Raw genomic sequence first — 115,343 nt, 5'->3', positions numbered from 1 at the left:
TAGGCCTGCGTGAACAGAACAAACTGCGCACCCGCAACGCCATCCGGCAGGCGGCGATCACCCTGATCGCCGAGCAGGGGTACGCCAAGACCACCGTCGAGCAGATCGCCGAGGCCGCCGGCGTCTCACACACGACGTTCTTCCGCTACTTCCCGTCGAAGGAACAGGTGGTCGTCGGAGACGAGCACCTGCATGCCGAGGCGCACGCGATCGTCGAGTCCATGCCGCCCGGCCTCAGCCACTTCGATCTCATCCGGCGCCTGATGACCGAGCTGCACCGCCTCACCATCGACGACCCCTGGGTCGGCAATCCGCTCCGCATGCAACTGATCCGCACCGAACCGTTGCTGCAGAAGACCTTTAGGTCGAATCCGAGCGCATGATCTCGGACATGACCCAGCTCATCGCCGACTACTTACGGATCGCGCCCGACGACTTCCGGCTCAAGGTGTTCCTCGACGCCGTGGCCGGGGTGACCTTCCACCTGGCCACCGAGTTCGACGACAACCGGGAGATGCCCCAGCTCGAGACGACGCTGCGCGCGATCGATCTCCTCGAGCAGGGGTTGCCGGTCGGATGAACAGTGGTTGTCCGGCCATTCGCCCCGCGAACATTCCCTCTAGGATTCAGAGCGTGATCTCGGACAACGCTGCCCGACCGCGACCGATGCCGGGCCTTCGACACGGCTCCTCGCTGCGCTCGTCGCCGGCTCAGGCAGCAGGGGGCACTGGCCGCTGGTCAGTGATTGCCATTGCGGTGGTCGCGGCCATCGCGGCCACCGTCTCGCTCGCGGCATCGGCCCAGGCCGCGCCGGCCAAGCCGACCCCGGCGCCGTTCCCGGTGACCGACATCGCCCGGCTCTACGCCTCGGACATCTCGTCGTATCCGGGCGGCGTGTACCTGCAACCGGTCGAGACCTTCACCGCCCTGCGCCGCGATCACCCCGAGATGATGGCTCGCAATCTCGAGACGGCGGTCGCGATCAACCAGTCGGCGGCCGGCAACCCGGGACTGCAGCGCCGGGCACTCGCCGACGCACACGACGATCCGCTCTGGACGATGTCCGATGCCTTCGGCGACCGGCTCGGACGGGATTTCCGGAACGCCCTCGCCGCCAATCGCCTCCCGAAGACCACGGCCCTCTTCAGCGACTACCTCGCCCGCGCCGGTGGGCTCGCGAACGCGACGCTCGTCGAGAAGTACGTGTTCGGGTACGAGCGGCCGTTCATCGTCGCACCCGAGCGGATCCGCAAGTACATGCGCGCCGGAGCCAGCGAGTACGACGCGCTGGGCAGCAACCCGTCGTTCCCGTCCGGCCATGCCACCCTGTTCTTCTGGCGGGGCACCCTGTTCGCGTCGATGCTCCCGGAACTCGCGCCGCAGTTCCTCGCCCGTGCCTCGGAGGGTGGATATCACCGCATCGTGTTGGGCGTGCACTACCCGCTCGACGTGATCGGCGGAGCGATCGTCGGGCAGGCCGCCGCCGCCGATCGCTGGAACGACCCGCAGTTCCGCCGGCTCCTCGCCGCGTCTGCCACCGAGATCCGCAAGGAACTCGAATGGCGTTGCGGCGCAGCCCTCTCGGTGTGCATCGCGCGTGACACGCCCTACGCCACCGACGCCGCGGCCCAGACGATCTACGCCCAGCGCATGACCTACGGATTCGGACGCGTCTCGTCGCCGACACATCCGATGGTGGTGCCCCGACAGGCCGTCGATCTGATCGCCGGGGCGTACCCGCGACTGACCGACGAGCAGCGGCGTCAGGTCCTGGAACAGACCGCGTCGCCCGCGGGATATCCGCTCGACGACCAGCGTCCCGGCCGCGCCTCCTGGCAGCGCCTGGACCTCGTCCGTGCTTACACCGCCGACGTCACGGTCGGCCGCGACGGTCGGGTGACCGTCCACTGAGGACCGCCCTGACCTGCTGGTAACTGAATCGTTTGTCCCACTGCCCGTTGCGAACTCGTTCGTGACGGGCAGTGTCGTGCCATGTGGTCCACTGTGTGTCCAGTTTCGCCGAACAGCTTGACACCGGCGTAAGGGTATGGCTACTTTTCGAGTGGCCCACATCACATCCGACGTGGACTCACCGCCGTGACCAGGGCGGACGGTGCCGGAATCGCGGACCCAGACACAGCGCTGGGTCGATGAACTCAATCCTTCTAAGCCCCGCCGGGGCGATGTCGCCGTGCCCTCTCGCAGGGCGGTTCCGTCGTGCCCGGAGATCATCGGGAAAGGCAGTCGAAACATGCGTTGGTCGAATTCACGCAGGAGAGCCGGACGGTTGGCGGCGGTTGCCGTCGCCGCGGCGTGCATCTTCTCGGTCGTGTCGTGCAGCAGCGACGACGGCGGATCGTCGGACGGCTCCGCCGCGGATGCCAGCGGCACCAAGGCGACGGGCGAGGCGATCAAGGTGGGGTTGTTCAACCCCACCAAAGGCCCTGCCACCCAGGGTGGCGTGACCACCGGCAAGGACGCCGCCCTGGACTACATCAACAACCAGATCGGCGGCATCGGGGGCCGGCCCGTCGAAATCGTCGACTGCGGAATCGACCAGACCGCACCGGAATCGACGGTGTCGTGCGCCAACCAGTTCGTCGAGGCCGGCGTGGTCGCCGCGATCGACGGCTACAATGCCGAATCCGCCTCCGCGGTGCCGATTCTCACCTCGGCCGGCATCCCGCTGGTCGGCCAGATCCCGTTCAACACCTCCACCGGCGCCTCGGCGGAGAACCGCGTGTACTTCGGTCCGCCTCCCGCCGCGTTCCTCGTCGGTTTCATGCAGCAGCTCAAGGCCGCGAACAAGAACTCGTTGACGCTTGCGAATGCCGATCTCCCCCAAGCGCATCAGGTGTTCGACGGTTTGATGAAGCCGCTCGGCGCCCAGCTCGGCATCGACGTCAAGTCGGTCTACTACCCGCCGACCGGCCCGAACTTCACCTCGCTGGCCACCACCCTGGCCGAGGGCAACCCCGCCGCGGCCGGCCTGATGACCTCACAGAACGACAACGTGTGCACCAAGCTCGCGCAGTCGCTGCGGTCGGTGAACTACGAGGGCACCATGTTCATGGCGGCCTGCACCGACTTCATCGACACCATGGGTGCGCAAGCGGTTGGCGCACAGACCTACTCACCGATCTGGCAGCCTCCGGCCATGGACTCCGCACCGGAGCCGGCCAAGGCGAATCTCGGGATCGCCCAGAAGTTCATCGACGAGCAGGGTGGCACCGGCGGTTTCTACGCCTACGGCACCTTCGCGACCCTCGCCGACTTCGCGATCACGCTCAACAACGCCAAGGTCACCGATTTCACCGGCCCGAACGTGCTCGGTGCGCTCAAGGCAGTCACGGACTACCAGTCCTTCATCGGCCCGAAGCTCAACTGCGGTAAGCCGACCACACCGAACTGCACCACCGAGATGCTGCTGTTCGACGTCGTCGCCGAGAAGAAGACCGAACCCGCGACCGGCGGCTTCATCACCCCGCTTCCGGCTGCGCTGCAGCGCATCCCGGGCGCTTACTGACACGGGTCGCTGGTGTGGCGGGGTGGTCACCCACCCCGCCACACCCGGCTCTGCTCCCCGATCCGAACGCTCCGCATCCTCACACGCGCGTGAGATCCGTACGCGCCGAACGAATGAGTACGCCACATGGGCCAGTTCCTCCAGTTCGTCTTCCTCGGACTATCCGCCGGTGCCATCTATTCGGTGCTCGCGTCGTCCCTCGTGGGCATCTATGCCGCCACCGGCATCATCAACTTCGCGCAGGGTGCCATCGGCCTCTACTCAGTCTATCTCGTCGCCGCACTGCGCACCGACGGCAGTCTCGTCCTGCCCATCGGCACACTGAAACTCGGGAGTGAGTCCGACCCCACCTCGATGGAGTTGGCACTGTTCCTCGGCGTGCTCAGCGCGGTCGTCTGGGCCCTGCTCGCACACGTACTCATCTTCCGGCCGCTCCGCTCGGCACCGGTGCTCGCCCAGGTCGTCGCCTCGGTGGGACTCATGCTCTTCATCCAGGCGCTCGTCCATCTCCGCTTCGAGACCGAGAACCTCTTCGCCGAGGCCATCCTGCCGGAGGACACCGTCGACATCGCCGGCGCGGTCGTCAACGTCTCGGACCTGATCCTGGCCGGTGTCGCCATCGCCATCTCACTGGTGCTGTGGGCCTACTTCCGGCTCACCACCCTGGGCGTCGCCACCCGCGCGGGCTCCGAAGACGAACTCGCCGCCCGACTGTCGGGCTACTCCCCGGACCGCCTCGCGGCGATCGTGTGGGCACTCACCGGTGCGGCAACCGGTCTCATCGTCGTCCTCGCGTCCTACACCATCGGACTCACCGAGACCAGCTACACCTTCTTCGTCATCCCGGCCCTGGCCGTCGCCCTCGTCGGCCGGCTCACCTCCTTCGGGATCGCCTGTGCCGCAGGTCTTGTCCTCGGCGCATTCCAATCCACCATCACGTGGCTCACCACCAAGGACTGGTGGCCGGAATGGGCGCAGGCCGGCCTCGGCGACGCCGTTCCGTTCGTCATCGTCGTCATCGCCCTCTTCCTGCTCGGCGGTCGTATCCCGTCGCGCGGTTCGCTCGGTGAGGTGCGCATGCCCGCGGTCCGGATCCCCCGCATCCGGCTGATCCCGACGGTCGTCTGCATCGCAGTGGTCGTCGTCGCGATCCTCCTCACATCCGGCAGCTGGCGGTTCGGCGTCGTCACCTCGGTGATCCTCAGCCTCATCGCACTGTCGCTGGTCCTGCTCACCGGTTACCTCGGCCAGATCTCGCTGGCCAGCATGGCCTTCGCCGGCGCGGCCGGGTTCGCCCTGTCGAAGCTGACGACCAACTGGGATGTGCCGTTCCCGTTCAGCATGATCTTCGCCGCCCTGATCGCGACCGGCCTGGGTGTCCTGGTGGGCGTGCCCGCACTCCGGATCCGCGGCGCCCAGCTGGCCGTCGTGACATTGGCTGCGGCCCTGGCCATCCAGAGCTTCGTCTTCAACAACCCGGCGATCACGTCCTTCGAGGGCAACCTCATCGCGGACCCGACGATCTTCGGCCTCGACCTCGGGGTGCGCGACGGCACCAACCTGGTCACGATCCGGTTCTCGCTGATGGTCCTGATCGTCGTCGCGATCGCGACCCTCGTGGTGTTGCGCTTCATGGGCGGCTCGACCGGACGGGCCTTCCTGGCCGTCCGCTCCAACGAACGCGCCGCGTCGTCGGTCGGGATCAACGTCGCCGCAACCAAATTGCTCGGCTTCGCACTGTCGGCGTTTCTGGCCGGCATCGGCGGTTGCCTCATCGGTTACAGCCGCGGACAGCTGTCGGCCGGCTCGTTCACGGTGATGATCGGGCTGACGCTGCTCGCGATGACCTACGTCGGCGGCATCACGTCGTTCGCCGGTGCGGTCCTCGCCGGCATCATCGGGCCGCTGGGCGTGGGCTACGTGTTCCTCAACCAAACCCTCGCTCTCGGTGAGTATTACGAACTCTTCGCCGCCGGCAGCCTCCTGCTGATGGCGGTGCTGAATCCCGTCGGCGTCGCGGGGGCCATGTCGGAGCTCGGCGAGAAGCTACGCGCCCACCGGCACAAACCGTCCCCCCGTCCGGAAGCGCCCGGCGCGGCACAGAACGCACAGGAGGGTGCACATGTCTGAGTCGACACTCGAGAAGCCGGCCACGTCGACGACACTCCTCGAGACAGGCGGGCTGTCGGTCCGGTACGGCGGCGTCAGCGCCAACTCCGACATCGACATCTCGGTCTCGGCGGGCGAGATCGTCGGACTGATCGGACCCAACGGCGCGGGCAAGACCACCTTCGTCGACGCGGTCACCGGATTCACCAAGGCCACCGGCACGGTGTCGTTGCGCGGGGAGAGACTGGACAAGGCGAGCCCCCATCGTCGCCGCCGGGCCGGCATGGCCCGGACGTGGCAGGCGGGCGAACTGTTCACCGACCTCACCGTCGAGCAGAACCTGGCCGTGGCGGTCCAGCCGGTCGGCCTGCGGGCCATGCTCGCCGACGTCCTCAACGGTTCCCGTCCGCCCGCCGATGTGATCTCGTCGGCACTCGAACTCGTCGGCCTGGCCGATGCCGCCGACCAGTTCCCCGGCGAGCTGACCCTGGGACAACAGAAGCTCGTCGGTGTCGCGCGGGCGTTGGTCGGCGGGACGCAACTCGTCCTCCTGGACGAGCCGGCCGCCGGACTCGACACCCACGAGAGCCGCGACTTCGGGACCGAACTCCGGCGGATCGCGGCGACCGGTATCGGCATCCTGCTCATCGACCACGACATGTCACTTGTCCTCGACGTGTGCGACCGGCTGTACGTGCTCGACTTCGGCCGGGTGATCGCCAGCGGGCCCCCGGCCGCCATCCAGGACGATCCCGCGGTCATCTCGGCCTACCTCGGCAGTCCCGAGGTGGACCCGGACGCCGCCCCGACCGGACACGACCCGAAGGAAACGCGATGAGCGCGCACGCCGCCCCCGGCCAGGCGACACCGGACCCGACCACACCGGATTCGACGACACCGGATTCGACGACACCGGATTCGACGACACCGGATTCGACGACACCGGTGTTGACGATYGACGACGTCACCGTCGGTTACGGCGGGGTCCCCGCCGTCCGCGGTCTGAGCGCCGCCGTGCGTCCCGGCGAGATCCTCGCGCTGCTCGGTCCGAACGGGGCCGGCAAGACGACGAGTCTGCTCGCCGCGGTCGGTGCCCTCGGACTGATGTCGGGCACGGTGACCGCCCTCGGCGACCCCATCGACCGTCGCATCGAACGCAACGCGCGGCGCGGGATCACCCTGGTCCCCGACACCCGGGGCGTCTTCCACCGTCTGTCGGTGTCGGACAACCTCCGTCTCGCCAAGCGTCGCAACGGGCCCGACCTCGACACCGTCTACCAGTACTTCCCGAAACTCAAGACGATGCGGGGCCGACGCTGCGGCAACCTCTCGGGCGGCGAACAGCAGATGCTCGCACTCGCCAAGGCGCTGCTCGCGGACCCGAAGGTCCTCCTCATCGACGAGTTGAGCCTGGGCCTGTCCCCGGTCGCGGTCCAAGACCTGCTGCCCCGGCTCCGGTCGATCGCCGACGAACACCAGATGGCTGTCGTCCTCGTCGAACAGCACATCGATCTCGCCCTCGGCATCGCCGACGCCGCCATCGTGCTCCATCACGGCCGGGTCGCGCTCTCGGCTCCCGCGAGCGAACTCCGCAACCGACGGGACATGGTCGAGGCGGCCTACTTCGGGCGCACCGTCGAGGACCGCGCCTCCTAGGGCCGCGCGGTCTGCAGGCGTACGGACGAGACGACGGAACCGGGACGACGTGGCCACCGGAGACACCGACGATCCGGTGGCCACGGACGCCGGCGTCGTACGACCGGCCCGCAACACCCGCAATCGGCCCACCGACGACGAGTTGCTCGACGCCGCATGCGCGGTCATCGCCGAGGTCGGTGCCGAGCGCACCACGATGACCGCCATCGCCGAACGCGGCGGCACCACCCGGGTCACCCTCTACGCACACTTCGGGTCCCGCGACGAGCTGGTCAACCGGGTGATGACCCGCGAGCTCGACACGTTCACCTCGTTCATGTTCGAGGTGTACGACGCGAGTGAGGACATGCCGTATGGTGCCCGCGCCCGCTACTCGGTGCAGGCCCTGTTCGACTACGCCCGACGCCACCCGGCAGGTCTGCGTGTCCTCATCGGCCACCGGGAGGGTGGCAGTGACCGCCGGTTGTACGCCGCGCTCGAACCCCGTATCGCCGCACGCCTCCGCCAGAACTACGCCGAACGCGGCGCGCGGATCGCGGCCAGTGCCGACACCCTCGCGTCGCTCCTGCTGGGGATGAGCCTCGACGTCGCCCACCGCGCGCTGATCGTCGACGGCGCCGGCGTCGACGAGGCCTGCGACCTCGCGATCACCGCGACCCTCGCCGTGCTCCGCGACGTCCGCGCGGACCAGCTGCGCGCTCTCGACGAATCGCTCGGGCAGCGCTGAACCCGTGACCGGCGGTCGACACGGAAGCGCTCAGGACCGGGGCGGTCACCCCAGCCAGCGGCCGGCACGCCGGCTGTGGCCCGCCTTCGTCGCCGCGGGCAACCGGTCGTAGGCCCGGGCGAGGAAGTTCGACCGCGCATTGGCCTCGAAGACGTCCCGGTGGTCGCGAACGAACGTCCAGTACAGCCCGTCCCAGTCGGCGGTCCAGTCGCCGGGCGGTATGTCCGACATCTTCTTCAGATAGTTGCTGCCCGAGACGTAGGGCTTGGTGGTGATCGCCTCACCGGCCGCGAACTGACTCATCGCGTACACGTTGGGGACCATCACCCAGTCGTAGGCGTCGACGAACATCTCCATGAACCACTCGTAGATCTGCTCCGGGTCGATGCGGAGCAGGCACATCGCGTTGCCCAGGACCATCAGTCTCTCGATGTGGTGGGCATACCCGTTGGCGAGAATCCGCCGGATGACGAGGTCCACCGGCTCGAGCCCGGTCTCGGCGGTCCACCACCCGTCGGACAGCTTCCGATCGTGGCCCAGGTGATTCCGGCTCCGGAGAGCACGCCCGCGGGTCTCGTACGACGCCCGCATGTATTCGCGCCAGCCGATCAGCTGCCGCACGAACCCTTCGACGCTGGCCAGTGGGACACGGTTACGTCCACCGGCCTCCAGCGCCCTTCTCAGCACCGTTCGCGGGCTCAGGAGCCCGGTGTTGAGTGCGGGCGTCAGCAACGAATGGAAGACGAACGGGTGCTCGGTGCTGATCGCATCCTCGTAGGGTCCGAACTCCGCGAACCGGTCGGCCAGGAACTGCTCGAGCATGGCSAGCGCCTCGTCGTGGGCGGTGGGCCAGGCGAAACCGTCGGCGTCGCCCGGGTTGTCGGGGAACTCGTCGGCCACCCAGGCGATCGCGGCGTCGACCTCGGGATGTCGCGCCGGCGGTGTCGGTTGCGGGACCTCACGGTTCTTCGGCAGTTTCTTCCGGTTCTCGGTGTCGAAGCTCCACCGGCCKCCCGCCGGTTTGCCGTCGTCGTCGACGAGGATGCCGAGCCGTCGTCGCTGCCAGGTGTCGAACTGCTGCATCCGCGGCCGCTTGCCGGCGAAGAACTCGTGGATCTGCGCACGGGTGGTGAGGAAGTTCGGACTCTCGGCGATGTCGTCGGCCGCGAGTGGGCATCCGGCGTGCTGGAAGGCCGCCAGCAGGTCGCCCGTCAGCCAGTCGTCGACGACGTCGTACAGGTGAACCGACGCCGGGGGCCGGCCGGACAGGTACTCCACGAGCCGATCGTGACTGGACTCCTCCGCGTCGGTCTCGAGCACGTCGACCTCGAAACCCCGGTCCCGCAGCCGGTCCGCGAACCTGCGCATACTCGCCCGGTGCAGGACGATTTTCTGCACGTGGAACCGGTACTGCCGGAACATCAGATCGTGTTCGACGAGGACGAAGCGGGTGCCGGGGTCCGCGTCGAGGTGCGACTCGAACAACTGATGCGGCAGCACCACGCGGACGACATCGCCGGACGGACCTGACATCAACTCTCCTCTCGCAGCCGCTACACGCTCCCGACTTGGACGGCCCCCTCAAGGGCCGGACAAGTCGACCCCAAGTTCGCACCAAGCGCCCGGCGACATCCTGTCGTTCATCACCCGAACACCACGATGAGCCGCCGAAACCGGGCACCCGCCCACTCCAGACGATAGGAACCACGATGTCGCGCAGCACCGCCAGCTATTCGCACCCCTCCGACGATCGGATTGCCGAGTCCGGCGGCGACGTGCCGTCCGTGGACAAGCCTCTCTGGCAGCTGGGCCGGCGTGCCACGGTCATCGCGGCCTGCGTGGGCTTCGCCGCGCTGGCGGCCTGCAGCGTCAGCGTCGGCACGCAGTCGATCGAAGAGGCCTCCGACATCGACGTGGGCGAGTGCCTACAGATCGGTGCCGAAGCCGGCGAGGGCAAGGTCGAGGCGACCAAGGCCGAGTGCGAAGAAACCGAGGGGCTCACTTTCTACGCGGCCGAGAAGGTCAACACGTCGGCGGAATGCGGCACCCCCAACACCTCCGCGCTCACCTTCGGCGAAGGCGACCAGAAGCTCTGCCTCACACCCAACTTCGCCGTCGACACCTGCTACCAGATCCCGATCGGCGGCGGCAAGCTCGCCGACTACCGCGAGGTCGAGTGCGACGCCTCCCCCGCGGAGAGCACCATCCTCGCCAAGACCGTCAGCCGCGGTGCGGACTCCCTCACCTGCACCGAGGACGAGACGAAATGGGCCTTCACACAGCCGCTGTCGGTCAGTTACTGCTTGACCGAGGACGTCACGGCCGCGAGCCGATTCGACGGCTGAGCGGCGGCCTGCGGGCCGGGCGCCGCGTCGACGAGGTCGTGGGTGACGCGGTAGTCCTCCCGCATCCGCGCCATGGCGACATCCCGTGCGCGGTAGGATTTCTCGACGCGTGCTCGTGCCCGCCGGGCGCCACCGACCCGCTGCGCCGAATCCGCCACCGCGAGAACCGGTCCGACCCGTCTCAGCAGATGTTTGAACCGGCCGTCGGGGATTCCGAGCGCGTCGGCGTCGGCGTCACCGATGAACACCCGCTGCAGTCCGTGCATGGTCTTCGTGGCCAGCCGGCGTCGCAGGGCCTGCGGCCCCGGGAACACCGCTGCCAGTTCGGGCACCAGATAGTCGTCGGTCAACGCGACCACGAAATCCCGGTCGTCGGGACCCGGCCCCGGCGAGGTCAGCCGATAGAGCTCTTCGATCCGGACGTGGTCGGCCTCGCAGACCGGGTTGAGCTCGGGGCTCATCCCGACCACATGCCCCACGTACCGCCACAGGTGATAGATGTCGTCGAGCTCGCAGTCGGTGAACCGCACCCCCAGCTTGTGCATCGCGTCGATCGCGATGTGCCCGAACTCGGCGATCGTGAACGCCATGTACGGCTGCGGGATCGGCACGCCCCACGCGGTCTCATCCCAGTCTCCGCGCGCGAGCAGCATGGAACGGACATGCGCGTGGATCATCCGGACCCGCACCGTGTACGCGAAACCGTCACCGCCGCGGCGCATCCCGCCGGGCGTCAGCACCTGCCCCAGCCATTCACCGACCTCCACCGACCGCACCGCCGGCTGGGACACGTAACGCCCGGTGACCGCGAGTGGCTTGCCCGCGATCGTGTTTCCCGCCCCGCGGACCAGCGATGCCGCGCCGAGCACGATGCCCAGCGGTGCGGTGTTGACGACCAGCGCGTCGGCCGCGCGACTGATCCGATCATGATCGACCCAGTCGGGCTCGTCATCGAGGAACTCGAAGAGCGCGCGCAACGAGTCGGTCGCGTCGTCGACCGAGTCGATGCCGTTCTTCAGCGCCGCCCGCAGCACTGTCGTGGTCGGGCCACCGGGTTGCCGGTCGGCGGCCACGGCGTCGGCGAGCGGGTCGGCGATCCACATCTGATCGAGCCAGTCACGGCCGGCCGTCCCGAACCGTTGCACGGCCAAGTCGGTGTTCACGAGGTCGGCGGGTGCGCTCCGTTCCATGGATCCATGAGAACACGAGCAATCCTCACTTACTATTCACTTTTGATGGCATCGTCGACGACTCCCAAAACCACCGCATCGCAACGGCGCAAGGCACCCAAGCAGCAGCGCAGTCGTGAGATGAGGCAACGCCTCCTCACGTCGGCGCTCACACTCCTGGAGCGTCGTCCCGGCCGACGGCCCACCACCGCCGAACTCGCCGACCACGCGCACGTCAGCATCGGGACGGTGTACCGCTACTTCGCCGACATGGACGCGATCGTCGAAGAACTGCGCCTCGCCGCCGTTCACGACATCACCGCCACCCTCGCGAGCGGGATCGGCCGGGCGATGGATCAGCAACCGGACACCGCGATGGTCACGGTGGTCGAGACCCTCGTGTCGTCATTCGAGTCACATGCGCCGGTCCTGCGTGCCTCGCTCGAGATCGGGGAACACGGCTTCGGCGACGCCTGGGCCGAGGTCGAGGGACCGCTCCTCCCGCTGGCGCGGATCCTGCCGTCGCGGATGAGGCCCGACCTCGACGATCAGGCGATCGACGAACTGGTGTTCCTCACCATGGGTGCGACCGCGAGTCTGTGCCTGCGCATCGCCCTGCAACGACCCCGCGACGCCGACCGGACCTCGCTCATCGCGATGGCGGCACGAATGTTGTTGGCGGCGTTCGACTCACCGCCGTCGGGCAGTGCTGGTCGAGTAAGTGCTGGGTGAGTCGGCGACTCAGAGGCTGCGCTGTTTCGCGTACTCCGCCATCGCCGTTCGCTCCGCCTCGTGTCTGGGGTAGAAGAAGAACACCACCGCCGCACCCACCACCACGATGGCGGCCGCCGCGCCGTAGGCGTTCTTGTCGCCCTGTACGAACGCGTCGCGGGCCGCGGCGATGATCTGATCGGCGTAGTGCGGATAGCGCTCGGCCAGGACCTCGGCACTCGAGAACGACTTCGTCAGCGCGGCTTCGGTCTGTTCGGTGACCTGATCGGCCTGCGGCGAACCGGAGATGGTGTCCCGCAATTGATTCGCGTAACCCGCGGTGAGGATCGCGCCGAGGGTGGACTGCAGGATCGCGCCACCGAGGTCGCGCTGAAGGTCAGACATGCTCGACGCCATTCCCGCGCGCTGCACCGGCACCGAACCGGTCAACGACTGCGACGCCGGGGTGCCGGCGAGACCGACGCCCACCCCGACGAGGACGTAGACCAGACCGACATGCCAGAAGTGGGCGCCCTCATCCCAGGTGAGCATCGCGAGCACCAGGCCGACGACGATGAAGGCGTAACCGGACAGCAGCGTGAACCGCGAACCCATGCTCTGCACGAGTTTGGCCGAGCGCGGGGCCACGACGATCATGGCGGCCGCGGCTGGCAGGATCGTGGCGCCGGCCGCCAGCGTCGAGTAGCCGAGCACGTTCTGCATGTACTGCTGGCCGATGAACATCGCGCCCATGAGCGTGCCGAACACGATGAGCCCGCCCACCGCCGCGACCCAGAAGGTGCGTCGGGCTGCGATCCGCAGGTCGAAGAGCGGAACCCGCACGCGCAGCTGCCGCCAGACGAAACCCGCCCCTGCCAGCAGCGCGATCGCGGCCAGGATGTAGACCTGCAGTCGCTGATCGGAGTTCGGGGCGAAGTTGATCGCCAGCACCAGCGAGCCCACCATCACGATGGACACGACGCCGCCCAGGTTGTCGACGACCGCCGCCTGGTCGCCGTTATCATCGGGCACCAACCGCCACGCCGCGATCAGCGCGACGACGGCGAGCGGCAGGGTCACCAGGAACACCGAGTGCCAGGCCAGGATCTCGAGGAGTGCCCCGGACAGGACCGGTCCCAGCGCCGAGATCGCACCGCCGAATGCCGACCACGCGGCGATCGCCCGGACCCGTTTCGGCCCCGACCACAGTGCGGTGATCACCGCGAGGGTGGTCGGGAAGGCCAGGCCCGCGGCGATGCCGCCCACCAGACGAGCACCGAACAGGACCTCGACGTTGGGCGCGAATCCGGCGACGAGCGACGCCGGGATCGACAGGCACATGCCGATGACCAGCATCCGCTTGCGCCCGTGCCGATCTCCCAGCGCGCCGAAGTAGAGCACCGACGCCGCCAGGCCCAGCGAGTAGCCGACCGCGACGAGGTTCAACTGCGTCGAACTCGCGTCGAGCGCCTTGCCGATGTCGGGTAGCGCGACATTCGCCACCGCGAGATTGATGTTGGCCACCCCGGCGACCAGGATCAGCGCGACCAGGATCGCCTTCGCCCGCTTGGGAGCAGTCCCCGCCTCGACCTCGGCCGTTGTCGACGTCATCGGGGAATCGTACGTGCGCGAGCGCCATCGGGCCGGGGATCGGGACGCTCCGGCACGAAATGGTCACGCCGGCGTCGACTTCTGGTGGGGTACGAGGAATCCGTATGACGTCGTGCCCGGTTTCCGGGCACAGCGTCATACGGCTCGGATCAGATCACAGGCAGACGCTGATGGTCACCGGCCCGATGGGGATGCCGAAGCAGATCGCCACCGAACCGACGGCCTGCACCGGTTGCACCGGTTGCACCGGCGCCGGCGCGGCGGAAGCGGCCGGCGCGGTGGCCAGTCCGATCGCGCAGGCGGCACCGACAGCGGCCACCCCGACAGACGTACGACGCATGATCCCGGACATGTTCATGAGCAGCTCCCCTCGAGCTCGAGTCCCCCCGGACAACCCTGCGGATGGGGTCAACACGCAGGTGATGGTGACTCGAGATTCTACGCCCCGGCGTCGGCGTCGTCCCCATCCCGACGGGCCGAATCCGCGACGGGTGTCACAGGCTGATGCGGAGGCCGTCCCACTCGTGGTCGTGCAAGAAACCCTCCGCCAGCCCGACCCGGTACTTGAGGCAACTACGCACGATCCCGGCATAGGCGAACGGGAGCATCAGCGCGGGCTTCTGGTCGCCCGGACTGCTGAAGACATCGGACGCGCCGCGGAAGTCGCGGACGAAGTCGCGCAGGGTCCGGTCCTTGCGCGACGACGGACGCCACCCGTAGAGCAGCATGCCCAGCCCGATCATCTTGTCCACGCCCGACCCGGGCGTGATCGGTCCGTGGTCGGGATCCCAGGTCCCGAGGAACGCGCGATCGACCCCGTCTTCGGGCGTGAACATCATGATCCCGCTTGTGGCGCGCGGATTGCACTCGATGCAGAACAGGTCGCCGCCACCGTTCCGGTCTTCGATGAAGTCGAAGCCGATCTGGCCGGTGAAGTTCACCCGGCGAACGAAATCGCTGACCCACCCGGCGATCCGCGGATGGTCCACGGACCGGAAGTTGAGGCACGAACTGCCGTCGATGGCGTAGTCGACCGGATAGGTGGCGTGGGCGTAGACGCGGCCCTCATGGCAGACCGAATACGTGCAGAAGTTGTTCCCCGACGCCCACTCCTGTGCGATCCACGGGTTCTGCTCATCGTGTTCGAGCCAGGTGAGCGGATCGTCGGGAGTCACCTTGTGAACCTTCTGCGAGCCCCGCGAATAGCAGTGTTTGAGCGCGAACGGCTTGGTGAAATCGAGCGATCCGACGTCCTCGGGTCCGGACACCCGCGCGAACTTGCGCGTCGGGATTCCGAGTTCGACGAGCAGCTCCTGGAAGTCGTACTTGTTGTGCAGGCGGTTCTCGGTGGTGAAATCGGAGAGGAACAGCCGACATTCGGGCGGGAACACCTCGGCGAGCATCGCGATGATGTCGGTCTCCTCGTGCACCGGGATCACCATGTCGACGTCGTTGTCGACCACGATCCGGGCGAGGGCGAGACAGTATGCGAGCGGCTCGAACTTCGGCGGGGGCACGCGGTGAAAGTCGCTCACCGCGTTGGAGAATCGGCCGATCCCGACCGGGATGGAGTCGACGATGCTCACCCGGTGACCCGCCGCGGCCATGAGCCGCGCGAGTTCCAGGGTGAGGAACGATCTGCCGAATGTGATCAGTACATGGGTTTGTCCGGCGCTGTTCACCCGAGCGAGTGTAGTGCCGACGGGCCCTGAGCACGGAAGCCGGACGGCCTGCGAAAAAAATGCGGTCAGGTCGGGAATATTCAGTACCGTCCTGTCGGTTCACCCTGTTAGTTTTTTGCACGATCGGCCGGTCCGTGTGCTTCGCTTCCGGTTGCGGAACAGCAGTTGCGGAGCAGCGCTGGTGCGGCCCGAGCCGATCGCGTGCGTACGCAGTCGGGGTGGTCGTCGGTCCGAGCCTGTCGAGGCTCATCCGGGCCGAGTTGGAGGAGGCATGCAGCTGTTCGTCATCGGCGTCATCGCCGCGTGCCTCGCCGCAGTCGCCTATGGGATGTCCACGGTCCTGCGCGCGCTCGGCGCCCGCCGCGTGGCCGAAGCCGCTGCCGACGAGGGTGAGGGCATCACCACCGAGAACGGCGCACCGACCCTCTCGTCCACGATGTCGACGCTGGTCGATCCGGCCTTCATCCTCGGCACGACGCTGGTCGTGCTCGGCTTCGCGGGTGGCGCCCTCGCTGCCCGGTTCCTACCGCTGTTCCTCTCGCAGACCATCGTGTCGGCCAACCTGGTCATCACCGCCCTGCTCGGCACGATCATCCTCAACATCGCCCTGCACACGCGCGAATGGGTCGCCATCTGGCTCGTCGTGATGTCGCTCTGCCTCCTCGGCGTTGCCTCGTCCCATCACACCGGCGGCGGGGAAGAGGTCGGATTCCACTGGGGTCTGTTCGTCGCGACGCTCGCCCTCTGCGCTCTTGCTCTGGTGGGCGTCTACAACCTCGGTCCGGCGGGCGCCATCGTCGGCGGCGCATCGGCGGGTCTGCTGTTCGGCATCATCGCCATCGCCGTGCGCATTCTCGACGGAGTCCAGCCGTTCGATCCCGTGGCGCTGCTGACCGATCCCGCCGCCTGGACCATCGCCGCCGCGGGCGCGGCGGGCTTCTACGTCCAGACCGTCGCCCTGCAGCTCGGCGCCGTGAACGGGGTGACTGCGGTGCTCGTGGTCGGCGAGACGGCCGGCCCGAGCCTGGTCGGGGTCGTCTTCCTCGATGACACGGCCAAACCCGGACTCGGCTGGCTGGCCATCCTCGGTTTCGTCGGCGCCGTCGTCGGTGCCGTACTGGTCGCCTGGTATGGCTCGGTCGACCCGGATCACCTCGGCGAGGCGCCGCCGATGAAGGGCGGGTGGCGCCGTGGCCGCGAGGAACCCACGTCCGACGAGGAGCACGAAGCGTCCGCGGCAGACGCCGATCCCGAGGTCGCGGATGCCGATCTGTGGACGACCGACGACCCCGTCTTCGAGAGCCGGGACTCCCGGCGCACCTGACGCTCCCGCTCTCGTCGTCGCAGGTGGTTGACACCCGCCCCGCTGATGGAGAGGGTGGGTTGATGACATCGACCAGCACGGGCTCCGCTGCCCGGCTCGCCTACGAAACCCTCGAACCCTTCCACATCCTGGCCTACTTCAACCCGGGACTGAAAGGCGCGCAGGCAGACACCGGGCTCGATCCCTACGCCTTCTACGTCGGTGCGCGCGGAGCGCCGTTCGGTCCGTGCGCGGCCTCGGTCGTCGCCTCCGCCTTCTACAACTTCAACCACGAACTCATCGCGAAGGGCTGGACGGCCGCCGTCGACGCCGGGCTCGACCGGGTCCACGAACGACGCAATCAGATGCTCGACGACTCGCTGCGAGAGATCCTCGGCGAGTCCATCGACGACTCCCTCCTCGACGAACTCGCCTCCGCCTATTACGATCTGGCCGCCCGACTACCCCTCGGCGGACGCCCGCTCGCTGCCGCGTGGTCGACGGCCCCGCGACCGGACACCGCGCGCCTACGGCTGTGGCACGCCATCGCGATTCTCCGAGAGTGGCGCGGCGACAACCACATCGCCGCTCTCGCCCTCAACGGTCTGAACGGCTTCGACGCGGCCGTCTTCCACGAGTCGCAGCTTCCCGACCCCACGGTTCGTCGTCGCACCCTGGGCAAGCGCATCGTGCTGATGACCCGCGGCTGGTCCGAACAGGACTGGCAGGACAGCGTCGATCGCCTGGTCGACGCCGGGCTGGCCGAGCGCGTTGAGGACGGGCACCGTCTCACCGCTTCCGGCGCGGCGACCTACGACGACATCGAGGCCACCACCGATGCTGTCGGAGAAGCCATCTGGGCCGGCACCGACGACCTCCTCACCCGGACGAGACCGGTCGTGAAAGCCGTCATCGATGCCGGAATCCTGCCGGGAACGAGGACGAAGTGAGCGCGCCCGCCGGCGGCTTCGAGGACCTGCGGGCGATCGAGAGCCTCAAGTATCGCTACCTGCGATCTCTCGACACCAAGGACTGGACGGCGTTCGAGTCGACGCTCACCGAGGACGTCACCGGTAACTACGGTGAGAGCCTGGCCTTCTCGAATCGGAACGAGCTGGTCGGATACATGCGCGAGAACGTCGGTCCCGCAGTCATCACCGAACATCGTGTCGCACACCCGGAGATCGAGATCGACGGGGACACCGCACGCGGACGCTGGTACCTGCAGGACCGGGTCATCGTCGCCGAGTTCTCCTTCATGCTCATCGGGGCGGCGTTCTACGACGACACCTACCGCCGCACCGCAGACGGATGGCGGATCAGCAGCACCGGTTATGACCGCACGTACGAGGCCACCGTCGGGCTCGCCGACGTGCCGAGCTTCGCACTGAAGGTCGGTCCCGCAGTGCAGGTCTGAGGCCTGCCCATGCGCGCCCGCATCTTCGCCGACCGCCGCGAGGCGGGTCGGTTGCTGGGTGCGCGGGTCGTCGAAGTCCGGTACGGCGCCGGCATTCCGGAGGCCGGTACAACAGAACCTGTTGTCCTGGGACTCGCGCGCGGCGGGGTTCCGGTCGCCCGCGAGGTCGCCGACGCCATCGCGGCGTCGACAGGCAGGTGCGCGATGGACGTGCTGGTGGTGCGCAAGATCGGGGCGCCCGGCCACGAAGAGTTCGCCATGGGCGCGCTCACCGCGCACCACCTGGTGGTCAACGACGACATACCGCGTCGACTCGGGGTGTCCCGCAGCGAGTTCCACGAGGCCGCCGATCGACAGCGGCGCATCCTCGACAACCGCGAACGACGTTACCGCGGCGGACGTCCCAGCACCGAGCTCGGCGGCCGGACGGTCATCCTGGTCGACGACGGTCTCGCCACCGGGTCGAGCATGGCCGTCGCGGTCGACTCCGTCCGGTCCGCCGGCGCCACCCACGTGGTGGTGGCGGTACCCACGGCACCCTCCGATTCGATTCAGCGACTGCGGGATCGGGGCGCCGACGACGTGATCGTCCTCGTGACGCCGGAACCGTTCCGGGCCGTCGGCCTGTCCTACGGCGACTTCACTCAGGTGGACGACGACGAGGTGATCGCGGCCCTCAGCCGGCCGGGCGACTGAGCCGTCGAAGACCCACTGAGAACCACCCGTCCGAGCGGCACCGGCGAGCTGTCGTCGACTGTCCGTTTCCTGCGGGTGGTTTTCAGCCGGGCTTTCGCTGGTCTTTGAGGAGTAGCTCAGCAAGCTCGGCACGGTCACCCACATCCAGCTTGGTGTAGGCGCGGAACAGATGACCTTCGACGGTGCGGACCGAGACGGTGAGTCGCTGCGCGATGTCCTTGTTGGACAGGCCCGCCGCAGCGAGGTTGGCGATCTCCCGCTCGCGCGACGTCAACGGCAACGGTTGCGCGGCCGAGATCAGCGCCGGCGTCCGCAGGCCACCGCACTGCGACGCGAGTCGGTTCGCCACCGCGGCCGACGCCACGGTCGCGGACCGTCTGCCCGCCGCGTCGTGCAGGACACTGGCCTGCGCGGCCGCGTCCGCGGCGGACAGGCACACCCCGGAGTCCTCGAACGCCGTCGAGCACAGATCGAGTTCGACCGCATCGCCGTCGCGGAGCGCCGCGGCGTGGCGCGCGTACAGATCCGAGAGCGGACCGTCGACGCGCTCGGCCAGTTCGGTGAGCCGGTCGGCGACGCCGCCGTCCCCGAACCGGGCGGCGGTGTGCAGGGCCTCGGCCTCCACCGCGAACTGACCGGCGGCACGGGCGGATGCGGCCGCGGAGTGCGCGAGTTCGACGGCGGGCGTGACGGTTCCGGCGGCCGCCGACTGCCAGGCCGCCGCGATGGCGAGCATGGGCCCGAAGACGGCCACATGCTTGCCGGAACGTTTCCGCGCCTTGGCCAGCGCGGCCGCGGCACGATCGGCCTGTCCCAGCGCACTCAGGGCCTGCACCAGGAAGATGTGGGCCGGGAAGTTCCACGACTCGGAGAACCGGCCACTGTCGAGGATGGCGAGGGTCTGCTCCATCCGCCGGGTCACCGAGGCGCACGATCCGCGGGCGAGTTCGACTGCGGCGACGAGTATTCCGGACATCGCCCAGCCCAGGTACTGCGCGGTCTGCGCGGCGGACACGAAACGCCCCGCGGCACCGTCCGCGTCGTCGAGTCGGCCGGTGAGGGTCAGCGCGAGGGTCTCGCCGAAACCGGTGGGGAACCGGAGCAATCCGTCCACCTCGACCTCGCGCGAGTGTTCGGCCAGCGCCCCGACCTCCGCTCCCCGACCGGCGACCGCACGGGCGAGGCTGCCACCGAAGACCGCCCACTCCACCGCCCACGGCAGCGCCCTGGATTCGGCGAGGACGGTGTCGGACAGCGTGATCGCCTCGTCGATCCGGTTCTCGAAGAGGGCGCACGCCGAGGCGATCCCGGTGACGATCGGCGTGAGTGCCGGGTGGGTGACCCGCTCGGTCAGCAACCGCAGGATCTCGTCGGCCCGATCGGCGTCGCCCAGAGCCCAGAACGTGTTGCCGATGATCGAATTGCCCCACAGCACGAGTCGACCCTCGTCGAGATCGTCGGGCGAGAAGCGGGACAGGATGTCCCGCGCCTCGTCCGGATGCCCCTGCCACATGACCGCCCGCGCGAGCAACTCGGCCTCCTCGAGTCCACCGCCCTCGTCGAGCGCCGCCCGCGCGAATCGTTCGCCGAGCGGCGTCTGCGCGAGGTTCAGGGCATCGCGGGCGGCGGTCCGTACCAGCGCGAGGTCGATCTCCACGTCGCTCTCGATCGCGAGATCGGCGAGCCGAATCCGCTCGGCCGGGGTGTTCGTGGGCCGTGACTGCAACGCCTCGACGAGCCGGCCGCGCAGCCGCCGCGACGACACGAGACCCAGGCGGCGCCGGATCACCTCACCGAACAGCGGATGGTGGAAGGCGATGTCGAGACGCCGCCCGTCGCGGGTGATGCGCACCAGCCCGGCGATCTCCGCCTCTTCGACGGCTTCTTCGCCGGCGAGCTCGGCGAGGACGTCGATGTCGAGGGGTTCGCACAGACTGAGGTATTTGAGGGCCCCGAGAACCGGCGCGTCGAGTTGCTCGATCCGCCCCTCGAGCAGCGATGCGAGCTCCGAGGTGATGGCGGCGCGTCCGCGTAGCTGCCACACGCCGTTGACCTGCCGCAGCGTGTCGGCCTGCCGCGCACCGTCGACGAGATGCCGTAGGAACAGGGCGTTCCCACCGGAGGCCTCCCACATGAGATCGGCCGAATGCTCCTCGAGCTGCCCGCCGAGCACCGACTCGATGAGGTCGACGCTCTGCTCTTTGGTGAACGGCGACAACGTGATCCGCGTGAGGTGATTGTCCTTCCACAGCGAGGTCACCGCATCCGGGACGGTCTCGCCGCTGCGGACCGTCGCGACGATGTGCACCGCACGGTCGATCGCGAGCTGATGCAGCAGCGTCGCCGACAGTTCGTCGAGCAGGTGGGCGTCGTCGACCCCGATCACGACATCGCCGTCGGCGAGGAGCGATTCACGGGCCGCCGCAAGGTAGGTGACCGGATCGCTCGACGTCGCCGGACCGACGAGATGCGCGAACACACCGAGCGGGATCGAGCGCGCGGACTCGGTGCCCGCCACCCAGCGCACCCCGGTCGGCAACTCGGCGGTGACGTGCCGGGCGAGGGTCGTCTTGCCCACGCCGGAGTCACCGGTCAGGACCACCCCACAGCCGGTCGTCTCACCCCTGAGGGCCGCCTGGATCGTGCGGAACTCCCGATCGCGCTCGACGAGCGGCCAATTCGAGGACATAACCGCGAATTTTAGTCTGCCGGGCCCTACAATGGGCCGCCCGGAAGCACCAATGTGGTCCGACCGGATGGCCCTGTCGACACGCGGCTAATCCCGGATTTGACATCGGCGGAAGAAAATCCGCGAACTACGCATCCCGGGCATTGGTCACGGCCACTGCCGCCGCCAGCAACACGATCGTGAAGCCCGCGAAGTAGGCCAACGAACCGTAGGCGTTCCAGTGGAACGTGTCGCTCCCGCCGGCGAGGAAGTTCCACCCGTTCAGGAACGGCAAGAACGACACGATGTGCTCGCCCACCCGCGGGAGCACCGACACGATGCGCTCGAGGGCCAGCATCCAGACGAGCACGATCGCCACCGCACCGGCCGAATGCCGCACCAACGCACCCACCGCGAGGCCGATCAGCGCGCACAGCATCGCGAAAACCGGCGTCCCCCAGAGATGCCGGACGGTCTCGGGCCCGGTGAGCGAGACTCCGACGCCGGCGAGCACCTGCGCCGCCACGACCGCGACGACGGACACGATGGCCACCACCGCGAACGAGAGTCCGCCGAACACGACCGCTTTCGCGAGGAGGACCTGGGGCCGACGCGGAATCGCCGCGAACGTCGGTCGGATCGTGCCGAAGCGGTACTCGGTGGTCACGCCCAGGATCGACATGATCGCGAGCACCGCGACCCCGAACTGGTTGACGCCGAGCAGGAAGTCGTCGGTCAGGGTGTCGGTCTCACCGGGACTGCCGTAGGAACCGCCGGCGATGGCGCCGAGCAGCACCGCGAAGCCCAGGCCCAGCACCACGACGACGCCGAGGCACCAATACGGCGACCGGGTGCTGGCGAGTTTGATCCGTTCGGCGTTGATCGCGGCGATCACCGGTTCACTCCCCCGTGGTTCCCGACGGCCCGGTTGTGGGCGTCGGGGTTGTGGACGTCGGGGTTGTGGACGGCGCGGTTGTCGACGGCGGTGTAGTCGACGGCGTGCGCCGTCATCGACATGAAGACCTCTTCCAGTGACGCCGACTCGGCGGCGAGTTCGTGCAGGGTGATGCCCGCGGCGGCGGCGAGGTCGCCGACCCGATCGGTCGTGGTGTCCGGCACGCGCATCACCGGGCGCCCGTGGGCATCCGGGTCACCCGGCGCGGGATTCAGCCCCGCCGCCGCGAGCGCGGCGTGCAACTGTTCGAGCTGCGGGCCGCGCACCCGCACCGACTGCCGGGCCCGCCCGGTGAACTCCGCCACCGAACAGTCGGCGATCAGCCGGCCCCGCCCGATGACGACGAGATGGTCTGCGGTGAGCGACATCTCGGTGAGCAGATGGCTCGACACGAGTACCGTCCGCCCTTCAACGGCGAGCTTACGCATGAACCCGCGGATCCACACGATGCCCTCCGGGTCGAGGCCGTTGACCGGCTCGTCGAAGAGCAGCGTGTGCGGGTCGCCGATCAGGGCACCCGCCAGCCCGAGCCGCTGCGACATGCCGAGCGAGAACCCGCCGGCGCGCTTCTTGGCCACCGAGGTGAGCCCGACCGTCTCGAGCACCTCGTCGACGCGGGCGGCCGGAATCCGGTTGCTCGCCGCGAGCCACCGCAGGTGTGACCGCGCACTGCGATTGGGATGCACCCACCGGGCGTCGAGCAGCGCACCGACCTGTCGCAGCGGATGTTCGAGGTCCCGGTAGCGCTGCCCGTTGATCGTCGCCGTGCCCGATGTCGGGCGGTCGAGTCCGAGCATCATCCGCATGGTCGTCGACTTGCCCGCACCGTTGGGCCCCAGGAAACCGGTGACCCGTCCCGGACCCACCTCGAAGGTGAGGTCGTCGACCGCGCGTTGACCGCCGAAGTCCTTCGTCAGATTCGCTACCTGCAACACGACTCGACCATAGCCGCCGAACCCCGAGCGGCCCGGTCTGTCATTCGGACGGCCTGCCGCGGGACCGCGCGTCAGTCCCGGTCGCGCCCGGGTGAGGACGCGTGCGCCCAGAAACGCTTGGGGATCCGGCCCGCACGCGCGGCCAGGCGGCCCGCGGTCACCGCGTGCCGCATCGCCGTCGCCATCAGTTCAGGGTTCTCCGCCCGGGTCACGGCGGTGGCCAGAAGCACGCCGTCGCAACCGAGTTCCATCGCCAGGGCCGCGTCGCTCGCCGTGCCGATGCCCGCGTCGAGGATGACCGGCAGCGGGTCGTCGAAGCGGGTGTGACAGTCGTCGACGATCATCTCGATGTTGTGCGGGTTGAGGATTCCGAGTCCGGTCCCGATGGGCGACCCGAGGGGCATCACCGCCGCGACACCGAGATCGGCGAGTCGCGCGGCCAGGACCGGATCGTCGTTCGTGTAGGCCAGCACCACGAAGCCGTCCGCGACCAGTCCGGCCGCGGCGTCGACGAGTTCGATGGCGTCGGGCATCAGGGTGCGTTCGTCGGCGACCACCTCGAGCTTCACCCAGTCGGTCTCGAACGCCTCGCGCGCCAGCTGGGCGGTCAGGACCGCCTCGGCGGTGGTGTGACAGCCCGCGGTGTTGGGCAGGACGGCGATGTCGAGCCGGCGCAGCAGATCGAAGACCCCGGTGCCCGAGGCCGCGTCGACGCGCCGAACCGCGACGGTGGTCAGCTCGGTCCCCGACGCGACCAGCGCGCGTTCCAGGGTCGCGAGATTCGACGCGCCGCCGGTGCCGGTGATGAGTCGCGACGAGAAGTCGCGACCGGCGATGCGCAGATGGTCCGCATCCGGGATCGTCTCGTCGCCGGACCTCTGCTCGGTCCGCGAGGCGTCGGGCTTCAGATCGGCGAGCTCAGCCACCCTGCACCGCCGTGACGATCTCGACGACGGCACCGTCGGTCATCGTGTGCCGGTCCCAGCGGCCGCGCGGGACGACCGCGCCGTCCACCGCGACCGCTATCCCCCGGTCCGGCAACCCCAGCCCGGTGACGACGTCGCGCACCGACGTGTCGGCTCCGACGTCGACGCTCTTGCCGTTGACGGTGATGCTGGCGGTGATACTCATTCCTCTGCTCCTTCCAGAATCGACAACACGCGGGCGGCGGTGCCCGGGGCGAGGACGATCCCGTTGCGCCCGTGCCCGGTCGCCACGACCGTTCGTGTGTCCACACGGGTGACGATCGGCAATCCGTCCGCGGTGCACGGCCGCAGACCCGCCCCTGCTTCGGTCAGTTCGTAGGTCCGCAGCCCGGGGAAGACCTCGATCGCGTCGGCGAGCAGATCCGCGACCCCGCCGGCCTGCGGCGCGCGGTCGGCAATCCCCTCGGCCTCGTACTGGGTGGCGCCGACGACGACTCCGTCCTCGCGCGGCACCAGGTACACGGCCCGCCCGTGGAGACGTGCCCGGACGACGTGGCCGGGCGGCGGCACCGACCAGCGAGTACGGCGAAGGCGGAGGATCTCCCCCTTCGCCGCATGCAGGTCCACACCCGGCCAGAGGGCCGCGGTGCCGAGTCCAGCGGCGAGCAGGATCTGGGTGTCGGAACCGAGGTCGTCGAGGTCGGCCAGGGATTCGACGCGCGCGGAGACCAACTCGGCACCCGCCGACGTCGCGGCGGCGCGCAACGCCTCGAGCAGCCGCCGGTTGTCGACGGACCACTCGCCGACCGCGCGGTAGCCACCGACCAGTCGAGAGCTCAGCGACGGTTCCAGGGTCCGGATGTCGCGGCCGGTCACCGACTGCAGCGCGGCATCGGTGGCGGGCTGCCCGGCCCAGACGAAGTCGGCGAGATGCCGCAGGTACTCGATGTCGGTGGCCGAGGCCGCGACGAACAGCGAGTCGGTGGCGGTGACGACACCCGGGTCGTCGAGCCGCTTCACGAGCGCCGGCCACAGCCGGACCGACTCGACCGACAGGGCCAGGGACGCGTCCTCGCCGGGATGACCCTCGCCGAGTGAACCGAGCATGCCGCCGGCGACCCAGGACGCGCGCTCCTCGGTGCCGGCGTCGAGGACGCGAACCCGCCATCCGGCGTCGGCCGCGGTGAGCGCACAGGTCAGCCCGATGACACCGCCCCCGACGACCGTCAGGGCGCGGTGGGCAGGGCGCTGCGGTGGGGAATCCACGTTGGGAATCACCTTCCTTCGCCGGAATGACCCGGATCAGGTTCGACGGTCAGCGGATTCTGTCCGCACTCTCAGCCCGGCCGATCCGGACTCCCGTGTGTTCGTGCGATCCACCCTACGCCGGGGCGTCGGGGGTCCGGTTAGCCTGGTCGGCGTGACGACCCCGAACCGCACCAGCTCCGCGTCGACGGACCCCGGCTCCGCGACGGACCGTCGCCGGCGGCTCTCCACGGCCCGCCTGTACCTGTGCACCGACGCCCGGCGCGAACGCGGTGACCTGCTCGACTTCGTCGACGCGGCGCTCGCGGGCGGCGTCGACATCGTGCAGCTGCGCGACAAGAACTCGCCGGGTGAGCGCGAGTTCGGGACCCTGGAGGCGGGCGAGGAACTCGAGATCCTCGCGGGCATGCGGAAGGTCGCCGACGCGCATGGCGCCCTGCTTGCGGTCAACGACCGGGCCGACGTCGCGGCGCTCTCCGGGGCCGATGTCCTGCACGTCGGACAGGGCGACCTGTCGCCGTCGGCGGCCCGCCGGATCGTCGGACCGGACGTCCTCATCGGCGCCTCGACCCACGACCCCGAGCAGGCTGCCGCCGCGATCGCCGACGACGACGTCGACTACTTCTGCGTCGGTCCGTGCTGGACCACGCCCACCAAACCGGGCCGCGCCGCCGCCGGCCTCGACCTCGTGTCCTCAACGGCCGCAACACAATCAGCCAAGCCGTGGTTCGCCATCGGCGGGATCGACGCCGGCCGCGTCGGGGAGGTCACCGCGCTCGGGGCGCGGCGCATCGTCGTCGTGCGGGCCATCACCGCGGCTGCCGACCCGGCCGCCGCAGCCACCGACCTCGCCGGGATGCTGTAGCGGTTCGCCTGGCGGAAACACGTTTGCCCGGTCGGTGTCGCGGGTCTATGGTGGACCGATAATGTTGTGCATCACGAGCGTTCTCGTAACCCGCCGCAGCGGGGTCTGAATCTGACCGACCCCCCGCTGCGGGTCGGTTGCGCTCTCCAGTCGGTCATCCGTTCTTCGACCGAAATCGGTTTTCGAGATGCACCCTTTTCATCTACCTCGTCGATCCTGTTCGTGGACCGAGCGCGACGACCGGCACGGCGGCGACCACTTCGCCGCACGTTTCGGCCGCCCGCTTCCCCCCGGGATGCACGAGGAGGCCGCCGGGATGACCTGGCAGGAATTCACCGACGAGTACTCCCGTGGCGGCACGATCCGGCTGGGCTCCTTCTCTGCCGTCCCGTGCTCGGGCGACCTGGTCGAGTGCCGCGCGACGCTCGCGATCGCCGACCGCATCATGTCCCGCAGCGCCGTCGCCGCCGGCCCCGTCGGTGCGATGACCTCGATCCTCTACGACGTCGGCGCCCCGGTTCAGATCGTCCGGCTGCACCAGCGGGTCGTCGACGGCATGGTCACGACGTTCCTGCTGTGCGAGCACGACGGCCGGCAGGCCTGGGCCGTCGGTGAGGGCGCGAGCAGCGACGAGGCGAACGTCCACGCGCTGGTCGCCGGGGCGAACCGACTGCTGGAGTCCGACCGCGCCGGGGTGTGAGGGCTCAGCTCTGGGGATCCAACATCGCGATCCGCTCGCGGAGAACGGGCCACGCGAGTCCGAACGCGGGATGCAGCGGGAGTTGATCGACGCGCTTCTCGTCGACCCATCGCAGTTCCGTGGATTCGAAGTTGGCGACCGTGCGGACCGGCGAGTCGGTCTCGGCGATGACGGTGGTGTAGGTCCACCCGCCGGGCGCTTCATGGGTGACGACCGCGGCGACGACGCGAAGGTCGTCGGCGGTGATGCCGGCTTCTTCCTCGGCCTCACGGATCGCGGTGTCGATGGCGCCCTCGTGTGAGTCGCGGGCCCCTCCTGGCAACGCCCACGTACCGCCCTGATGCGACCAGGCCGCGCGGTGCTGGAGAAGTACGCCGGTGGTTCCCTCCGGCAGCGGCGCCCGCAGCAGCAGACCTGCCGCGCCGTGGATACCCCAGTATCGAGAACCGTCGGGATCGATCACCCAGCCGTCGCCGTCGCCGCGCACCACGCCTCCTCGCAACCCGGTCGCCCCGACCGGGTGCCTCCACCGTAAGTGAGATGCGCAACACCTGCCAGGGAGACCGCGAAGCCCTCTCATCGCGGCGCGGAACCACGAGGTGCGTCGGCGAGCACCCCGGCACGCGCGAACCGCCGAGGTCGGCGGCGCGGCGCCGATCGACTCGGGAGGAACCCGGCACGATGACATAGGGTGAAACACGCACGACCCGGTGAACGATGACCCAGATGACACAACCCCTGACGTTGATCGCCCGGTCACGCGAATCCGGAACGGGGAACCGGTGACCGTAGGACCGCACCGGAGACGATCCAGCGTTCGAGAAGGGATCAGGTAGGTGACCGGCGACGCGTCCTCCGTGCGGACGGCGCTGACGCGTGGCGGTCGCACGATCCGTCCGGCGCAGGCCTCGCCCCCGATCCGCCAGGTGCTCGCCGACCGACGCGAACTCGTCGCCACCGCCCGGGAACGCGCCCAGTCCCCGTTCCAGACCCTGCGCCACTTCGCCGTCACGACCCCGGGCAAGCTGATCATCATCTGCGGAATCCTGGCGCTCGGCTGTCTGAGCACCGGCCTGTACGCATCAACGGTCCTGGAAGACCGCACCCAGACTCTGCAGCGCCTCATCGATCGGACCGAACCGCTCGCCGAGGCCGCGCAGGTTCTCTACAGCTCGCTGTCGATCGCCGACGCGTCGGCGAACGCGGCGTTCATCTCCGGCGGACTGGAGACCCCCGATCTGCGGCAGCGCTACTCCGACGCGCTGGCGACGGCGTCGTCGTCGCTGATCCTGGCCACCGGCACCTCCAGCGAACCCGGTTCCGGCATGGTGTCGGACCGGGCCGAGCAGGCGGTCAGCGCCGATCTCGAGACCCTGTCCACCTCGATCCCGGTCTACAGCGGACTCATCGAGACGGCGCGGACGAACAACCGGCTCGGCAACCCGGTGGGGTCGGCGTATCTCGGCCAGGCGTCGTCGATGATGCAGGACCAGATCCTTCCGGCCGCCCAGCGCCTCTACGAACGGCGATCGATGGCCATCGCCGACCCCCAGCAAACCCTCACCCGTCCACCCTGGACCGTGTACGCGCCGCTGCTATTCCTGCTCGCCGCGCTTGTCCTGACGTCGCGCTACCTGGCGCGGCGGACCCGGCGGCGGTTCAACATCGGCATCGTGGCGGCCATCTTCGCCCTCAGCGTCGGGACCCTGTGGTTGCTCGCCTCCGGTCTGATGTCGGTGGCCGCCACCAGCGACGCCCGCACCGAGGGCGCCGACCCGCTCCGCGACCTGACCGCCGCCCGGATCCTCACCCAGCAGGCGCGGTCGGCCGAGACGCTCTCGCTCATCCGCCGCGGTGATCAGGGCGGTCTCGAGCGCAGCTTCTCCGCGGCGACCAGCGAGATCGGCAACATCGTCGACGACGTCCGCGAGGGCACCGAAGACGGCGACAGCGCGGTCACCGGCGAACAACTGGACACGGTCACGGCGGCGCTGACCGAGTGGCGCCGCACCGACGCCGCGGTCCGCCGCTACATCCAGACCGGCAACTTCGGTCTCGCGCGCCTGCACACCGTCGGCGACGGACCGGACAGTTCGGCGCGCGCCTACACCGCGGTCGACACCGCGCTGGTCGATGCGATCACGACTGCGCGGAACTCCTTCCGGGACGACATCAACACCGCGCAACGGGTCCTCGGGTTCACCGGCACCGGCATCCTGCTGCTCACCGTCTTCGCCGGCGTCGCGGTCGTGGGCGGTCTCATCCCGCGCATCCGGGAGTACCGATGACGACCGTTCCCTCGCCTCGCCGCCTGCTGACCGTCGTGGTCCTGCTCGCGCTCACCGGCCTCGTCGCCACCGGGTGCGTGCGTTTCCCCGCACCCGAATCACCCCCACCGACGGCGACCGCCGGGCAACCGATGCTGCCCGGCGTCCAGGTCGACGTGCCCGTCGAACCGCCGCCGAGTTCCGAGGCCTGCAACGCGACCCTGACCCTGCGGCCGCCCGCCCAGATGCCGCCCCCTGCTCAGATGCCGATCAATTCGACGATGGCCGGCATCCTCGAGCGGGGTCGGCTGATCGTCGGGCTCGACATCGGGTCCAACCTGTTCAGCTTCCGCGACCCGATCACCGGCGACATCCAGGGCTTCGACGTGGACATCGCGCACGAGATCGCCGGCGCCATCTTCGGAGACGACCGCCGCGTCGAGTTCCAGGTGCTGAGTTCCGCCCAGCGGATCGACGCCCTGCGGGACATGACGGTCGATCTGGTGATCAAGACGATGAGCATCACCTGCGACCGGTTGCGCGACATCAGTTTCTCGGCCCCCTATTACGTCGCGTCCCAGCGCATCCTGTCGTTCCGGAACTCCAACGTGACCGGTCCGGCGCAGCTCGCCGACAAGCGGGTCTGCGCCGCGCGCGGGACCACCTCGATCGGTCGTATCCAGGCCATCCAGCCCCGAGCCAAGATCGTCAGCACGACGACCTGGGCCGATTGCCTGGTCCTGATGCAGCAGGGTCAGATCGACGCGGCGACCACCGACGACGCGATCCTCGCCGGTCTCGCCGCACAGGATCCGTGGTTGCGGGTCGTCGGTCCCAGCCTCGGCGAGGAGTTCTACGGCGTCGGGATTCCCAAGGGCCAGGACGATATGATCCGGTTCGTCAACGGCGTGCTCGAGCGCATCCGGGTGACCGGCCGATGGCAGGAGATCCGGGACCGGTGGCTGTCCATCCTCGACAGTGGGTACGGCGCTCCCCAGCCGTATTACCGGGACTGATGCCCATGGACGACGCGGCCCGGAACGGGCACGACACAGACGACGTCACCCACGGCGACCGGGGCGACGACCTCGGCACCCAGCGGGTCTCGCTCGACGCCCTGCTCGGCGACGACGACGCCGACCTCGACGGTCCCGGCCCGGGCGGTGGCCGTCCCGGTGGTGAGGACGCCGAGACGACCGCGAAGGTGGTCGACGTCGGCACCCAGCGGGCCGACCTGGCGGCGCTGACCGAGGGCCCTGACGACATGGCCGACACCACCGACCCCCGGCCCGGCCGACGCACCGACCCGGATGTCGGAACCCAGGCCGTCGCTCCGGTGTTCACCGTCGGGGTCGACCCCGACGACCGGACCGACCGCGTCGAACGGCAGCGTCCCGCCGTGCCCCACCCGGAACCCGACTCCGGTCCGCTCGGCCGGCGTCTGGTTCCGCGGCGTCGGCCGCCGGTGCACGAGCGACGGCTCGGCAGCGGCCTGGTCGAGATGCCGAAGATCACCGACATCGAACCCGAGGACGCCGTCATCGACGACCCGGTGATCGCCGACAGCAAGCGGTTCTGCTGGCGCTGCGGCAAACCCGTCGGTCGAGCCGAGGGCGAGGGCGCCGGTCCCCCGACCGGCGACTGCGGCAACTGCGGCGCCCGGTACTCCTTCGTCCCGGGACTGGCTCCCGGAACATTGGTCGCCGACCAGTACGAGATCGCCGGCGCCATCGCCCACGGCGGCCTCGGCTGGATCTACCTGGCCATCGACCGCAACGTGAGCGACCGGCCCGTCGTCCTCAAAGGCCTGCTGAATTCCTCGGATTCGGAGGCGCAGCGCGTCGCGGTCGCGGAACGGCAGTTCCTGGCCTCGGTCAACCATCCCGGGATCGTCAAGATCTACAACTTCGTCGAGCACGTCGACGACGATGACCGCTTCGGCTACATCGTGATGGAGTACATCGGCGGCCAGACGCTCAAACAGATCACCGCGGGCGATCCGGACAACTCCCTGCTGTCGGTGGAGCAGGGCCTGGCCTACATCCTGGAAGTGCTTCTCGCCGTGGGCTATCTGCACTCGGTCGGCCTGGTCTACAACGACGTCAAACCCGAGAACATCATGGTCGGCAGTGACGAGGTGAAGCTGATCGACCTCGGTGCGGTCTCGCCGATCAACGGCTACGGGCACCTGTACGGCACGCCCGGGTTCCAGGCACCGGAGATCGTGAAGACCGGGCCGCAGATCGCGACCGACATCTACAGCATCGGGCGCACCCTAGCGGTCCTGACCGTGCCGATGGAGATGCGGAACGGACGCTACGTCGACGGCCTGCCCGCCGCGTCGAAGACGCCTGTCTTCCGGAACAATCCGTCGTACTACCGCCTCCTGCAACGCGCCACCGCCCCCGACCCCGCCGATCGGTTCGTCTCCGCGGAGGAGATGAGCACCCAGGTGCTGAACGTGTTGCGCGAGACGGTCGCCGTGCACACGGGGGTCCCGCGGCCCGCGCTGTCCACGGTCTTCACGCCGCAGCGCTCGACGTTCGGCACCGACCTGATGCTCGCGCCGGTCGACGGCTTCTTCGACCCCGATCAGGCGGCGTTCTACGATCCGGTGGATATCGCCAACGCCCTGCCCGTTCCGCTGGTCAACCCACTCGACCCGGCGGCGAGTCTGCTCACCTCGGCGGCGCTGTCGGACCCGCGACAGACCCTGGATTCCATCAACACCGCCCGGGCAGAGGGTTTCGCCTCGCTCTTCGGCGGCCGGCCGGTCAAGAACGCCCACCCGTCGCGGGAGATCGATCTCGCCGAGGCCCGCGCGCATCTGCAGCTCGACGACGTCGACACCGCACTCGCCCTTCTGCAGGAAGTCCGTGCCCACCACGGTGATTCGTGGCGGGTCGAGTGGTACATGGGCATCTGCGCGTTGATGAACGACGAACCCGAACTGGCCTATGAACGCTTCGACGAGGTCCTCGGTGCGATGCCGGGCGAGGTCGCGCCCAAGCTCGCCGTCGCCGGTACGGCCGAACTCATCGGCCGTTGGCTGGCCGACGAGAAGGGCCCGGCGAAGTCTGCCGAGAAGATCTCCAAACTGTATGACGTTGCGCAGCACCACTATCACGATCTGTGGTTGACCGATCACAGCATCGTGACCGCCGCGTTCGGTCTGGCCCGGCTCGCCGTGGCGGCCGGTGACATCGACGCCGCGATCCAACCGCTCGACGAGGTCCCGGCCACCAGCCGCCACTTCAACACCGCGCGCGCGACGGCGATCATCGCGCTCGTGCACGGGCGACCCACCTCGCAGGTGACCCGCGAGCAGATCGTCGAGGCCGCACGACGTCTCGAGCAGATCCCGGACACCGAACCACGCAAGGCCCGGATGCTGCTCATAGTGCTGGGCACCGCGCTGGGCTGGATTCACGACAATCCCGACGACGCCAAGCAGGACAACGAACCCTCGACGCTGCTCGGTTTCCCGTTCACCGAGTACGGCATTCGCACCGGCACCGAACGTTCGCTGCGCCAGCTGGCCCGCCTGACCCGCACCAACCGGGACCACCGGTTCATGCTCGTCGACCTCGCCAACTACGTCCGGCCGAATACGTTGTTCTAGGGCTATCCGAAGAACGTCCCTGCTGCGTTGCGCACGAGAGGGTCTTCGCCCAAAAGCTCCGCGAGGTGGGCCTCGACCGGTGACGGACGGGTGCTGCGACGCACGCGCAGTGGCGGTCGGACGTCGATGACGTGGCTGACCTTCAGGCGCAGTTCATCGCGGTTTCGGTTGTCTGGGCGTGGGTGATCGCCGGACCGCGGTGCTGGCCCGTGGATCTCGTCGCGCACGGTGTTCAGGTGTTCTGCGAACCGCCGCGGTATGTCGGGTCGGCGGTTCAGGCGACCGGGATTGGGTGGGGCGCCGGGTTCAGCGTTCAATCGCCAGACGCAGCGGCCTTCATCAGGTCCAGAGCGCTCGATGTGCGTGGTGTACTGGCCGGGATTGTCGCCGACCATCCGGTTGTGACGGGGACAGGCAGGGGCGAGATCATCGATGTCGGTGAGACCGCCCTTGGCCCAATCTTTGTGGGCGTGATGAAGCTCGATGTGGGTGGCGGGCTGATCGCAGCCGGGTGCCGAACACACTTCCCCGTCGGGACGGGCGAAGGAGACGAGTCGTTGTTCGCGGGTGGCCAGACGTCTGCCCCGCCCGAAGTGCAGCGGCACAGCGGTGGCGTCTTTGAAGATCGCCAACCACGGCTGGACGTCACCGGCCATCGCGATCAGGTCCCGGATGGGAAGCAGGGTGCCGGTGGCGGTGGTGGCGAGTCCGGCTTCTCGGATCAGGTCGGAGAGGTCGGCTTTGATGATCAGTTGGACGGGCAGGCCGCGGTGCGAGGTGCCGAGTGCGCCGTCGGCGAACCCCGCGGCCAGGGCGGCGTCGAGCGCGTCGTGATTCGTCTGGGCGAGAGTGCGACCGTCGCGGTCGGCCGCCGAGGCCAGGGCGTCGGGGTCGGCGGTGCCGGCCGGGCCTTGGGGCGAGGCGGGGTCGTCGGGGTTATTGAGTCCGGGTTTGCCCCACACGGCGAACATCATGGTGAGCCGGGCGGCAAGTGCGGGTGTCAGGGTGCCCGATATTCTGGCTGTCCCGTCGGCGCGTTGCCGGCCGATCCACAGGCCGCGGCGTCGTTTCTGGTCGGTGTCGTCGGCCAGGGTGCCGTCGGGGTCGAGGTGGGCGAGCAGCCGCGCGCCGAGCTGGGTGATCTCGGCAGGCGTGTGGGCTTCGGCGATCTCGGCCATCTGTCGCTCGGCGGCGACCTTGATGTCGTGTTCGACAGCATGCGGGATCTGGTCGAGGACATCGATGGCGGCCTGGACGTGCCCGGTCCCCACGGATCCGGTGGCGAAAGCTTTTGCCAGCGTAGGGTGTTCGGGTTCGAGACGGTCGCCGTTGAGGCAAGTCAGCGCGGCGGTGGCGTTCAGCTGCTTGCGTCGACGCATCGGGTTGGAGATCCGCAGCCGATGGGTCATGAACTGCATCAGAGTGCGGCAGCCGGTCTTGCGGGGCAGATCCCGAGCCTCGATTTCGGCGACTTGCCGGTCGCCGGCAAAAGTGGTTCGAGCGATCGCGCGTTCGGTGGCGGCGGCGACTTCCATCAGTTCTTCGTCGGTGCACGGGGACAAGTCAACGGTCTGCAGTTTGTCGAGGGTCGCGTGCAGCTCGGCCACCAACTCGACGGCGCGCGGTTGCGGCGTCATTGATTCGTCAGACATTGTCACCCCCCGGAGACGATTGCACGAATACATGTTCGAGCATAGCCGCTATAGCGCTGGTGTGCAACGTTTTTCGTTGTCCATTCGCACAGCGCATCTTGTCGGTGGCGCGTGGTAGGGGCAGCCGATTCTCGCACCATCCTGCGGCCGCGAATCAGCCCCCGACCACCGCCGCCGACTGCCTGGCGATGGCCAACTCCTCATTCGTCGGAACCACAAGGACCTCTACCGCACTGTCACCCGCCGAGATACGACGAGCCTCCTTGCCACGCACCGCGTTTCGCTCGTCATCGACGATGATCCCGAACCCTTCCAACCCCGCCAGCGCACGGGCGCGGACGACTGCGGAGTTCTCCCCTACACCGGCCGTGAAGGTGATGGCATCGACGCGGCCGAGGGCGAAGGCGTAGGCACCGATATAACGGCGCAGGCGGTGGATATAGACGTCGAAGGCGCGCCGGGCGGCGTCGTCACCGTTGTCCATCAGCTGGGTGATGGCACGGAAGTCGTTCTCGCCGCACAGACCTCGAAGTCCCGAACGCTTGTTGAGCAGCGTGTCGATCTCGTCGACGGACAGGTTCGCCACCCGGTGCAGATGCAGGACCAGTCCGGGGTCGAGGTCACCGCTGCGGGTGCCCATCACCAACCCTTCGAGCGGGGTCATCCCCATGGACGTGTCGATCGGCTGCCCGCCCGCGATGGCCGACGCCGACGCGCCGTTGCCCAGGTGCAGCACGATCTGGTTCAGCGACGCCGGGTCGCGGTCGAGGAACTCGGCCACCCGACCGGAGACATACTCGTGGCTGGTGCCGTGAAAACCGTAGCGGCGGATCGCATGTTCGTCCGCGACCGCACGGTCGATCGCGTATGTCGCCGACGCGTCGGGGAGACCGTGGAAGAACGCGGTGTCGAACACGGCCACCGAGGGGACGTCGGGGAGCAACTCCAGGGCCGCCAGGATGCCGACCAGGTTGGCCGGATTGTGCAGCGGCGCCAGCGGGGAGATCCGCTCGATCTCCGAGATCACCTCGGGGGTCACCACCGTCGGCTCGTAGAACGACCGGCCACCGTGCACCACCCGATGTCCGACCGCGCTCAGTCCCGCGTCGGCCAGATCGGTTCCGTTGTCGGCGAAGAAGCGTTCCGCCCGTCGGACCGCGGCGAGGTGATCGTCGAGTTCCAGTGTCTCGGTGACGGTCTCGCCGTTCTGTTCGTGTGTCATCGACGAACCGGAGTCGCCGATCCGCTCCGCGATGCCCTCCGCGATCACCGTGCCGTCCGCCGGTTGCACCAGTTGGTATTTCAGCGACGACGAGCCGGCGTTGAGCACCAGCACCGCACCCGACGCCCCGCTCATCGGGGACCCTCGGCCTCGGCGGAGGCGGCGTTCTCGGCGAGTGGGTCCACGCCCTCCTGCTGGGCCTGGATCGCGGTGATGGCGACCGTGTTCACGATGTCCGAGACGAGGGCGCCGCGACTCAGGTCGTTGATCGGCTTGTTCAAGCCCTGCAGCACCGGGCCGATCGCGACCGCCCCCGCGCTCCGCTGCACCGCCTTGTACGTGTTGTTGCCCGTGTTGAGGTCGGGAAAGATCAGCACGGTCGCACGGCCGGCCACCGGCGAGTCGGGCATCTTGGTCTTCGCCACTGAGGGTTCCACCGCGGCGTCGTACTGGATCGGCCCCTCGACCAGCAGATCGGGTTGCCGCTCGCGCACGAGTTCGGTTGCGGTCTTGACCTTCTCGACGTCGGCACCCGATCCGGACGTCCCGGTCGAGTACGACAGCATCGCGACCCGGGGATCGATACCGAAGGCCGCGGACGTCTGCGCCGAGGAGATGGCGATGTCGGCGAGCTGTTCGTCGGACGGATCCGGGACGATGGCGCAGTCTCCGTACGCGAGCACCTTATCGGCCAGGCACATGAAGAACACGCTCGACACGGTGGACACACCCGGTTTGGTCTTGATGATCTCGAAGGCCGGCCGGATCGTGTGGGCCGTGGTGTGCGACGCCCCCGACACCATCCCGTCGGCGCGCCCGGTGTGCACCATCATCGTGCCGAAATACGACACGTCACGCATCTTCTCCTGGGCCCGTTCCAGATCCATACCCTTGTGCTTGCGCAGCTCGGTGTAGATCCGGGCGAACTCGTCGAGATACTCCGACTCGGCCGGGTCGATGACCGTGACGTCGGAGAGGTCGAGTCCGAGTTCGATGGAACGCTCGCGCACCGCTTCGGGATCACCGAGCAGAGTGAGGTCGGCAACGCTGCGCCGCGCAAGCCTGTTGGCGGCCCGCAGGATCCGGTCATCGTCGCCCTCCGGTAACACGATGTGCTTTCGGTCGGCGCGCGCACGGGAGATCAGGCGGTACTCGAACATCTGCGGCGTCACCACGGTCGGCGTCGACACGTTGAGGTTGCGCATGACCTTCTCGGGGTCGACATGGGTCTCCATCATCGCCAGTGCGGCCTCGATCTTGTGTACCGAGCCCACCCCCACCTTGCCGCGCGTGTGAGCGGCGGTACGCGCGGTGTCGTAGGTGCCCTGCGGGCAGCTGATGATCGGCAGGGTCGGCTTCAACCCGCTCACCAGCGCCTCGATCATCGGGTGCGGTTTGAGTCCGCCGTTGAGGATGATGCCGGCGAGACGCGGGAAACCCTGTGCGGTGTTGGCGTTCACGAGTGCCAGGAGAACATCCGACCGGTCGGCGGGCGTGATGACCACGGTGCCGTCGGTGAGCCGCTCCAGGATGTGCTCGACGGTCATGCCACCGACCATCACCCGGAGCGCCTCGCGGTCGAGCAATTCCTCGTCACCGCTGTACATCGTCGCGCCGAGCGCCTCCTTGAGCTCCCCCATCGTGGGGGCGAAGAGCACCGGCTCCTCGGGTAGGCACAGCGCCGGAATCCCGGTGCTGCGCAACTGGTCCCGGATCTTGTCGAGGCGGTCGGGGTCGCACCGGTTGGCAACCAGGGCGACGGGGGTGGCATGGGCAGCGGTCACCTCGGCGATCAACCCCTCGGCCAGACCGTGCATCTCTTCCGGCGACCGGTCGATCGCCTTGATCGCCAACACCATCGGCGCCGACAGATTCGCGGCGATCCGGGCGTTGTAGCTCAGCTCCGACGGGGTGCCGACGTCGGTGTAATCCGAACCGACGATGACCACGCGGTCGCAGCGGGACTGGATGGCGTGGAAGCGCGCGACGATCTCGGCGACCGCACCTTCGGGATCGTTGTGCACCTCCTCGTAGGTGACACCGAGACAGTCCTCGTACGGGAGGTCGGCGGATTCGTAGTCGAGGAGGAGATCGAGGATCGGATCACGATCCTCCGCGGCCGTCCGCGAGATCGGACGGAACACTCCGACCCGCCCGCCGGTCGCCGACAGCAGGGCCAGCAACCCCAGCGCGACGATGGACTTACCGGTCTCGCCTTCGGCCGAGGCGATGTAGATGCTGGTCGTGGGGTCGGCGACGATCTGATCCGCGCTCGCGGGTCCGTCGGCGTCGGCGGTCTGGACTCTATCCGTGGCCATGCGCCCCAGCATAGTGGCGGACGGACCGGGCAACCCCGGTCCCGGAGTCGGGCGTCAGAGGAGAATACCCGGATTGCACACACCGTCGGGATCGAGCGACGCCTTGACCGACCGCAACGCGTCCAGGGCCAGGGGCCCGATCTCGTCGTGGTACGCGTCACGGTGATCCCGCCCGACCGCGTGATGATGGGTGATGCTGGCACCGGACGCCCGGATCGCGGAATTGGCCGCGACTTTCGCCGCCCCCCACTGCGCCAGCGGGTCGTCGGCGAACGGTGCGACGACCGTGAAGTACAGCGAGGCACCYGACGCGTAGACGTGACTCACGTGGCACATGATCAGCGGCGGCGTACCCGAGGCAGTGAGCGAGTCCGTCAGCGCGGCCGTCACCGCGGCGCGCACGTCGTGCAGCCGCGACCAGAACGCGACGGTCTCGAGCGTCTCGACCAACACCCCGGCATCGAGCAACGGGTCGCGAAGGTACGGTCCCGCGAAACGTCCTGTCCGCCAGGCCTCTCCGGGACCCTCCCCCAGCGCCCCGCCACCGGCGTCGATCAACACCGACGATGCCGCATCGCGTCGCCGCGCCACCTCGTCGGCCGCACCCTCGTACCCGGCGACGACCAGACACCCGCCGCCATCGCCATCACCATCGCCCTCACCGCTCCCGGCGCCGGCGTCATCCGGCCCGCTCGCTTCGCTCCCGGCGCCGGCGGGATCAGCGAGATTCAACGCCGTCTCCACCTCGTCGGACAGCCGGAGCACCGTCGGCAGGGGACCGTCCTGGGCCAGCCGACGGAGAGCTGTCGCGCCCTTGGCGAACGAGGCGAACCGCCAGGCGTCGAAGACGCGGGTCGTCGGGGCCGGCCGGATACGGATCTGCACGCTCGTGATGACACCGAACACGCCCTCCGACCCGAGGACCAGCTGACGCAGGTCGGGTCCGGCCGCCGACCGCGGCGCGGTACCGAGTTCGACGGTTCCGCGCGGAGTCGCCAACACGAGGCCCTCGACCATCTCGTCGAAGCGCCCGTATCCGGCCGACGACTGGCCGGCCGAGCGAGTGGCGGCATAGCCACCGATCCCGGCGCCCTCATAGGACTGCGGGAAATGACCGATGGTCCAACCCTTCTCGCGCAGGAGCGCCTCGGCCGCGGGTCCGCGCAGACCGGCCTGCAGGGTCGCCGTCCGGGAGATCTCGTCGATCTCCACCACGCGGTCGAGGCGGCGAAGGTCGAGACTGATCACGCCGGCGAGTCCGGCGCGGTCCGGCGTCAACCCACCCACCACGGATGTCCCGCCGGTGAACGGCACCACCGCGATCCGTCGCTCCGAACACACCCGCAGGATCGCGACCACTTCGTCGTGGTCGCCCGGGTACACGACGAGGTCGGGCGCGTCGTCGGCGTCACCCGCGCGCAACCGCAGGATGTCCGGGGTGGAGTACCCGCGCGTGTGCTGCACCCGTGCCGCGTCCGCGTCGGAGACGTGGTCGGCGCCGACGACAGCCGAGATCTCTTCGCGGACAGCAGCATCGACCGTCGACCGAGCCGGCGAGATCGTCCCCGGGTCGACGCCGGCGTCGGCTTTCCGGTCCCCGGCCAGCGCAGCCGCGGCGCCGGGCAGTTCGGCCGTGCGCGCCGGGGCTCCCCAGCGCGGCCGAAGCATCCCCACGACGGGGATCGCGGTTTCGTCGGACACGTGCTCGCCGGTCATCGGACCGGGCCCGGCCGGTTGCCGCCCGTCGGCGCGCCACCGCTCTCGGTGTCGTCTCGGACGATCGCCCGGACGACCAGTTCGGCGATCTGCTCGTCACTCAGGAAGCTGTCGGGGATGAGCATGAGGGAGTAGATGGTGCGCACGAGGAACTCGGCGGCCCCCCGCGGGGTGGGGAACAGCTGGTCCCCGATCTCGGGTTCCAGATCGGGCAGGGCCTCCGACACGATCTGATGGATGAGCGTGGGCCCGGCCGAATCGTTGGTGGCGACGAGCGCGCGGACCACTTCCTCCGGCTCCTTGCGCAGCACGTACTGCAACGCGTCGTGGTTGCGGATGTAGGGCAGCACGTTCACCACCTGCGCGTGGATCTTGCCCGCCGCGTCGGGCGCGGTCGCCGACCACTCGATCAACTTGACCCGCAGCAGCGACACCTCGCGTTCCACGATGGCCGTGACCAGCGCTTCGCGGCCGCCGAACATCCGGTAGGCGGTCGCCCGCGCCACCCCGGCGTGCCGGGCCACCGACGTCAGACTCAGCGTCTTGGCCCCGAACCGGGACACCAGCCCGACTCCGACATCCACCATGCGGTCACGATCCATGCGAAAACCGTAGCGAATCAGGACGAGGCGGGAACCGTCGTGGTGGTCGTCGTGGTGGTCACGGCGTTGCCCGGTGCGGCGTCCTCGGTGGTCGGAGGCGTCGTGGTGATCTCGGCGGGGCCCTCCGGCTCGGATGACGTCGAAGGCGCCGACGGGACAGGCGCCGGTGACGTACGGCGGACCGAAGGCGTCGTACGCGCCGGCTCCGGCGTCTCGGCGCGCGCGGTGATCGTGGTCTGCCGGTCCACGCGGTCGGCACCCGCACCGCCGCCGAGGCAATGGACGACGAAGGTCCTCGGCACATTCGGATACACCGACGCCGTGAGAACCCCACGCGCCCCCGGCCCCATCGTGGTGGCGGCGACGGGATGGACAGCGCCGCTCGGTGTGAGGGTGCATTCCACCGCCGGATTGCGCGTCGCATTGTTGTAGAGACTGATCTGCAATCGGGTCCCGTCGACGCGGTACGAACACCCGGGGATCGGTCCGGAACCGGCGAGCGGTCCGCAGTTCACACTGGGCGACGCCGCGGGCGACTCCGAGTCGACAGCCAGAAGCGTTGCCGCCGTGGCGAAAGTCAGCGATCCGCCGATGGCAAGGCCGGCGACGAACTTGCGCATGGCGATGTCTCCTCGGTTGCGGTCGTGCCGGGAACGCGTCGTGTATCGGGGGGCGTCATCGTCGGCGACGACACGTCCAGGCTACGCGCCGACCGGCCCGTACGCGGTCTCATCGGCAGCAATCGGCGGGCGATGGCGACCCCACCGAGACAGAGGAGTCCCCCGACGATGCCGACGCCGGTGGGCAACTCGTCGAGCAGCGCCCACGACAGGACGATGACGATCGCGGGGACCACGAGGGTGGTGGCCGCCATCGCACTCGCGTCGGTGCGGGCCAGCGCATAGGCCCACGTGGAGAACGCGATCGCGGTCGGCCCGACCCCGAGGTAGATCACCGCCCAGATCGCCCCCGGCTCGGCGCCGGACAGTTCGGTGACGGCGACGGGGGCGAAGGGCGCGGTGGCCACGAGGCCGGCTACCGCGCCCAACCAGGTCGCGGTCAGCGCATCGACGGTACGTAGGGCCGACTTCTGGATCAGCACCCCGGTCGCGTACAGAACCGCCGCGCCGACCCCGAGTACGATGCCGAGCCAGTCGGCGTGCGCGTCCGCGGTGGCGGACCCGCCGGCGGCGATCAGCACCACACCGGCGAAGGCGATCGTCATACCGATCACGAGATGACGCGGAAACCCCTCTCCGAGAAACAGTCCCGCGGCGACGGCCACGAGGATCGGCGCCAGGTTCACCAGCAGCGCCGCGGTCCCGGCGTCGAGGTGGCGTTCGGCCCAGTTCAGCAGGACGGTGTAGCCCGCGAACCAAGCGACCCCGTACGCCGTCACCAGGGCGAGCGCACGGCCGCGCGGTAGCAGCGGACGGGCCGACGCCCCGGTTGTCCGTGCGCGCAGACGTACCACCATCACGATGAGCGTCAGCGGGATCACCGCAGCCAGCAACCGCAGGAACGCCATGGAACCCGGTGAGAACGTGTCACCGAGCGCGCGGATGCCGATGAACGCCGACGCCCACAGCACGACGGTGACGACGGCGGCCAGAGCCGGCAGGGAAGCGGTGGCGGACCCAGCCGATGCCGGTGTCGGGCGCGAGGACATGTGTTCCAGATTCACTCATCCGGCACTTCAGGACAAGTGAATACTTGTTCCGAACATTTCAGCGCCGCTGCACAGTTGCCGCGGTATCGTCGCCCCATGGTCGACATCCACCGCCTTCGGGTTCTGCGCTCGGTCATCGGCGAGCAGTCCATCGGCGGAGCCGCGGCCTCGCTCGGATACACGCCGTCAGCGGTCAGCCAGCACATCGCCACCCTGCAGCGCGAGACCGGGTTGTCGCTGGTGGAGCGAGACGGTCGCGGCATCGTACCCACCGAGGCCGGCACCATCCTGGCCCGCGAGTCCGACACCGTCTTCGAGCAGATCGCCCGTATCGACGGTCTGATCTCGGAGCTGCGCGACGGCCGGCTCGGTCAGCTGCGCATCAACTACTTCGCCTCGGCGGGCGCCACCTGGATCCCGCCGATCGTCGCCACCATCTCGCGCGAATTCCCCGGATTGCGATTGGATCTCCGCCTCATCGAGCTGATGGGCCCGTCGTCGGCGGCACCCGACATCGAGATCTATGTCGAGGACAGTCAACGCCCGTCCGCGGACGTGGCCGGGTTCGTCGGACGCCGGCTGACCACCGACCCGTATTCCGCTGTCGTACCCGTGGATTCAGCATGGGCGGCGCTGGAGTCGGTGACCCTGCGCGAACTGTCCCAGGTCCCGTGGGTCGACAACGACGTGGCGCGGGGACCCTGCCGGCAGGCAGTGCTCGACGCATGTACGTCGGTCGGTTTCGTACCCGACTTCAGCGTCGAGACCCAGGACTATCCGACCGCGATACGGTTCGTCGCGGCCGGGGTCGGACTCACCGTCGTCCCCCGGCTCGCGCTCGTCGACCTGCCGCCCGGCGTCACGGCAGTTCCCATCGTCGACCCAACGCCCGCACGCGAGGTGCGGGTCCGGGTACGGCAGAGCGGACTCGACCTGCCGCCCGTCCGACGAGTGCTCGAGATGCTCGACGCCGCCGTCGCGCAGGGGTTTTCGTGATCAGCCGAGCTTGCGCAGGCGCGGGGCGAGGTCGCGTTCGAAGTTCTCCAGGAACCGCTGCTGGTCGTGCCCGGGGGCGTGGAAGACGAGGTGGTTGAGCCCGGCGTCGGTGTAGAACTTGACCTTCTCGACGGCCTCGTCGGGGTCGGAGGAGACGATCCACCGCTTGGCGACCTGTTCGATCGGGAGCTCGTCGGCCAGCCGCTCCATCTCGGTCGAGCTGTTGACGCTGTGCTTCTGCTCCGGGGTCAGCGACAGCGGGGCCCAGAAGCGGGTGTTCTCCAGCGCCAGTTCAGGATCGGGATCGTAGGAGATCTTGATCTCGATCATCTTGTCGATGGTGTCGACATCGCGCTCGGCCTTTGCCGCTCCTTCGGCGACCGCGGGCAGCAGCTTCTCGGTGTAGAGCTCGGGCCCCTTGCCCGAGGTACAGATGAAACCGTCGCCGGCACGGCCCGCGTAGCGTGCGACCACCGGCCCGCCGGCGGCGACGTAGACCGGGATCGGTTGCTCGGGAATGTCATACATGTAGGCGCCCTGCGTGTGGTAGTACTCGCCGTCGAAGTTGACCTCTTCGCCGGTCCACAGTTCGCGCATGAGTTTGATCGACTCGCGCAGGCGCGCGAAGCGTTCCTTGAACTCCGGCCACTCTCCCTGGAACCCGGTCGCGTACTCGTTGAGCGCTTCGCCCGTGCCGACACCGAGCATGATGCGTCCGGGGTAGAGGCAGCCCATCGTGGCGAAGGCCTGCGCGATGACCGCGGGGTTGTAGCGGAAGGTCGGGGTCATGACCGAGGTGCCGATCTGCACGCGCTTGGTGCGCTCGCCGACCGCCGCCATCCAGGCCAGCGAGAACGGGGCGTGGCCGCCGTTGTGCCGCCAGGGCTGGAAGTGATCGCTCACCGCAACCGAATCCATGCCGTGCTCTTCAGCCGCGACCGCGATCTCCACCAGCTCGCGCGGATCGAACTGCTCCGCCGATGCCTTGAAACCGAGCTTGAGTTCTGCCATGTCCATCGCTCCTTCGCCACCGGCCCTCACCCGCCGGCGCGGGCCGGTCTGCGGAGTCGGCCCCATCGTCGTGTGACCTCGCATACCAACGTAGAGCATGCGGACAGACGCCGACGTCGGGAGCCGGACGGGACCTCAGCCGGCCGGGGCGACCCAGCATGTTCGCACTCGGGATTCCTCTGGCAGCGAACAAGCTGGACCTCAAGTTGGGTTTAAGTTCTACCGTGGACGGCATGAGTATGCAGTCCGTGGCCTGGGACATGATGTACAAGTCCTCCACCCAGCCCAGCAGCAAGCGATTACGGGGCGACCGCCGGGTGACACTTCGCCGTATCGGTGGGTTCGCCCGACCGCACCGACGCCGGATCGGATGGTTCCTCCTGCTGTCGGTCTTCACCGCGGTGCTGACCGTCGTGACCCCGCTGTTGGCGGGTCGCGTCGTCAACGTCATCACCGAGAGCGGCTCGGAGATGATGATCGTCGGACTCGCGGTCGCCATCGCGCTGATCGCCGTCGCCGAGGCCGCCGCGGGAATCGGGGTCCGGTGGCTGTCGGCGAACATCGGGGAGGGTCTCATTCTCGACCTACGGCGAGCTGTCTTCGACCACGTGCAGCGGATGCCGATCGCGTTCTTCACCCGCACCCGCACCGGGGCCCTGGTGAGCCGGCTCAACAACGACGTCATCGGCGCCCAGCGGGCATTCAGCGACACCTTGTCCGGCGTCGTGTCCAACATCGTCACCCTCACCCTGACGCTGGGCGTCATGATCGCGATCAGCTGGCAGATCACGTTGCTGGCGCTGATCCTGCTGCCGGTCTTCGTGATACCGGCGCGGCGGATGGGCCGGCGCATGGCCGCGCTCTCCCGCGAGGCCGCCGAGCACAACGCCCGCATGTCCACGCAGATGACCGAGCGCTTCTCCGCCCCCGGCGCCACGCTGGTGAAACTGTTCGGGCGCCCCGATCTCGAGTCGCGCGAGTTCGCCGACCGCGCCGACCGGGTCCGCGACATCGGCGTACGGCGGTCGATGTTGCAGGCGTACTTCATGACGACGCTGATGCTGGTGTCGGCGCTGGCCCTCGCCCTGGTCTACGGGCTCGGCGGATGGCTTGCGGTACAGGATCATCTGTCCGCGGGCGCGGTCGTCTCACTGGCCCTGTTGCTCACCCGGATGTACGCGCCGCTCACGGCCCTGGCGAACGCACGCGTCGAGATCATGAGCGCCCTGGTCAGTTTCGAGCGCGTCTTCGAGGTCCTGGACCTACAACCCCTCATCGCCGACGCACCCGACGCGGTACCGGTGCCCGGCACCGAGAGCGGGCGGCCCGTGCCGGTGTCMGTCCGATTCGACGACGTGTCCTTCGCCTATCCGGCGGCGGACAAGGTGTCGCTGGCATCGCTGGAAGAGGTTGCCCAGCTCGACAATCGGGCCGGCACGACGGTCCTGCACCATGTCGACCTCGATGTCCCGGCCGGCAGCATGGTGGCTCTCGTGGGCAGTTCCGGTGCCGGCAAGTCGACCATCGCGAGTCTCGCGACCCGCCTCTACGACGTCGACGAGGGCTCGATCCAGCTGGCCGGAGTCGACATCCGGAAACTGCAGACCGCATCGGTCCATCGAACCGTCGGTCTCGTCACCCAGGACGGCCACCTCTTCCACGACACCATCCGGGCGAATCTCGTGCTCGCCCAGCCGAACACGTCCGATGACGAGATCTGGGACGCACTGCGACGGGCTCGGCTCGACGAGCTGGTCGGCTCACTGCCCGACGGACTGGACACCGTCGTCGGCGAACGCGGGTACCGGCTGTCCGGCGGTGAGCGCCAACGCATGACGATCGCCCGTCTGCTGCTCGCACAACCGTCGGTGGTCATCCTCGACGAGGCGACCGCGCATCTCGATTCGACGTCGGAGGCGGCGGTCCAGGCGGCGCTCGGCGAGGCCCTCGAGGGACGGACCTCGATCGTCATCGCGCACCGGCTCTCGACGATCCGGGCCGCCGACGAGATCGTCGTACTCGAAGCCGGGCGTGTCGTCGAACGCGGTGATCATCCGACGCTCCTGGCGCGCAACGGACGCTACGCCGAGCTCTACCGGACGCAGTTCGCCGAGGACGACCCCGAGGACTCGGATTCGCTGACGGCGTGACCCTTCGTGACGCGGCCTCCGCAAGCTCCGCCCGCTCCTCAGGGAGCGGTGGCAGACGCGGCCCGGTTTCCTGCTCCCTGAGGTGCGAACGAAGCGAGCCCAACCACCGCTCCCTGAGGAGGCCGGAGCCTGCGGAGGCCGTCACGAAGGGTCTCGCAAGGTGTCTCACCAGGCCCTTCGTGGCTCGTCGCTAGCGCTCCTCGCACCTCAGGGAGCATAGGGGGGGCGTCGCTAGCGCTCCTCGCACCTCAGGGAGCATAGGGAGGGCGTCGCTAGCGCTCCTCGCACCTCAGGGAGCAGGGGTGAGCTCAGTCGTCGAGGTCGTCGAAGTTGTCGATCAGGCCACGGCGCCGGGGGCGATCGTTGGTGTCCTTGACCCGCTCACCGAGGCGGCGGCGGAGCTGCATGGCGATCAGCACGACGTTCACGATCACCACGGCGATCCCGACGGCCACCCAGAACCACCGGCCGTCCTGCCACCAGCCGACCGTCAGCCAGCCGATGCAGAAGATGAGGATGGTCGCGCCGACGATTGTCAGCGTCATCGAGAACGTCTGCGCGCTCCGCGAGAAGTCGGGGCCGGTGGTCACGATGATCTCCTGCAGTGGTGGACAGCTGATGGTCGCGGCCGCCGACATGGGCAGAGTGCCGTTGTGGAGCGCAGGTCAGGACTGGATCACCATGGCAACCGCGACGAGGACGGCCACCACCACTATCGCAGCGACCACGAGCATGACCTGCGCCGGCCCCGGCATCTCGCCGCCGGTGGTCAGCGCTCGCGTGGTCCGTCGCCACCGCCAGGCGCCGAGGACCGCCAGCGAGGCACCGAGTCCGACCATCACGACGCCGAGCGCGACGTCGACCATCGGCGTCGTCTCGTCGGGAGCGAGGTAGACCACCGCGATACCGGCCGCCATGAAGCCGAGTGCGGTCCGCACCCAGGCGAGCAGCGTTCGCTCGGCGGCGAGGGTGAATCGGGCGTCCACTGCGCCGGGCGGTCTGGTCTCCAGCTCGTCGGCGTACGACTGCCCCGGGTTCACCGCATCCGGAGTCGCCGGGTTCGGGGCACCCGCCCCGTCAGCCGGCCCGTTTGCCCGTTCGCTCGTCAGTGCTCTTGCCCTCTCGGATCGCTTCGGCGGCGAAGGCCGCGGTCACCTCGACCGCGTCCAGGGTCTCCGGGTGGCGGGCGCTCAACACCGGGAAGGCGTGCACCTGCCATGCGTAGAGGTGCGCCACGGCCGTGACGCCCGCAGCGTCGAGCGACTCGACGAGGTCGATGACGTCGGGCTCGAGCATCTCACCTTCGGCCGCGACCAGCACGGTCGGCGGGAACGAGGTGAGATCGGCGTCGGCGATGCGGCGCACGCCGGTCAGCTGGACGGGCCCCTGGTCGAACTGGGGCGCCAGCCGGGCCATCTTCGACTTGGGCAGATAGGCGTCGGATCGACTCGAACGGTCCGGGTGGACCCCCAGGTCCATGTCGAGGAGCGGCGAGAACCCGATCAGCGCCGTGGGTGTGGGCAGGCCGCGGGCTGCGGCGGCCTCGACCACCTTCGCGGCCAGGAAACCGCCGGCCGAGTCACCGGCGACGATCACCCGTCGGAAGCCACGCTCGTTGATCAGCTCCGCGTAGGCGTCGACCGCGTCCACGACGGACGTCCCGACACCGGCCTTCGGCAGCTGCCGGTACTCGAGTGCGAACACCGGCACCGCACACGCCCGCGCCATCCGCGCGGCGATCGATCGGTGGGTGCCGAGCCCGCAGACCACGAAGGCCCCGCCGTGCAGGTAGAGCATCGCGGTGTCGCCGTCCCGGCGGGACGGTCCGACCGGCATGATCAGCTCGGCGGGCCGCCCGGCGAGGACCAGCTGCTCACGGACCACGCCGCGGGGTTTGGGTCCAACGGCAAAGATGCGGTCGATGAGGAACAGCCCCGCCAGCCCCYGCTTGTTGACCGGCCACAGCGCCAGGGTCGGTTTCAGCAGCGCACGCGCACCGAACCAGATGGGGAACGACCGCAGGCTCGGCCGACGGTGATGAACGATGGGCATCAGATTCCTCCTGTGCCCGAACGTACACCCCGGGAGCGTCCGTTTCAGTCCGTTCGTCGGGGTCGCCGTTCATGGTGTCGAGGTCGTTCGGTCACCTTCGTCGGCTATATTCTCGGACTCGTGACCAAATCGCGGATGCGCCCGGCAGGTGCCGTTTAGGTGCCCATTCCACCTCAATTCCTCCTGTCTGCACAGGCAGACCCGCCGCGCACCCTCTGCGACGTGCTCACCGCCACCGCGCGTGCACACCCGGATGCCGCGGCCATCGACGACGGCGAGATGACCCTCACCTACGGCCAGTTGCTGGCCGTGGTCCGCCGCACGGTCGCACGTCTCGGCGAGGTCGGCGTCGGGCGGGGAAGCCGGGTCGGCATCCGGATGCCGTCGGGGTCGCGGGACCTGTACGTCGCGATCCTGGCGACCCTCTATGCCGGCGCCGCGTATGTGCCGGTCGACGCCGACGACCCGGACGAACGCGCCGAGCTCGTCTTCGGCGAGGCCGAGGTCGACGCCATCGTCGACGCCGACGGACCCCGTTCGACGAAACCGGCGTCGACGCCCGCGCAATCTCCTGCCCGCCCCACACCCGACGACGACGCGTGGATCATCTTCACCTCCGGTTCCACCGGCAAGCCGAAGGGCGTCGCGGTCACCCACCGCAACGCGGCGGCGTTCGTCGACGCCGAGGCGGCCATGTTCCTGCCGGACGCCCCGATCGGCCCGCACGACCGTGTCCTGGCCGGACTGTCGGTCGCGTTCGACGCCTCGTGCGAGGAGATGTGGCTGGCGTGGCGCAACGGCGCGTGCCTGGTGCCCGCACCGCGCTCGCTGGTCCGCAGCGGCATGGACCTCGGTCCGTGGTTGGTGGCGCGCGACATCACGATCGTGTCGACGGTTCCCACGCTGGCATCCCTGTGGCCGCCGGAGGCGCTGGAAGCCGTGCGGCTGTTGATCTTCGGCGGCGAGGCCTGCCCGCCCGAGCTCGCCGACCGGCTCGCCGTCACAGGTCGCGAGGTGTGGAACACCTACGGCCCCACCGAGGCGACGGTCGTGGCGTGCGCCGCCCCGCTGGGCGGCGACGGCCCGGTCCGTATCGGATTGCCGCTGCGCGGTTGGGATCTCGCGGTCGTCGATGCCCAGGGCCAACCGGTGGCCGAAGGCGAGGTCGGCGAACTGGTTATCGGCGGCGTCGGCCTGGCGCGCTACCTCGATCCCGCGAAGGACGCGGAGAAGTACGCACCGATGCCCACGCTCGGCTGGGAACGCGCCTATCGCAGTGGCGATCTCGTGCGCCTGGACACCGCCGGCCTGTTGTTCATGGGCCGCGCCGACGACCAGGTGAAGGTCGGCGGACGGCGCATCGAACTCGGCGAGATCGACAACGCTCTGCAGAACCTGCCCGGCGTGAGCGGAGCCGCAGCCGCGGTCCGCAAGTCCGCGGCTGGCAACAGTCTGCTCGTCGGCTATCTCGTGTCGGCCGATCCCGGCTTCGACGTCGCCGAGGCGCACGCCGAGCTGCGGCGACAGCTGCCCGCCGCGATGGTCCCCACCCTCGCCCTCGTCGACGAATTGCCTACGCGCACTTCGGGAAAGGTTGATCGTGATGCGCTGCCCTGGCCCCTGCCGGGCAGCGACAGACCAGTGGATGACGACGTTGAACTCAGCGAGACCGAACTGTGGCTGGCACAGCTGTGGACCGACGTCCTCGGCATGACCGTCTCCAGCCCGGACGTCGACTTCTTCGCCGAGGGCGGTGGATCACTTGCCGCGGCCCAGCTCGTCACCGCGGTCCGGGAACGCTACCCCGACATCTCGGTGGCCGATCTCTACGACCGTCCGCGTTTGGGCTCCATGGCCGAGATGCTCGACGCCCGCCGCCCGACGTCGAGCATCGATGAACGCCTCGTCGAACCGACCCCACGCTCGGCCGGGCTAGCGCAGCTCCTGCTGACCATCCCGCTGACGACGCTCACCGGATTGCAGTGGGCCACTTGGCTCGGCGTGGCGAACAACGTGGCGCTGCTCGTCGCCGACCGGATGGATCGCACGGTCGAGTGGCTGGTCGAGATCAACTGGTGGGTCCTGCTCGCGGCGTTCCTGATCTTCATCACCCCGCCCGGTCGCATGTGCATCGCGGCGCTCGGTGCGCGGGTGCTCCTCGCCGGGGTCGCTCCGGGCGTTCATCCGCGGGGCGGGAGCGTCCACGTCCGGTTGTGGGTGGCCGAGCGACTCCTCGACGCCAGCGGTGCCGCCAACCTGTCCGGTGCGCCGTGGATGATCTACCTCGCGCGGGCTCTCGGGGCGTCGATCGGGCGCGGCGTCGACCTGCACACCATCCCACCGGTGACCGGACTGCTCACGGTCGGGGACGGCGCGTCCGTCGAACCCGAGGTCGACATCTCCGGATGGTGGATCGACGGCGACGACGTCCACATCGGCGAGATCGCCATCAAACGCGGCGCGTCGATCGGCGCCCGGTCGACGCTCACCCCTGGTGCGGTCGTCGGACGTGACGCGGTCGTCGCCCCGGGTTCGGCGGTGTTCGGGCGGGTCAAGGCCCGGCAGCACTGGGCCGGGTCGCCCGCGGTGAAGATCGGCAAGGCCGAGCATCCCTGGCCCGACCACCGGCCCCCGCGGGCGACGTGGTGGGTACCCATCTACGGACTGTCGTCGTTGGGGCTCGCCGCGATCCCCCTGCTCTCGCTGGCCTCGGGCCTGGCCGTCATCGGCGCCTGGGCGCTGACCGCGGACCGGTTGCGCGACGTCGGGATCCGCGCGCTGATCCTGTTACCCGTGGCCACCGTGACGAGCCTGTTCGTGTTCGCGGCGATCACCGCGGTCCTGGTCCGGCTCGCCTCGATCGGGCTCCACACCGGGTATCACCCGGTCCGGTCCCGCGTCGGCTGGCAGGTCTGGATCACCGAACGCCTCCTCGACGCGGCCCGCACGTATCTGTTCCCGCTGTATGCCAGCCTGCTGACCCCCACGTGGTTCCGCATCCTCGGCGCGAAGGTCGGCGAGGGAACCGAGATCTCGACCGCGCTCGTGCTCCCCCGATTCACCACGATCGGCGACGGCGCCTTCCTCGCCGACGACACGATGGTCGCGTCGTACGAACTCGGCGGCGGCTGGCTGCACATCGACGAGGCGAAGATCGGCAAGCGCTCCTTCCTCGGCAACTCCGGCATGACCGGCCCCGGGCGCAAGGTCCCCAAGAACGGTCTGGTGGCCGTGCTGTCGGCGACGCCCGACCGGGCCAAGTCGGGCTCGAGTTGGCTGGGCAGCCCACCGGTCCGCCTGCGCCGCACCGCCGCCGAGATCGACACCTCGCGCACCTTCGACCCGCCGGCGACGCTCAAGGTCGCCCGCTCGCTGATCGAGACATTGCGCCTCGTGCCGGTCATGGTCTCGTTCGGGCTCGGCGTCGGACTACTGCTCGCGCTGCAGTACGTGGCCGTCCATGAGCACTACGGGCTCGCGGCAGCGGTGAGCGGTCTGCTCCTGCTGGTCGTCGGCGCGATCGCCTGCGTCACCGCGGCGGCGGCGAAATGGCTGGTCGTCGGCCGCATCACGGTGAGCGAACATCCGCTGTGGAGTTCGTTCGTGTGGCGGAACGAGCTGTCCGACGCCTTCGTCGAGACGGTCGCGGCTCCGTGGTTCGCCAACGCCGCGACCGGCACGCCGATCCTCAACCTGTGGCTGCGGATGCTCGGCGCGAAGATCGGCCGCGGCGTCTGGTGCGAGACCTACTGGCTGCCCGAGGCCGACCTCGTCACCCTCGGCGACGGCGCGACCGTGCAGCGCGGCTGCGTCGTGCAGACCCACCTGTTCCACGATCGGGTCATGGCCATCGACCGTGTCACGCTCGGGGCCGGCGCGACCCTCGGCCCGCACTGCGTCGCCCTACCGGCGTCCGGACTCGGCGACTCGGCGACCGTCGGGCCGGCATCGCTGGTCATGCGCGGCGACGTGGTCCCGGCCCACACCCGTTGGCAGGGGAACCCGATCGCTCCCTGGCCGCGCTGATCCGAAGGGACCGCATAACCGCAGGTCACAGCCCCTGCTCCCTGAGGTGCGAGGAGCGAAAGCGACGAGCCACGAAGGGTTGGCGACGCATCTCACCAGGACCCTCCGTGACGCTCGCAAGCTCGCTCCTCAGGGAGCAAAGATGTGACGCTCGCAAGCTCCGGCCTCCTCAGGGAGCAGTTAGAGGGCTCACTCCGGGCGCACCGGGCTCTTTCGTAGTTCCGGGTCAGACCGCGGGCTCCCCGGCGGCCGGCTGCTCGACCTTCTTGGGCAGCGTGAGCAGCGTGGCGATCGACAGCGCGACGAGCATGATGCCGCCGACCCAGGCCAGCACCTCGAGCGAGAACGCGGGCAACACCATCATCACGATGCCCGCGATGATCGCGATGATGCCGGAGAGGATCAGGAACCAGGTGGGTGCGTGCCCGGACTTGGTGATCGCGGCGTACAGGTCGGCAACTCCCTGGAAGATCCAGCCGATGCCGATGAACACGGCCAGCAGCCACACGGCGTCGCCGGGACTGAACAGCGCGATCACGCCGGCCAGCAGCACGATCGCGCCGACGATGCCGAGCATCACCCGGACCCCGGTGCTCAGGAACGACGCCGCGAAGGCCTGATAGATGCGGAAGATGCCGGCGATGATCAGCGAGATCGCGAACAGGATGGCGAGGACGACGATGGTCGGCCCCGGCCACAGGATCGCGACGACCCCGATCACGATGCCGACGATCGACGTGATGATGAGTGCCGTGCGGACGGCACCGACCAGTTCGTCGGGGAAGTGCTTGGTGTACACCGTGGCGAAAGTCATGGTGGGAGGTTATCCGGCACAGCAGGATCCGGCGCGCTATTCGCTCAGGAGCGGCACAAACCCGACCGCATCGCCGACGCAGATGAACAGCGGGGTAACAAGTAACGATGACCAACATCGCGTTCTTCGAGCCGATCTCCGACACCGGCCGGCCCGGCGCCGGTCTCCGATACCGGCCGACACCCTTCGCCGCCAGCCTGTGGGCGCCCGGCACCCTGAACGGTCCGGCGGTGTGCGGCCTCGCCGCGCGGGCGGTCGAGACCGAGTTCGGTGACGATGAGTTCGTACCCGCCCGGTGCACCATCGACCTCTTCAAGGCCGCGCGCGACATCGTCACCTCCACCCGGGTCCGAATCGTCCGATCGGGCGGACGAATCCGGGTCGTCGACGTCGACGTGGTCCAACACCCCGAAGGTGCGGATGAGGTGCTCGTCGCGCGCGGCACGACGGTGTTCCTGCGCACCTCGACCAACCCGCCCGGGCGGCGGTGGCATCGCCCCGCCGACGCGGTCACCTTCCACCCACCCGAGATCGCCTCCGACGACGACCTGTCCCCCCGGTTCGCCTCCGATGCCGCGGACGACGCCGTCGGTGAATGGGAGCGCGACATGGGCAATCACCAGAACGGGCACCGCAAACGGATGTGGTCGCGGGCCGCACCCATCGTGGCGGGCGAGAAGCTCACCCCGTTCCAGCGGGCGGTCGTCAGCGCCGAATCCGCGAGCCTGGTGTCGAACTGGGGCACCACCGGCATCGGATTCATCAACTGCGATCTGACCGTCGCCCTGAGCCGTCTGCCGTCGGGTGAGCGGGTCGGGGTCGAGGCCGACGTCCACATCGAGGACGACGGCGTCTCGGTCAGCAACGCCGGACTCTACGACGCCGACGGCATGTTCGGGACCGCGCTCGTGACCGCGGTGAACAACGCCGCCGCGCAGATCGACTTCACCACCGTGGACACCTCGGAGCGCTATCGCGAAGCCTGAGTTCGACACGACCGTTCGCGGTGGTCGGGCACCGTAGCGGACCTCACACATATCTCTCAGGTCTTGATAAGGTCACGGCCATGACACGGCGCCTCGCACGGCTTTTCCTGGGTCTAGTCGTCACCTTGCTCGCTCTGGCCCTGACGACGACCCTGGCCGCCTCCCCCGCCCACGCCGCCCGCTACGCCAACGGTCCGGCGACCATCGTCAACCGATTGACGGGGCCGTTCGCGATGAACGACACCATCGGACGGTTCAACATCGTCGGTACCGATCTCGGTGTCATGTGGGACAACGGCCGAGGTGAGATCCTCACGGCGTTCGGTGACACCCAGTCGTTCAACGGGTGGTCCCTCCTGTACGGCGAGCTCTACTACTGGCGGTCCAACGTCCTGCTGCGCAGCACGGACCGCCACCTGGCCGACGGCATGACGTTCACCTCGCACGCCGGCCGGCCGGGTCATGCCAAGCGCCTGCTCAAGCCGAACGTCCGCCGCGAGATCACGATCATCCCGACCGCCGGCGTGGCCGCCAACGGCAAGCAGTACATGACCGTGATGTCGGTCAAACGGTGGGATTCGCCCGGCATCTGGACCACCAACTGGGCGGGCCTCGTCTCCTCCACCGACAACGGCGAGAACTGGCGCTCGGTCGGTGCGTTCCGCCCCAATGGCGGCGGCAACAAGAAGTTCCAGATGGGCGCCTTCCTGAAGGTCGGCAAGACCGTCTACTACTACGGCACACCCGACGGCCGCTGGGGCGGTGTCTACCTCGCGCGCGTCGACGAGAAGGACATCGAGAATCTCGGCAAGTGGCAGTACTTCTCATACGGCCGTTGGGTTCCGAACAACCCCGACGCCGCCACCCCGGTGATGGGCGCCCCGACGGGCGAGATGTCGGTCCAGTGGAACGACTATCTGGGCAAGTACATCTCGCTGGCGAGCCAGGACGTCGGCGTCACCCTGCGCACCGCCGACAACCCCTGGGGCCCATGGACTTCCGGCGAGATCGTCGCACCTTCGGTGGACCCGTACACGGGTTACGCGCCGTACATCCACCCGTGGTCGAAGGGCAGCACCCTCTACTTCACCTACTCGGTCTCCATCGGCTATCAGGTGTACCTCATGCGTCTGCCGCTGCGGCGCGGCTGACCTCGACCACCGACATCGGGGCGATTGCCCCGTCGCTCTCGATGATCAACTGTCGGCGATGGTGAGCACGACCAGCGGGATGGGGCGGTCGACCTTGGACTGGAAGTCCGCCAGCAGTGGGTTGTTGGCCAGCACCCAGGCTGCGAACTCGTCGTAGTCCTCGCCTTCGAGCACCTTGCCGGTCCCCTGATGCGTATTGTTTCGGAACTCGATCCTGACCTGTGGATTCGCCTTGATGTTGTACCACCATGCCGGGTACTTGTCCTCGATGAACGAGCTCACGTACATGGTGTCGTCGCGGTAACAGGGCCCCAGTGGAACCGTGTGTGGCTTTCCGCTCTTGGCCCCGGTGGTGGTGAGCAGGATGAGTTCCGCGCCCGCGTAAGCGCCGCCCACCTTGCCCGCGTTCTCCCGAAACTCCTTGATCACATCATCGTTCCAGTTGGCGATGCCGCCCTCTTGTTCCCACGCCTGGTTCCACGGCGCGTTCGGATCGTCGTAGTCGGTGATGATGGTCTGATCGGGCTGTCCTGCGGTCGATTCGGTTTCACTCATGATCCGAGTGTGTCGTCGAGTTAGGACAGTTACGGTCCTAACTCAAATCGCTACGAAAACTCGTCCTGCCGCCTGTCGGTAGGTGACCCGCCGACACGTCGGGGCGGTTGACGTCCGTTTCCGGACCCAACCGCCCCGGCGCCTTCTGTTGTGCTCAGCTCTGGCCGAGCATCCCCTTCATCTGGTCGATCTCGGCCTGCTGGGTCCGCTTGACCTCCAGGGCAAGGGTTTTCGTCGCGGGGTCGACGCCGTCGGCGAGTACCGAGTCGGCCATCGCGATGGCGCCCTCGTGGTGCCGGATCATGCCCTCGAGCCAGAGCCGGTCGAACTCGGGACCGCGTGCGTCCCGCAAGGCGGTCATCTGGTCTGGGCTGAGCATGCCCGGCATGGCGGAGTGACCACCGTGGCCCATGTTCTCGTGGCCGTCGTCGAGGCCGTCGGTACTGACGCCCCAACTCTCCAGACGGTTCGTCATCTGCTCGATCTCGGCGTCCTGGGCCTTCTCGATCGTCGACGCGAGGGCGACCAGTTCCGCATTGTCCGTCCGGCCCTCGACGAGTTCGGCCATCTCCACGGCCTGGTCATGGTGTCCGATCATCGTCGAGGTGAACTCGACGTCGGCCTCGTTGTGGGTGGCCGACGCCTGAGCTTGCGTCGCCGCCGATGCCGAGGTGTTGGCGGAGGTGGCGTCGCTCGCCGTTTCGTCGGGTGAGCAACCGGCGACCGCGATGAGTGCCGCCGCGGCCAGGCCGACCCCTGACGCCGTCCGAATACGGCGCCGAGATGTGTTGTGTATGTACATGAGTGCATTCCTTGCTGCTGTCGGAGTTCCCGGCGGGCGCGACGCCGGCCGAGAGGGAGGAGAGATGACGACACGACGGACCGAGCGGTCCGCGGAGGTCAACTCAGCAGCGGATCACCTGTAGTTGCAGATGGGAGTACATGGCCCACGGCGGCGGACGACCCAGGATCGTCGTCCGACGGCGAGCGGTGTCGACGATCCGCGGAAGCGCCGCAAGCGACCAGAGCAGGAGAACGAGAACCACGGCCGGGAGATCGACGCCCGCCGCACGGATGAAGACGCAGTCGTGCGAGTGCTCACCACAGTCGTCGGTTCCGGTCATCTCCGGGGCTGAGGTCATCGTCGACGATGCCGTGAGCGCCGAATGCTCCGCATGGTGGGACATCCCGCTCTCGCCGTGTAATTCCGGCCCGCTCGCTCCGCTCCCGGCGCCGCCACCGGAAGGCCCGCCATGACCCGACACCACCGTGTGCATGAGCATCACGGCGAGAGCGAGCAGGAGAACGAGTGCGCGGCGCCGTACGACGCCGCCACGACCGGTTCTGCGGCGGCGGCTCACGGTGCCATATTAGGAGGTCACGATGCTGTCGTCGATGCCCTGGCGTCATCGGGACGCCGATCGTCTCCCGACTCCGACGCTGCATCCTCGGCGGCTCGGCGTCGTTGTCGTGGGATCAAGATCTTGCGATCGATGATCTGGTAGGTCGCGACCACCGCTGCGGCCAGCAGCCACCCGAGCACGATGTCGAAGATGTAGTGCTCGGCGGTGTACACCAGGGCGAACGCCATCGCGAGGGCGTAGCCCATGAACAGGGTCTTGCCGAGCGCCTTCACCCGCGGCCACATGAAGAGCGCGAGGAGCATCGTCAGACCCGCGTGCAGCGACGGGATCGCGGCCACCAGGTTGGACTTGCCCTGCCCGACCTCGACGAGGTTCGACGCCGCGTGGATGTTGAGGTACCCCCAGCCGCGCGCCGAGATCCGTTCGACGTAGGGATTGGCGTCCGGGTACTCGTTGTCCAGCGGCCCGAGCAGACCGCCGGGCTCCTGCGCCTCGGGCGAGTACATGCAGATCGGGTCGCGCGGGAAGTCCTGGACCTCGGCCGCGGTGCATCGCGCGGCGGCCCACGGCGGGGCGCCGGGGACGAGGGTGTACCCGACCAGGGCGAGGAAGGTCGTCGCCACGAAACACGCCGCGTAGCGTCGCCAGGCGGCGCGATCCTTCAGCCACAGCACGGCCGCGACGGCATACGGGATGATGAAGTACGACATGTAGACGATGCTGACGATGACCTCCCACCAGGGCGGACTCGCCTGCTTGAGGTTCTCCTGCAGCCATGCCGTGGGATTGACCCCACCGGTCAGCCAGGCGTCGAAATCGATCGCCAGATGCCAGTGGGTGGGCATGTCGACGATGCGCGCGACGTCGCGCGTCCAGTCGTAGAGGATCAGGATCAGCGCGAACGGCGCCCAGTCGATGAGGATCGTGATGAACTTGCGCCGGCCGATACAGGCAGCCGCGAGTCCCAGACACATCAGGATGATCAGGCGCGTGCGGTCGAAGGCCAGACCGTAGAGGGCGACGTGCACCGCCATCAGCACGATCCAGGCACCGATCGCGATGCGCCGGACCATCGTCAGATCGCGACGGCTCTCGGGATCGGCTTCCATCTCGGCGGCGGCGGCCAGGTCGTCGAGGATCGGTTCCACACCCGCGCGTCCGGTGTCGTCGCGGTCGGTGTCCTCACGACCGGTGGCCACCACAGAGTCCTTGGTGTCGGAGGTGGTCGTCTCGGCGCTCTCGCGCTCGTCGCGCTTGGAGGGTCTGCCCGGCTGCGGGACGCCCACCGTCTCGTCGACACTCACCCGACACAACCCCGCCCGTCACACCCCGCAGGGCAACCACCCACTTAAACTGCCGTCAGTGTAATGGCCATCTGTTGTTCGCGAGCCAAGCCGACGGCCAGGCATGTCGGATTTGAGCATTTCCGATGCCGCAAGCCCGGGCGAACGGTCTCCGCCAGCGGTTTTCGCCGGACGCCTCGCCGATCAGGGTGTTGTGGATCACACTGGAGGGCGTCGATCCCCTGAGGAGGTCTCGGTGCCCAATCGCTACCTGCGCTATGGCGACCAGCGCTACATCATCAACAAGGAGGCGGAGGCCCGTCTCAACCGCACCCTCGACGCGGTGTACGCCGACGGAACCCGCGGTCACGAGTGGCTGAACCTCTATCACGACAGCGCGGCACCGTGTCGACTCCTCATCGCAGCCGGGGTCCCGATCACCATCGAGACCGAGCCCTGTCTGGGCGACTGATCTCCCGTCGCCGCGGAGAGCCGGTTGAACGAGGGCGGCGTCCGACCCGGCGTGTCCCACTCATCGACGACGACGGGGGCGTCGGCGTGTCGGGGTGGGCCACTATCGTTGTCACATGCGCATCGGAGCCCATCTTCGCGAGGACGCCGACCCCTTGGCCACTGCCGCCGAGCTCGGGATCGATGTCTTCCAGATGTTCGTCACGGATCCTCAGAGCTGGAAGAAGCCGCAGCCGAACCCGCGCGCGGCGGAGTTCCGTGAGTCCGACATCGACGTCGTCGTGCACTCGAGCTACCAGATCAACGTCGCCAGTCTGAACAACCGGCTGCGGATGCCGTCGCGCAAGGCCGTCGAGCAGCAGGCCGCGGCCGCCGCCGAGCTCGGCGCCTTCGGGCTCGTCGTCCACGGCGGGCATCTGCGCGACGGGGAGGACAGCGCCGAGGGATTCGCCAACTGGCGCAAGCTGTTCGACCGCCAGGCCGACAAGGGCGGCTTCGGCGTCCCGATCCTCATCGAGAACACCGCGGGCGGCGATCACGCGATGGCACGCACGCTCGAGTCCATCGACCGTCTGTGGGAGGCCGTCGGCGACTTCGACCAGGCGGGCTTCTGCCTCGACACCTGCCACGCCTGGGCCGGCGGCGAGGATCTCATCGGACTCGTCGAGCGCGTTCGTCAGATCACCGGCCGGATCGATCTCGTGCACCTCAACAACTCTCGCGACGAGTTCGACTCGGGCCGCGACCGTCACGCCAACCTCGCGTCGGGCCACATCGACCCCGAGGTGCTCGTCGCGGTCGCCGAGGCGGCGGGCGCACCGGTCATCCTGGAGACGCCCGGCGACGGCATCCCCGACGATCTCGAGTACCTGCGCTCGGCGCTATAAGACGTCGATCACGACAGATTCCAGGCGGGCGCCGGCGGAGTCACCGGGTATGCGGCGACGTTCATGACGACCGTCCCGTCGCAGGGCCCGCCGTCGATCGTGGTCCGCCACACGCCCTTCAGCGTGCCGTCGCCCTGCGGGGTGTAGGTCGCGATCGACGTCGCCGGGCGCCACACCTTCGGCACACCGGCGCCCTGCCAGCAGTCCCATTCCCAGTCATAGCGGTGCACCCAGGATCCTGCCTCCCAGGTGTAGCGCGGCGGCTGCGGCAGCGTCGAATTCGCGGGTTTCGGCCCGTCGATCACCGTCGCCACGCACGTACCGCCGTCGCACGATGTCCTGAAGGTGTAGTCGTCGGAGAAGTCCGGCTCCGCCTGCCGGGCCGCGAGGCTCGTTCCGGTCTTCGAGGCGGCGAACCGCTTCAACGAATACACGCCGTCCCACGAGGGCGTCGCCGCGGCGTCTGCCGGGGCGACAGCCACCAGAAGTCCGGCGGCCAGGGCGACGATCGAGATCACGACGCTCACGAAACCTGTCGCACCGACACGTGCGGGTCCGATCACCAGTCTGCGCATTCGTTCATTGGAACGTACTCGCGGTTCCTGCGCCGGCGTTGCGGATTTCTCGGCGCTCCGGGTGCGCCAACCGGCGCAGATCACACATCTTCTGATTGATCCGGCGGGGATATGGGGCTATTCTAGGGTTACCGGCGAGTAACATAGCTCGGACCGAACAGCCCCCTCATCCGGCCGGTACGCGCACAACCGTGAGCGATCGGACCGGGTCGAGGACGCCATCGCAGACGGCCACACCAGACAAGGAACAACCATGGGCCATTACAAGAGCAACATGCGCGACCTGCAGTTCAATCTCTTCGAACTGTTCGAGCTCGACAAGGTACTGGAGTCCGGCGACTTCGGGGACCTCGACCACGAGACAGCCGTCGACATGCTGCGCGAGGTCCGTGCGCTGGCCGAGGGCCCGATCGCCGAGTCCTTCGTCGACGCCGACCGCAATCCCCCGGTCTTCGACCCCGACGAGCACACCGTCACGATCCCCGAGTCGTTCAAGAAGTCGTACAACGCCCTGGTCGAGGGCGGCTGGGACAAGATCGGCATCGCCGAGGAACTCGGCGGCCTGCCGGCCCCGCGCTCGCTGTACTGGGCCATCGGCGAGATGATCCTCGGCGCCAACCCGCCCGTGTTCATGTACGCCGCCGGCGCGGGCTTCGCGAACATCTTCTACAACAACGGCACCGACGAGCAGAAGAAGTGGGCTGCCATCTGCTCCGACCGCGGCTGGGGCGCCACCATGGTGCTGACCGAGCCCGACGCCGGTTCCGACGTAGGTGCCGGACGCACCAAGGCCGTGCAGCAGGAAGACGGTTCCTGGCACATCGACGGTGTGAAGCGATTCATCACCTCGGCCGATCAGGACATGACCGAGAACATCTTCCACCTGGTGCTAGCCCGCCCCGAGGGCGCTGGCCCGGGCACCAAGGGTCTGTCGCTGTTCTTCGTACCCAAGTACCACTTCGACTTCGAGACCGGCGAACTCGGCGAGCGCAACGGCGTCTTCGTCACCAACGTCGAGCACAAGATGGGCATCAAGGCGTCCGCCACCTGTGAGGTCACCTTCGGACAGCACGGCACCCCCGCCAAGGGCTGGCTCGTCGGCGACGTCCACAAGGGCATCGCGCAGATGTTCGAGGTCATCGAGCACGCGCGGATGATGGTGGGCACCAAGGCCATCTCGACCCTGTCGACCGGTTACCTGAACGCGCTCGAGTACGCCAAGGAGCGCATCCAGGGTGCGGACATGACCCAGATGACCGACAAGGCCGCACCGCGCGTGTCGATCACCCACCACCCCGATGTGCGTCGTTCGCTGATGACCCAGAAGGCCTACGCCGAAGGTCTGCGCGCGATCTACCTCTACACCGCGTCGCACCAGGACACCGCCGCCGCGAAGATCGTGTCCGGCGCCGATGCCGAGATGGCCCACCGCGTCAACGATCTGCTGCTCCCGATCGTCAAGGGCGTCGGCTCCGAGCGCGCCTACGGCACCCTCGGTCACGAGTCGCTGCAGACGCTCGGCGGGTCGGGATTCCTCCAGGACTACCCGATCGAGCAGTACATCCGTGACTCGAAGATCGACTCGCTGTACGAGGGCACCACCGCCATCCAGGCCCAGGATTTCTTCTTCCGCAAGATCATCCGCGACAAGGGCCAGGCGCTCGCGCACGTCGCCGGGCAGATCCAGAGCTTCATCGACTCCGAGGCGGGCAACGGCCGGCTGAAGACCGAGCGGGCACTGCTGAAGACGGCGCTCGACGACGTGCAGGCGATGGCTGCCTCGCTGACCAACGATCTGATGGCGGCACAGGAGAACTCGACCGAGCTGTACAAGGTCGGACTCGGTTCGGTCCGCTTCCTGATGGCCGTCGGCGACCTGCTCATCGGCTGGCTGCTCCTCCGCCAGGCCGAGGTCGCCCTCGCAGCTCTCGACAACGGGGCCTCCGACGCCGACAAGTCCTTCTACGAGGGCAAGGTCGCCGTGGCGAGCTTCTTCGCGAAGAACATGCTCCCGCTGCTCACCTCGGTCCGCGTCACCGTCGAGAACATCGACAATGACATCATGGAACTCGACGAAGCGGCCTTCTGAGCCCGACCATACTGAGAACTCCCACCGGCGAATCCGCCGGTGGGAGTTCTTCTTTGCGTCGAGCCCGCGCACATCGCGGCTCAGACCGGCGGTGCGGCAACTTCAGTCGATCACACTGAAGCAATAGCCGACCGGGCGCGGTTTCTCCGCGAAGTAGGTCCCGTCCGAGTCGGGACATTCGGGCTCCCCCGCAGCCTTGGTGTCCACGCGGATGTTCGTTCCGCCGGAAACCGGCGACCCGCAGTCGTTCTCACGAATGTCGGCGAGCGCGGTACCACCGGTCGCCGACGGGATGTAGTAACAACGGCCCTCCTGGTAGACCGGCGCCAGACAGAGCGCACCCTCCTCGCCCGCGACCCAGTAGCGCGAGTAGTTGGGACCGCAGAGCCCTTGCGTGATGGACTTCTCCGCGACGACGTAGTGGAAGTCGGTGTCGCCGCAGGACACCTCGTCGGCCTTGAGGGTCTCCGGCTCCGCCGTCACGACGATGCACTCGCCGGCGTCGACGTCACTGGTGTCGGTGACCCCACCTCCCTGCGCCGACGACACCAGCACCCGCGCCACGCCACCGGCGATCACGATCAAGAGCAGCACCCCGACAATTCCCAGCGCGACCCACAAACCGGTGCGCTTCTTCTTCGGTGGCGGCGGGAACGGCGGTCCGGGCGGGTACATCCCGCCCGGCATCGGACCCGGGTACTGGGGCCGACCGCCGTAGGGCACCTGGTTCGGCGGCGGTGCGCCGTAGGGCTGGTTCGGTGGCGGGTACCTCCCGTTCGGCTGGTACTGCCCGGGTTGCGGTTGTGGCCCGAATCGCGGGTCCCCCGGCTGGTATGGCGAATTGGTCACGCCGCGAACACTACCCGCGCGCCGGTGGCGTTACCGGACCGGCGGCCGAACCCGCAAACCCACCACTTTTCGGCATATCCACCCCGTCCGAAGGGGGTGGATATGCCCAAAAGTGGTGGGTTTGCGCAGCGGTCAGACCGCCTTCTTCCGCTTCCGCTGCCCGGCCCGGGCGGAGACCGCGGCACCGAGGAGGATCATCCGCATGGTGCGCTCGGCGGCGTCGGCGAGGAGCTTCTCTCCGTTGGCGACCGCCTCCGACAAGGGCATCGGCACCGTGATGATCGACGCGATCGCCCCGATCCCCACGTCGTGGACGGCGGGAGCACCGTGCCCGAGCGAACCCGCCAGCGCGACAACGGGCACACCCCGTAACTGGGCGCGGCGGGCCACCTCCGCGGGCACCTTGCCGCGGGGGGTCTGGAAGTCGATCGAACCCTCTGCGGTGATCACCAGATCGGCCTTGCCGATCCGATGATCGAGGTCGATGCCGGACAGCCCGGAATCGAGTAGTGCGTCGAACCGCGACCGCAGTTTCCCGCCGGCTGCCGCCAGGCCCGCACCGAGTCCACCCGACGCGCCGGACCCGGCCCCCTGCCGATAGTCGATGTCGGCCAGCCCATCCCGCTGCAGTATGTCCGCCCAGACGTCGAGCGCCGCCGACAGCGAGTCGACCTGTGCGGGCGTCGCCCCCTTCTGCGGCCCGAAGACGCGGGCGACGCCGCTCGGTCCGCAGAGGACGTTGTGCGGGTTGCCCGCGACCACCACTTCGGTCTCACGCAACCGCGGATGCAGGCCGGTGAGGTCCAGCGACGCCGCGCGCGCCAGTTCGTTTCCGCCACGCCCGATCTCGTGACCGTCCTGGTCCAGGACGCGCGCACCGAGCGCCTGGAGCGCCCCGGCCCCGCCGTCACATGTCCCCGAGTCGCCGCATCCGACGAGAATCGCCGACACCCCCGCGTCGAGTGCCGCGGCAATCAATTGTCCCACTCCGTAAGTGGTCGTGGCGCCGGGATCGCGCTGCCCCGCCGGAACGAGCGCCAATCCAGCGGCGGCAGCCATCTCGACGACGCCGATGCGGTTCCGACCGACGCCGACCTCGGCCCAGTGCGACTGCACCGGCTCACCGGTGGGGCCGCAGACGGTCAGCTCGTGGAGGCGCCCGTTGCCCGCGGCCGCCAGGATGCGCGCCGTTCCCTCCCCGCCGTCCGCGATCGGTGCGATGTCGACGCGCACCCCGGGGAGCGTGCGCCGCACCCCCGCGGCGATGGCGGTCGCCACGGACACGGCGTCGAGGCTCTCCTTGAAACCACTCGGGGCGACCAGGATTCGTTGCGGAACTCGGACGGACGTCGGCACTCCTGTTGATCGATCGGACAAGGTCTTGATGAGGAGACTGGAACTCGCACCCGGAGGCACATTCGGGACGGTCGCGGCGATGCGACGGTCAGGACGAGAGCAGGGGCAGACCCAGGTAGGGCCAGACCCAGAACGCGAAGATGATGAGCAGCACCAGCGACACCGGCGCGAGCAGCGCCGACATCGTGAGCAGATGTCGGGGTTCGTAACCCGGGACGTCGTCGCTCGCCGCGAACATGGCGACCGGTTTGGCCGAGCTGGTGAGAGTGATGCAGAACCCGGCGGCCGCGGTGGACAGGAAGGCCGCGGCGACCGGGTCGACCCCGACGGCCGGGGCGGTCACCACGATGATCGGGATCAGTACCGCCGAACGGGCCGAACGGGATTGGATCACCAAATGCGCGAGCAGCGAGACGATCGCCGCGACGACGACGAACACCATCGCCGCCGCCGCCGGCCCGGTCTCGGCGATGGACCCGAAAGCCTGATCCGCCAGCCACCCCGCGGCACCACTGGAGTTGAGCGCCATCCCCAGCGCGAGGGTGGCGGCCATGAACAACAGAAGCGTCCACGGGATGGTCTTCAGCGCCGCGCCCAGCGTCGTCGCGCCGACCGCCGGCGCCGATGCGGCCAGCGCGCCGAGCACCGCGACGACGGCCGGGTCGACACCGTGCAGCGGTTCTGAACACCACAGCGCCACAACCAGTCCGAGAATGACGGACACCCGTCGCTGTGCAGACGTGAGCGGTCCGGAGGTCGCCGTCCCGGTCGTCGCGAGAGCGGTCGGCGGCACGCACAGCGGACGTGCCCGCTCGGCGTGATCGGTCATCAACCACAGTGCCGCCTCGGCCGCGAGATGCGACCACACGAGGGCCAGGGGGACGCCGAGGACCGCCCAGTGCAGGAATCCGATACCGCCACCGGTTGCGGCCGAGACGATCTCGACGGTGATGAGGTGCGCGCCGGCACCCAGAAGCGATCCCACCGCCGAGAAGAGGATCACGATCGGGAAGACCAGCGCGAGGCACAGCACCAGACGGGGTCGGTCACGCAGGACCGCAGCGAGCGCGAGAAAGATCGGAAGGGCAAGGGCCGCACGGCCGGAGGTCGCCGGGATCGCGAACGTGGTCAGCAACAGGGCCGCGGTGGTCAGATGGACCAGCTGACGAGGCGTCCGGGCCCGGCGGACGACACGCGCCGACACACGAGCCGACAGACCTGACGCCGTGACCGCGGCCGCGATCACGAAAGCACCGATCAGCAACCAGATCACGCCGGAGCCGAGGGTGCCCGCGAAGGTGTTGGCGTCGATGATCCCGAAGACCACCAGAGCGATACCGCCACCCAGCGCGACATAGGTGTCATCCAGCGGCGAGAAGATCCACGCCCACACCGCGACGAGGAAGACGAGGAGGGTGACGACGGCGTCGAACGGCAACTTCCCGGTCCACCCGGCATGTCCGACGAACGCCCCGGCGCCGAGAACGACGACGAGACCGGCTGCCGCCCAGGGGGACAGCGCGCTGCCGACGGCGTCGAGGAGGGTGCGTCGTGGCGGCGGTGGCGGCGTCACCGTGCGCACGGGTGGGCGCGTCGCGTACATCGTCACCGAGCCCGGGTGATCCGGAGGTCGGTCGATCGCGTGCGGAAGGTTCATGGCGACCACTCTGCGGTGCCGGCGTGACACCTTCATGAGGCGCGAATGAAAGTTCTTTCACGGAAAGAACCAGTGAACAGACGGCAAACCCACCACCGGCTCGGGCCGGTGGTGGGTCTGCGCGGTTACCCCGGTGGGGTGCCGGATCTACTTCGGTGGCATCCGGATGCCACCGTCGACGCGGATGACCTCCGCGTTCATGTAGCTGTTGGTGACCAGCTCGACGACCATCGAAGCGAGCTCGTCGGGCGCACCCAGGCGGTGCGGGAACAGGACCGACTCGCCGAGCTTGGCCTTGAACGCCTCGGCCGCTTCGCCCTCACCGTAGATCGGGGTGTCGATCAGACCGGGGGCGATGGTGTTGACGCGGATGCCGACCGCAGCCAGGTCGCGCGCGACCGGGAGGGTCATGCCGACGACGCCGCCCTTGGACGACGAGTACGACGCCTGGCCGATCTGGCCGTCGAACGCTGCGACGCTGGCCATGTTGACGATCGCGCCGCGCTCGCCGTGGCCGTCGAGCGGCTCGTTGCGGCTCATGGCGGTGGCCGCAAGACGGATGCAGTCGAAGGTGCCGATCAGGTTGATCGCGATGACCTTCTTGTAGGCGTCGAGGTTGTGGGCCGACCCGAACTCACCGTCGCGACCGATGGTGCGCTGCGCCCAGCCGATGCCGGCCGAGTTGACCAGGGCACGCAGCGGGCCCAGTTCGGTGGCCGCGTTGACGGCGGCTTCGATCTGTTCGGTCGAGGTCACGTCGACGGCGACGAACTGTCCGCCGATCTCCTTGGCGAGTTCTTCGCCCTTGTCCGCGTTCAGGTCGGCGACGATGACCTTTGCACCCTTGGCCGCCAGCTGGCGAGCCGCAGCCGCGCCGATGCCGGACGCGCCACCCGTGACGATTGCACTAGCTCCATTGATATCCACGCCCCGGAGCCTATCGAGCGTTCTATCGCTCGGTAAAGCCCTTCGGGGAAACACCCCGCATCGAAATCCTCCACATCAGATCACCCCGCGCCGAATCACCCCGGGGTCAGACGCACTTCACGATGGGTTCGGGCGCGTAGCGGACGGTGCGGGTGGACCGATCGATCTCCCGTCCGGTACGCGCGTCCTTGATGATCCGGGTGTCCGATGCCGTGAAACCCTTGCTCCCGCTGCTCGGGATGCAGTCGTCCCCGCGCGGAACGCGGACTCGCGGCGGATCGGTGGGGGCAACCCGCTCACCCGTGACCGACTCGACCTCGAACGCCTTCGTGCCCCAGAGCCGCACCGTCACCGACGACGGCGACCAGGCGGTCTCGATCAGCACGCCATGCCGCGTGTTGTTGCGGAACTTCAGGTCGATGGCGCCTTCGAACACGGTCGCCTCCCGCGCCTCCGGGTACCGCGAGATGTAATACGCGTGTTCGGTGTGATCGACGTCCTCGAGCCCGGCGAAATACGTCGCGTTGTACAGGGTCGTCGCGAACTGGGAGATCCCGCCGCCGACCGCGTTCGACGCCCGACCGTGGTCGATGATCGTCGACTCGACGTACCCCTGCTCCGCTCCGCGCGGCCCGGTGTGCCCGTTGAGCGAGAACACCTTTCCGGGCAGGACGAGGGCCCCGTCGACCTCGGCGGCTACGAGCCGGATGTTCTCCCCGGAAGCGCTCGAGAAGCCACCTGTGGTGTACTCGCTGATCAGTTCGGTGACCCCGAGCTTGCGCGCGGCATCGGTCGTGAGCTTCGGCTCGACGTCGTCGTAGACGACCTCGACCCTGCGATCGCCGCCGTCGGCCGCCGCACTCGTGGCGACGGCGGCGAGGGTCTTCGGCCAGTTGATCGCGGCGCCGTCGACGCCCGGCACCACCTGCGGACGGCCGGACGCCAGACTGAACCTCGCGCTGACGGGGGCCCGTTGCGAGGCGTCGAGGTCGGGGGCGAGGATCTCGCGCCCCACCTTCTCGTTGGCTCGGGGAGTGAGCCCGCCGCGGCCGTCGGGCCCGAAGGTCACCATCGACGCCAGGTCTCTCGCGGGCACCTCGACCGTCCGTTTGCGGCGGTCCACGAGACTCACGGGAGCCGCGACCACCCGTTCGGCCGGTCCGGCGACGGTCACGGCCACGACCTCGGCGCTCACCGTCGGCGAGAAGGGTTCCATGGGCAGGTCGACGGGGGCACCGTCCAGCCAACGGTCGACGAGGGTCGCGGCGGCCGCGTCTCGCGCGATGCGTTCACCCTTGGCGGGCTGATCCCCGACGGGCTCGGTGCCGTCGTAGTGCACACCACCCTCGACCGCCGCCTTCTCGAGTGACGCGCGCTGGGCGTCGAGCGCCGCGTTCATCGCCGTCCGATCCAGCGTGACGACCGGCTCGACGTCGAAGTCGCGGCCGAACAGCGCGGCCAGACGGACGAGCGGATTGCGCGGTTGCTCGAGGAGACGAGCCCGCGTCGCATCGGCGTCGTATGTGAGTCCCAGCTCGGCGGGCGAGACCTCGGCCGAGCCCTCCGGCGTCCGCAAGACAACCGGTTGTCGCGAACGCGCCGTCAGCTCGTCGAGTACGGAGGTGAGTTCGGCGGAGTTCCGACCGCCCGCATCGATACCGCCGACGACGGCGTTGCGTGGGGAATCGGAGCGGGTGGCCACGAACTCCGCGGCGAGGACGAGCGTGATCACGGCGACGACGGCGAGCATGGCGCGTAGCGCGGATCGTGCTCGGCGAGAGCCTGGGGTCACAACTCCATCCATCGGGGCTGGCAGCTCGGCCGGGCTGACGACTTACCGATCAGGGGGTGGCCGCAGAACTACGGTCGGGAAAGTAGGCGCTCCGGCCGAGCTGTCGGGTCGGGGGTCTGACAGCGCAGCCGGAGCTATAGACATAATTACGCTACTTTTCGGCCGGAGGCATCCCCGGACGGCCGATTCTGTCGAATATGTGACGAAGTACCCCGATTCGTCCCACGAAAGTGAGACGGATCGGCCGATCAGTCGCCGATCCGTCTCACTTATCGGGATTCCAGCTCTCGATGATGTCCGCTTCGGGTCGTCAGCCCTCGATGATCGCGGTGACGCCCTGGCCGCCCGCGGCACAGATCGAAACCAGGGCGCGACCGCCGCCGTTCTCCTTGATCTGCTTGGCCGCCTGCGCGACGATCCGGCCGCCGGTCGCCGCGAAGGGGTGACCCGCCGCGAGCGACGAACCGTGGACGTTGAGCTTGCTGCGGTCGATCGAACCCAGTGCCGAGTCGAGGCCGAGGCGCTCCTTGCAGTACTCCTCGGACTCCCACGCCTGCAGGGTCGCGAGGACCACCGACGCGAAGGCCTCGTGGATCTCGTAGAAGTCGAAGTCCTGCAGCGTGAGCCCGTTGCGGGCGAGCAGGCGCGGCACCGCGTAGGTGGGGGCCATGAGCAGCCCGTCGGGACCGTTGACGTAGTCGACCGCGGCGGTCTCGCTGTCCACGAAGTAGGCGAGCACCGGCAGTCCGCGGTCGGCGGCCCACTCGTCGCTGGCGAGCAGTACGGTCGACGCACCGTCGGTGAGCGGCGTCGAGTTGCCCGCGGTCATCGTCGCGTCGCCGAGGGAGACGCCGAAGACCGGCTTGAGCTTGGCGAGCTTCTCCGCGGTGGAGTCGCCGCGCAGGTTCTGGTCGCGGGTCAGGCCCAAGAACGGGGTGATCAGGTCGTCGAAGAAGCCGGCGTCGTAGGCGGCCGCCATGTTCTGGTGGCTGCGGGCGGCCAACTCGTCCTGGTCGGCCCGCTTGATGCCGAATTCCTTGGCCGTGACGGCGGCGTGCTCGCCCATCGACATGCCCGTGCGGGGCTCGCCGTTGCGCGGGATCTCGATGCCGAGCTTCGTCAGCAGCTTCGCGGCGCCGAGGATCTGGTCCTTGGTGCTACGCGCCCGGTTGACCTCGAGCAGCTGACGACGCAGGCCCTCGCCCACGGCGATCGGTGCGTCGGACGTCGTGTCGACGCCACCGCCGATCGCGGCGTCGTAGCGGCCGCGGGCGATGCCGTCGGCGACCGTCGTGATGGCCTGCAGTCCGGTGCCGCAGGCCTGCTGGATGTCGAACGCGGGGGTGTACGGCGACAGCGCCGAGCCCAGCACCGACTCGCGGATGAGATTGAAATCACGGGCGTGCTTGAGCACGGCGCCGCCGGCGACCATGCCGAGCTGCTCGCCCTGCAGGTTGAAGCGGCTCACCAGGCCGTCGAGCGCGGCAGTGAACATCTCCTGGTTCCCGACCTTCGCGTACGCCTTGTCCTGGCGTGCGAACGGGATGCGGTTGCCGCCGAGGATCGCGACGGGACGATCGCTGCGGGTCTTCGGCTTGCTGGTGGGGTTGGACTGTTCGGCCACGTCGATCTCCCAAGGGTCGGGTGCGGTATCTATAGCGTATTCTTACTCATCAGTAAGTTCGTTGTCGAACGACAGTCAGAGGAGATCAACGTGGCCGCCAACGGAAACACTGGCCTGTACTCGAGCTTCGTCCATTCCGCGCCCGGCGCATTCATCGCCAAGCAGGCCGGTTTGCCCGTCCCGGCGCCGCTACGGCGCTACAAGGCCTCCGAGCCGCCGCTGCCCGGCCCCGTTCTGCTCGGCGGGTCCGGTCGGCTCGTCGAACCGCTTCGCGAGATGCTCTCGACCGAAGACTACGACCTCATCCAGAACGCCACGACCGGGCGCAGCGCCGACAAGTACGGCGGCCTCGTCTTCGACGCGACCGGCATCACCACTCCCGCCGAGCTGCGTCAACTCTTCGAGTTCTTCCAGCCCGCGATGCGCTCGACCGCGGCCTGCGCGCGGTTCCTGGTCATCGGCACCACGCCGGAGCTGGTCACCGACCCCTCCGAGCGCGTCGCGCAGCGTGCACTCGAAGGCTTCACCCGCTCGCTGGGCAAGGAACTCCTGAAGGGGTCCACCGTCCAGCTCGTCTACGTCTCCCCCGACGCCAAGACCGGGCTGACCGGCCTCGAGTCGACCGTGCGCTTCGTGCTCTCGGCGAAGTCGGCCTTCGTCGACGCCCAGGTCATCCGGGTCGGCGGCGCCGACGCCACCGCGCCGAAGAACTGGGACAAGCCCCTCGAGGGCAAGGTCGCTGTCGTCACCGGTGCCGCCCGCGGCATCGGCGCGACGATCGCCGAGGTCCTTGCCCGCGATGGCGCGCACGTGATCGCCGCCGATGTCCCGCAGGCCGGGGACGCGCTGTCGGAGACGGCGAACAAGGTCGGCGGCACCGCCTTCCCGCTCGATGTCACCGCGGCCGACGCCGGCGCGAAGCTCGCCGAGCACGCCCTCGAGCGGCACGGCGGCATCGACATCATCGTCAACAACGCCGGCATCACCCGCGACAAGCTGCTCGCCAACATGGACGACTCCCGCTGGGACGCGGTCATCGCGGTCAACCTCATCGCACCGCAGACCCTCGTCGAGACGCTGCTCGAGAAGGGTGCGCTGCGCGAGGGCGGCGCCGTCGTCGACGTGTCGTCGATCGCCGGCATCGCGGGCAACCGCGGCCAGACCAATTACGGCGCCTCGAAGGCCGGTGTTATCGGCCTCGTCGACGCCTACGCGCCGATCCTCGCCGAGAAGGGCATCACCATCAACGCGGTGGCGCCCGGCTTCATCGAGACCAAGATGACCGCGGCCATCCCGCTCGCGACACGTGAGGCCGGTCGCCTGATGAGCTCGCTGCAGCAGGGCGGTCAGACCGTCGACGTCGCCGAGACCGTGGCCTACTTCGCCAACCCGGCGAGCAATGCCATCACCGGCAATGTGGTCCGCGTCTGCGGCCAGGGATTCCTGGGGGCCTGATGGGCAAGACGATCACCCTCCCGTCCGCACCCGGCACCGCCGAGCTGTACGGCAAGGCGGTCACCGCGCTGCTGCCCGGCATCGGCAAGGCGCCACGGGTGCCGGCCGACGCCACCGCACCCGAGACGCGTTACCGGCTCGACGGCGTGCGGGTGGATTCGACTGCGCTGCAGGCGTACTGCCGCGCGACCGGGCAGCGGTTCGGCGGCACCCTGCCGTTGACGTACCCGTTCGTGCTGCAGTTCCCGGTCGTCATGAAGCTCATGACGTCCGACGAGTTCCCGTTCGGCGCCGTCGGTTCGGTACACATGACGAACACCATCGAACGTTCGCGGCCCATCGAGGTCGGTGAGCCGCTCGACATCGTCACGCATGCACAGAACCTGCGCGAGCACCGCAAGGGCATCCTGATCGACGTCGTCAGCGAGATCCGCGTCGGATCGGAACTTGTCACCACCCAGACGGCGACGTTCCTGAAGCAGCAGCGCACCAGCCTGTCCGACGAGCCGCGGGGTCCCGAACCGAAGTCGAAGACCCCGCCGCCGCCGGACGCCATCCTGGCCGTCGACCTCAAGCGGATCCGCGAGTACGCCGCCGCCTCGGGCGACCGCAACCCGATCCACATGGGCAACCTGCCGGCCAAGGCATTCGGCTTCCCCAAGGCCATCGCCCACGGGATGTGGAGTGCCGCAGCAGCTGTCGCGAACGTGGAGGCGCAGCTGCCCGACGCGGTCACCTACGACGTCAGGTTCGGCAAGCCGATCCTGTTGCCGGCCAAGGTGAATCTCTACACCCGCCGCATCGACGGCAAGGGCAACTTCGACATCGCGATCCGCGACCGTCGCAAGGGATTCCCGCACCTCACCGCGACGACGCGGGAGGGCTGAGGGCTCTCGCCTTTCGCTCCCGCGGTCTCGTTTCCGTCCCGCTTATTGGATCCAATCAGCGGATAGGAAGCGGGGCCGCGGGAGCGTTTGCGTTGCACCTCAGGTGTCGACACTTCAGGCGTCGGTACCGACGCCCTTCAGGCCGCGCCAGGTGATGCCGACGAGGAGGCTGGTGGCCCGCTCGAGGTCGACGTCACCCTCCGTGATGCGGTCGGCGACGGCCTCGGCGGCGCCGACGATCGCGACGGCGGTGAGTTCGAAGTCGATGTCGCTGTCGACCTCGACGGTCGTGCCCGCCTTGATCAGCTGGGCGACCATCTCGGTGACCCGCTGGCGGCTCTCGGAGACGATGCCGGCGAAACCGGCGGTGCCGATGGCGACGCGGTACAGCACCCGCCAGGACTGCCGGTGCTCGTGCACGAAGCGGAGGAACTCACGGATCACCGTGACGGCCTGCTCACGTTGCGACAGCGACGGGTCGAAACCGACGCTCATCGCGTCGATGAACAGACCGGACTCACGGGCGATGCACGCACTGAACAGTTCGTCCTTCGAGCCGTAGTACAGGTACAGCATCGGCTTGGAGATCTGCGCCTCGGATGCGATGGCGTCCATCGAGGTCTCGCGAAAACCGTTCTGCGCGAACACCTTGACGGCCGCATCGAGCATCTGCTGCTCGCGCACCGCGCGGGGCAGGCGCTTGGTTCCGCCCGACATGACCGCCACCTCCGTTCACGACTTCTGTTCCGTCCGACGATATCAACAACTTACCAATCGGTAAGGTGAAACCCCATTCAGACCGTCGGCGCCGGGGGACTCAGCAGGTCAACAGTTCACCACACCCTTGGATCGAAGGATTCGCACGACCTTGTCGTCGAGTCGTGCCGGCGCCAGGCGACCCGCTGACACCGCGCGTTCGAGATTGTCGAGCACCGACGAGACACGGTCGGTCGACAGCCACAGCGCGATGTCGCCGCCGGCGAGGATGAACTTCTCCACCGCCTGCTCGATCGGGTACTGGGCGCTGATCGCCGCCATGCCCGACAGGTCGTCGGAGTAGATGACGCCGTTGAACCGCGGACCGTCGTAGCCGACGCCGGTGCGCAGCATTCGGATGGCGGGCCGGCTGATGCTGGCGGGCAGTCCCTTCGTCAGACCGGGCACGATCAGGTGCCCGACCATGGCGCCCGCGGTCCCCGGGTCGCGCAACAGCGTCCGGAACGGCACGAGGTCGCTGTCCTGCAGCTCCGCGAGCGACGGAACCGTCACAACGCCGAGATGCGAGTCGCCCGACCCGTGTCCGTGACCCGGAAAGTGCTTGTACACAGGCGTGATTCCCGCGTCGGCCAATCCCGCGGCGTACGCGCCCGCGTACTCGGTGACGACGGCCGGGTCGTTGCTGAAGGACCGGTCGCCGATCACCTCGTTGTCCGATTCGTCGCTGACGTCGGCGACGGGAGCGAAGTCGACGGTGACCCCGAGCCGCTTGAGCTTGCGGCCCACATCGGCCGCGATCGCCCGCACCTGCTCGGGCGTCCTGGTCTGTGCCAGTTCGCGCGGCGACGCGTGGTCGATACCGAGCGCGGACAGGCGCGACACCCGACCACCCTCCTGATCGACGGTGACCATCAGCGGGATCGGCGAGTTCTGCGAAATACGTGCTGCCGCACCGCTTGTCAGTATCGCCTTGTCGGTCCAGCTCCCGACGAAGATCCCGCCGATCTCCTCGTTCTCGACGATCTGCTGCGCGTCGGCCGCCCCGGTGACACCGACGACGATCAGCTGCGCCAGCTTCTGGCGTACGGAGAGCTTCGCGAGTTCGCTTGCGCCACAACTGTTTGCAACCGGAACGGTCGTCGGCGACGCCGACGAAGACGTCGAAGCGAGCGACGACGCCGAGTACGAGGGAGTCGGTGGCGGTGAGTCCGGCGTCCACGACGCGCACGCCGCCAGCGCCGCGCACAGTACGGCGACCGTCCCTGTCGTCATCGCATTCCGGATCCAGTTGTCACGGATCCCTTCGCGACGAATCCGTCGGGGTCTGCGAGTTGGGCCCATGGCACGAGTCTGGCATGTAGTCTGAGCCAATGGACGTGGGGTCCGATTCGTCCGGGTCCGCCACCGCCGGGCGCGGTAGCGGCGGCAACAGTGCCGCACAAACACTGATGATCGCCTATGACGGGTCCCCGAACGCCGACCGCGCCATTCGCTACGCCGGACAATTTCTCCGCGCGCAATCCGCAGTGGTCGTCACCGCCTGGCAGCCCGGCGGCATGACGCCGGCACGTATGTCCACCCTCGCCGGCGGGATGCAGCCGTTCATCGACACCCAACTCGACGCCGGCGTCGACCAGGCCCTCGAAGACGAGGCCGCCTCGATCAACGAGCGCGGCGTGACACTCGCCGCCGAGTGCGGACTGGCCGCGCGCGGATCGCTCGTGGAAGTGGAGTCGACGGTGTGGGGCGCGCTCGTCGCCGCCGCCGAAGCGCTCGACGTCGATCTCCTGGTCACCGGAACGCGCGGGGCGTCGGGACTCAAGGCACTGCTGCGGTCCAGCGTCGCCGAGCGGGTCCTCAAACATTGCCATCGGCCGGTGTTCATCGTGCCCGCGAAGTGCGAGAAAGAACCGCAGGTCACGCTGTAGCGCAACGCTGCTGGTCGAGCGTCCCCACCTGACGGCCGAGCTAGTCGAGGTCACCAAGTGGCTTCGACACGGCGCCTCGCTGCGCTCGGAGCCGGCTCAACCAGCGGGGGTGGGGCGCCTCGACCTCGACGCGCTCCTTCGTCGCTTGCTCGGCCCGGCGGCTCCGCTCGGAGCCGGCTCAACCAGCGGGGGTGGGGCGCCTCGACCTCGACGCGCTCCTTCGTCGCTTGCTCGGCCCAGCGGCTCCGCTCGGAGCCGGCTCAACCAGCGGGGGGCGAGCCGGCTCGAGCAGCGGGGACGGGTGCCGGCTCAACCGGTGGTGGGGACCAGCTCAAACAACAGTGACGTGTCCTGATCTGTGGGATGCGTGGCCTGGACGCCACGGTGCGGGTCGGAAACGGTGTCCTCATGACTCGATCGGTGCTGATCCTCGGATACCCCGGGGTGCAGGCCCTGGACGTGACCGGTCCGGCCGACGTGTTCACCACCGCGTCGTATGCCCTCGCCGACCAGGGCGCGCAGGTCCGCTACGACCTGCGGCTGGTGTCGACGACCGGTCTGCCGGTGGGCACCGGCGTCGGGCTGGAGTTCGTCGCGCAGCCGCTGCCCGACCCGGCCGAGCCGCTCGACATCCTGATCCTCCCCGGCGGCACCGGCGTCCACGACGCCTCCCGCGACCCCGACCTCGTCGACTGGATCCGACGGGCGGCGCAACGGGCACGACGCGTCGTCAGCGTGTGCAACGGCGCGTTCCTCGCCGCCGAGGCCGGCCTCCTCGACGGCAAACGCGCGACGACGCACTGGGCCGTGACCGGGTTGCTCGCCGAGCGATACCCGTCGATCCAGGTCGACGCCGAGGCCCTGTTCGTGCGCGGCAGCGACCGGGTGTGGAGTTCCGCGGGCGTCACCGCCGGTATCGACCTCTCGCTGGCCCTCATCGAGGAGGACCACGGCACCGAGCTCGCACAGCTCGTCGCGCGGTGGCTCGTCCTCTACATGCGGCGCCCAGGTGGTCAGAGCCAGTTCGCCCCGCCGGTGTGGATGCCTCGGGCCCGGCGCACGGCGATCCGCGAGATCCAGGAACGCATCGAGGCCGAGCCGGGCCGGGTGCACCGCGTCGACGATCTCGCCCGCGACGCGTCGATGAGCCCGCGTCATTTCTCCCGCATCTTCACCGACGAGACCGGTGAGGCGCCGGGCGCCTATGTCGAACGGGTCCGGACCGACGCCGCCCGCCGGGCACTCACCCAGAGCGACGACACGATGCCGGTGATCGCCACCCGGTGCGGGTTCGGGTCGGCCGAGACGATGCGGCGCACCTTCGTCCGCCGGCTCGGCGTGCCGCCCGATCAGTACCGCCGCACCTTCCGCTAGACGCACACCCTAGAACCCACGACCCGAAAGGCATCCATGACCCAGATAGCGATCGTGCTCTACCCGCAGTTCACCGCGCTCGACTTCATCGGCCCCTACGAGGTGCTGCGAGCCCTGCCCGACACCGAGGTCAGATTCGTCTGGCACGAACCCGGGCCGGTCGTCGCCGACTCGGGCGTGCTCGTCGTCGGAGCCACGCATTCGTTCGACGAGACACCGTCGCCGGACGTCGTCCTGGTGCCGGGCGGTCCCGGTTTCCTGGCCGCCTCGCAGGACGAGAAGGTCCTCGACTGGCTGCGCGCCGTACGGCCGGGCGCCCAGTGGATGACGTCGGTCTGCACCGGTTCGATCATCCTGGCCGCAGCCGGTCTGCTCGACGGGAAGCCGGCCACGACGCACTGGTCGTCGATGGCCGGGCTGTCGCTGCACGGCGCGAAGCCGGTGACCGACCAGCGGATCGTGCGCGCCGCGCCCGACGACGACCTGGTCACCGCGGCCGGTGTGTCCGCGGGCATCGACGTCGCGCTGTGGCTGGCCGAGCAGATCGCCGGGCGTGCGCGCGCGGAGGCGATCCAATTGGTCATCGAATACGATCCGCAGCCCCATCTGGACTCCGGACATCGTTCCAAGGCGTCTGCCAAGACGATCGCGACATCGACGATGCTGCTCAGCCGCGACGTCGACAAACCCGAGATGGTGAAGTCGAGCGTGCGTCTGTTGTGGGATCGCGCCCTCACGAAAGTGCGTTCCGGACGTTGAGCTCGACACGGTGCATTCGCAGGTGTCAGCGGGTGTCACCCGGAAACGGACTCGGGCGATGGTAGTTTCATCGCCATGACCAACAACCGCCTTGTCGCCGGAGCCGTCGCCGGGGTCGCCGGCATCCTGGTGGGACTCGGCGCGGTGTTCCTCGGCGGGTTCCTGGCCTCCGAGAACAGCCCGTCCACCGATCTGAACAACATCAGCCCGAACAACGGATTCGTCCAGGGTTCGGTGGACTACGGTTCGCGCGGCGGAGCCGGCGAGACCAACTGACACCTCGACGACGCCGCCGGTCCCGGCGTCTCCTGATCGACAGCAGCCGCAACTGAGTACTCCGCCTCCGCCACCGGATCAGTCCGTACTCAGCCGACGCGGTATCGCCGTCGTCGGCGCGATCTCGCTGCTGATCTGCCTGCTGCAGTCACCGGGCCGCATCGCCGCCGACACCAAACTCGACCTCACCGCGAATCCGCTCGGGTTCCTCGCGCGCGCCGCGCATCTGTGGACGCCGAACGCACCGATGGGGCAGGTGCAGAACCAGGCCTACGGGTACTTCTTCCCCCACGGGGCGTTCTTCGCCCTGGGTGACCTTCTCGCCGTTCCGCCGTGGATCGTGCAACGCCTCTGGTGGGCGGTGCTGCTCACCGTCGGCTTCGTCGGCATCGTCCGCCTCGCCGAGATGCTGCGGCTGGGCTCACCCGCCTCGCGGATCATCGCCGCCACCGTCTTCGTGCTCAGCCCGCGGGTCCTGACCACCCTCGGCTCGATCTCGTCGGAGACCCTGCCGATGATGCTCGCCCCGTGGGTGCTGATCCCGGTGGTGCGGGCACTCGACACGCGGGCCGAGAACGCTGCCCCGCTGTGGCGGGAGGCCGCGCGTGCGTCGGCCGCGGTCGCGCTGATGGGCGCGGTCAACGCTGTTGCCACGCTCGCGGCGCTCGGCGTCGCCGCGATGTGGTGGCTGCTGCACAGCCCCCGGGACCGCCGGTGGTGGCGGTTCGGCGCGTGGACCACGCTCGGGCTGGCACTCGCCTGCGCGTGGTGGCTCGTTCCCCTGCTGATCCTCTCGCGGGTGAGTCCGCCGTTCCTCGACTACATCGAGTCGTCCCGGGTCACCACGCAGTGGACCTCGCTCACCGAGGTGCTGCGCGGGGCGAGTTCGTGGACGCCGTTCGTGTCGCCGGAGCGCGTCGCCGGGGCGGTGCTCGTCACCCAGCCCGCCGCGGTGCTGGCGACCGGGACCATCGCGGCCGCGGGGCTCGCCGGATTGTGCATGCGGCACATGCCGTTCCGGGGCCGTCTCGTCGCGATCCTGGGCGTGGGCCTCGTCCTGATGTGCGTCGGCTACGCGGGTGAACTCGGGTCGCCGGTCGCCGAGCAGGTACGCGTCTTCCTCGACGGCTCCGGCGCCCCGCTGCGCAACATCCACAAGTTCGAGCCGCTGCTCCGCATCCCGCTGGCCCTCGGTGTCGCACATCTCCTGGCGCGGGTTCCGCTGCCGGGGAGTGCGAGTCGCCGGGAGACGCTCTCCGCCTTCGCCCAGCCCCAGCGGTCGCGACCGGTCGCCGCGACCATCGTCCTGCTCGTCGCCGTGATCGGCGCCGGGTCGTTGATGTGGACCGGTCAGCTCGCGCCGGACGGTACGTACCAGGCGATTCCACGCCACTGGCAGCAGACCGCCGACTGGCTGGCCGAGCACAGCGAACGCGACGACGGCGCCCCGCCCGCCCGCGCGCTGGTCGTCCCCGGCGCCCCGTTCGCCGACCAGCTCTGGGGGCTCACCCGCGACGAACCGCTGCAACCCCTGTCCGACACCCCGTGGGCGGTCCGCGACGCGATCCCGCTCACCCCGCCCGGCGCGATCCGCGCCCTCGACTCCGTACAACGGGAGATCGCCGCGGGCCGTGGATCGCCCGGTCTCGCCACCACCCTCGCCGGGCAGGGCATCGGATTCGTCGTCCTCCGGGCCGATCTCGACCCCGACACCTCGCGGTCGGCCCGCCCGCTGCTCGCGCAACAGGCACTCGACGAGTCGCCCGGGCTCCGTCGCGTCGCCGGGTTCGGTCCGCCGATCGGGCCACCCAGCGTCCGAGGAGTGTTGCGCGACAACGGTCTACGGCCGCCGATGCCCGCGGTGCAGATCTACGCCGTCGGCGAACCGGGCGCGCCGACGACCGGCACCGGTCCGCGACTCGTCGACACCACCGGGCTCCCCCGCATTGCCGGCGGGCCCGAGGCGATCGCCGAACTGGCCGACGTCCGCGCACGCCAGGGACTTCCCCCGCTCGGACCCGTCGTGCTCGACGCCGACGCCCGCCGCGCCGGGATCGTCGACGGCCCGTTGATCGTGACCGACACACCCGCTGACCGGGAGACCGACTTCGGCCGCGTCGACGACCACAGTTCGGCGATCAGGTCGCCGTCGGACCCGCGTCGGACACAGAACGCCGTCGCCGACTACCCCGTCGACGGCCAACCACTGGTCCACGGGGAATGGTTGTTGGACAACGAGAGCGGCGAAGTCGAGGTGTCGACGTCGGGATCGGCGGCGGACGCGGTCCAGCCCGGGCAGACCTCGCCGGCCAACTCGGCGGCCGCGGCCTTCGACGGCAACCCGCAGAGCGCCTGGGTGAGCGGCGGATTGGAGACCGCGGTCGGACGATGGATGCGCATCGGTTTCACGACGCCGCGCACCGATCTCGCGGTGACCCTGACGACCGCGAAGGCGCTCGGACCTGACGTCACGAGTGCGCTGATCACCACCGAGGCGGGCAGCACGGTGGTCTCCGGTCTCGCTCCCGGCGAACCGGTCACCGTGACCGCCCCCAGCGGCCCCACCGGTTGGCTCCAGATCCGCGCGCTCCGCACCGACGACGGCACGGCGGGAAACCAATTCGCGCTCGGCGAGGTGACGGTCTCCGATCTGCGGACCGCGACGCCGTTGCGGATCCGCCACCGCGTGGTCCTGCCCGAACTCGAGGCCGGCACCGACGTGGCCCAGTGGGTGCTGTACCAGGAGCTGTCCGGGCGGGCGTCGTGCGTCTCCGACCCCGAGCGGCAGATGACCAGGTGCGCACCGGGTCTCGCACTCTCGCCGGAGACGTCGGCGGTGTTCGGGCGCGCACTCTCGGTGCCGTCGGATGTCACCGTCTCCCCCACCGCGATCCTGCGACCCCGACCCGGCGATGCTCTGGACCGGCTGCTCGCCGAAGACGACCGGGTCACGGCGCGTGGGCCCCGCCCGGTGACCGATCCTCGCGGCGGGCCCGCGGCCGCCGTCGACGGCGACCCCGGAACCTCCTGGACCGCACCGGAGATCCCGGACGAACGGCCATCCCCGGCGCGCGACGCTCGAACAGATGACGACGCAGCAGCCGACGAGAACACTCCCACCCTGGTCTTGGACCTCCCGCGCGAACAGCGGGTCGAGTCGCTGACGATCGCCGCCCCGCGGGGGTATCCCGCGGCGCCCACCGAGGTCGCCGTCGACCTCGGGACCGGTGAACAGATCCGCGAGGTGGACGAGAAGGGCATGGTGCGACTCGATCCCGCGGTTACCGACCGCATCGAGATCACCATCCGCGCACAGTCCGACCTCATCGACGTCAACAGCCTCGGATTCGCCAGTCCCGCACCACCGGGAATCGCCGAGGTCCAGGTGTTCCCGTCGCCGGCGACCGGTACGGACGCCGACCGGATCGTCGAGATCGGTTGCGACGCCGGGATCGGTCTGACCGCCGCGGGTCAGGTCGTCCGGATGTCCGTGCGCGCCACCGCGTCCGAGCTGCGCAGCGGACGGCCGGTGGTCGGGCGCCCGTGCGGCGACGGCCGGCTCGTGCTGCCCGCCGGCCAGCAGGAGGTGTCGGTCAATCCCGGCGACGCCTTCACCGTCGACGCCGTCTCGCTGGTGAACGGTGATCCGGTCTCGGCGCCCGCGTCGACGTCCCCCGCGGTGACCGAGTGGTCGCCGGTGCGGCGCGTGGTGACGGTCGACGCCGGTGCGCAACGACTGCTCGTCGTGCCCGAGAGCACCAACCCGGGGTGGCAGGCGCACCTCGACGGCACGCAGCTACGGCCGGTCGTCGTCGACGGGTGGCAACAGGGGTGGGTCGTCCCCGCCGGTGCAGGCGGAACCATCGAACTCACCTTCCGATTCGACTCGCTGTACCGGTGGGCGCTGGTGATCGGGCTCGCGCTGATGGCGCTGCTGCTCGTCGCCGCGTGGTGGCCGTCGGCGCGTCGCACCCGGGCCGGTGAACCCGTCGTGGTTCCGTCCGGGCGCAGCAACGTGCTCGCCGCGGGGGGTGCGGTGTTCGCCGCGGCGTGGCTGGTGTCCGGCTGGTGGGGACTCGCGGCCGCCGTCGTGGTCGGCACCCTCGCCGCAGCGGTACCGCAGAAGACCGGCGTCACAATCACATTCGTGGCGATGATGACCGCGACCATCGGGCTGGCGGCCGGCCCCTGGCACGCCTCGGGCGGGTACCACGGGTCGCAGTGGTGGGTTCAGCTACCGGCGCTGGTGGCGGTGTCGATGACGGCCTGGCTGGTGTTCTTCTCGGCCGTCGACGACGGTCCGTCGTCCGACGAGGCCGGCGAGGACGACGAGGCGGCCGGGACCTGGCGCACGCGATTACGACGACGGCTCTCGCGAGTGCGCAACCAGTTCCGCGTCGGCTCCTCGATGAAGGCGTAACTCGCCGCGGCGATGCCGATCGACAGGCCGAGGGTGATCACCAGCACCAAGAGGGTGTTGCCACTGAACGGCACGATGCCGAACAGCGGGAAGACCACCGCAAGGATCGCGACGTGCCAGATGAAGATCCCGTACGACCACCTGCCGAGGGCCAGCATCACCCGTGAGGTGAGGATGCGGAACGGCCCGTCGTTGCAGACGAGCGGGGCGAGCAGCGCATATCCGCAGAGCGCGCCGAGAACCATCTTGGTGGCGAACTCGATCTCGGTGACCGCGCCGAGACCGGTCGGGCCGGCGATCCTGGTGCATGCCAGCGCGTAGGCGACGACGAGGACGCCCAGCATGAGCGGGCGGTTCGCGCTGAGGCGGATCGTTCCCGCCATCCAGCGGCCCGTCCCCGACGTCCCGGATGCAGAACCCGATTCCGGTTCACGTTCGAGGACTCCGGCGATCTCGGCCAGGACCAGACCCGCGACGAACCACGGGAGGTGGCCGAACACCCAGTTCTTGGTCTCCACGCCGTCGGCCACGGGCAGCGAGGTGCCGACCCAGGCCCAGCCGAGGCTCAGCGCACCGAGGAGGACGATCGCCGGCACCCGCGCCCGCAGACGGCTCCCGCGCAGCCGCAGGAGAGCGAAGCCGATGAGCGGCAGCAGTGCGTAGAAGGCGATCTCGACCGAGAGGCTCCACATCTGGGTCAGACCGGCGGTCAGTGTCAGCGGCACGAAGACCTGCGTGAGCGTGAGGTTCGCCAGCCAGACCTGCGCATCCGCTCCCTGCGCCTCGGGGAGCAGCAGGATCACCAGCGTCACCACGACCACATAGGCCGGCCAGATCCGGACGACGCGATGGCGGAAGTACCGCGGCACCGACGGATGACCGGTCCCGCGATGCGCGGCGTCGACCCACGGTCGCCAGAGCAGAAAGCCGGAGAGCGCGAAGAACAAGGCGACCGCGAGGTCGAGACGACCGAGGACCGGTCCCAGCACGGGGATCTCGACCGCGCGGGTCTGGAAGGCCACGTGCGTGACCAGGACCCCGATCGCGGCGATGGCCCGCATGCCCTCGAGCTGCGGATAGAACCGCCGGGCGGAACCCGTTGCGGGTTCGGCGGTGGCGGGGCTGGTGGGGCCGGGGTCGGTGCTGGTCATGCTGCTGACAGGGTAGCCGGGAGGCGTTGCGTACCCTCGCCACCATGTCCTCGCCGTCCTCCTCGTCGCACCCGGAGCCCCATCGCTGGTCGACGGCGGACCTCGCGGGACCGACGCTGATCTTCGTCGGCGCGTTCCTGCTCGCGGTGACGATCGCGCTGCCCACCCTGCTCGTCGGCGGGTTCCGCACGATCCCGCTGAGCACCGACTTCACCACCGTCGCCACGGCCGACGACGCGACGATCTTCGACCGGTGCTCGCTGGAGACCCGGAGCGCCCGTACCGTCGGCGCCGACCTCGTCCGGCAGCAGCGCGTCGTGGCGGTGCAGCCGTCCGACGAACACCGGGTGACGCTGCAGGCCGGTACGTCGATCCAGGCCGAGAAGCTGCGCATCGACGATCGCGAGGTCGACCCCGGTGATCCGCGCCCCGGTGTCGATGCCGATGACCCGTCACAACCGTGCAACGAGGCGACCGTGAATGCCATCAAGGATCGGGTCACGCTGGACCGGAAGAACGCGCTGCCCCGACTCGCCGCCCGCGGGGCGTCGGAGATCCAGTACGACAGCGGTCAGGCCGCGGTGCTCGTCCCGGACCGTAGCGGCGTCACCTATCTGCTGCCCTTCGACACGGCGATCGCCGACCGCGAGTTCTTCGACCCGATCACCCGCACCACCGTGCCGTTGGTCCACGACGGTGACACCGAGGTGCAGGGTCGCGACGTCGCACGGTTCCGCGCCGAGGTCCCCGACACCGACCTCGCCCGCGAAGCGCTGGGTCGACCGGTCGGCACGAATGTCTCGATCACGCGTCCGGCGTCGTGGTTCGGGTTCGGCGGCTCGAGCCGGCCGTTGACCGCGAGCCTCCATCACCGGAGTTCGTGGGATCTCGCCGTCGACACCCGGACCGGCACCATTGTCGACGCCACGATCACCGTCGACGAGGCGTACCGCTTCCCCGACGGCATCCCCGGCGTCCCGGCCGACTTCGAATTGCCGCATCTGCGCGCGACTTTCGGCTACGACGACGACACGCAGGCCCGGATGACGGACCTGTCCGACGATCTCGCGTCCCCGATCCTGATCTGGGGCCGGCTCGTACCCATCGGCACCGGGGTCCTCGGGGTCGTGGCTCTGCTGGCCGGGTTGATACTCACCAATCCGGCCTGGCTGCCCGCCCGGTTCCGGCGCCGAAGCGGCGCGGAAACCGTTGGCGAGCAACCGGAGTGACGGGGACCGCCGTCAGGACGTCGACTCGGCGGCGAGCCTGCCGAGGGTGTCGTTCAGCTGGTGCTCGGTGACGAGCGGGAACTTGACCTTCTCGAGCAGGTTCTTGTCGGTGACCTTCGACCAGTCGTAGGTGTGGCGCACCAGCGTTTCGTTCGGACCCTGGGACTCCAGCTCCCACAGCCATTCCCACCCGGGCGGCTCGGTGCCGGCGGGGGCGGTCTGCCATGCCAGCAGCTTGTCCTTGGCGTAACCGGTGACATGGTTGTCGGTCTTGTAGTCGCCGCCCATGTGGTCGCCCGACATGTTCATCGTGAACACGTCACCGACCTGCTGGATGCGATCGGCGTGGTCCACGCCGCGGATGAAACCCGAACCGTCGAGCGCCTGATGCCGTTCGGGATTGGAGAGGACGTCGAACACCGCGTCGACGGGCGCCTCGATCGTGCGTTGGACAGTGACCTGTGTGCTCTCGTTGTCGCTCATGACACAACACTGCCGAAACTTCGGGCACTCGGCAACGTCCGACCTCAACTCAGCGCGCGACCGCCCACGTCCCCAGCGCGGCGATCGTGGCGGCCACGGCCGCGGTGCCCGCGACCCCTACCACCGAGCCGGTGAGGGTGACGATGACCAGCACCTCGGCGCCCACGACCAGCCAGGTGCCGAGTGCCACGCGCGTCCGGTCGCGCGCGATCGCCGACAGTAAAACGACCTGCAGGACTGCGAGCGCGGCGCCGATGTAGGCGAAGAGCCACAGGATCGGCACCAAGGCGTCGTAGCCGTCCCCGAAGACGAACGGGACGACCGGGCCCGCCGCGCCCGCCAGCACGGTCAGGACGACCCCGATCCCGGCGACCACCGTCACCGCCTGACGCAACGAGGCCGACGACCGTGCTGGGTCGGCGAGACGCGGATAGAAGACGACGCCGATCGCCTGCGGGAGCCAGAAGGCCACCTTCGTCGCGATCGCGCCGAGGGCGTACACACCGACCTCCTCGGCGTCGAGGACCCGGGGCGAGAGCAGCAGGTCGATCGACGACGCGACGATCAACACCAACTGGACCTGCGACGCGCGGACCACGCTGAGCACCCCGGCGGCTCCCGACGGCGTCCGCCCCGGCCGTCCGGACCGTGACATCGACCAGACCACGAGCCAGACGACGGCCGCCGACGCGGCGGCACCCAGCGTCCCGGCCAGCAGCCCACCGGCCGGTCCGGCGCCGGCGGCGAATGCCCCGATGATCGGCATCGATCGTGCGACTCCGACGACGGCCAGCACCCAGGACAGCGCCCGGAACTCGCCGCGTCCCTGCAGAATGCCCTGACCTGCGGCGATGAGCGCCAGCAGCGGCGCCGAGGCGAGTGCTGCGGCCGTCGTAGCGACGTCGGTGCGCAGCAGCAGCCCGACCAGCGGGGTGGCGACGACGGTGAGTACGACGACCCAGCACGTCGTCACCACACCCAGCGCGCGGAGCCGTCCCTCGTCACCGCCGAGCACGACCTCCCGGGCGATGACGTTCTGCAGCGCCATCGCCGGCACGCCCAGCACGAGCATCGCCGACAGCAGCACCGCGAACTCGCCGTATTCGCTGACGTCGAGGAAGTGCGCACTCGCGACGAGGTGCACCACGTACATGCAGACGTTGGCCACCATCGACCCGATCGCCACCGACCCGACGGCGCCGACCGTGCCCGTCGTCCGACGCGTCTGCTGCATGGACCAAGTGTGCCGATCGCACCGCGGCGGTCTCGCGCGGGGCGGGCACGAGGTAAGCGAGCCGGGTTTTGCACGGGCAGTCGGGCATAGGCAACGATGGGAAGGCTGTTGCCGAGCGCGGGTCCCCCCGATCGCGCGTGTCCACCGGACCGAGAGACCGTGATGTACGACGACAACCCCACCTACGACGCCGAGTCGACCGACATCGGTTCGCGCATCGACCCGGTGCTGGCCCGGAGCTGGCTGCTGGTCAACGGCTCCCACTACGCCAAGTTCGAGCCGGCCTCGCGTTCGCGCGCCGACATCGTCGTGCTGGACATCGAGGACGCGGTGGCTCCCAAGGACAAGGTCTCCGCGCGCGACAACGTCGTCCGCTGGCTCGGGCCGAAGGACGGCACCGCCGGTCCCGGCGCCGGAGACTGGGTTCGCGTGAACGGATTCGGCACACCGTGGTGGGCCGATGATCTCGAGGCGCTGTCGCAGACCGCCGTCGGCGGGGTGATGCTGGCGATGGTCGAGTCCGTCGACCACGTCACCGAGACCGCCAAGCGACTGCCCGGCCTGCCGATCGTCGCGCTCGTGGAGACCGCGCGCGGACTGGAACGCATCAGTGAGATCGCAGCCACCAAGGGCACGTTCCGTCTCGCGTTCGGTATCGGGGATTTCCGCCGCGACACCGGCTTCGGCGAGAACCCGCAGACCCTGGCCTATGCCCGTTCGCGTTTCACGATCGCCGCGAAGGCCGCCCACCTGCCCAGCGCCATCGACGGCCCGACGGTCGGTTCCAGCGCGCTCAAGCTCAGTGAGGCGACCGCGGTCAGTGCCGAGTTCGGCATGACCGGCAAGATCTGCCTCACCCCGGGCCAGTGCGCGCAGGTCAACGAAGGACTGTCCCCCTCTCAGGACGAGATCACCTGGGCGCGCGAGTTCTTCGCCGAGTTCGAGCGCGACGGCGGCGAGATCCGCAACGGCTCCGACCTGCCGCGGATCGCGCGGGCGACCAAGATCCTCGACCTGGCGCGGTCGTACGGCATCACCGAGTCCGACTACGACGACGACCCGGTGCACGCCCCCGCACCATCGGACACCCACCACTTCTGATCGGCTCGCCGCGGTGACTCCCCGACGACTGTTGCCGGTTCTGTACGGCACCGGTGTCGCTGCGGCCGCGGTGATCCTGGCGCCGCTGCTGCCCGGCCTGATCGGGGCCGGCGACCGGTACCTGCTGTACCGCGATGCGGTGTCCACGCCGCGCACCCATGTCACGGACACCACGCTCGGGATCGGTGACCTGCCGCCCCGCGCCGTGCCGCAGGACTGGTTCCTCGCGATGGTGAGCACCGTCATCGACGGCGGGATCGTCGTGCTGGCGGTCCTCGCCGCCTCCCTGGTCTGCGCAGGCGTCGGGTACGGACGTCTGGCAGCGCGCCTGGTCCCGGGCGCCGGGCGCACCGGTGCCGCGGCGGCCACGCTCGTCTCGGTGTGGAATCCGTTTGTCGCCGAACGTCTTCTCCAGGGCCACTGGAGCCTGCTGGCGGGTTATGCGGCACTGGGGTGGATTCTCGTCGCGGTTCTGGATCTGCGGGAGCACGCCCGGCTGATTGAGCCGGCACCGAGCGAAGCGAGGAGCCGAGTCACTCCGCTGGTTGAGCCGGCACCGAGCGAAGCGAGGAGCCGAGTCGAAGCCACCCGGCGACCGGACCCCCGAGCAAGCACCGTCCAACTTCTTCAACTGGGCGGACTGTTCGCGGTCGCAGGCTTGACCCCCACTGGTTCTGTCCTCGCCGCAATCACTCTGGCAACGGCGCTCGTGGCCCGTCCGTTCGGTCTGCGACCCACGGTGGCCGTTCTCACGCTCTGGCTCCTCAGCACACTGCCGTGGTTGCTGACGGCTTCCATCTCCGACGCCCCGACCACGTCCGCGGCCGCCGGGGTGGAGGCATTCGGTGTGCGGTCCGAGCCGTGGCTCGGCCCCGTGGGTACGGCCCTGTCGCTGGGCGGGATCTGGAACGCCGACGCGGTGCCGGCGAGCCGGACCATCGGGTGGGCCGCGGTGGCCACCCTCGGCCTGCTCCTCGTCGTCGCGGTCGGCGCCGGTCACCTGTGGCGTCGTCGTACGGAGTCGGACCCGCTGGTGCGCGCCATCGCCATGCTCGCGGCGGTGACCGCGATCGCGTTGATGCTGAGCACTTTCGGACCGGTCCGCACCGGCCTGGGGTTCGTCGTCGAGCACGTCGGTGGCGGCGGACTCCTGCGCGACACGCAGAAGTTCGCCGCACTTCTCGTCCCGGCTGTGGCGGTGTGTGTGGCAGCGGCCGTGGCAGCGGCGAGGCGTCGGGTCCCGTCTGGTTTCGCGTTCGCCGCGGTCGCACTGCTCGCGGTCGCGCCGCTCCCCGACCTGGCGTGGGGGGTCGGCGGTGCGGTGCGCGCGATCGACTATCCMGACGAGTGGCGGCAGGTCGCCGAGATCGTGCCGCCGGACCGGGGTTCGGTCGCCCTGTGGCCTCCCGGCACGGTGCGTGAGTACCCCTTCGCGCGCGATCCGTCGCTCGATCCCGCCGCACGGATGCTGCGGGCGCCGGTCGTCGAATCCGGTGAACTCCGGGTGGACGGCGAGGTGATCGACCCGGCCGGGGAGCATGCCGCAGCGGTGACGCGGGTGCTGGAGTCCGGCGGCTCACCGGCAGCGCTCGCCGAGCTCGGCGTCGGGTGGGTGCTGGTCGAGAACGGTTCTCCGCCTGGCCAACTCGCGGACGCCGGACGGCTCGTGTTCGACGGGCCGGATCTGAGGCTGTATCAGGTGGGCGACGCGGCGGATCGCTCCGCCGACGCCACCGACCGTGCGATCGCCATCGGTGCGCACCTCGTATGGGCCGCGCTGCTCATCACCGGCCTCGTCGGTCTCGGCGTCGGTGTGATCAGCGGCGCGCGTCGGACAGCACGGCGTCGAACGTCGCCATGAACCCGTCGCAGGTCGCCGACCACGAGTAGCGGCTGGCCGTGGTCTGCGCGTTGCGGCCGAGTCGATGCGCCTCGTCCGGGTTGTCGATGAGTTTCCTCGTTGCGCTGGCCAGTTCGTCGACACCGTCGACGAGGAGCCCGGTACGCCCGCCGTCGATGGAGTCGGCGAGTCCGGCGGCGCTGCGATAACCGATCGTCGGGACACCGTGCTGGGCGGCTTCGACGACAGCGAGGCCCCATCCCTCCTTGCGCGACGGCATGAGGTGGACCCGGGCCCGGGCGAGCAGTTCGTGCTTGCGGCGTTCGTCGACGTGGCCGTGGAAGGTGACCGCGTCGGTCACCGCGAGGTCGGCTGCGGCGCGGTGCAATTCGTCCGACCACCAGCCACCACCGATGACATCGAGACGGGCGTCGACACCGTCGCGACGCAGCCGGGCGAGTACGGTCAACGCGTCCTCGACCTGCTTGTGGGGCACCAGCCGCGACAGTACGCAGAGTCGTACCGGCACACCGGGAGTCGACGCCCCGGTGCGCGCGGGCGCCTCGATGCCTTGAGGTACCGGATCGATCCCGTTGCGCACGACCGCGATCCGCCCGGCATCGACCCCCAGCGCGACGAGTTCGGACTTCGACGGCGTCGAGACCGTGACGTATCGGTTGCGCCGATGGACGCGCGGCGAGACCCGCGACTCGAGGAACCACCCGATGTGGCCGAGCAGACGGCCGGCGACCGGCCACTGCTCGCGATGACAGTGATGGACGAGGACGACCGTCGGAGCCGGTGAGACGAGCGACGAGAAGAACGGGACACCGTTCTGGGTGTCCACGACGACGTCGGGGCGGCACCCCGACAGCGGGCCGAACCCGAGCCGGCCCGCGACGATGGTCGCGAGCATGAGCGGATACACGCTGATCCGTCCGCCGGCGCGGAAGAACCGCATGCCGTCCCGGTGCTCGTGGCGCAGCGACCCCGGGTACGCGGACGTGAGGAAGGTGACGTTCGCGCCGCGTCGAGCCAGTTCGGCGCCCACCCGTTCCAGGTAGGTCTCGCTGCCGCCGCCCTGAGGGTGGCGGGTGTCCCGCCAGCACAGGAGCAGGATGTTCGACGGTGTGCGCATGTTGTCCGTCAGCCTACCGACCAGGCCGTGAGCACCGGAATCCGCCGCGCGAGCGGCCCGGCGAGGAACCTCTCGCCGAGACACCCCACTAGAGTGACCCGACGATGACGACTTCACTTCCCGGCGGCGCGCGGATGGCCCGGCTCGCCACCCTGCGACGCGCCGCGGGACTGCTGAACGACTTCCGCTACGAACAATCCGATCCCGCGCGCTTCTACGGCGCGCTCGCCGGCGACACCGCGGACATGGTCGAGGCGTTCGTCCCCGACATGGGCGGATCTGTGGTCCTCGACGTGGGCGGCGGTCCCGGATACTTCGCCGACGCCTTCCGGGCCCGCGGCGCGCACTACGTCTCCGTCGAACCCGATCCCGCCGAGATGCATGCCGGTGGGCTCGAGCATCGCGGATCGGTCCGCGGCTCCGGCCAGGCCCTGCCCTTCGCCGACGGATGCGTCGACGTCTGCCTGTCGTCGAACGTCGTCGAGCACACACCGACGCCGTGGGAGATGGCCGACGAGATGCTGCGGGTGACGCGTCCCGGCGGCGTCGTCATCATCAGCTACACACTGTGGTGGGGACCGTTCGGTGGTCACGAGATGGGCCTGACGCACTATCTCGGCGGCCATCGGGCGGCCCGGCTGTACACCCAACGCCACGGTCATCCACCCAAGAACCTGTACGGCACATCGCTGTTCGCGGTCTCCGCCGCCGACGGGCTGCGCTGGGCCCGATCCGCGACCGGAACCGGGCGCGCCGACCTCGTCGCGGCATTCCCCCGCTACATCCCGCGCTGGATGTGGTGGGTCATGCGCGTGCCGGTGCTCCGGGACGTCCTCGGCACCAACTTGGTGCTCGTCCTGCGTCGACTTTGAAGTGCTCGGAGTCCGGTTGCGTCTGGCTGAGCCCACTGCTGGTTGAGCCGGGACTGAGCGAAGCGAAGCCCCGAGTCGAAGCCACCTCCGCACCCAGCGGCCTGAACTACTCGGCGGCGAGGTCCGCGGTGCAGTTGAGGGTGCCGCCCTGACTGGTGGCGGCGGCCAGCTGTTCACCGTCGGCGAGGATGGCGCACGACACCGGTCCGCGGATCACGATGGCCGACATGCTCGCGCGGGTTCCCTCGAGCTGCACCCGCTGGGACCACGGCGAGCCGATCGCCGGGATCACCGTCGGCGACCCCTGACCGCGGGTGAACGTCAGCGCGACGACGTCCCCGTTGCCGGTCAGCTGGTAGGTGATGGTCCCGGAGCGCTGCGTCGTCGTCGTGGTCGACGTCGTCTCCTCGGTGGTCGGGGTGCTCGACGACGTCGTCTCGCTCGTCGTCGCCGGATCACTCGATTCGGTGGTCGACGATGACGCCGCGCTGGTGGAGTCGCCGTCGCCAGAGCGGGTGACCAGCACGACGACGAGACCCAGGACCACGAGCGCGATCAGGGCGACCAGCGCCAGCCCGATGGTCCGGCCCTTCGACCCGGAACCGCGGGGCGGTTCACCACCGGCCGGCGCGTCGTAGGGCGAGGCACCGTAAGGCGACCCGCCGGTGTACTGGGGGTCGCCATACTGGGGTTCGGTGTAGGGACCCGGATACGGCTGTCCCGGCTGATGCGGTTCGGTGTACGGACCCGGATAGGGCTGACCGGCCTGGTGCGGTTCCGTGTAGGGACCCGGATACGGCTGCCCGGGCTGCTGCTCGGTGTAGGCCTGCGACGGCGGTGCCGACGGGTCGAAGTCCGGATCGAACTGACGGGTCTCCGGCGGGTCGTTCCGCGGATCGTTGGGATCGCCCTCTGGTGGTCGGGTCATGCGGACGATTCTGTCATCCCGGACCGGTCCCGGACCCGACCACCACGAACCTGCGTCAGATGTCGGCGATCGCCTCGAGCGGTCCGGTGCGCGCCGCGCGGACGGCCGGCCACAACGCGGCCAACACACCGACCACCGCCGACGCGATCAGCGTGATCGCGATGAGCGACCACGGGATCACCGGCGCGCCCAGGCCCCACTCGGCGAGCGTGCGGACCAACGCGACGCCGATGACGGTCCCGAGGAGCACACCCAGCACTGCGCCGAAGATCGAGATCAGCACCGATTCGAGGTAGATCGAGCGTCGCACCTGGGCTCGGATCATGCCGATCGCCCGCAACATCCCGATCTCGCGTTTGCGTTCGACCACCGACAGCGCGAGCGTGTTGATGATGCCGAGCACCGCGATCAGCAGTGCCAGCCCGAGCATCGCGTACAGCGTGCCGAGCATCTGATCGATCTGCGACGAGATCTGGCCCTTGAACTGATCCCGGTCCTGGATCTGCACCGTCAGGTAGTCCGACGTCGCATTCTCCAGATCGGTGCGCAGGGTCTCGAGGTCGGTGCCCGGCGCGGCGTTCACGAAGAGCGTGACATTGACCCGCGCGAACGGCGGAACCAGTTTCTCGTAGACGTCCGGACCCACGACCCACGGTTGCAGCGCCTCGTTGTCCGCGTAGACGCCGGCGATCGGGACCTGGACCTGCTCGCCCGTCGCGGAGGTGAACGTGACCACATCGCCGCGCTGCCAGCCGTTCGCCTTGCCGGTCCGCTCGCTGATCAGCATCCCGTCGGCGGGCAGATCCGACGACGCGCCGTCCTGCATGTCCATCACGGTCACGCTGTTCAGCGGGCCGCCGAGCGCCGAGAAACCGGTCTCCGACTTGTCGTCGACCTTGGCCTGGACGATGCCGAACGACACCACCTCGGCGACGCCGGGGACACCGTCGATCGCGCCGGTCACCGCGGGCGGCAGCGGCGACTGGTTGGTGCCGGCCACGATGTAGTCGGCCGTGATGCCGGCGTCGACGGCATCGTCGACGGTGCCCTTGAACGACTGACCCAGGGTGCCGATGATCGCGACCAGCATCAGTCCGAGGGTGAGTGCGAAGGCCGTTGCGGCAGAACGCCGCGGGTTGCGGACGGCGTTGGTCCGCGCCAGACGCCCGATCATGCCGAAGGGCGCGCCGATGACCCGGCCGAGCGCGCCGACGAACGGGCGGGCGATCGCCGGGCCGATGAGGACGGCCGACAGGACGGCACCCGCGGCGCCGGCACCGACCGTGACCGCCGGGCCGGTCCCCTCGCCCATCGCGCCGATGACGATCGCGGCGATCGACGCGACGCCGATGACCGCGCCGAGGATCGTGCGATTGCGCAACGAGGCCGACCCCTCGGCGGCCGACGCACGCATCGCCTCGACCGGCGGCACCCGTGCGGCTCGAGCCGCCGGCACCCACGCGCTGATCATCGTCACCACGACGCCGACCAGGATGCCGGCGAGGATCGCGTCCGGACCCACGGCCAGCTCACCGTCGGGCAGGCCCGACGTGGCGCTCGTGATCGCCTTCAGCGCGGCGGCCAGCCCGATGCCGATGGCGAGGCCGAGCGCACCGCCGAGGACGCCCACGACGAAGGCCTCGAACAGCACCGACCGCGACACCTGGCGCTGGCTCGCGCCGACCGCCCGGAGAAGCGCGAACTCACGGTTCCGCTGCGCGACGATCATCGAGAAGGTGTTGTAGATGATGAACGTGCCGACGACCAGACCGATCGCGGCGAACGCCAGCAGAATGTACTGGAAGATCTGCAGGAACTCGTTGACCTGCGCCTTCTGGTCCTCGCGGACCTGGTCGCCGGTGCGGACGTCGTAGAGATCGGCGTCGGCGCCGAGCGCGGAGATGATCCGTTCCTGCAACTGTTCCGGGGTGACCCCGGCGACGGCCGACATGTCGACGACGCCGACGTGCTCACCGTCGGTGAACAGGCGGGCCGACGTCGCGGCGTCGAACTGGGCGTTCACGTAACCACCCGTCGAGCTGGGCGCGTCGACGAGGCCGACGACGGTGACCTCGAGCGGCTCCGAGTTGCCCTGCCCGACGACGATCTTCGTCTTCGACCCGACCTTCAGCCCCGCGGCCTCGGCCGCCGAGGTGTTCAAGACGATCTCGCCGGCGTTCTCGGGGCCGCGTCCACCCGGCAGAATCCGCGACTCGTCCGGGTCCAGCGCCTCCGCCGGCGGGATGTAAGTGCTGCCCACGCTCGGAGCGCCACCGGTCTGGATGGCCTTGCCGTCGGAGTCGGCGACCGTGACCAGGCCGTTGTTGTTGACGACGAGTTTGTCGATGCCGAACTGGGCACGCTGGTCGCGGAGCTGGTCCACGATCGTGTTCGGCACACCCGGCGACTGCCGGTCGGCCGGGGTCACCTCGACCGCGACACCCTGCGCCGCACTGTCGAAGATGTCGTTGAAGGCCTTCGAGATGGACCCGGTGAACACGATGGACCCGGCCACGAACGAGGTGCCGAGGACGATCGAGAAGAGGGTGAGGAACAGCCGGAGCTTGTGGGCGCGCAGGTTCCGTAGCGAGACCCGGCGCATCACCGTGGAGGACGCCACGGCTCAGAGCGCTTCGGCGGTGTCGGGCGCAGGAACGTTGTCGAGGTTCTTCATGACCTCGAAGACATCGTCGGCCGACGGCCGGGACAGCTCCTGCACGATCTGGCCGTCGGCCAGGAACACCACTCGATCGGCGTACGACGCCGCGCGCGGATCGTGGGTCACGATGACGACGGTCTGCTTGAACTCGTCGGTCGCCGCCCGCAGGATCGAGAGAACCTCGCCCGAGGAGCGGGAGTCCAGGTTGCCCGTCGGCTCGTCGCCGAAGATGATCGACGGCTTGCCGATCAGCGCACGGGCACAGGCCACGCGCTGCTGCTGACCACCGGACAGTTCACTCGGCAGATGTCCGAGCCGGTCGGTGATCCCGAGCCGGGCCACCACGGCGTCGAACCACTCGGTGTCGACGGTGCGGCCGGCGATGTCGACCGGCAGTGTGATGTTCTCCTTGGCCGTCAGCGTCGGCACGAGGTTGAACGCCTGGAACACGAAGCCGATGCGGTCGCGACGCAGCATCGTCATCGCCTTGTCCGACAACGCGGTGAGATCGGTGTCGCCGATGAACACCTTGCCGTCGCTCGCGACGTCGAGACCGGCGAGGCAGTGCATCAGGGTGGATTTGCCCGACCCCGACGGCCCCATGATGGCGGTGAACTCGCCCTCCCGGAACGAGATGGAGACGTTCTTCAGGGCCTCGACGGCGGTGTCGCCGACGCCGTACCGCTTGGAAAGGTTGTCTGCCCCGGCAGCAACCGCGTGCTTCGGCGTCCCAAAATCATCGCCACCGTCGTCTCGAGCGGCCACATCAGTCGTCGTCATGCCCTCAACGGTGCCAAATCCTGCGTCGGTTGGCCATCAGGTAACACCCTGACCCCACCCTGACGGCAGTGACGTTGGGCACTGCTGCGGCCTCTACTTCGGGATCTGGACCTCGAACGAGTGGAGGCGGTTGGGCGATCCGACGTTGTCCGACACCACGAGAAGGGTGCGGGTACGGGTCTTCGCGAACGGGTTGTCGGGATGCCAGTTACCCCAGGCGAGTCCCGACATGTTGCCGGTGAGCAGGTGCGGCGTCGCGGTGGTCGAGAAGATCCGACGCTTGGTCATCGCCTTCTCGCGTCCGCTCAGCTTCTTCTTGTTCGTCACCGAGGTGGCGCCCCGGGTCGTCGTCCAGAAGATGTTCGACAGCTTGCCCGGGCCACGTTCGAGCACGAGAAAGTCCGTCGAATTGATGGCCAGCACATCGGCGGCCACCTTGTTGGCGTCGGTGCGATAGACGAACTCGCGATTGGTCTTGCCGAAGGTCAGCAGACGGGCCGATCGTGCGGCGTCCTGCCGGAGTCCGCCGGCGGTCAGGACGCTGACCTGACCCTGGGGTCCGACAGCCACGCCGGTGAGTCCGCGCTGACCTGCCAGACCCGACTTCGACGACGGGCGCCACACCGACGGGAGCGGCAGGTCGCGGAGGACCTGTCCGATGGGCCCGATCTGCCGGACGAACTGGTTGTTGCCGCCGCTGACGACGGTGTAACCGCCCGCGGACTGACGGATGCCCTCGAACTGGGCCTGTCCGGGCAGCAACGGGAAGAACCACGGGCCGAGGACCGTGCCGCCGCCGTTGATCCGCGGCTGCCCGGTGAAGGACGCGGTGACGGAGGTGTACCCGATCGACGCCGTGAAGAAGCGAGCCGGGAGCACGTCCTCGGCGATCATCACGTAGTTGCCGTTACCGGTCCGATCGATGCCGGAGATCCGGTTGACGGTGGGAAGCCCGTTCCCGATCGTCGTCGAATCCGTGAAGAACGCCGTGACCCCGGCCCCGGAAGACGGTGTCGCCGAAGCCGGTTGGACCGCGACCGACGACGCCAGTCCCAGCGCGCAGGCAGCGGCGACCGAGGCGCCCCACAGACGTAGTTTCATGAGGGGCACGATACCTCAACCGTCACTTCAGACCCATCCGTACGTTCAGCCCCGGAACCGCGCAGCAAGGCCGCGTCAGGCCAGGCGCTGCTTCAGACCGTCGAGCTCGTCGCGCAACGAGCTCGGCAGCTTCTCGCCGACGAAGTCGAACAGCTCCTCGATGGACGGGATCTCCTCGCGCCACTCGTCGGGATTGAAGGCGAGCGCCTCCGCGACGTCCTCCGCAGGCACGTCCAGACCGCTGACGTCGATCGACTCCGGCTTCGCGACGATGCCGATGGGGGTCTCGACACCCTCGGCCTCACCCTCGATGCGCTCGATGATCCACTTCAGCACGCGGCTGTTCTCGCCGAATCCGGGCCACAGGAAGCGCTTGTCGTCGCCCCGACGGAACCAGTTGACGTAGAACACCTTCGGCAGCTTCGACTCGTCGGCGTTCTTGCCGATGTTCACCCAGTGCTGCAGGTAGTCGCCGACGTGGTAGCCCATGAACGGCAGCATCGCCATCGGGTCGCGGCGCACGGTGCCGACCTTGCCCTCGGCCGCGGCGGTCTGCTCGGAGCCCACGGTGGCACCCATGAAGACACCGGTCTGCCAGTCGCGGGCCTCGGTCACCAGCGGCACCGTGGTCTTGCGGCGACCGCCGAACAGGATCGCCGAGATCGGCACGCCCTTCGGGTCATCCCACTCGTCGGCCAGCGACGGGCACTGCGAGATCGGGGTGCAGTAGCGCGAATTCGGGTGCGCGGCCTTGTGATCGGACTCCGGCGTCCAGTCGTTGCCGAGCCAATCGGTGAGGTGCGCGGGCGCCGGGCCGTCGATGTCCTCCCACCAGATGTCGCCGTCGTCGGTGCGGGCGACGTTGGTGTAGAGGGTGTTTCCGGCCTCGATGGTCTTCATCGCGTTCGGGTTCGAGTCGTAGCTGGTACCGGGAGCGACACCGAAGAAACCGAATTCGGGATTGATCGCGTACAGCCGGCCGTCCTCGCCGAAGCGCATCCAGGCGATGTCGTCGCCCACGGTCTCGGCCTTCCAGCCGGGGATCGTCGGCTGGAGCATCGCAAGGTTGGTCTTGCCACAGGCACTCGGGAACGCCGCGGCGACGTAGTACACCTTGTTCGCCGGGCTGGTCAGCTTGAGGATCAGCATGTGCTCGGCCATCCACCCCTCGTCGCGGGCGATGACCGAGGCGATGCGCAGGGCATAGCACTTCTTTCCGAGCAGCGCGTTGCCGCCGTAACCCGATCCGAACGACCAGATCTCGCGGGTCTCGGGGAAGTGGGTGATGTACTTCTCGGTGTTGCAGGGCCACGGCACGTCGGCCTGGCCGTCCTCGAGGGGCGCACCGACGGAGTGCAGCGCCTTAACGAAGAAGCCGTCCTCGCCCAGGATCTCCAGGACGCGGGGGCCGACGCGGGTCATGATCTTCATCGACAGCACGACGTACTCGGAGTCGGTGATCTCGACACCGAGCTTGGGATCGTCGGAGTCCAGCGGGCCCATGCAGAACGGGATGACGAACATCGTGCGGCCGCGCATGCTGCCGCGGTAGAGCTCGGTCATCGTCGAACGCATCTCGGCGGGATCGACCCAGTTGTTGGTCGGGCCGGCGTCCTCTTCCTTCTCCGAGCAGATGTAGGTCCGCGACTCCACGCGGGCCACGTCGGCGGGGTCGGAGTTGGCGAGGAAGGAGTTCGGCTTCTTCTCCTCGTTCAGCTTCACCAGGGTGCCGGCCTGCACGAGGTCGGCGGTCAGGCGCTCCCACTCCTCGTCACTGCCGTCGGACCACACCACCCGGTCGGGCTGGGTCAGCTCGGCGACCTCGGCCACCCAGGCCAGCAGTCCCGCGTGCTTCGTCGGAGCGCTACTCGGGTCCAGTCCGGGAATGGTGGCTGCGGTCATCGTTGGGGCCTCCTCCGAGGTGGTGGCCGCTTGAATGGCCACCTGTCAGGTCGTCTCGCGGTCAAGGATACGTCCACCGAGCGGGCGCTAGGTCACGGGGTTCGCCAGGTGCGGTCTATCCCACGCCCGACGGACAGGTGACAAAAGTCCCTGGTGATCGCACGCGCTGTCTCGGCGCGGAACGGGCCGGGTCGGGCGCCGGTCACGTGTCAGCCGATTCGTCCCGATCCGCCGGAGATCCACTGGCCGGTATCCGGGTCGAGAACCGCGGAACGGAACTCGCCGTCCGCACCGATCTCGGTGATCTTGTCGACCTGCCCGTCCCGATCGCTGTCCGTGTACACGGTAAACCCGTCGGGCCCGTTGCGGGTGAGCGAATCGTTGATGCCGTCGTTGTCGGTGTCCACCTCGGCGGGTCCGAGATCCCAGATCCGGCCGTCGTCGTGCATCCACAGGTGATCGTCGAGATCGTCGGACGCCGGTGTCTCGTGCAGTGCGGCCACCGAGTCGACCGAGTGCGGGTCGGCGCCCTCGGCCGCGCCGAACAGTGAGGCCTCCTCCGGGCGGGCCGGGTCCGGAAGGTCGTCGGGGAACATCGGGTCCATCGAGATCACTGCTTCCCGTCGTCGTGGCCGGCCCGGGCGACCCCGGCCGTTCCGTCGTTCTGTTCTCCGAAGTCCCCACGTCCCGCCGGATCGTCGGATTCTTCACCCGGGTCGTCGGGGCGGGAGGCGTCCGCCCAGAGCGATTCCGACCGCGCCACCAGCGCACGGCGGATCTCCGCCGCGCGCTCGCGACCGGTTCGTGCGTCGCGGACGCCGACCCCGCTGCGCAGTCGGCGGATCTCCTCGTCGAGCCGCGCGACGTCGGCCGCCACCTCGCGGTTCCGGCGTTCGTGTGCCCGGGCGATCTGGCCGGCGATCCGGGTCTCGGCCGCGGTGACGCGCAGGGCGAGCTGGTGGTCGAGTGTCGCCCGCGCCTCGGCGAGGAGCTCGGCGGTGCGTGCCTCGCGATCGGAACGCTCCGCGGCACCCCGCCGGACACGGATCACCCACGCCGCGACCGCGACACCGAGGATCAGGGCGAGCGGCATGCTGACCCACTGCAACGTCTGAACCGACTCCATCGGTGCGACGACGAGACGCCCCACACCCAGACCCGTCGAGGCCCCGAGGACGACCACCAACGCGTCTTCGGCGCCCGCGCGCCGCGCCCGGCCGCTCGCCCGCTCGGTGTGGAGGGGTACCGCGGGCCAGCCCTCGTCTACCGACGGCTCCGCGTCCAGGCCCACCAGGGCGGTCGACCGGACCGCGTCGACGCGCTCATCGGCACGACGACGGACGCGGTCGGCAAGGGCGGCCCAGCCGGTACGGACCCGGGCGCCGTACTCGGAATCCGCGGCGGGAGCGTGGCCGGTGGCGGACGCCGCCAGATCGCGCACCCCGGCATGCAGTTCCGCCGACGTCTGCGAACGGACGCGCGCGAGTCCGGCGCGTACCGCCGCCAACCGGTCCGGGCGTCCGCGGTCACGTGCGGCGAGTAGTTCGCGACGCGTTTCCAGAAGACCATCGACGGCAGCTTGTGCGGACGACGCCTCGTCGGCGCCGCTCGTCGGCGCGCCGAGGTAGTGCTCGACCGCCCCGAGGCCCGCCGCCAACCTTGCCCGCTCGGCGCGGAGCACGCCCGGCGCGCGAGTCGTCTCACGCAGCCAATCCACGAGGGCGTCGATCCCCGACTCGTCCACCGCACCCTCGAGGGCCGCGACCGACGACACCCCGAACAGCGGCAGCGTCGCGAACGGGTCGAGGACGGTCCGGTGGGCGCGCACGGTCCGCGGCCACTCCCAGAACGCGTCGATCTTCGTGCACACGATCGCGACGGTCCCGACCTGCGCGCGCATCTGCTCGACGAGGAGTCGTTCCTCCTCACCGACCGATGACGACGGGTCGACGACCACGATCGCCGCACCGGCCGGCGCACCCGCGCGCCCGCCCCGGGCGACGATGTCGAGGTCCGGGGCGAGCGACCGGCAGGCCTCGACCAGCGTGCGGACGCCCACCCCGTCGGTCCCGACGACCAGCACGTCGGTGCCCGCGTCGACCCCGGCGGCGTCGAAGCCGGTCAGCTCCCGCGCGGCGGCGAGTGCCGTGTCGGTCATGTGCCCGCTCCTGCCCCGGCCAGCAACCGCTCGGCACCGGCGCGGTCGACCCCCGCCGCGGCCGCCTCCTCCAACCGGGCGCGCAACTCGACCTCGCGCCAATGTCGAATCCGGTCGACCCGCTCCCCGATCGGTCCCGCGAGATCAGGAACGCCGCTGGCCTCGCGGAGCGCATGGCTCAGGGCCTCGGCGTTCGCGGCCACGGCGGAACGGGATTCGATGAGCGCGAGCGCGGTGTCGATGCCGTAGGCGTCGAGCCGGCGCAGCAACCCCTGCCGCATCATCCGTTCGTCGGAACCCGGACGTCCCACGAGGAACCGGCCGGCCATCGACGGCATGCCGACGCCCGCGGCCGCCATCGTCGCCAGCGCGGCGAACTCGGCGTCGTCGAGGTCGGCGCAGGCCAGCAACTGCGAGACCGGGTACACCGGCGTGTCCAGACGCCCGGCACACGACGCCGCCACCGCGACCGCCGCATCCCAGTCGCCGTGCGTGTCGGCCTTCCCGAGCACCACGAGCAGACGGTCGGCCGGGAGGGACGCGAAGAGTTCGCGATCGGCGCGCCGCGGCGGCCCGGCCAGGACCAGAAGCCACAGATCGGTGTCGGCGGCCCCCTGCTCGTCCTCACCGGGCCCGATCACGGTGAGCGACAGTCGTTCTCGCAGCGCACGGGCCATCGTGTCCCGACCGGTCCCGGGCCGGCCGACGACCTGGACGTGCAACGGACGGAGGAAACGCCGGCCCGCACCGACGAGGACGGGCACGAGCGGCGACACCGGGTCGACGAGGTCGACGAGTCGTCCCTGCTCGGCGGCCGTCCACAACTCGCTCCCGGCGGGCACGCCACGCCGGCCACCGTTCACCGGTGCCCCCACCGCAGCCTCCTCGCCATCCGACCCCCTGCGCTTCCCACGACCCGGGTCCACCGCACCGCCACCCCGGGCATCGGCGCACGTGAACCGCGACAGGGCCGAGAATAATAGGGATCCGGGCGAACGGCGGAGACGGCTCCACATCCCCTCGCGGGGCCGAACGGATCCGCGTCCGCGCCGCTGGCGCCCGGGCCGCCGTTCCCCCGCGACTTCGCCACGACGGCACGATGCGCAACGATGGACGCGTGAACAACAGCCCCGACAGGTCCCGGTTGTACCCCCGCGTGACGAGCTTCCGCTTCCGCCGCGGCACGCTGACGACCGGTCAGCAGCGCAACTGGGAGACCCTGTGGCCGGTGCTGGGCCGCGACCTCGAGATCGGGCCGGAGCGGGTCCCGGAGCCGCCACTCGAACTCACCGAATTGTTCGGACGCGAGGCCCCGAAGGTCCTCGAGATCGGCAGCGGTACCGGCATCTCGACCGCCGCGATGGCCGAGGCCGAACCGGATGTGGACGTCGTGGCCGTCGAGGTCTACAAGCCGGGCCTGGCCCAGCTCCTCGGCCTCGTCGACCGCAACGGCCTGACCAACGTCCGCCTGATCCGCGGCGACGCGGCCATCGTCCTCACCGAGCTCATCCCGTCGTCGAGCCTCACCGGTGTGCGGCTGTTCTTCCCCGACCCGTGGCCCAAATCGCGTCACCACAAGCGACGCTTCGTCCAGACCGGCACACTGGAACTGATCGCGGACCGGCTCGTCCCGGGCGGGGTGCTGCACATCGCGACCGATCACGCCGGTTATGCGGAGTGGATCGCGGAGGCGCTCGCCACCCAGGACGCCGACCGCCCCCACGTCGTGCAGTTGACGCGGGAGTCGCCGATCTCGCTGCAGCGGCCGACGACGAAGTTCGAGGGACGCGCGGAGCGAGAGGGCCGCTACGTCAGCGAGTTCGTCTACACGCGGCCCATCCCGCCGGCCACCTCGACCGGCGACACCCCGACGGGAGCCCGCCATGAGTGACCACAGCCCGACCGGCTTCGCCGACACCATCTCCGGCCAGACGGGGACGCGCCGCATGCTGCTGGTGTGGGACGCACCCAACATGGACATGGGCCTCGGCGCCCTGCTCGGCGGACGCCCCACCGCCGCGCACCGTCCCCGGTTCGACGCCCTGGGCCGGTGGCTGCTGCAGCGGACCGCAGATGTGTCCGCTCTCACCGACGCAGGCGGCGCGATCGAGCCCGAGGCCACCGTGTTCACCAACATAGCCCCTGGTAGCGCCGACGTAGTCCGGCCGTGGGTGGACGCTCTCCGTAATGTCGGTTTCGCCGTGTTCGCCAAGCCGAAGCTGTCCGACGACAGCGACGTCGACTCCGACATGCTCGACCACATCGAACTTCGCAGGCACACTGTTGGACTAGCCGGCGTGATCGTGGCGTCCGCCGACGGTCAGGCATTCCGCGAACCGCTGCTCGAGGTGGTCGGCGACGGGGTACCCGTCACCGTCATCGGGTTCCGCGAACACGCCAGCTGGGCACTGAGCACCGAAGAACTGGAGTTCATCGATCTCGAGGACATCCCCGGCGTGTTCCGCGAGCCACTGCCACGCATCGGCCTGGACTCCCTGCCCGACGAGGGCGCCTGGCTCACACCCTTCCGCCCGCTCAGCGCACTGTTGCGCTGACCTGCGGCGTCGTGGCCCTGCCGGGGTCGTCGGGCGGCGGTCCGCGACCCGGCATCCGACGCCGATGCGGGTGTGCCCGCGCGTGACCCCGAGGCCCACGCCTCAGGGATCACTCAGGCAACACTGTCAGGATCTTTCCGGAAACTGACAGAATCGCCACCGGCGCCCCGAGACGACGGCGCCGAACAGGCCCGCCCAGTCGTACACGAAAGGACATCGCGTGTTCCGGTTCATCGGCACATTCGTCTACCGAATGCGCTTCCTCGTCATCGCGGTGCTCATCGCGATGATGGCCGGACTCGGGCTGTACGGTCTCGATCTCGGCAAGCACCTCAGTCAGAGCGGCTGGTTCGATCCGACGTCGGAGTCCGACACCGGTGCGCGCTACGCCGACCAGGCGTTGGGGCGCGACCACACGTCCGACATCATCCTGCTGGTCACCCCACCGGAGGGCACCCGCGTCGACGACAAGGCGTTTGGCGCGAAGGTCGAGACGTTCGTCGAGGACCTCATCGCGACGCACCCCGACATCGTCGGACGCGCCGATCCCGGTCTGTACGACCCGTTCCTCGTCCAGCCCGCGCAGAGCACGCTGCAGGAGCGGCTGTTCACCGAGGACGGCAGACACGCCTTCATCAGCATCGGCGTCGCCGGCAACGACGACACGACGGTCCTCAACAACTACAAGACCATCGAACCGTTCTTCGAGGACATCCCCGAACGCTTCGATCTACCCGGTACGACCTTCGAACTCGCCGGCCTGCAACCGGTCGCCGGATCGATGGCCGAGGGCATGGACAAGGACATCCACCGCGCCGAGGTCCTCGCGCTGCCGCTGGTGGCGATCATGCTGTTCTTCGTGTTCGGCGGCGTCGTCGCCGCCTGCCTGCCCGTCCTCATCGGTGGCCTGACCATCGCCGGTTCGCTGGGCATCATGAAGATCCTCGCGCTCACCACCGAGCTCAACATCTTCGCGCAGTCGGTGGTCACGCTGATCGGTCTCGGCATCGCGATCGACTACGGCCTGTTCATCGTGTCGCGTTTCCGCGAGGAACTCGGTGAAGGCTATTCGACCAAGGCCGCGGTCCGAAGAACCGTGATGACCGCCGGTCAGACGGTGGTCTTCTCCGCGACGATCATCGTCGCCGCCCTGGCGTGTCTCCTGATCATGCCGCAGGGATTCCTCAAATCCGTCGCCTACGGCGCGATCGCATCGGTGTCCCTCGCCGCGATCCTGTCGATCACCGTCCTCCCGGCGATCCTGGGCATCCTCGGACCCCGCGTGAACATGCTGTCGATCAGCACGGTCATGAAGTACACCGCGGTCCCGCTGGCCCGCCGCTTCTCCGGCGAGGAACGCGCAGCGGCCATCGAGAACCGGTTCAGCGGTCGTATGAAGACCAGCCAGGAAGTCGAGAACGGCTTCTGGGGCCGACTCGCGACGTGGGTGATGAAGCACCCGGTCAAGACCGCGGTCCCGACTGTGCTCCTCTTGCTCGCGCTGATCATCCCGTTCGGCAGCATCCAGTTCGGCGGGATCAGCGAGAAGTTCCTGCCGCCGGACAACCCCAACCGGGTCGCGCAGGAGAAGTTCGACGAATACTTCCCGAGCGAGCGAACCGAGGCCATCAAACTCGTCATCATCTACGACGAGTCGAGCCAGGCCGACCAGAACAAGCTCGACGCCATCGCGCAACGCGCCGACGCGGTCCCCGGCTTCACCAACAAGTTCAGCGACGCCGACAAGTCCGACTTCGGGTCCTTCGACGCCGAGCGGTACCCGAACGTGGGCGTCTACCAGGTGTCGGCCGGTCTCCAGGACCGGAACACTGCCGCCCAGGCGATCGAGCAATTACGCGCGATCGACACCGAGGGCCTCACGATGTACGTCTCGGGTACCCCGGCCCTCACCCAGGACTCGATCGACGCGCTGATGCAACGGCTCCCGCTGATGGCGGTCATGCTCGTCCTCATCACCGGCCTGCTGATGTTCCTGCAGTTCGGCTCGATCGTCCTGCCGATCAAGGCCGCGCTCATGACGGCCCTGGGTCTCGGTGCCACGCTCGGCATCCTGACGTGGATCTTCGTCGACGGTCACGGCGCCGAACTGGCCAACTTCACCCCCGGCCCGCTGTTCGCAGCGGTGCTCGTGCTGATCATCGCCATCGTGTTCGGCCTCTCGACCGACTACGAGGTGTTCCTGCTCTCCCGCATGGTCGAGGCCAGACAGAAGGGCGCGAGCACCACCGAGGCGATCCGCAGCGGCACCGCGCACACCGGCGGCATCATCACCGCGGCCGCCGCGATCCTGGTCGTGGTCACCGGCGCGTTCAGCCTGTCCGAGATCGTGATGATGAAGTACATCGCGTTCGGCATGATCGCCGCGCTGATCCTGGACGCCACGGTGATCCGCATGTTGCTCGTCCCGTCGGTGATGAAGCTGCTCGGGGACGACTGCTGGTGGGCACCGCGGTGGATGCGCGTGGTCCAGCGCAAGATCGGCCTCGGCGAGACCGTCCTCGACGACGAACCCGACGAACAGCGCGACGCCGGTGCCGGCGCCCGTCCGATGAGTGCGGGCACCGTGGTGGCCGAGGCGCCGACCTCGGTGATGGCCGCGGCACGCAGACAACCGGTCGCCGCCGGAGCGGTTCCCGCCCGGGGTCGTGTCCCGGCCGCCGTCGGCCGCCCCGCCGCACCGGCGCGGCCCGCCCCGGACCGACCGCTCACCAACGGCCGCCCGGCGGGTCAGGCCCCCGACCAGCGCACCGGTTTCGGTCCCACCCCGACTCCGCCGTCCCCCTCGGGTCCGCCGCCGACCACCACCGGCCGCCCGGGTACTGCGCCGACCCCGCCGCGCACTCCGCCGGCGCGCGTCGGACCGACGCCCGTGCCCGGTGCCCGGGCCCCCGAACCGGCCGGACGCCGTCCCGCGACGCCCTACCGCCGCTCCACCGTGTCGAAGGGTGATCGTCCCGACACCGGCGGCTGGAGCCTCGGCGAGGGTGGCATCCGACTCGACGACGCCGCACCTCACCCGGGGAACGGGGACCGTCCGACGGTCACTCCCCCGTCCGCCCCACCACGGGTGCCGGAGACCGGCGGGCGTCCGAATCCCGGAACCGCCCGGCCGACGCCGGAGCCGACCGGCCAGCGCTCACCGCTCGGACGCCGGCCCGCCCTCGACGAGACCGGTCGTCGCCCCCTGGCCGCCTCGGTCAGCCCCGAGACCTCGACCCCGTCGTCTCGGAGTCGTCGCAGCAACGGTCCGTCGCCGATGGAGCGCGGACTCAGCGCCGATGCGACCCCGGCCGCCGCGCGGCCCGACGCCGGTCCCGCCTCGGGTGAGCAGGATCGCCCGGCCGACGAGTCGAGCCGTCGCCGTCGTCCGCGTACCGACCGGCACGCCCGGTCCGACGAGACCGGTGACGACGGCCAGATCAGCGTCCAGGAGCTGCTGAATCGGAGCCGCTCACAGAAGTGACCGCTCGGACCACCGTTCGCGGCCACGGGTCTCGTAAGCGGTTTGATCGCGAGTCACGATCAATCCGGGATGGGTCGGCACTGGGCTTTGCCCTGATATGACCTACCGCACATCCCGCGCATGATGTCTGCCAGCACATCAACGCTGGAGGGACAGCCGCATGACTTCATCCACCACCTGGACGTCGCCGGAGCATCGCAGAAGCGTTCTCTGGGTCGTCTCCCTTGCCACCATCGCAATCGTCTTCGACGGGTACGACCTCGTCGTCTACGGCACGGTCCTGCCCACCCTGCTCGACGACCCGTCCCAGCTCGGTCCGCTCACCCCGGCCACCGCCGGGGCGCTGGGTTCCTACGCGCTCATCGGCGTCATGATCGGCGCGCTGCTGGCCGGGCGGTCGGTGACCGGGTCGGTCGCCGACGGATGATGCTGTTCAACATCATCTGGTTCTCGGTCGGCATGGGTGCGACAGCCCTCGCCACCAATCTGACCTCGTTCGGCATCCTGCGATTCCTGACCGGCATCGGAATCGGCGGCCTGGTCGCCACCGCCGGCGCGATGGTCGCCGAGTTCGCGCCGCCCGCGAAGAAGACCTGTTCAACGCCATCGTCTACAGCGGTGTTCCGGCCGGCGGCGTGCTCGCCGCGATCCTGGCGATGGTGCTCGCCGACCACGCCGGCTGGCGCGGACTGTTCTGGGTCGGCGCACTGCCCCTCGTCACGTTGCTGCCCCTCGCGCTGCTGCGGATGCCCGAGTCGCCGCAATGGCTCGCCACCCGGGGTCGTCTCGCCGACGCGGAGGCGGTCTCGGCGCGCACCGGAATCCACGTCGGCCCCGCTCGGCCGGTCGCGGCCACCGCACCCGCCGCAGCCGAGAAGGTCGGTTTCGCGGTCCTTGCCTCGCGTCGCTTCGCCGGTCCGACCCTGCTGCTGGGCGTGATGAGCTTCGTCGGCCTGCTGCTGACCTACGGTCTCAACACATGGCTGCCGCAGATCATGAAGGAAAGCGGCTTCAACGCGAAGGGTTCGCTGTCGTTCCTGCTGGTCCTCAACGGTGGCGCCATCGTGGGCGGACTCATCGCGGCGCGATTCGCCGACCGCCGGGGACCGCAGCAGGTCGTCGCGACGTCGTTCTGCCTGGCGACGTTCGCACTCATCGGACTGACCCTGTCCCTCCCGCTGCCGGTGCTGCTGGCCGCGGTCGCCGTCGCCGGTACCGGCACCATCGGCACCCAGGTCCTGATCTACGGTTTCGTGTCGAACTTCTACCCGACCGAGGCACGCGCCGCCGGCGTGGCCTGGTGCGCCGGCTTCGGTCGACTCGGCGGCATCTTCGGTCCGGTGATCGGCGGCCTGCTGATCGGCGCCGGGATCTCCTCGGCCACCGCGTTCCATCTCTTCGCCGGGATCGCGCTCATCGGTGCCGCGGCCACGATGCTGGTCAAGTCACCCAAGCCGGCAGACGCGCCCGCGAGCGGTTCGCTGACGACCTCGGGGCTCGCCGTCAGCGAGTGACCCGGCGGGACCCGCCACCGTCGAACACGGCCTGGTCGAGGACTCAGTCCTCGTCCAGGCCGTGTTCGATCACGTAGCGGGTCAGTTCCACGCGGTTGCCGAGCTGGAGTTTGCGGAGAGTGGCCTGGACGTGGTTCTCGACGGTCCGGTGACTCAGGTCGAGGCGCCGCGCGATCTGCTTGGCGCTCAGTCCTTTTGCGACCAAACGCAGCACCTCGGTCTCACGCTCGGTGAGCGCGGGCGCGGCGGGTGCGGCGTCGGGCTGCTGGGACATGCGCCGGTACTCGCCCAGCACCAGCCCCGCGAGACCCGGGGTGAAGACCGCCTGGCCGTCGGCCGTCGCCCGGACCGCGTCCACCAGTTCTTCGCGTGACGACGACTTCACCAGATAGCCGCTGGCCCCGGCCTTCACGGCCTCGAGGACGTCGTCGCGCTCACCCGATGCGGACAGCACGAGGATGCGGGTCTTCGGCGAGACCTCCAGGACCGCCGTCGTCGCCTCCGTACCGGTGCCGTCGGTCAGCTGCATGTCCATCAGGACCACATCGGGGGTGACGGCGGCCGCACGTCGACCGGCACTGCCCACGCTCTCCGCGGTGGCGACGACGTCGAATCCCTCGTCGGCGAGATCGCGGGCCACCGCCTCTCGCCAGATCGGGTGGTCGTCGACGACCATGATCCGCAGCGGCGCCCGCCCCTCGTCACTCCGGCCTGCACTCATACTTGATGCTCCCCTTCGCCGTTCAGCTCTCGTCCCGCGGGACGGTGAACTCCCATTCCGTACCCGCACCCGGTTCGGTGTCGAGGCGCGCGGCGCCGCCGAGGGATTCGATCCGTCCGACGATCGACTTCGACACCCCGACGCGTCCCTGCGCAACCGCCTCGGCGAGCCGGCCGTCCGGGATGCCGATCCCGTCGTCTCGCACACTCACCACGACGTCCCGCCCCAGATCCTCCACCAGGATGTACGCACGCGCACCGGGACCGGCGTGGTTCACGACGTTGTCGAGCGCGTTGACCACCGCCGCGCGGATCTCCGCGCCCTTCTGCGCTGACACCATGACCGGGTCCGCGGGAGCACTCACCGACACCCGCGCGTCGGCGAAGACGCGCAGGGCGGCGGCGAGATCAACGCTGCATTGCGCATCGGGGTCGGCGGCGACGGGTTCGTCCGTGTCGGAGATCAGCCGACGCAGCGTACGCTCCTGCTCCGCCGCGAGGGTGGCGAGTTCACCTGTCGGACCGCCGATCTCGCGTCCGCGACGCGCGATCAGCGCGAGCACCTGGAGTACCCCGTCGTGCACCTCACGGGAGAGCCGTTCGCGTTCCTCGGCAGCCGCGGCGATCCGCGCCGCCCGGGACAGCTGGTCCTGGACCCGACGCGCGTTCGCAGCCGCGAGCCCGACCGCCATGCCGGTCGCCACGATGACGATGATGGTCGCATTCCGACCGAAGTCGAGGTTCAGTTCGCCCTTCACGAAGGTGCTGGTGCCGCCGATGATCAGCCCCGACACGATCCCCCCGACCGGGCCGGTGAGGATCGCGACCGAGATGACCGCGTTGGTGGCCCACAGCGTCGTCGGCCAGGTCTGGTTGTTCCACGCCCACTCCGCGCCGGCGACATACGACGTCGACAACATCAGCGCGCAGACGACGAGCACCTCGGCACCGACCCACACCCGGTTGCGCGCGAACCCGACGAAGTAGCCGATCCCGCTGACCAGCGTCCACGCGGAGAGCAGGCCGAAGAGCACCCAGGCGACGCCGCCGCGGTCGAGGTCGGGATTGACGGCGATGTGGAAGCCGAGTGCGTACAGATAGGACAGCAGCCGGAAGATCTGGGCGCCCCGCCACAGCGGACCGACCGGGTCGTCGTCGATGACGCGTGCCAGACGATCCGGATCGGTGTCCCGGTCCGGCGGGCCGACCTCGAGCCCCGACCACCGGCGCGTCACGTTCCCGCGCCCCGACCGTCCCCGTCCCGGTCACTGCCCTCGCGGTCGGTCTCGACCTCGTCCCGGCGACCATCCGCCGGGCGTTCCGATCCTGGGTTCCCGGCCTTTGAGGGGGTGCCGGGGGCCTCGCGTGCGAGCGTCTCGGCCGCGGCGTCGGGATCGTCGGTGTCCCACGCCGGTGAATCCGGCTCGGCGACGACCCCCGGGCGCCCGTCCACGGGCTCGGTCGAGTCCCCCTTCAGGCGTCGGATCGCGGTGTTGAAGAACGCGATCAGGGGCACCGCGAGCAGACCACCGATGATGCCGGCCGACACCAGGCCGGCCGCGATCCCGAGCACCACCGCAACCGGATGCAGGCGCACCGAACGCCCGAGCAGGAACGGTTGCAGCACATGGCTTTCGAGCTGCATGACACCGACGACAATGGCGAGGGCGACGACCGCGGCGATCCAGCCCTGGGTCACCAGGGCGACGAGCACCGCCAGCGTGCCGGTGACCAGGGCACCGACGATCGGGATGAAGGCGCCCAGGAAGACCAGCGAGGCCAGCGGAAGCGCCAGGGGCACTTGCAGGATGGCGAGTCCGATCCCGATACCGCAGGCGTCGACGAAGGCCACCGCGACGGTCGCCCGGACGTACCCGACGAGTGTGCCGAAACCGGCGATACCCGCCTCCCACACCCGATTCCGATTGGTTTCTGGGATGAGCTTGACCGAGAACTGCCAGATCTGACCACCGCCGTAAAGGAAGAAGATCAACAGGAACAACGTCAGCAGGGCGCCGGTGATGATCTCGCTGGCCGTGGTGGCGGTGGCCAGCGCACCGCTGGTGACACGGTCCTGGTTGTGCTGGATGAAGTCGAGCGTGTCGGTGCCGAAGTTGCGCACCTGGTCGCGATCGAGCCCGAGGGGCCCGTTGATGAGCCATTCCCTGGTCTTCTCGACGGTCACGGTGACCTGCTCGGCGAGTTCGGGAACACCGTCGATGAACTCGCGGACCACGAAGGTCATGACGGCGGCGAGCAACCCGATCGCGACGACGAGGTTGACGATCACCGCCAGCGAACGCGGCAGACCGCGCCGGTCGAGTGCATCGACCCCGGGAACCAGCATCGCCGAGATCAGGATGGCGAGGGCGACCGGCACGAGGACTTCCTCGAACTCCCGGAACAGCCTGGTCGCGACGTAAGCGGCCGCGACCAGGAGCAGTAGCCGCCACGCCCACTCCGCCGCCGCGCGTACCTGCGGATGAACCTTCAACCGGTCGATGGACGCGAGGTCCCGGACGTCGCGCGGCCGGTCGGCTCGTTCGGCTTCGGTCACAAGAGTCACACTAGTGCTGCGCCTCGGTGACAGGAGTCCGTACACACCCCCGATTGCGCAGGTCGCCGACGGGGGTGGTCACCGACACCGGCCCCCCTACCCTAGGGTGGCACGTATGTCGTCGGAGGATGTTGGCTCGCCGGGGGGCGCGGCAGCCCCGGTGACCCGTCCTCGGTTCTGGTGGGTCCGATGGGTCCTGCTCACCGTCGTCCTGATCATCCTCGCCGTCGAAGTCGTTCTCATCTGGCCCGAGCTGCGGGGCGCCTGGCTGCGCATCGGCGAGATCGAGTGGCACTGGGTCGCGGCGTGTCTCGTCGCCGCGATGCTGTCGATGGACAGTTTCGCCCAGGTCCAGCGCGCACTGTTGCGCTCGGCGGGCCTGCGGGTCACGCAGTGGAAGTCCCTGTCGGTCATCCTCGCGGCCAACTCGCTGAGCCAGACGATGCCGGGCGGCCAGGTCCTCGCCCCCGCGTTCACCTATCGGGAAACCCGCAAGTGGGGTGCGACACCGGTCATCGCGTCGTGGCAGGTCGTCATGTCGGGCCTGCTCGCCGGCATCGGTCTCGCGGTGCTCGGGTTCGGCGGCGCCCTCCTGGCCGGCGCGAAGACCAGCCCGTTCTCGGTCGTCTTCTCCGTCGCCGGGTTCCTCGCGGTCGCGGTGGTCCTGCAGTACCTGGCCAGTCATCCGGAATCGTTGAAGAGCACCGGGATTCGAGTCCTGGGTTGGGTGAATCAACTCCGGAACAAGCCGGAGGAGCACGGCACCGAGAAGTTGTTCGAGACCCTCGAACAACTCCGGGCGGTGCAGCTCACCAAGCGCGACACCTCGGTCGCATTCGGCTGGAGCCTGTTCAACTGGGTCGCCGACGTCGGGTGTCTGATGTTCGCCTGCTGGGCGGTCGACGCCCACCCGAGCATCTCCGGACTGATGGTCGCCTACGCGGCGGGCAAGGCCGTCGGCTCGGCGATCCCCCTGCTGCCGGGCGGCATCGGCGTCGTCGACGCGGTGCTCGTCCCCGCGCTGACCAGCGCCGGGATGCCCGCCGCCGACGCCATCACCGCGGTCCTCATCTACCGGCTGATCAGCTATGTGATCGTGTCGGGCATCGGCTGGGTGGTCATCGGTCTCATGTTCCGTAACCGCATCAAGCGCGACGACACGTTCATCGACGAGGTCGAGCGGGACGCCGACGCCCTCGAACGCTCGGCCGACGACCCGTCGCCCACGACGCCCGACGGTACGGCGCTCCCCATCCCGCCGCCGGATGGTGTCGAACCGCCGGGCCCGGGGGCCCCGCCCGCGGACGGACCCGACAACCCGCATCGAGGGGACTCCGCACGAACGTCCGACACCGATCCGCCGTCGGACCCGGTACGGTAATCCACCATGCTGAGCTCGAAGACGGACCGGGGCTCCGACGCGACGGCGGAGACGGGGTCCTCGCCGGCGCGCGGAACGGCGACGGGTCCCGTCGCCGCCCTGTTCGACGCGGTGGCGATCGCGGTCTTCGTCCTCATCGGCCGGGCCAGTCACGAAGAGGGCTATGCGCTGACGTCGGTGCTGCACACGCTGTGGCCGTTCCTCGCCGGCTGTGCGGTCGGCTGGTCGATCACCTACGTCTACGCGCATGTGCGGTCGAGCGACTTCTTCGGTCACGACTTCCGGCCGGACCGGGTCGTCCCGGTCGGTCTCGTCATCTGGTTCTGCACGGTGACCGTCGCGATGATCCTGCGCTTCATCCTCAGCCAGGGCGTGGCGGTGAGCTTCGTGATCGTCGCGGCCGTGGTGCTCGCGCTTTTCCTGCTCGGCTGGCGAGCCGTCTTCGCCTACCTCGGTCGTCGCGCCGCCGCCTGACGACGCGAGTCGCGAGCGTTCGCAGACCTACTTGATCGTGAAGTACTTCTGCGCGACCTGGAGTGCGGCGGTCCCCGACTTGGGTCCCTCGGTGTAGATGACGACGACCTGACCGCCCTGGAGCCCCACGAACCAGCCGGGCCCCTCGGGGCCGTTGGTGCCGACGAGGGCACGCAGTCCCGGCGCGCGGGTGAGGTCACTGGCGTCGCCGGTGGCGGCAGTGGCGGTCATCGCCTGCAGCACCGGCCGGACGACGGCCGGATCGAGCCCGCCGAGCTCACCGCCTGCGATCTTCGTCGGCACGTTCTTGAGCACGAACGGCGGCACCGACGAGGACTGCCCGGAGGCGCTACGCGCCATGGCGACACCGAAGGCGGCCATGTTGGTCATCGACATCATGCTCGAGCCGGGACGGTAGTCGATGGTCGCGATCCCGGGACGGTCAGCGGTCGGAACGCTCGCACCGGGCACCGTGAACTGGACGCCGAGTCCGAGCCGGTCGAGCAGTTCGTCGCCACGCTGCTGCTCCGACCCGACGGCTCGCCCGATAGCGTCGAAGACGGGATTGAGGGTGGTGCCGACCGGATAGGGCTGGTCGAGGTCGACGCCGCTCTCGATCGCGTACGAGTTCTGCGCCATCCCGGTGATCGCACCGGTCTGCGCGTCGAGGGTCATGATCGTCGCGGGTTGACCGACCTCGACGGCCGCGTCGCCCAGGGACAGCTGGACGCCCTGGTCCATCGTGGTCGGGACGTCGGGTCCGGGAGGGCCCTGCTCACCGGCCAGCTTGCGGGGCGCGGCACCCGGACCGAGCATCTCGACCTGCCACCCGGCGGTGGCGTCGCGGATGGCCTGCCAGTAATTGGTCAGCCCGTCCTCGAGGGGGGAGGACAGGCGCCGGTCCGCCATCACCAATTGATCGGATCGGTTGACCACGACACCGGGGACCCGACGCGGGTCGCCGGCGAGCACCTCCATGTCGGAGTCCCGCAGACCGACCGCGGTGATGGCCCGGCCCGGCGTGGCGTCGAGCTTCTCTCGGATGACCTGCCCGGTGATCAGCGGCGCGATGGGCGCGATCACCCGGGCCAGCGCCCGCACCGAGGCGTTGAGGTCCGGGGTTCGGGTGGGATCGAGCACGATCTCGTTGACCGGCTGGGCGTACATGAAGACCCGGCCGGTTCGGCTGCGGACGGTCGGGGCCGGCTTCGCGTCGGTGCGGATCTCGCGCAGGGTGCCGCCGGCGGTGAGGCCGGCGTGCAGGATCGCGGGGTCCCAGGTCACCTTCCAACCCGACGACAGCTTGCGCGCGGTAC

The 115,343-nt window shown here is 69.1% G+C and carries 93 protein-coding genes, 3 pseudogenes and 1 riboswitch (2 of these 97 cut by a window edge); of the genes and pseudogenes, 43 read left to right on the top strand and 53 right to left on the bottom strand.

Annotated elements, in window-relative coordinates; genetic code table 11:
* From A9310_RS09770 to A9310_RS09740, 7 genes and pseudogenes are all read left to right on the top strand, one after another.
* Positions 1-580, top strand: a pseudogene (locus A9310_RS09770) (TetR family transcriptional regulator); it begins 64 nt to the left of the window's first position.
* 161 nt (positions 581-741) lie between these two features.
* Positions 742-1,911, top strand: coding sequence for a phosphatase PAP2 family protein (locus A9310_RS09765; protein ID WP_254661213.1), 1,170 nt, complete (start codon positions 742-744; stop codon positions 1,909-1,911).
* 340 nt (positions 1,912-2,251) lie between these two features.
* On the top strand, positions 2,252-3,526 hold the full coding sequence (locus A9310_RS09760) for an ABC transporter substrate-binding protein (RefSeq protein ID WP_175401108.1): 1,275 nt from the start codon (positions 2,252-2,254) through the stop codon (positions 3,524-3,526).
* A gap of 126 nt (positions 3,527-3,652) precedes the next feature.
* Complete coding sequence (locus A9310_RS09755; protein WP_065630387.1) at positions 3,653-5,656, top strand: ABC transporter permease; 2,004 nt, start codon at positions 3,653-3,655, stop codon at positions 5,654-5,656.
* Positions 5,649-6,473 carry an ABC transporter ATP-binding protein gene (locus A9310_RS09750; RefSeq protein ID WP_065630386.1) on the top strand — a complete coding sequence of 275 codons (825 nt, stop codon included), beginning with the start codon at positions 5,649-5,651 and terminating at the stop codon, positions 6,471-6,473. Before A9310_RS09755 ends, A9310_RS09750 begins: the two co-directional genes overlap by 8 nt.
* Positions 6,470-7,291, top strand: a complete 822-nt coding sequence (locus A9310_RS09745) for an ABC transporter ATP-binding protein (protein ID WP_254661212.1) — start codon at positions 6,470-6,472, stop codon at positions 7,289-7,291. The genes A9310_RS09750 and A9310_RS09745 overlap by 4 nt, the downstream gene beginning before the upstream one ends.
* Positions 7,292-7,340: 49 nt before the next feature.
* Positions 7,341-8,018, top strand: a complete 678-nt coding sequence (locus tag A9310_RS09740; protein ID WP_065630385.1) for a TetR/AcrR family transcriptional regulator — start codon at positions 7,341-7,343, stop codon at positions 8,016-8,018.
* A 45-nt stretch (positions 8,019-8,063) separates the two neighbouring features.
* Here the strand turns inward: A9310_RS09740 and A9310_RS09735 are convergent, their stop codons facing one another.
* Positions 8,064-9,551 carry a cryptochrome/photolyase family protein gene (locus A9310_RS09735; RefSeq protein ID WP_065630384.1) on the bottom strand — a complete coding sequence of 496 codons (1,488 nt, stop codon included), beginning with the start codon at positions 9,549-9,551 and terminating at the stop codon, positions 8,064-8,066.
* Positions 9,552-9,727: 176 nt separating this feature from the next.
* Between A9310_RS09735 and A9310_RS09730 the strand changes: the two genes are divergently transcribed.
* Positions 9,728-10,363, top strand: a complete 636-nt coding sequence (locus A9310_RS09730) for a pyridine nucleotide-disulfide oxidoreductase (RefSeq protein WP_065630383.1) — start codon at positions 9,728-9,730, stop codon at positions 10,361-10,363.
* Here the strand turns inward: A9310_RS09730 and A9310_RS09725 are convergent.
* Positions 10,315-11,553 (bottom strand): oxygenase MpaB family protein, encoded by a 1,239-nt coding sequence (locus A9310_RS09725; protein WP_065630382.1) that lies wholly within the window; start codon positions 11,551-11,553, stop codon positions 10,315-10,317. The two genes, A9310_RS09730 and A9310_RS09725, sit on opposite strands and share 49 nt — an antisense overlap.
* 120 nt (positions 11,554-11,673) lie before the next feature.
* Here A9310_RS09725 and A9310_RS09720 point away from each other — a divergent pair, with 120 nt between their 5' ends.
* Positions 11,674-12,264: a TetR/AcrR family transcriptional regulator gene (locus A9310_RS09720; protein ID WP_065630462.1), complete on the top strand. Its 591-nt coding sequence runs from the start codon at positions 11,674-11,676 to the stop codon at positions 12,262-12,264.
* Positions 12,265-12,273: 9 nt separating this feature from the next.
* On the opposite strand, the gene A9310_RS09715 is transcribed toward A9310_RS09720, so the two are convergent.
* The 3 genes from A9310_RS09715 to A9310_RS09705 all read right to left on the bottom strand — a co-directional run bounded on the left by A9310_RS09715 (position 12,274) and on the right by A9310_RS09705 (position 15,536).
* Positions 12,274-13,854 (bottom strand): MFS transporter, encoded by a 1,581-nt coding sequence (locus A9310_RS09715; RefSeq protein ID WP_065630381.1) that lies wholly within the window; start codon positions 13,852-13,854, stop codon positions 12,274-12,276.
* A gap of 154 nt (positions 13,855-14,008) precedes the next feature.
* Positions 14,009-14,212, bottom strand: coding sequence for a hypothetical protein (locus A9310_RS09710; protein WP_065630380.1), 204 nt, complete (start codon positions 14,210-14,212; stop codon positions 14,009-14,011).
* 136 nt (positions 14,213-14,348) lie between these two features.
* Positions 14,349-15,536, bottom strand: coding sequence for a carboxylate--amine ligase (locus A9310_RS09705; protein WP_065630379.1), 1,188 nt, complete (start codon positions 15,534-15,536; stop codon positions 14,349-14,351).
* Positions 15,537-15,807: 271 nt separating this feature from the next.
* Here A9310_RS09705 and A9310_RS09700 point away from each other — a divergent pair, with 271 nt between their 5' ends.
* The 4 genes from A9310_RS09700 (at position 15,808) to A9310_RS09685 (ending at position 18,952) form a co-directional block, all read left to right on the top strand.
* The gene (locus tag A9310_RS09700) at positions 15,808-16,860 is read left to right on the top strand and encodes a hypothetical protein (protein WP_083207324.1); all 1,053 of its coding nucleotides are present in this window, start codon (positions 15,808-15,810) and stop codon (positions 16,858-16,860) included.
* A gap of 62 nt (positions 16,861-16,922) precedes the next feature.
* The gene (locus tag A9310_RS09695) at positions 16,923-17,789 is read left to right on the top strand and encodes a hypothetical protein (protein WP_065630378.1); all 867 of its coding nucleotides are present in this window, start codon (positions 16,923-16,925) and stop codon (positions 17,787-17,789) included.
* Complete coding sequence (locus A9310_RS09690; RefSeq protein ID WP_065630377.1) at positions 17,786-18,256, top strand: nuclear transport factor 2 family protein; 471 nt, start codon at positions 17,786-17,788, stop codon at positions 18,254-18,256. The genes A9310_RS09695 and A9310_RS09690 overlap by 4 nt, the downstream gene beginning before the upstream one ends.
* A gap of 9 nt (positions 18,257-18,265) precedes the next feature.
* Entirely contained in the window at positions 18,266-18,952 is a 687-nt protein-coding gene (locus tag A9310_RS09685; protein WP_065630376.1) for a phosphoribosyltransferase, read from the top strand.
* A gap of 82 nt (positions 18,953-19,034) precedes the next feature.
* Here the strand turns inward: A9310_RS09685 and A9310_RS09680 are convergent, their stop codons facing one another.
* From A9310_RS09680 to thiO, 6 genes are all read right to left on the bottom strand, one after another.
* Positions 19,035-21,641, bottom strand: coding sequence for a LuxR C-terminal-related transcriptional regulator (locus tag A9310_RS09680; protein WP_139104567.1), 2,607 nt, complete (start codon positions 21,639-21,641; stop codon positions 19,035-19,037).
* 127 nt (positions 21,642-21,768) lie between these two features.
* A complete protein-coding gene (locus tag A9310_RS09675) occupies positions 21,769-22,515 on the bottom strand; it encodes an ABC transporter permease (RefSeq protein WP_065630375.1) in 747 nt (248 codons plus the stop codon).
* Complete coding sequence (locus A9310_RS09670) at positions 22,512-23,510, bottom strand: ABC transporter ATP-binding protein (protein WP_254661211.1); 999 nt, start codon at positions 23,508-23,510, stop codon at positions 22,512-22,514. Before A9310_RS09670 ends, A9310_RS09675 begins: the two co-directional genes overlap by 4 nt.
* Positions 23,511-23,581: 71 nt before the next feature.
* Entirely contained in the window at positions 23,582-24,370 is a 789-nt protein-coding gene (locus A9310_RS09665) for a thiazole synthase (protein ID WP_065630459.1), read from the bottom strand.
* A 58-nt stretch (positions 24,371-24,428) separates the two neighbouring features.
* Positions 24,429-24,641, bottom strand: a complete 213-nt coding sequence (thiS, locus tag A9310_RS09660) for a sulfur carrier protein ThiS (protein ID WP_058249608.1) — start codon at positions 24,639-24,641, stop codon at positions 24,429-24,431.
* Positions 24,638-25,702 carry a glycine oxidase ThiO gene (gene thiO / locus A9310_RS09655; RefSeq protein WP_065630458.1) on the bottom strand — a complete coding sequence of 355 codons (1,065 nt, stop codon included), beginning with the start codon at positions 25,700-25,702 and terminating at the stop codon, positions 24,638-24,640. The genes thiS and thiO overlap by 4 nt, the downstream gene beginning before the upstream one ends.
* A riboswitch (TPP riboswitch) is annotated at positions 25,699-25,808 on the bottom strand. It overlaps the preceding gene by 4 nt.
* Before the next feature lie 48 nt (positions 25,809-25,856).
* Between thiO and thiE the strand changes: the two genes are divergently transcribed.
* Together thiE and A9310_RS09645 are read left to right on the top strand one after the other, a co-directional pair.
* Complete coding sequence (gene thiE / locus A9310_RS09650) at positions 25,857-26,567, top strand: thiamine phosphate synthase (protein ID WP_065630457.1); 711 nt, start codon at positions 25,857-25,859, stop codon at positions 26,565-26,567.
* Between the two features lie 316 nt (positions 26,568-26,883).
* The gene (locus A9310_RS09645) at positions 26,884-27,267 is read left to right on the top strand and encodes a hypothetical protein (protein WP_065630456.1); all 384 of its coding nucleotides are present in this window, start codon (positions 26,884-26,886) and stop codon (positions 27,265-27,267) included.
* 4 nt (positions 27,268-27,271) lie between these two features.
* Here the strand turns inward: A9310_RS09645 and A9310_RS09640 are convergent, their stop codons facing one another.
* On the bottom strand, positions 27,272-27,754 hold the full coding sequence (locus tag A9310_RS09640) for an NUDIX hydrolase (RefSeq protein ID WP_065630455.1): 483 nt from the start codon (positions 27,752-27,754) through the stop codon (positions 27,272-27,274).
* A 349-nt stretch (positions 27,755-28,103) separates the two neighbouring features.
* Here A9310_RS09640 and A9310_RS09635 point away from each other — a divergent pair, with 349 nt between their 5' ends.
* From A9310_RS09635 to A9310_RS09625, 3 genes are read left to right on the top strand one after another with little or no spacing between them, the layout of a single operon-like run.
* A complete protein-coding gene (locus tag A9310_RS09635) occupies positions 28,104-29,555 on the top strand; it encodes a hypothetical protein (protein ID WP_058249606.1) in 1,452 nt (483 codons plus the stop codon).
* On the top strand, positions 29,552-30,550 hold the full coding sequence (locus A9310_RS09630; RefSeq protein ID WP_065630374.1) for a glutamate ABC transporter substrate-binding protein: 999 nt from the start codon (positions 29,552-29,554) through the stop codon (positions 30,548-30,550). The genes A9310_RS09635 and A9310_RS09630 overlap by 4 nt, the downstream gene beginning before the upstream one ends.
* A 5-nt stretch (positions 30,551-30,555) precedes the next feature.
* The gene (locus A9310_RS09625) at positions 30,556-33,156 is read left to right on the top strand and encodes a serine/threonine-protein kinase (protein ID WP_065630373.1); all 2,601 of its coding nucleotides are present in this window, start codon (positions 30,556-30,558) and stop codon (positions 33,154-33,156) included.
* 2 nt (positions 33,157-33,158) lie between these two features.
* On the opposite strand, the gene A9310_RS09620 is transcribed toward A9310_RS09625, so the two are convergent.
* The 7 genes from A9310_RS09620 to A9310_RS09590 all read right to left on the bottom strand — a co-directional run bounded on the left by A9310_RS09620 (position 33,159) and on the right by A9310_RS09590 (position 42,335).
* Positions 33,159-34,808, bottom strand: a complete 1,650-nt coding sequence (locus A9310_RS09620; protein WP_065630372.1) for an HNH endonuclease signature motif containing protein — start codon at positions 34,806-34,808, stop codon at positions 33,159-33,161.
* 154 nt (positions 34,809-34,962) lie between these two features.
* The gene (locus A9310_RS09615) at positions 34,963-36,165 is read right to left on the bottom strand and encodes an acetate kinase (protein WP_065630371.1); all 1,203 of its coding nucleotides are present in this window, start codon (positions 36,163-36,165) and stop codon (positions 34,963-34,965) included.
* The gene (gene pta, locus A9310_RS09610; protein WP_065630370.1) at positions 36,162-38,360 is read right to left on the bottom strand and encodes a phosphate acetyltransferase; all 2,199 of its coding nucleotides are present in this window, start codon (positions 38,358-38,360) and stop codon (positions 36,162-36,164) included. Before pta ends, A9310_RS09615 begins: the two co-directional genes overlap by 4 nt.
* A 42-nt stretch (positions 38,361-38,402) precedes the next feature.
* Complete coding sequence (locus A9310_RS09605; RefSeq protein WP_175401107.1) at positions 38,403-40,064, bottom strand: FAD-binding oxidoreductase; 1,662 nt, start codon at positions 40,062-40,064, stop codon at positions 38,403-38,405.
* Positions 40,061-40,666 (bottom strand): TetR/AcrR family transcriptional regulator, encoded by a 606-nt coding sequence (locus A9310_RS09600; protein ID WP_065630369.1) that lies wholly within the window; start codon positions 40,664-40,666, stop codon positions 40,061-40,063. Before A9310_RS09600 ends, A9310_RS09605 begins: the two co-directional genes overlap by 4 nt.
* A 17-nt stretch (positions 40,667-40,683) precedes the next feature.
* Positions 40,684-41,286 carry a hypothetical protein gene (locus tag A9310_RS09595; RefSeq protein ID WP_065630368.1) on the bottom strand — a complete coding sequence of 201 codons (603 nt, stop codon included), beginning with the start codon at positions 41,284-41,286 and terminating at the stop codon, positions 40,684-40,686.
* Positions 41,244-42,335 carry a DMT family transporter gene (locus A9310_RS09590; RefSeq protein WP_065630453.1) on the bottom strand — a complete coding sequence of 364 codons (1,092 nt, stop codon included), beginning with the start codon at positions 42,333-42,335 and terminating at the stop codon, positions 41,244-41,246. Before A9310_RS09590 ends, A9310_RS09595 begins: the two co-directional genes overlap by 43 nt.
* 96 nt (positions 42,336-42,431) lie before the next feature.
* Here A9310_RS09590 and A9310_RS09585 point away from each other — a divergent pair, with 96 nt between their 5' ends.
* The gene (locus A9310_RS09585; protein WP_058249597.1) at positions 42,432-43,331 is read left to right on the top strand and encodes a LysR family transcriptional regulator; all 900 of its coding nucleotides are present in this window, start codon (positions 42,432-42,434) and stop codon (positions 43,329-43,331) included.
* On the opposite strand, the gene fgd is transcribed toward A9310_RS09585, so the two are convergent.
* Positions 43,332-44,342 (bottom strand): glucose-6-phosphate dehydrogenase (coenzyme-F420), encoded by a 1,011-nt coding sequence (gene fgd, locus A9310_RS09580; protein ID WP_065630452.1) that lies wholly within the window; start codon positions 44,340-44,342, stop codon positions 43,332-43,334. It abuts the gene before it with no gap.
* Positions 44,343-44,575: 233 nt separating this feature from the next.
* On the opposite strand from fgd, the gene A9310_RS09575 reads away from it, so the two are divergent.
* Positions 44,576-46,492 (top strand): ABC transporter ATP-binding protein, encoded by a 1,917-nt coding sequence (locus tag A9310_RS09575; protein ID WP_065630451.1) that lies wholly within the window; start codon positions 44,576-44,578, stop codon positions 46,490-46,492.
* A 308-nt stretch (positions 46,493-46,800) separates the two neighbouring features.
* Here A9310_RS09575 and A9310_RS09570 read toward each other — a convergent pair whose 3' ends face one another.
* The 3 genes from A9310_RS09570 to A9310_RS09560 all read right to left on the bottom strand — a co-directional run bounded on the left by A9310_RS09570 (position 46,801) and on the right by A9310_RS09560 (position 48,544).
* Positions 46,801-47,082, bottom strand: coding sequence for a hypothetical protein (locus A9310_RS09570; protein WP_065630450.1), 282 nt, complete (start codon positions 47,080-47,082; stop codon positions 46,801-46,803).
* A 75-nt stretch (positions 47,083-47,157) separates the two neighbouring features.
* Entirely contained in the window at positions 47,158-47,532 is a 375-nt protein-coding gene (locus tag A9310_RS09565; RefSeq protein ID WP_065630367.1) for a YidH family protein, read from the bottom strand.
* Between the two features lie 37 nt (positions 47,533-47,569).
* The gene (locus A9310_RS09560; RefSeq protein WP_065630366.1) at positions 47,570-48,544 is read right to left on the bottom strand and encodes an alpha/beta hydrolase; all 975 of its coding nucleotides are present in this window, start codon (positions 48,542-48,544) and stop codon (positions 47,570-47,572) included.
* Positions 48,545-48,703: 159 nt separating this feature from the next.
* On the opposite strand from A9310_RS09560, the gene A9310_RS09555 reads away from it, so the two are divergent.
* Entirely contained in the window at positions 48,704-52,570 is a 3,867-nt protein-coding gene (locus tag A9310_RS09555) for a Pls/PosA family non-ribosomal peptide synthetase (RefSeq protein WP_065630365.1), read from the top strand.
* Between the two features lie 226 nt (positions 52,571-52,796).
* Here A9310_RS09555 and A9310_RS09550 read toward each other — a convergent pair whose 3' ends face one another.
* Positions 52,797-53,384 (bottom strand): HdeD family acid-resistance protein, encoded by a 588-nt coding sequence (locus A9310_RS09550; RefSeq protein WP_065630364.1) that lies wholly within the window; start codon positions 53,382-53,384, stop codon positions 52,797-52,799.
* Positions 53,385-53,491: 107 nt separating this feature from the next.
* Here A9310_RS09550 and A9310_RS09545 point away from each other — a divergent pair, with 107 nt between their 5' ends.
* Positions 53,492-54,370: an acyl-CoA thioesterase domain-containing protein gene (locus tag A9310_RS09545; RefSeq protein ID WP_065630363.1), complete on the top strand. Its 879-nt coding sequence runs from the start codon at positions 53,492-53,494 to the stop codon at positions 54,368-54,370.
* Positions 54,371-54,450: 80 nt separating this feature from the next.
* Complete coding sequence (locus A9310_RS09540; RefSeq protein ID WP_058252206.1) at positions 54,451-55,521, top strand: DUF4185 domain-containing protein; 1,071 nt, start codon at positions 54,451-54,453, stop codon at positions 55,519-55,521.
* Between the two features lie 45 nt (positions 55,522-55,566).
* Here the strand turns inward: A9310_RS09540 and A9310_RS09535 are convergent, their stop codons facing one another.
* The 4 genes from A9310_RS09535 to A9310_RS09520 form a co-directional block, all read right to left on the bottom strand.
* Positions 55,567-56,076, bottom strand: a complete 510-nt coding sequence (locus A9310_RS09535; protein ID WP_065630362.1) for a nitroreductase/quinone reductase family protein — start codon at positions 56,074-56,076, stop codon at positions 55,567-55,569.
* 154 nt (positions 56,077-56,230) lie between these two features.
* Positions 56,231-56,878, bottom strand: coding sequence for a DUF305 domain-containing protein (locus A9310_RS09530; RefSeq protein WP_065630361.1), 648 nt, complete (start codon positions 56,876-56,878; stop codon positions 56,231-56,233).
* Between the two features lie 103 nt (positions 56,879-56,981).
* Entirely contained in the window at positions 56,982-57,437 is a 456-nt protein-coding gene (locus tag A9310_RS09525; protein WP_065630360.1) for a hypothetical protein, read from the bottom strand.
* A gap of 17 nt (positions 57,438-57,454) precedes the next feature.
* Complete coding sequence (locus tag A9310_RS09520; protein WP_065630449.1) at positions 57,455-58,726, bottom strand: phosphatase PAP2 family protein; 1,272 nt, start codon at positions 58,724-58,726, stop codon at positions 57,455-57,457.
* A 253-nt stretch (positions 58,727-58,979) separates the two neighbouring features.
* On the opposite strand from A9310_RS09520, the gene A9310_RS09515 reads away from it, so the two are divergent.
* Both A9310_RS09515 and A9310_RS09510 read left to right on the top strand, forming a co-directional pair.
* A complete protein-coding gene (locus A9310_RS09515; protein WP_065630359.1) occupies positions 58,980-59,195 on the top strand; it encodes a hypothetical protein in 216 nt (71 codons plus the stop codon).
* 115 nt (positions 59,196-59,310) lie between these two features.
* Complete coding sequence (locus A9310_RS09510) at positions 59,311-60,081, top strand: deoxyribonuclease IV (RefSeq protein ID WP_065630358.1); 771 nt, start codon at positions 59,311-59,313, stop codon at positions 60,079-60,081.
* 8 nt (positions 60,082-60,089) lie between these two features.
* Here the strand turns inward: A9310_RS09510 and A9310_RS09505 are convergent, their stop codons facing one another.
* Positions 60,090-60,656, bottom strand: coding sequence for a hypothetical protein (locus A9310_RS09505; RefSeq protein ID WP_065630357.1), 567 nt, complete (start codon positions 60,654-60,656; stop codon positions 60,090-60,092).
* Positions 60,657-60,909: 253 nt separating this feature from the next.
* Between A9310_RS09505 and A9310_RS09500 the strand changes: the two genes are divergently transcribed.
* Positions 60,910-62,745, top strand: a complete 1,836-nt coding sequence (locus A9310_RS09500) for an acyl-CoA dehydrogenase (RefSeq protein WP_065630356.1) — start codon at positions 60,910-60,912, stop codon at positions 62,743-62,745.
* A 102-nt stretch (positions 62,746-62,847) separates the two neighbouring features.
* Here A9310_RS09500 and A9310_RS09495 read toward each other — a convergent pair whose 3' ends face one another.
* From A9310_RS09495 to A9310_RS09470, 6 genes are all read right to left on the bottom strand, one after another.
* Positions 62,848-63,594, bottom strand: coding sequence for a hypothetical protein (locus A9310_RS09495; protein WP_247450444.1), 747 nt, complete (start codon positions 63,592-63,594; stop codon positions 62,848-62,850).
* A gap of 132 nt (positions 63,595-63,726) precedes the next feature.
* Positions 63,727-64,950 carry a glycerate kinase gene (locus tag A9310_RS09490; protein ID WP_083207321.1) on the bottom strand — a complete coding sequence of 408 codons (1,224 nt, stop codon included), beginning with the start codon at positions 64,948-64,950 and terminating at the stop codon, positions 63,727-63,729.
* Between the two features lie 88 nt (positions 64,951-65,038).
* Entirely contained in the window at positions 65,039-66,607 is a 1,569-nt protein-coding gene (locus A9310_RS09485; RefSeq protein WP_065630355.1) for an SLC13 family permease, read from the bottom strand.
* Positions 66,608-66,754: 147 nt separating this feature from the next.
* Positions 66,755-67,534 (bottom strand): SDR family NAD(P)-dependent oxidoreductase, encoded by a 780-nt coding sequence (locus A9310_RS09480; protein WP_058252218.1) that lies wholly within the window; start codon positions 67,532-67,534, stop codon positions 66,755-66,757.
* Between the two features lie 106 nt (positions 67,535-67,640).
* Positions 67,641-69,284, bottom strand: a complete 1,644-nt coding sequence (locus A9310_RS09475; protein ID WP_065630354.1) for a VanW family protein — start codon at positions 69,282-69,284, stop codon at positions 67,641-67,643.
* A 352-nt stretch (positions 69,285-69,636) separates the two neighbouring features.
* Positions 69,637-70,950, bottom strand: coding sequence for an acetyl-CoA C-acetyltransferase (locus A9310_RS09470; RefSeq protein WP_065630353.1), 1,314 nt, complete (start codon positions 70,948-70,950; stop codon positions 69,637-69,639).
* Between the two features lie 90 nt (positions 70,951-71,040).
* On the opposite strand from A9310_RS09470, the gene A9310_RS09465 reads away from it, so the two are divergent.
* Entirely contained in the window at positions 71,041-72,405 is a 1,365-nt protein-coding gene (locus A9310_RS09465) for a 3-oxoacyl-ACP reductase (RefSeq protein WP_065630352.1), read from the top strand.
* Positions 72,405-73,292: a MaoC/PaaZ C-terminal domain-containing protein gene (locus A9310_RS09460; RefSeq protein WP_065630351.1), complete on the top strand. Its 888-nt coding sequence runs from the start codon at positions 72,405-72,407 to the stop codon at positions 73,290-73,292. Before A9310_RS09465 ends, A9310_RS09460 begins: the two co-directional genes overlap by 1 nt.
* Before the next feature lie 114 nt (positions 73,293-73,406).
* Here A9310_RS09460 and A9310_RS09455 read toward each other — a convergent pair whose 3' ends face one another.
* Together A9310_RS09455 and A9310_RS09450 are read right to left on the bottom strand one after the other, a co-directional pair.
* Positions 73,407-74,009 (bottom strand): TetR/AcrR family transcriptional regulator, encoded by a 603-nt coding sequence (locus tag A9310_RS09455; protein ID WP_058252311.1) that lies wholly within the window; start codon positions 74,007-74,009, stop codon positions 73,407-73,409.
* A 108-nt stretch (positions 74,010-74,117) separates the two neighbouring features.
* On the bottom strand, positions 74,118-75,281 hold the full coding sequence (locus A9310_RS09450) for a glycoside hydrolase family 3 N-terminal domain-containing protein (protein WP_065630350.1): 1,164 nt from the start codon (positions 75,279-75,281) through the stop codon (positions 74,118-74,120).
* Between the two features lie 98 nt (positions 75,282-75,379).
* On the opposite strand from A9310_RS09450, the gene A9310_RS09445 reads away from it, so the two are divergent.
* The 5 genes and pseudogenes from A9310_RS09445 to A9310_RS26575 form a co-directional block, all read left to right on the top strand.
* Positions 75,380-75,937, top strand: coding sequence for a universal stress protein (locus A9310_RS09445; protein ID WP_065630349.1), 558 nt, complete (start codon positions 75,380-75,382; stop codon positions 75,935-75,937).
* A gap of 408 nt (positions 75,938-76,345) precedes the next feature.
* Positions 76,346-77,311, top strand: coding sequence for a GlxA family transcriptional regulator (locus A9310_RS09440; RefSeq protein ID WP_065630446.1), 966 nt, complete (start codon positions 76,346-76,348; stop codon positions 77,309-77,311).
* 36 nt (positions 77,312-77,347) lie between these two features.
* Complete coding sequence (locus A9310_RS09435; protein ID WP_065630348.1) at positions 77,348-78,070, top strand: DJ-1/PfpI family protein; 723 nt, start codon at positions 77,348-77,350, stop codon at positions 78,068-78,070.
* 75 nt (positions 78,071-78,145) lie between these two features.
* Positions 78,146-78,346, top strand: a complete 201-nt coding sequence (locus A9310_RS09430) for a DUF2613 domain-containing protein (protein WP_004023745.1) — start codon at positions 78,146-78,148, stop codon at positions 78,344-78,346.
* A 52-nt stretch (positions 78,347-78,398) separates the two neighbouring features.
* Positions 78,399-80,513: pseudogene (locus A9310_RS26575) on the top strand (DUF3367 domain-containing protein); the annotation flags it as partial.
* 2,063 nt (positions 80,514-82,576) lie between these two features.
* On the opposite strand, the gene A9310_RS25080 reads toward A9310_RS26575, so the two are convergent.
* Complete coding sequence (locus tag A9310_RS25080) at positions 82,577-83,917, bottom strand: acyltransferase (protein WP_083207320.1); 1,341 nt, start codon at positions 83,915-83,917, stop codon at positions 82,577-82,579.
* A 44-nt stretch (positions 83,918-83,961) separates the two neighbouring features.
* Here A9310_RS25080 and A9310_RS09420 point away from each other — a divergent pair, with 44 nt between their 5' ends.
* Positions 83,962-85,146, top strand: a complete 1,185-nt coding sequence (locus tag A9310_RS09420; protein WP_065630346.1) for a DUF3068 domain-containing protein — start codon at positions 83,962-83,964, stop codon at positions 85,144-85,146.
* Between the two features lie 12 nt (positions 85,147-85,158).
* Here A9310_RS09420 and A9310_RS09415 read toward each other — a convergent pair whose 3' ends face one another.
* Together A9310_RS09415 and A9310_RS09410 are read right to left on the bottom strand one after the other, a co-directional pair.
* A complete protein-coding gene (locus A9310_RS09415; protein WP_065630345.1) occupies positions 85,159-85,629 on the bottom strand; it encodes an SRPBCC family protein in 471 nt (156 codons plus the stop codon).
* A 49-nt stretch (positions 85,630-85,678) separates the two neighbouring features.
* Positions 85,679-86,863 carry a polysaccharide biosynthesis protein gene (locus tag A9310_RS09410; RefSeq protein ID WP_065630344.1) on the bottom strand — a complete coding sequence of 395 codons (1,185 nt, stop codon included), beginning with the start codon at positions 86,861-86,863 and terminating at the stop codon, positions 85,679-85,681.
* A gap of 162 nt (positions 86,864-87,025) precedes the next feature.
* Between A9310_RS09410 and A9310_RS09405 the strand changes: the two genes are divergently transcribed.
* Both A9310_RS09405 and A9310_RS09400 read left to right on the top strand, forming a co-directional pair.
* Positions 87,026-87,964 carry a CoA ester lyase gene (locus tag A9310_RS09405; RefSeq protein ID WP_058252230.1) on the top strand — a complete coding sequence of 313 codons (939 nt, stop codon included), beginning with the start codon at positions 87,026-87,028 and terminating at the stop codon, positions 87,962-87,964.
* 13 nt (positions 87,965-87,977) lie between these two features.
* On the top strand, positions 87,978-89,825 hold the full coding sequence (locus A9310_RS09400) for a hypothetical protein (RefSeq protein WP_065630343.1): 1,848 nt from the start codon (positions 87,978-87,980) through the stop codon (positions 89,823-89,825).
* On the opposite strand, the gene A9310_RS09395 is transcribed toward A9310_RS09400, so the two are convergent.
* Complete coding sequence (locus tag A9310_RS09395) at positions 89,782-90,942, bottom strand: glycosyltransferase family 4 protein (RefSeq protein WP_065630342.1); 1,161 nt, start codon at positions 90,940-90,942, stop codon at positions 89,782-89,784. The two genes, A9310_RS09400 and A9310_RS09395, sit on opposite strands and share 44 nt — an antisense overlap.
* A gap of 104 nt (positions 90,943-91,046) precedes the next feature.
* On the opposite strand from A9310_RS09395, the gene A9310_RS09390 reads away from it, so the two are divergent.
* A complete protein-coding gene (locus A9310_RS09390; protein WP_065630341.1) occupies positions 91,047-91,814 on the top strand; it encodes a class I SAM-dependent methyltransferase in 768 nt (255 codons plus the stop codon).
* Positions 91,815-91,920: 106 nt separating this feature from the next.
* Here A9310_RS09390 and A9310_RS09385 read toward each other — a convergent pair whose 3' ends face one another.
* The 8 genes from A9310_RS09385 to A9310_RS09350 form a co-directional block, all read right to left on the bottom strand.
* A complete protein-coding gene (locus A9310_RS09385; protein WP_065630340.1) occupies positions 91,921-92,742 on the bottom strand; it encodes a hypothetical protein in 822 nt (273 codons plus the stop codon).
* Positions 92,743-92,797: 55 nt separating this feature from the next.
* A complete protein-coding gene (locus A9310_RS09380; RefSeq protein ID WP_065630445.1) occupies positions 92,798-95,344 on the bottom strand; it encodes an ABC transporter permease in 2,547 nt (848 codons plus the stop codon).
* A 21-nt stretch (positions 95,345-95,365) separates the two neighbouring features.
* Positions 95,366-96,181, bottom strand: coding sequence for an ABC transporter ATP-binding protein (locus tag A9310_RS09375; protein ID WP_065630339.1), 816 nt, complete (start codon positions 96,179-96,181; stop codon positions 95,366-95,368).
* A 93-nt stretch (positions 96,182-96,274) separates the two neighbouring features.
* A complete protein-coding gene (locus A9310_RS09370) occupies positions 96,275-97,282 on the bottom strand; it encodes an esterase-like activity of phytase family protein (protein ID WP_065630338.1) in 1,008 nt (335 codons plus the stop codon).
* Positions 97,283-97,357: 75 nt separating this feature from the next.
* Positions 97,358-99,184 (bottom strand): phosphoenolpyruvate carboxykinase (GTP), encoded by a 1,827-nt coding sequence (locus A9310_RS09365; RefSeq protein ID WP_065630337.1) that lies wholly within the window; start codon positions 99,182-99,184, stop codon positions 97,358-97,360.
* A 209-nt stretch (positions 99,185-99,393) separates the two neighbouring features.
* On the bottom strand, positions 99,394-99,789 hold the full coding sequence (locus A9310_RS09360; RefSeq protein ID WP_065630444.1) for a DUF6802 family protein: 396 nt from the start codon (positions 99,787-99,789) through the stop codon (positions 99,394-99,396).
* A gap of 5 nt (positions 99,790-99,794) precedes the next feature.
* Positions 99,795-101,342: a hypothetical protein gene (locus tag A9310_RS09355; protein ID WP_065630336.1), complete on the bottom strand. Its 1,548-nt coding sequence runs from the start codon at positions 101,340-101,342 to the stop codon at positions 99,795-99,797.
* A complete protein-coding gene (locus tag A9310_RS09350) occupies positions 101,339-102,217 on the bottom strand; it encodes a hypothetical protein (RefSeq protein WP_065630335.1) in 879 nt (292 codons plus the stop codon). The genes A9310_RS09355 and A9310_RS09350 overlap by 4 nt, the downstream gene beginning before the upstream one ends.
* Before the next feature lie 224 nt (positions 102,218-102,441).
* Here A9310_RS09350 and trmB point away from each other — a divergent pair, with 224 nt between their 5' ends.
* The 4 genes and pseudogenes from trmB (at position 102,442) to A9310_RS09330 (ending at position 108,895) form a co-directional block, all read left to right on the top strand.
* On the top strand, positions 102,442-103,233 hold the full coding sequence (gene trmB / locus A9310_RS09345; protein ID WP_065630334.1) for a tRNA (guanosine(46)-N7)-methyltransferase TrmB: 792 nt from the start codon (positions 102,442-102,444) through the stop codon (positions 103,231-103,233).
* Positions 103,226-103,897, top strand: a complete 672-nt coding sequence (locus tag A9310_RS09340) for an NYN domain-containing protein (RefSeq protein ID WP_065630333.1) — start codon at positions 103,226-103,228, stop codon at positions 103,895-103,897. Before trmB ends, A9310_RS09340 begins: the two co-directional genes overlap by 8 nt.
* A gap of 220 nt (positions 103,898-104,117) precedes the next feature.
* Entirely contained in the window at positions 104,118-107,381 is a 3,264-nt protein-coding gene (locus A9310_RS09335) for an MMPL family transporter (RefSeq protein ID WP_065630332.1), read from the top strand.
* A gap of 160 nt (positions 107,382-107,541) precedes the next feature.
* A pseudogene (locus A9310_RS09330) lies at positions 107,542-108,895 on the top strand (MFS transporter).
* Positions 108,896-108,938: 43 nt separating this feature from the next.
* Here the strand turns inward: A9310_RS09330 and A9310_RS09325 are convergent.
* Genes A9310_RS09325 through A9310_RS09315 form a run of 3 tightly spaced genes read right to left on the bottom strand, consistent with a single transcriptional unit; the run spans position 108,939 to position 112,172 of the window.
* Complete coding sequence (locus tag A9310_RS09325; protein ID WP_065630331.1) at positions 108,939-109,616, bottom strand: response regulator transcription factor; 678 nt, start codon at positions 109,614-109,616, stop codon at positions 108,939-108,941.
* 22 nt (positions 109,617-109,638) lie between these two features.
* Positions 109,639-110,850: a MacS family sensor histidine kinase gene (locus tag A9310_RS09320; protein WP_065630330.1), complete on the bottom strand. Its 1,212-nt coding sequence runs from the start codon at positions 110,848-110,850 to the stop codon at positions 109,639-109,641.
* Positions 110,847-112,172 carry an AI-2E family transporter gene (locus A9310_RS09315; RefSeq protein ID WP_065630329.1) on the bottom strand — a complete coding sequence of 442 codons (1,326 nt, stop codon included), beginning with the start codon at positions 112,170-112,172 and terminating at the stop codon, positions 110,847-110,849. The genes A9310_RS09320 and A9310_RS09315 overlap by 4 nt, the downstream gene beginning before the upstream one ends.
* A gap of 115 nt (positions 112,173-112,287) precedes the next feature.
* Here A9310_RS09315 and A9310_RS09310 point away from each other — a divergent pair, with 115 nt between their 5' ends.
* Together A9310_RS09310 and A9310_RS09305 are read left to right on the top strand one after the other, a co-directional pair.
* Positions 112,288-113,553, top strand: a complete 1,266-nt coding sequence (locus A9310_RS09310; RefSeq protein ID WP_083207319.1) for a YbhN family protein — start codon at positions 112,288-112,290, stop codon at positions 113,551-113,553.
* Between the two features lie 6 nt (positions 113,554-113,559).
* Positions 113,560-114,027: a DUF3054 domain-containing protein gene (locus A9310_RS09305; RefSeq protein ID WP_065630328.1), complete on the top strand. Its 468-nt coding sequence runs from the start codon at positions 113,560-113,562 to the stop codon at positions 114,025-114,027.
* 27 nt (positions 114,028-114,054) lie between these two features.
* Here A9310_RS09305 and A9310_RS09300 read toward each other — a convergent pair whose 3' ends face one another.
* A protein-coding gene (locus A9310_RS09300) for an NTF2-like N-terminal transpeptidase domain-containing protein (RefSeq protein ID WP_065630327.1) crosses the window boundary here: on the bottom strand, positions 114,055-115,343 show its 3' portion. 349 nt of this gene lie beyond the right edge of the window; the window shows 1,289 of its 1,638 coding nt (coding positions 350-1,638); the start codon falls outside the window, past its right edge; its stop codon occupies positions 114,055-114,057.

Source organism: Gordonia sp. UCD-TK1, assembly GCF_001691435.1.
Taxonomy (GTDB): Bacteria; Actinomycetota; Actinomycetes; order Mycobacteriales; family Mycobacteriaceae; genus Gordonia; species Gordonia hongkongensis.
Note: the sequence above shows the minus strand (reverse complement) of the source record. Positions and strands in the feature narration are given on the sequence as shown.

Excerpts from the sequence above, each read along its gene's own strand:
- A9310_RS09380 (WP_065630445.1), bottom strand. The coding sequence starts at position 95,344 with ATGCGCCGGGTCTCGCTACGGAACCTGCGCGCCCACAAGCTCCGGCTG.
- A9310_RS09680 (WP_139104567.1), bottom strand. The coding sequence starts at position 21,641 with ATGTCCTCGAATTGGCCGCTCGTCGAGCGCGATCGGGAGTTCCGCACG.
- A9310_RS09695 (WP_065630378.1), top strand. The coding sequence starts at position 16,923 with ATGACATCGACCAGCACGGGCTCCGCTGCCCGGCTCGCCTACGAAACC.
- A9310_RS09545 (WP_065630363.1), top strand. The coding sequence starts at position 53,492 with ATGACCAACATCGCGTTCTTCGAGCCGATCTCCGACACCGGCCGGCCC.
- A9310_RS09415 (WP_065630345.1), bottom strand. The coding sequence starts at position 85,629 with ATGAGCGACAACGAGAGCACACAGGTCACTGTCCAACGCACGATCGAG.
- A9310_RS09755 (WP_065630387.1), top strand. The coding sequence starts at position 3,653 with ATGGGCCAGTTCCTCCAGTTCGTCTTCCTCGGACTATCCGCCGGTGCC.
- A9310_RS09600 (WP_065630369.1), bottom strand. The coding sequence starts at position 40,666 with ATGGATCGTGACCGCATGGTGGATGTCGGAGTCGGGCTGGTGTCCCGG.
- A9310_RS09360 (WP_065630444.1), bottom strand. The coding sequence starts at position 99,789 with ATGGACCCGATGTTCCCCGACGACCTTCCGGACCCGGCCCGCCCGGAG.
- A9310_RS09405 (WP_058252230.1), top strand. The coding sequence starts at position 87,026 with ATGTACGACGACAACCCCACCTACGACGCCGAGTCGACCGACATCGGT.
- A9310_RS09460 (WP_065630351.1), top strand. The coding sequence starts at position 72,405 with ATGGGCAAGACGATCACCCTCCCGTCCGCACCCGGCACCGCCGAGCTG.
- A9310_RS09500 (WP_065630356.1), top strand. The coding sequence starts at position 60,910 with ATGGGCCATTACAAGAGCAACATGCGCGACCTGCAGTTCAATCTCTTC.
- A9310_RS09540 (WP_058252206.1), top strand. The coding sequence starts at position 54,451 with ATGACACGGCGCCTCGCACGGCTTTTCCTGGGTCTAGTCGTCACCTTG.
- A9310_RS09305 (WP_065630328.1), top strand. The coding sequence starts at position 113,560 with ATGCTGAGCTCGAAGACGGACCGGGGCTCCGACGCGACGGCGGAGACG.
- A9310_RS09390 (WP_065630341.1), top strand. The coding sequence starts at position 91,047 with ATGACGACTTCACTTCCCGGCGGCGCGCGGATGGCCCGGCTCGCCACC.
- A9310_RS09455 (WP_058252311.1), bottom strand. The coding sequence starts at position 74,009 with ATGTCGGGCGGAACCAAGCGCCTGCCCCGCGCGGTGCGCGAGCAGCAG.
- A9310_RS09710 (WP_065630380.1), bottom strand. The coding sequence starts at position 14,212 with ATGAACATGTCCGGGATCATGCGTCGTACGTCTGTCGGGGTGGCCGCT.
- A9310_RS25080 (WP_083207320.1), bottom strand. The coding sequence starts at position 83,917 with ATGACCAGCACCGACCCCGGCCCCACCAGCCCCGCCACCGCCGAACCC.
- A9310_RS09550 (WP_065630364.1), bottom strand. The coding sequence starts at position 53,384 with ATGACTTTCGCCACGGTGTACACCAAGCACTTCCCCGACGAACTGGTC.
- A9310_RS09625 (WP_065630373.1), top strand. The coding sequence starts at position 30,556 with ATGGACGACGCGGCCCGGAACGGGCACGACACAGACGACGTCACCCAC.
- A9310_RS09475 (WP_065630354.1), bottom strand. The coding sequence starts at position 69,284 with ATGCTCGCCGTCGTCGCCGTGATCACGCTCGTCCTCGCCGCGGAGTTC.
- A9310_RS09630 (WP_065630374.1), top strand. The coding sequence starts at position 29,552 with ATGACGACCGTTCCCTCGCCTCGCCGCCTGCTGACCGTCGTGGTCCTG.
- A9310_RS09440 (WP_065630446.1), top strand. The coding sequence starts at position 76,346 with ATGACTCGATCGGTGCTGATCCTCGGATACCCCGGGGTGCAGGCCCTG.
- A9310_RS09685 (WP_065630376.1), top strand. The coding sequence starts at position 18,266 with ATGCGCGCCCGCATCTTCGCCGACCGCCGCGAGGCGGGTCGGTTGCTG.
- A9310_RS09590 (WP_065630453.1), bottom strand. The coding sequence starts at position 42,335 with ATGTCCTCGCGCCCGACACCGGCATCGGCTGGGTCCGCCACCGCTTCC.
- A9310_RS09700 (WP_083207324.1), top strand. The coding sequence starts at position 15,808 with ATGCAGCTGTTCGTCATCGGCGTCATCGCCGCGTGCCTCGCCGCAGTC.
- A9310_RS09510 (WP_065630358.1), top strand. The coding sequence starts at position 59,311 with ATGCGCATCGGAGCCCATCTTCGCGAGGACGCCGACCCCTTGGCCACT.
- A9310_RS09645 (WP_065630456.1), top strand. The coding sequence starts at position 26,884 with ATGACCTGGCAGGAATTCACCGACGAGTACTCCCGTGGCGGCACGATC.
- A9310_RS09615 (WP_065630371.1), bottom strand. The coding sequence starts at position 36,165 with ATGAGCGGGGCGTCGGGTGCGGTGCTGGTGCTCAACGCCGGCTCGTCG.
- A9310_RS09720 (WP_065630462.1), top strand. The coding sequence starts at position 11,674 with ATGAGGCAACGCCTCCTCACGTCGGCGCTCACACTCCTGGAGCGTCGT.
- A9310_RS09435 (WP_065630348.1), top strand. The coding sequence starts at position 77,348 with ATGACCCAGATAGCGATCGTGCTCTACCCGCAGTTCACCGCGCTCGAC.
- A9310_RS09325 (WP_065630331.1), bottom strand. The coding sequence starts at position 109,616 with ATGAGTGCAGGCCGGAGTGACGAGGGGCGGGCGCCGCTGCGGATCATG.
- trmB (WP_065630334.1), top strand. The coding sequence starts at position 102,442 with ATGCGCAACGATGGACGCGTGAACAACAGCCCCGACAGGTCCCGGTTG.
- A9310_RS09395 (WP_065630342.1), bottom strand. The coding sequence starts at position 90,942 with ATGCGCACACCGTCGAACATCCTGCTCCTGTGCTGGCGGGACACCCGC.
- A9310_RS09410 (WP_065630344.1), bottom strand. The coding sequence starts at position 86,863 with ATGCAGCAGACGCGTCGGACGACGGGCACGGTCGGCGCCGTCGGGTCG.
- A9310_RS09365 (WP_065630337.1), bottom strand. The coding sequence starts at position 99,184 with ATGACCGCAGCCACCATTCCCGGACTGGACCCGAGTAGCGCTCCGACG.
- A9310_RS09750 (WP_065630386.1), top strand. The coding sequence starts at position 5,649 with ATGTCTGAGTCGACACTCGAGAAGCCGGCCACGTCGACGACACTCCTC.
- A9310_RS09420 (WP_065630346.1), top strand. The coding sequence starts at position 83,962 with ATGTCCTCGCCGTCCTCCTCGTCGCACCCGGAGCCCCATCGCTGGTCG.
- A9310_RS09505 (WP_065630357.1), bottom strand. The coding sequence starts at position 60,656 with ATGCGCAGACTGGTGATCGGACCCGCACGTGTCGGTGCGACAGGTTTC.
- A9310_RS09485 (WP_065630355.1), bottom strand. The coding sequence starts at position 66,607 with ATGAACCTTCCGCACGCGATCGACCGACCTCCGGATCACCCGGGCTCG.
- thiS (WP_058249608.1), bottom strand. The coding sequence starts at position 24,641 with ATGAGTATCACCGCCAGCATCACCGTCAACGGCAAGAGCGTCGACGTC.
- A9310_RS09340 (WP_065630333.1), top strand. The coding sequence starts at position 103,226 with ATGAGTGACCACAGCCCGACCGGCTTCGCCGACACCATCTCCGGCCAG.
- A9310_RS09445 (WP_065630349.1), top strand. The coding sequence starts at position 75,380 with ATGGACGTGGGGTCCGATTCGTCCGGGTCCGCCACCGCCGGGCGCGGT.
- A9310_RS09375 (WP_065630339.1), bottom strand. The coding sequence starts at position 96,181 with ATGACGACGACTGATGTGGCCGCTCGAGACGACGGTGGCGATGATTTT.
- A9310_RS09760 (WP_175401108.1), top strand. The coding sequence starts at position 2,252 with ATGCGTTGGTCGAATTCACGCAGGAGAGCCGGACGGTTGGCGGCGGTT.
- A9310_RS09530 (WP_065630361.1), bottom strand. The coding sequence starts at position 56,878 with ATGTACATACACAACACATCTCGGCGCCGTATTCGGACGGCGTCAGGG.
- A9310_RS09355 (WP_065630336.1), bottom strand. The coding sequence starts at position 101,342 with ATGACCGACACGGCACTCGCCGCCGCGCGGGAGCTGACCGGCTTCGAC.
- fgd (WP_065630452.1), bottom strand. The coding sequence starts at position 44,342 with ATGGCAGAACTCAAGCTCGGTTTCAAGGCATCGGCGGAGCAGTTCGAT.
- A9310_RS09450 (WP_065630350.1), bottom strand. The coding sequence starts at position 75,281 with ATGACGACAGGGACGGTCGCCGTACTGTGCGCGGCGCTGGCGGCGTGC.
- pta (WP_065630370.1), bottom strand. The coding sequence starts at position 38,360 with ATGCTGGGGCGCATGGCCACGGATAGAGTCCAGACCGCCGACGCCGAC.
- A9310_RS09715 (WP_065630381.1), bottom strand. The coding sequence starts at position 13,854 with ATGACGTCGACAACGGCCGAGGTCGAGGCGGGGACTGCTCCCAAGCGG.
- A9310_RS09725 (WP_065630382.1), bottom strand. The coding sequence starts at position 11,553 with ATGGAACGGAGCGCACCCGCCGACCTCGTGAACACCGACTTGGCCGTG.
- A9310_RS09370 (WP_065630338.1), bottom strand. The coding sequence starts at position 97,282 with ATGAAACTACGTCTGTGGGGCGCCTCGGTCGCCGCTGCCTGCGCGCTG.
- A9310_RS09585 (WP_058249597.1), top strand. The coding sequence starts at position 42,432 with ATGGTCGACATCCACCGCCTTCGGGTTCTGCGCTCGGTCATCGGCGAG.
- A9310_RS09385 (WP_065630340.1), bottom strand. The coding sequence starts at position 92,742 with ATGACCCGACCACCAGAGGGCGATCCCAACGATCCGCGGAACGACCCG.
- A9310_RS09310 (WP_083207319.1), top strand. The coding sequence starts at position 112,288 with ATGTCGTCGGAGGATGTTGGCTCGCCGGGGGGCGCGGCAGCCCCGGTG.
- A9310_RS09595 (WP_065630368.1), bottom strand. The coding sequence starts at position 41,286 with ATGCGCAAGTTCGTCGCCGGCCTTGCCATCGGCGGATCGCTGACTTTC.
- A9310_RS09535 (WP_065630362.1), bottom strand. The coding sequence starts at position 56,076 with ATGAGTGAAACCGAATCGACCGCAGGACAGCCCGATCAGACCATCATC.
- A9310_RS09430 (WP_004023745.1), top strand. The coding sequence starts at position 78,146 with ATGACCAACAACCGCCTTGTCGCCGGAGCCGTCGCCGGGGTCGCCGGC.
- A9310_RS09730 (WP_065630383.1), top strand. The coding sequence starts at position 9,728 with ATGTCGCGCAGCACCGCCAGCTATTCGCACCCCTCCGACGATCGGATT.
- A9310_RS09620 (WP_065630372.1), bottom strand. The coding sequence starts at position 34,808 with ATGTCTGACGAATCAATGACGCCGCAACCGCGCGCCGTCGAGTTGGTG.